78 protein-coding genes, 1 tRNA gene and 1 pseudogene (1 of these 80 running past the window's edge) are annotated in these 86,235 nt (G+C 67.8%); 41 read left to right on the top strand and 39 right to left on the bottom strand.

The window, feature by feature from the left end; all coding sequences use genetic code 11:
- Positions 1-1,335, bottom strand: a pseudogene (locus tag ASF06_RS12020) (hypothetical protein); the annotation flags it as partial.
- Positions 1,336-1,488: 153 nt separating this feature from the next.
- Between ASF06_RS12020 and ASF06_RS12015 the strand changes: the two are divergent.
- Positions 1,489-3,147: a cell wall-binding repeat-containing protein gene (locus tag ASF06_RS12015; protein WP_082500895.1), complete on the top strand. Its 1,659-nt coding sequence runs from the start codon at positions 1,489-1,491 to the stop codon at positions 3,145-3,147.
- Between the two features lie 7 nt (positions 3,148-3,154).
- On the opposite strand, the gene ASF06_RS12010 is transcribed toward ASF06_RS12015, so the two are convergent.
- The 3 genes from ASF06_RS12010 to ASF06_RS12000 all read right to left on the bottom strand — a co-directional run bounded on the left by ASF06_RS12010 (position 3,155) and on the right by ASF06_RS12000 (position 7,135).
- Positions 3,155-4,465, bottom strand: coding sequence for an O-antigen ligase family protein (locus tag ASF06_RS12010; RefSeq protein WP_235500989.1), 1,311 nt, complete (start codon positions 4,463-4,465; stop codon positions 3,155-3,157).
- Entirely contained in the window at positions 4,462-5,838 is a 1,377-nt protein-coding gene (locus ASF06_RS12005; RefSeq protein WP_082500894.1) for an O-antigen ligase family protein, read from the bottom strand. The genes ASF06_RS12010 and ASF06_RS12005 overlap by 4 nt, the downstream gene beginning before the upstream one ends.
- 118 nt (positions 5,839-5,956) lie before the next feature.
- Complete coding sequence (locus ASF06_RS12000) at positions 5,957-7,135, bottom strand: acyl-CoA dehydrogenase family protein (protein ID WP_055947188.1); 1,179 nt, start codon at positions 7,133-7,135, stop codon at positions 5,957-5,959.
- A 177-nt stretch (positions 7,136-7,312) separates the two neighbouring features.
- Here ASF06_RS12000 and manA point away from each other — a divergent pair, with 177 nt between their 5' ends.
- Positions 7,313-8,545: a mannose-6-phosphate isomerase, class I gene (gene manA / locus ASF06_RS11995; RefSeq protein WP_055947186.1), complete on the top strand. Its 1,233-nt coding sequence runs from the start codon at positions 7,313-7,315 to the stop codon at positions 8,543-8,545.
- Positions 8,546-8,658: 113 nt separating this feature from the next.
- Here manA and ASF06_RS19545 read toward each other — a convergent pair whose 3' ends face one another.
- The gene (locus ASF06_RS19545) at positions 8,659-9,471 is read right to left on the bottom strand and encodes a hypothetical protein (RefSeq protein WP_157439186.1); all 813 of its coding nucleotides are present in this window, start codon (positions 9,469-9,471) and stop codon (positions 8,659-8,661) included.
- A 187-nt stretch (positions 9,472-9,658) separates the two neighbouring features.
- Complete coding sequence (locus tag ASF06_RS11985) at positions 9,659-10,618, bottom strand: GlxA family transcriptional regulator (protein ID WP_055947181.1); 960 nt, start codon at positions 10,616-10,618, stop codon at positions 9,659-9,661.
- A 210-nt stretch (positions 10,619-10,828) separates the two neighbouring features.
- Between ASF06_RS11985 and galE the strand changes: the two genes are divergently transcribed.
- The 4 genes from galE (at position 10,829) to ASF06_RS11965 (ending at position 17,477) form a co-directional block, all read left to right on the top strand.
- A complete protein-coding gene (gene galE / locus ASF06_RS11980) occupies positions 10,829-11,788 on the top strand; it encodes a UDP-glucose 4-epimerase GalE (protein ID WP_055947179.1) in 960 nt (319 codons plus the stop codon).
- A 170-nt stretch (positions 11,789-11,958) separates the two neighbouring features.
- Complete coding sequence (locus ASF06_RS11975) at positions 11,959-12,279, top strand: WhiB family transcriptional regulator (protein ID WP_055930939.1); 321 nt, start codon at positions 11,959-11,961, stop codon at positions 12,277-12,279.
- Between the two features lie 82 nt (positions 12,280-12,361).
- On the top strand, positions 12,362-16,054 hold the full coding sequence (locus ASF06_RS11970; protein WP_055947177.1) for a glycosyltransferase: 3,693 nt from the start codon (positions 12,362-12,364) through the stop codon (positions 16,052-16,054).
- The gene (locus tag ASF06_RS11965) at positions 16,044-17,477 is read left to right on the top strand and encodes a DUF5719 family protein (RefSeq protein WP_157439185.1); all 1,434 of its coding nucleotides are present in this window, start codon (positions 16,044-16,046) and stop codon (positions 17,475-17,477) included. Before ASF06_RS11970 ends, ASF06_RS11965 begins: the two co-directional genes overlap by 11 nt.
- 8 nt (positions 17,478-17,485) lie before the next feature.
- On the opposite strand, the gene ASF06_RS11960 is transcribed toward ASF06_RS11965, so the two are convergent.
- Positions 17,486-17,935: a metallopeptidase family protein gene (locus ASF06_RS11960; RefSeq protein WP_055947172.1), complete on the bottom strand. Its 450-nt coding sequence runs from the start codon at positions 17,933-17,935 to the stop codon at positions 17,486-17,488.
- Positions 17,936-18,033: 98 nt separating this feature from the next.
- Between ASF06_RS11960 and ASF06_RS11955 the strand changes: the two genes are divergently transcribed.
- Positions 18,034-18,240 (top strand): DUF3499 family protein, encoded by a 207-nt coding sequence (locus ASF06_RS11955; protein WP_055947171.1) that lies wholly within the window; start codon positions 18,034-18,036, stop codon positions 18,238-18,240.
- A gap of 35 nt (positions 18,241-18,275) precedes the next feature.
- On the top strand, positions 18,276-19,760 hold the full coding sequence (gene ahcY, locus ASF06_RS11950) for an adenosylhomocysteinase (protein ID WP_055947170.1): 1,485 nt from the start codon (positions 18,276-18,278) through the stop codon (positions 19,758-19,760).
- A gap of 23 nt (positions 19,761-19,783) precedes the next feature.
- Here the strand turns inward: ahcY and ASF06_RS11945 are convergent, their stop codons facing one another.
- Positions 19,784-20,659: an RDD family protein gene (locus ASF06_RS11945; protein ID WP_082500893.1), complete on the bottom strand. Its 876-nt coding sequence runs from the start codon at positions 20,657-20,659 to the stop codon at positions 19,784-19,786.
- Between the two features lie 17 nt (positions 20,660-20,676).
- Between ASF06_RS11945 and ASF06_RS11940 the strand changes: the two genes are divergently transcribed.
- A complete protein-coding gene (locus ASF06_RS11940) occupies positions 20,677-21,672 on the top strand; it encodes a stage II sporulation protein M (protein ID WP_055930955.1) in 996 nt (331 codons plus the stop codon).
- Positions 21,673-21,792: 120 nt separating this feature from the next.
- Here ASF06_RS11940 and ASF06_RS11935 read toward each other — a convergent pair whose 3' ends face one another.
- The 6 genes from ASF06_RS11935 to ASF06_RS11910 all read right to left on the bottom strand — a co-directional run bounded on the left by ASF06_RS11935 (position 21,793) and on the right by ASF06_RS11910 (position 28,425).
- On the bottom strand, positions 21,793-22,407 hold the full coding sequence (locus tag ASF06_RS11935; protein ID WP_157439184.1) for a hypothetical protein: 615 nt from the start codon (positions 22,405-22,407) through the stop codon (positions 21,793-21,795).
- 475 nt (positions 22,408-22,882) lie between these two features.
- Positions 22,883-24,214, bottom strand: coding sequence for a DUF58 domain-containing protein (locus tag ASF06_RS11930; RefSeq protein WP_055947165.1), 1,332 nt, complete (start codon positions 24,212-24,214; stop codon positions 22,883-22,885).
- 25 nt (positions 24,215-24,239) lie between these two features.
- Positions 24,240-25,214, bottom strand: a complete 975-nt coding sequence (locus tag ASF06_RS11925; protein WP_055947163.1) for an AAA family ATPase — start codon at positions 25,212-25,214, stop codon at positions 24,240-24,242.
- An 88-nt stretch (positions 25,215-25,302) separates the two neighbouring features.
- A complete protein-coding gene (locus tag ASF06_RS11920; RefSeq protein WP_082500892.1) occupies positions 25,303-26,514 on the bottom strand; it encodes a DUF4350 domain-containing protein in 1,212 nt (403 codons plus the stop codon).
- A complete protein-coding gene (locus ASF06_RS11915; protein ID WP_055947161.1) occupies positions 26,511-27,194 on the bottom strand; it encodes a DUF4129 domain-containing protein in 684 nt (227 codons plus the stop codon). The genes ASF06_RS11920 and ASF06_RS11915 overlap by 4 nt, the downstream gene beginning before the upstream one ends.
- A 13-nt stretch (positions 27,195-27,207) precedes the next feature.
- Complete coding sequence (locus ASF06_RS11910; protein WP_055947158.1) at positions 27,208-28,425, bottom strand: hypothetical protein; 1,218 nt, start codon at positions 28,423-28,425, stop codon at positions 27,208-27,210.
- A 125-nt stretch (positions 28,426-28,550) separates the two neighbouring features.
- Here ASF06_RS11910 and mtrA point away from each other — a divergent pair, with 125 nt between their 5' ends.
- The 6 genes from mtrA (at position 28,551) to secA (ending at position 37,284) form a co-directional block, all read left to right on the top strand.
- Positions 28,551-29,231 carry an MtrAB system response regulator MtrA gene (mtrA, locus tag ASF06_RS11905; protein WP_055930972.1) on the top strand — a complete coding sequence of 227 codons (681 nt, stop codon included), beginning with the start codon at positions 28,551-28,553 and terminating at the stop codon, positions 29,229-29,231.
- A 6-nt stretch (positions 29,232-29,237) separates the two neighbouring features.
- Complete coding sequence (mtrB, locus tag ASF06_RS11900; protein WP_326941729.1) at positions 29,238-30,929, top strand: MtrAB system histidine kinase MtrB; 1,692 nt, start codon at positions 29,238-29,240, stop codon at positions 30,927-30,929.
- On the top strand, positions 30,926-32,614 hold the full coding sequence (locus tag ASF06_RS11895) for a GerMN domain-containing protein (protein WP_082500891.1): 1,689 nt from the start codon (positions 30,926-30,928) through the stop codon (positions 32,612-32,614). Before mtrB ends, ASF06_RS11895 begins: the two co-directional genes overlap by 4 nt.
- 92 nt (positions 32,615-32,706) lie before the next feature.
- Positions 32,707-33,522 (top strand): ComF family protein, encoded by an 816-nt coding sequence (locus ASF06_RS11890; RefSeq protein WP_157439183.1) that lies wholly within the window; start codon positions 32,707-32,709, stop codon positions 33,520-33,522.
- An 11-nt stretch (positions 33,523-33,533) separates the two neighbouring features.
- Complete coding sequence (gene hpf / locus ASF06_RS11885; RefSeq protein ID WP_055947151.1) at positions 33,534-34,259, top strand: ribosome hibernation-promoting factor, HPF/YfiA family; 726 nt, start codon at positions 33,534-33,536, stop codon at positions 34,257-34,259.
- A 169-nt stretch (positions 34,260-34,428) separates the two neighbouring features.
- Positions 34,429-37,284 carry a preprotein translocase subunit SecA gene (secA, locus tag ASF06_RS11880; RefSeq protein WP_055947149.1) on the top strand — a complete coding sequence of 952 codons (2,856 nt, stop codon included), beginning with the start codon at positions 34,429-34,431 and terminating at the stop codon, positions 37,282-37,284.
- A gap of 120 nt (positions 37,285-37,404) precedes the next feature.
- On the opposite strand, the gene ASF06_RS11875 is transcribed toward secA, so the two are convergent.
- Positions 37,405-37,908, bottom strand: coding sequence for an Rv3235 family protein (locus ASF06_RS11875; RefSeq protein ID WP_235500988.1), 504 nt, complete (start codon positions 37,906-37,908; stop codon positions 37,405-37,407).
- Positions 37,909-38,189: 281 nt separating this feature from the next.
- On the opposite strand from ASF06_RS11875, the gene ASF06_RS11870 reads away from it, so the two are divergent.
- Positions 38,190-38,804, top strand: coding sequence for a hypothetical protein (locus ASF06_RS11870; RefSeq protein WP_055947146.1), 615 nt, complete (start codon positions 38,190-38,192; stop codon positions 38,802-38,804).
- Positions 38,805-38,807: 3 nt separating this feature from the next.
- On the opposite strand, the gene ASF06_RS11865 is transcribed toward ASF06_RS11870, so the two are convergent.
- On the bottom strand, positions 38,808-39,089 hold the full coding sequence (locus ASF06_RS11865) for a helix-turn-helix domain-containing protein (protein WP_055930989.1): 282 nt from the start codon (positions 39,087-39,089) through the stop codon (positions 38,808-38,810).
- A gap of 86 nt (positions 39,090-39,175) precedes the next feature.
- Here ASF06_RS11865 and ASF06_RS11860 point away from each other — a divergent pair, with 86 nt between their 5' ends.
- Genes ASF06_RS11860 through ASF06_RS11850 form a run of 3 tightly spaced genes read left to right on the top strand, consistent with a single transcriptional unit; the run spans position 39,176 to position 42,595 of the window.
- Complete coding sequence (locus ASF06_RS11860; protein ID WP_055947144.1) at positions 39,176-39,820, top strand: SAF domain-containing protein; 645 nt, start codon at positions 39,176-39,178, stop codon at positions 39,818-39,820.
- A gap of 5 nt (positions 39,821-39,825) precedes the next feature.
- On the top strand, positions 39,826-41,097 hold the full coding sequence (locus tag ASF06_RS11855) for an AAA family ATPase (protein WP_235500987.1): 1,272 nt from the start codon (positions 39,826-39,828) through the stop codon (positions 41,095-41,097).
- Between the two features lie 4 nt (positions 41,098-41,101).
- Entirely contained in the window at positions 41,102-42,595 is a 1,494-nt protein-coding gene (locus tag ASF06_RS11850; protein ID WP_055930996.1) for a sensor histidine kinase, read from the top strand.
- Positions 42,596-42,752: 157 nt separating this feature from the next.
- Here the strand turns inward: ASF06_RS11850 and ASF06_RS11845 are convergent, their stop codons facing one another.
- On the bottom strand, positions 42,753-43,001 hold the full coding sequence (locus ASF06_RS11845) for a WhiB family transcriptional regulator (protein ID WP_044442296.1): 249 nt from the start codon (positions 42,999-43,001) through the stop codon (positions 42,753-42,755).
- Between the two features lie 280 nt (positions 43,002-43,281).
- On the opposite strand from ASF06_RS11845, the gene ASF06_RS11840 reads away from it, so the two are divergent.
- Positions 43,282-43,647, top strand: coding sequence for a hypothetical protein (locus tag ASF06_RS11840; RefSeq protein WP_235500986.1), 366 nt, complete (start codon positions 43,282-43,284; stop codon positions 43,645-43,647).
- 22 nt (positions 43,648-43,669) lie between these two features.
- Here the strand turns inward: ASF06_RS11840 and ASF06_RS11835 are convergent, their stop codons facing one another.
- Together ASF06_RS11835 and bcp are read right to left on the bottom strand one after the other, a co-directional pair.
- On the bottom strand, positions 43,670-44,017 hold the full coding sequence (locus ASF06_RS11835; protein ID WP_055947139.1) for a DUF2200 domain-containing protein: 348 nt from the start codon (positions 44,015-44,017) through the stop codon (positions 43,670-43,672).
- 18 nt (positions 44,018-44,035) lie between these two features.
- Positions 44,036-44,518: a thioredoxin-dependent thiol peroxidase gene (gene bcp / locus ASF06_RS11830; protein ID WP_055947286.1), complete on the bottom strand. Its 483-nt coding sequence runs from the start codon at positions 44,516-44,518 to the stop codon at positions 44,036-44,038.
- A gap of 84 nt (positions 44,519-44,602) precedes the next feature.
- On the opposite strand from bcp, the gene ASF06_RS11825 reads away from it, so the two are divergent.
- A tRNA-Lys gene (locus ASF06_RS11825) sits at positions 44,603-44,675 on the top strand.
- A 120-nt stretch (positions 44,676-44,795) separates the two neighbouring features.
- On the opposite strand, the gene ASF06_RS11820 is transcribed toward ASF06_RS11825, so the two are convergent.
- The 3 genes from ASF06_RS11820 to ASF06_RS11810 form a co-directional block, all read right to left on the bottom strand.
- Positions 44,796-46,301 (bottom strand): hypothetical protein, encoded by a 1,506-nt coding sequence (locus ASF06_RS11820; protein ID WP_055947137.1) that lies wholly within the window; start codon positions 46,299-46,301, stop codon positions 44,796-44,798.
- 89 nt (positions 46,302-46,390) lie between these two features.
- Positions 46,391-47,404: an alpha/beta hydrolase gene (locus ASF06_RS11815; protein WP_055947135.1), complete on the bottom strand. Its 1,014-nt coding sequence runs from the start codon at positions 47,402-47,404 to the stop codon at positions 46,391-46,393.
- Positions 47,401-48,135, bottom strand: coding sequence for an alpha/beta hydrolase (locus ASF06_RS11810; protein WP_055947134.1), 735 nt, complete (start codon positions 48,133-48,135; stop codon positions 47,401-47,403). The genes ASF06_RS11815 and ASF06_RS11810 overlap by 4 nt, the downstream gene beginning before the upstream one ends.
- Positions 48,136-48,171: 36 nt before the next feature.
- On the opposite strand from ASF06_RS11810, the gene arfB reads away from it, so the two are divergent.
- Positions 48,172-48,594, top strand: a complete 423-nt coding sequence (arfB, locus tag ASF06_RS11805) for an alternative ribosome rescue aminoacyl-tRNA hydrolase ArfB (protein WP_055931015.1) — start codon at positions 48,172-48,174, stop codon at positions 48,592-48,594.
- Between the two features lie 31 nt (positions 48,595-48,625).
- Here arfB and ASF06_RS11800 read toward each other — a convergent pair whose 3' ends face one another.
- The gene (locus tag ASF06_RS11800; RefSeq protein ID WP_055947132.1) at positions 48,626-50,419 is read right to left on the bottom strand and encodes a glycoside hydrolase family 15 protein; all 1,794 of its coding nucleotides are present in this window, start codon (positions 50,417-50,419) and stop codon (positions 48,626-48,628) included.
- A 56-nt stretch (positions 50,420-50,475) separates the two neighbouring features.
- On the opposite strand from ASF06_RS11800, the gene ASF06_RS11795 reads away from it, so the two are divergent.
- Positions 50,476-51,852, top strand: coding sequence for a glucose-6-phosphate dehydrogenase (locus tag ASF06_RS11795; RefSeq protein WP_055947129.1), 1,377 nt, complete (start codon positions 50,476-50,478; stop codon positions 51,850-51,852).
- 86 nt (positions 51,853-51,938) lie between these two features.
- On the opposite strand, the gene ASF06_RS11790 is transcribed toward ASF06_RS11795, so the two are convergent.
- The 7 genes from ASF06_RS11790 to ASF06_RS11760 form a co-directional block, all read right to left on the bottom strand.
- A complete protein-coding gene (locus ASF06_RS11790) occupies positions 51,939-53,291 on the bottom strand; it encodes an AMP-binding protein (RefSeq protein ID WP_055947127.1) in 1,353 nt (450 codons plus the stop codon).
- A gap of 11 nt (positions 53,292-53,302) precedes the next feature.
- Positions 53,303-53,986, bottom strand: coding sequence for a phosphohydrolase (locus ASF06_RS11785; protein WP_235500985.1), 684 nt, complete (start codon positions 53,984-53,986; stop codon positions 53,303-53,305).
- On the bottom strand, positions 53,979-55,949 hold the full coding sequence (locus tag ASF06_RS11780; protein WP_055947125.1) for a hypothetical protein: 1,971 nt from the start codon (positions 55,947-55,949) through the stop codon (positions 53,979-53,981). Before ASF06_RS11780 ends, ASF06_RS11785 begins: the two co-directional genes overlap by 8 nt.
- Positions 55,946-56,665 (bottom strand): hypothetical protein, encoded by a 720-nt coding sequence (locus ASF06_RS11775; protein ID WP_055947124.1) that lies wholly within the window; start codon positions 56,663-56,665, stop codon positions 55,946-55,948. The genes ASF06_RS11780 and ASF06_RS11775 overlap by 4 nt, the downstream gene beginning before the upstream one ends.
- Complete coding sequence (locus ASF06_RS11770; RefSeq protein ID WP_055947122.1) at positions 56,662-58,236, bottom strand: AAA family ATPase; 1,575 nt, start codon at positions 58,234-58,236, stop codon at positions 56,662-56,664. The genes ASF06_RS11775 and ASF06_RS11770 overlap by 4 nt, the downstream gene beginning before the upstream one ends.
- A 41-nt stretch (positions 58,237-58,277) precedes the next feature.
- The gene (locus ASF06_RS11765) at positions 58,278-58,640 is read right to left on the bottom strand and encodes a hypothetical protein (protein WP_055947119.1); all 363 of its coding nucleotides are present in this window, start codon (positions 58,638-58,640) and stop codon (positions 58,278-58,280) included.
- A 132-nt stretch (positions 58,641-58,772) separates the two neighbouring features.
- Positions 58,773-60,344: an amino acid permease gene (locus ASF06_RS11760; protein WP_055947117.1), complete on the bottom strand. Its 1,572-nt coding sequence runs from the start codon at positions 60,342-60,344 to the stop codon at positions 58,773-58,775.
- 231 nt (positions 60,345-60,575) lie between these two features.
- On the opposite strand from ASF06_RS11760, the gene ASF06_RS11755 reads away from it, so the two are divergent.
- The 5 genes from ASF06_RS11755 to ASF06_RS11735 are packed head-to-tail and all read left to right on the top strand — an operon-like array spanning position 60,576 to position 65,635.
- Positions 60,576-61,958, top strand: coding sequence for a glutamine synthetase family protein (locus tag ASF06_RS11755; RefSeq protein WP_055947114.1), 1,383 nt, complete (start codon positions 60,576-60,578; stop codon positions 61,956-61,958).
- Positions 61,945-62,700: a gamma-glutamyl-gamma-aminobutyrate hydrolase family protein gene (locus tag ASF06_RS11750; protein ID WP_055947113.1), complete on the top strand. Its 756-nt coding sequence runs from the start codon at positions 61,945-61,947 to the stop codon at positions 62,698-62,700. The genes ASF06_RS11755 and ASF06_RS11750 overlap by 14 nt, the downstream gene beginning before the upstream one ends.
- Complete coding sequence (locus tag ASF06_RS11745; RefSeq protein WP_055947111.1) at positions 62,697-64,064, top strand: aldehyde dehydrogenase family protein; 1,368 nt, start codon at positions 62,697-62,699, stop codon at positions 64,062-64,064. The genes ASF06_RS11750 and ASF06_RS11745 overlap by 4 nt, the downstream gene beginning before the upstream one ends.
- A complete protein-coding gene (locus tag ASF06_RS11740; protein ID WP_044442276.1) occupies positions 64,061-64,852 on the top strand; it encodes a 3-oxoacyl-ACP reductase in 792 nt (263 codons plus the stop codon). Before ASF06_RS11745 ends, ASF06_RS11740 begins: the two co-directional genes overlap by 4 nt.
- Before the next feature lie 15 nt (positions 64,853-64,867).
- Positions 64,868-65,635, top strand: a complete 768-nt coding sequence (locus ASF06_RS11735) for a FadR/GntR family transcriptional regulator (protein WP_055947108.1) — start codon at positions 64,868-64,870, stop codon at positions 65,633-65,635.
- Between the two features lie 86 nt (positions 65,636-65,721).
- Here the strand turns inward: ASF06_RS11735 and ASF06_RS11730 are convergent, their stop codons facing one another.
- Complete coding sequence (locus ASF06_RS11730; RefSeq protein ID WP_055947106.1) at positions 65,722-66,495, bottom strand: phosphotransferase; 774 nt, start codon at positions 66,493-66,495, stop codon at positions 65,722-65,724.
- 57 nt (positions 66,496-66,552) lie between these two features.
- Positions 66,553-66,747 (bottom strand): hypothetical protein, encoded by a 195-nt coding sequence (locus tag ASF06_RS11725; protein WP_055931049.1) that lies wholly within the window; start codon positions 66,745-66,747, stop codon positions 66,553-66,555.
- A gap of 250 nt (positions 66,748-66,997) precedes the next feature.
- On the opposite strand from ASF06_RS11725, the gene otsA reads away from it, so the two are divergent.
- The 10 genes from otsA (at position 66,998) to ASF06_RS11675 (ending at position 77,139) form a co-directional block, all read left to right on the top strand.
- The gene (gene otsA / locus ASF06_RS11720; RefSeq protein ID WP_055947105.1) at positions 66,998-68,479 is read left to right on the top strand and encodes an alpha,alpha-trehalose-phosphate synthase (UDP-forming); all 1,482 of its coding nucleotides are present in this window, start codon (positions 66,998-67,000) and stop codon (positions 68,477-68,479) included.
- Complete coding sequence (gene otsB / locus ASF06_RS11715) at positions 68,476-69,312, top strand: trehalose-phosphatase (RefSeq protein WP_082500889.1); 837 nt, start codon at positions 68,476-68,478, stop codon at positions 69,310-69,312. Before otsA ends, otsB begins: the two co-directional genes overlap by 4 nt.
- Positions 69,313-69,331: 19 nt before the next feature.
- Positions 69,332-71,026: a dihydroxy-acid dehydratase gene (gene ilvD / locus ASF06_RS11710; protein WP_055931055.1), complete on the top strand. Its 1,695-nt coding sequence runs from the start codon at positions 69,332-69,334 to the stop codon at positions 71,024-71,026.
- Between the two features lie 80 nt (positions 71,027-71,106).
- A complete protein-coding gene (locus tag ASF06_RS11705) occupies positions 71,107-72,936 on the top strand; it encodes an acetolactate synthase large subunit (RefSeq protein WP_055947103.1) in 1,830 nt (609 codons plus the stop codon).
- A gap of 3 nt (positions 72,937-72,939) precedes the next feature.
- Positions 72,940-73,449, top strand: a complete 510-nt coding sequence (gene ilvN / locus ASF06_RS11700; RefSeq protein ID WP_044442265.1) for an acetolactate synthase small subunit — start codon at positions 72,940-72,942, stop codon at positions 73,447-73,449.
- Between the two features lie 104 nt (positions 73,450-73,553).
- The gene (gene ilvC, locus ASF06_RS11695; RefSeq protein ID WP_055931061.1) at positions 73,554-74,579 is read left to right on the top strand and encodes a ketol-acid reductoisomerase; all 1,026 of its coding nucleotides are present in this window, start codon (positions 73,554-73,556) and stop codon (positions 74,577-74,579) included.
- 19 nt (positions 74,580-74,598) lie between these two features.
- A complete protein-coding gene (locus tag ASF06_RS11690) occupies positions 74,599-75,258 on the top strand; it encodes a DUF998 domain-containing protein (RefSeq protein WP_055947101.1) in 660 nt (219 codons plus the stop codon).
- 145 nt (positions 75,259-75,403) lie between these two features.
- Positions 75,404-76,207 carry a DUF1684 domain-containing protein gene (locus ASF06_RS11685; protein ID WP_235500984.1) on the top strand — a complete coding sequence of 268 codons (804 nt, stop codon included), beginning with the start codon at positions 75,404-75,406 and terminating at the stop codon, positions 76,205-76,207.
- 29 nt (positions 76,208-76,236) lie between these two features.
- Complete coding sequence (locus tag ASF06_RS11680) at positions 76,237-76,758, top strand: hypothetical protein (protein WP_055947097.1); 522 nt, start codon at positions 76,237-76,239, stop codon at positions 76,756-76,758.
- Between the two features lie 9 nt (positions 76,759-76,767).
- On the top strand, positions 76,768-77,139 hold the full coding sequence (locus ASF06_RS11675; RefSeq protein WP_055947095.1) for a hypothetical protein: 372 nt from the start codon (positions 76,768-76,770) through the stop codon (positions 77,137-77,139).
- Here ASF06_RS11675 and ASF06_RS11670 read toward each other — a convergent pair.
- On the bottom strand, positions 77,136-77,537 hold the full coding sequence (locus ASF06_RS11670) for a DoxX family protein (protein ID WP_055947092.1): 402 nt from the start codon (positions 77,535-77,537) through the stop codon (positions 77,136-77,138). The genes ASF06_RS11675 and ASF06_RS11670 overlap by 4 nt on opposite strands.
- Positions 77,538-77,625: 88 nt before the next feature.
- Between ASF06_RS11670 and serA the strand changes: the two genes are divergently transcribed.
- Positions 77,626-79,215 (top strand): phosphoglycerate dehydrogenase, encoded by a 1,590-nt coding sequence (gene serA, locus ASF06_RS11665; RefSeq protein WP_055947089.1) that lies wholly within the window; start codon positions 77,626-77,628, stop codon positions 79,213-79,215.
- A 123-nt stretch (positions 79,216-79,338) separates the two neighbouring features.
- Here serA and ASF06_RS11660 read toward each other — a convergent pair whose 3' ends face one another.
- The gene (locus tag ASF06_RS11660) at positions 79,339-79,941 is read right to left on the bottom strand and encodes a TetR/AcrR family transcriptional regulator (RefSeq protein WP_082480052.1); all 603 of its coding nucleotides are present in this window, start codon (positions 79,939-79,941) and stop codon (positions 79,339-79,341) included.
- A 168-nt stretch (positions 79,942-80,109) separates the two neighbouring features.
- Here ASF06_RS11660 and ASF06_RS11655 point away from each other — a divergent pair, with 168 nt between their 5' ends.
- Positions 80,110-81,660, top strand: coding sequence for an MFS transporter (locus ASF06_RS11655; protein ID WP_157439181.1), 1,551 nt, complete (start codon positions 80,110-80,112; stop codon positions 81,658-81,660).
- On the opposite strand, the gene add is transcribed toward ASF06_RS11655, so the two are convergent.
- On the bottom strand, positions 81,631-82,683 hold the full coding sequence (add, locus tag ASF06_RS11650) for an adenosine deaminase (protein WP_055947088.1): 1,053 nt from the start codon (positions 82,681-82,683) through the stop codon (positions 81,631-81,633). The genes ASF06_RS11655 and add overlap by 30 nt on opposite strands.
- A 4-nt stretch (positions 82,684-82,687) precedes the next feature.
- Positions 82,688-84,076 carry an NtaA/DmoA family FMN-dependent monooxygenase gene (locus ASF06_RS11645; RefSeq protein WP_055947086.1) on the bottom strand — a complete coding sequence of 463 codons (1,389 nt, stop codon included), beginning with the start codon at positions 84,074-84,076 and terminating at the stop codon, positions 82,688-82,690.
- A gap of 230 nt (positions 84,077-84,306) precedes the next feature.
- On the opposite strand from ASF06_RS11645, the gene ASF06_RS11640 reads away from it, so the two are divergent.
- The gene (locus ASF06_RS11640; RefSeq protein WP_055947083.1) at positions 84,307-84,864 is read left to right on the top strand and encodes a flavin reductase family protein; all 558 of its coding nucleotides are present in this window, start codon (positions 84,307-84,309) and stop codon (positions 84,862-84,864) included.
- A 27-nt stretch (positions 84,865-84,891) separates the two neighbouring features.
- On the opposite strand, the gene ASF06_RS11635 is transcribed toward ASF06_RS11640, so the two are convergent.
- The 3 genes in view from ASF06_RS11635 to ASF06_RS11625 are tightly spaced (at most 28 nt apart) and all read right to left on the bottom strand, a layout consistent with a single transcriptional unit that may run on beyond the window.
- Complete coding sequence (locus ASF06_RS11635; RefSeq protein ID WP_055947081.1) at positions 84,892-85,440, bottom strand: helix-turn-helix domain-containing protein; 549 nt, start codon at positions 85,438-85,440, stop codon at positions 84,892-84,894.
- Positions 85,437-86,045, bottom strand: coding sequence for a helix-turn-helix domain-containing protein (locus ASF06_RS11630; RefSeq protein ID WP_055947079.1), 609 nt, complete (start codon positions 86,043-86,045; stop codon positions 85,437-85,439). The genes ASF06_RS11635 and ASF06_RS11630 overlap by 4 nt, the downstream gene beginning before the upstream one ends.
- Before the next feature lie 28 nt (positions 86,046-86,073).
- Positions 86,074-86,235: the 3' end of a nucleoside deaminase gene (locus ASF06_RS11625; protein ID WP_055947077.1), read on the bottom strand. 291 nt of this gene lie beyond the right edge of the window; the window shows 162 of its 453 coding nt (coding positions 292-453); its start codon lies off the right edge, out of view; it ends in the stop codon at positions 86,074-86,076.

Genomic DNA, 86,235 nt, shown 5'->3' with positions numbered 1-86,235 from the left:
GGGGTTACCCGGCAGGGGCATGGAGGTGACGCAGGTGACGTACTTGCCCTTCTGCGTGATCGGCATGGACCAGCTGTAGCCGTGGTTCACTCCGAGACCGGGCACGGCGACGTTCAGCTCCGGGCGCGGCACCGAAGCGGTCGAGTAGGCGACGGTGTTCGAGCCATTCGGCAGATAGACGTCGATCTTGACCTGGTTGGAGGTCGAGAGAGAAGAGGCGTCGGCGGCCCAGCCGGTGAGGGCGAGGGTGCCGCCCGTTGCCGTGGCCTTCTCGTACGCTCCGACCGGAGCGACCGGAGGCCCCATGGGCACCGGGCCGAACCAGTTCTTGTACAGCGTGTAGAAGTTCAGGTTTCCGAACGCCGAACACGTGTCCGGGTTGCCGTTGATGGCCGCCTGGTTGGGCTGGTAGGGCGTGTAGTAGTAGAGAGCGGCGGTCGCCTTGTTGCGCACGACCACGTTCGACGAACCGCAGGCGGCGTTGGGGGAGAAGCGAATGGAGCTGTTGCCTCCCACGGGGTACCACGTAAAGAAGTTGCTCGTACCCGGCGGGTTGCCGTAACGCTTGAACTGGTACGCCGCCCAGTAGACCTGGTTGTAGAAGCCGGCGTAGTTCGCGTCGCAGTCAGCGGTGTCGGGGCACGCGTAACCGGTGGCGGCCGCGTATTGACGGGCGCTGGGCCAGCTGTCCGTGATGAGCGACTGCTCCTTCTGGAGCAGCACGAGCATCGCCTTCTGGCTGATACCGCAAGCGACGCCGACCTTGTAGATAATCGTTGCCGCCGACTCCACGCCCCCGCCGTTGTAGGCGTTGCACATCGCGCTCGCCGGGCGGGACGTGGTCATCGTGGAGTAGTCCTTGAGACAGACGTAGCCGGCCCTGCACGAAGAGAGCATGGCGTTGAGAAAGTTCTGCACGGAATCCGCGTTCGCGGCGTTGCCGTCGTAGAAGAGCTCGTCGCTGATGATGAATCCCGGATCGAAGCCGGAGGCAGCCAGCGGCGATACGAACGGCGAGAGGGAGTTGTGCTCAGGAACCTGCGACTGCAGCTTCTCCTGCGCATCCGCCTGTGCGGTGAGCTCTTCCGTGCTGGAATCGGGCGTGACGAAAGGGTCGGCAGCCTGGAAGCCGCCGGGGTCCACTGGATCGACGGGATCGGAGGAACCGTCGGTCACGGGGGCGTCTGCAGGAGGAGCAGGCGTGTCTTGGGGAGCAACCGGCGCCGTCGTCGACGTGCTGGTCGGTTCGGGGGTCGGCGTCACTGTCGACGCGGCTGCTGCCTCGGCCTGCACCAATCCTGTTGCGATCAGCGCGATGCTGACGATCGCTGACACCAATGTCCTACGAATATTCCCCATGCGTGTGATGTTACAGTCACACGGCCTGCAACCGAAAGGATGCGTTAATAATCCTCGATTGCGCGGAGTCGGTCTGGCGCATCCCGCACCGGTGTCGGTATCGTCACCCAAGAGGGGGTGTCTGAGGTCATGGGCAGAATTCGATTGGGGCGAGCGGCCGCCGTGCTTGTCGTCGGCCTGTTGGCAGCGGTCGGGTTGAGCGCCGTCCCGCCCTCGACTCCTCCGGCCTGGGCAGCCACGCAGGAAGACGAGGTCTTCGCGCGTGTGAATTCGGAGCGCTCGGCGAACGGGCTCCAGCCGCTCTCCCGCGACTCGACCATCGAGGCCGCCGCAGAGCAATGGGCGCAACACCTCAGCGACTCCGGAACGTTCGAGCACAGTTCGAATGACTGGCGGAGTGCCCGGATCCCGGCCGGCTGGAACTCGCAAGGCGAGAACATCGCCAGGGGATATACGAGCTCGGATGCCGTGATGACCGGCTGGATGAACTCCGACGGGCATCGCCGCAACATCCTCAGCAGCAGTTACACGCGGATCGGGATCGGCTACGTGGCGGCCGGCAACTACTGGGTACAGATCTTCGCGGGTTACTCCGCCGACACTCGACCGCCGCTGTCCGCGGGTATGCCGACCCTCACCGGAACGCCCGCCGTCGGGCAGACCCTGACGGCACAGACCGGCACCTGGGGTCCCAGCCCCGTCTCGCTGTCCCTGCAGTGGTTCAGGGGCGGCACCGCGATCGCCGGAGCGAACGGAACCACGTATACGACGACCTTCCTCGATGCGGGCGCGAGGCTGAGCGTCTCGGTCACCGGCACCAAGTCCGGCTACAGAACCACCACAGTGTCGAGCGCGTCGACGGCCGAGGTGGCGACAGACAAAGTCGTCGAACGCATCGACGGGTCCGACCGCTACGCGGTGTCCGTGGCCATCGCAACGAAGGCCTACCCCGGCACCGCCCCCGTCGTCTTCGTCGCGTCGGGCGAGAACTATCCCGACGCGCTTGCGGCGGGTCCCGCCGCGGCAAAAGAGGGAGGGCCGCTTCTGCTGACGCCGGGTTCCTCATTGCCGCCGTCGGTCGAAGAGGCGATACGGCGCCTGGCACCAGACCGGATCGTCGTCGTGGGCGGAGTCAAATCGGTATCAGAGGCCGTGGTGACCAGACTCAAGACGATCCAGAGCGAGGTCGACAGAGTCGCCGGCGCGGACCGGTTCGAAGTGTCTCGCAACCTGGCCGTCCGGTCGTTCAGCGATACTCCTCCGTCGCGGGTCTATGTCGTGACGGGCAACACCTTTGCCGATGCACTGAGTGCGGGGGCGGCCGCGGCGGCGCAGCAGGTTCCGGTCATTCTGGTCAACGGGGTTCAATCCTCGGCTGATGCGTCGACCCTCGACACGATCTCAGAACTGGGGGTGACGAAGGTCACCATCGGCGGAGGCCCCAACTCCGTATCGCCGGGCATCGAGGCCTCACTCGCCCGGTTGTTGCCCGACACCACGCGGCTCGCAGGGGCCGACCGCTATGTCGCTTCCCAGGCGATCTCCCGGGATGCCTACCCCGGGACGGCCTCGCAGGTGCTGTTGTCGACAGGGCTGAATTTTCCGGACGCGCTGGCCGGCGCCGCCTGGGCGGGAGTCATCTCGGCACCTCTTTACGTCGTGCCGGGAAACTGTGTGCCCCGAGGTGTTGTCGAGGAGATCTACCGGGTGAACGCCTCGACCGTGTCGTTGCTGGGAGGGCAGGCCTCGCTCACGCCAGAGGTGAAGAAGCTGGCCGTCTGCGGGTGACCTGCGCCTAAGACCCCGCTCGGGGCAACTCGGTCGTCGGCGGCTTCAGCGCGAGCCCTTGGCGCCAGCTGAGCGAGTGCGCGGCCTTCACCATGCACATCACGAAGAACATCCACCCGTACTCCACGAGAATGACGCTCTCCGCCGCGCTCGTCACGAGCAGCACGATGAGGATGAGGGCCGGCCACATGTAGATGACGCTCTTCTTCGACGTCGCCAGGATCCAGGAGCGCACGAGCGCGAGTCCCACCATGCCCACGAAGATCGCGAGGCCGATCAGCCCGACCTGGAAATAGACATCGATGAACGCGTTCAGGCCCGACGTGTGCTGCCGGTTGCCCACGAAGTCGAGGGCGAAGAACGGCGACACGTTGGGCCGCCACAGGCCCACCCAGCCCCAGCCCTCGAGCTGGTTGTAGTCGATCAGGTTCGAGAGCTGGTTCCAGATCTCGAGCCTGTAGGTGAATTCCGCCCGGGCGCCGACGATCGCGAGGATGCGTGTGCGCACGAAGTAGGCGCTGATCGTTCCGATCACCAGAATGACCAGCATTCCGATCTGCAGGCTGCGGCGCAGCTCGGGCCTTGCCCGGCGCAGCGCGAGAACGGCCAGGGCGGCCACGAGCACGATCACGGCGACGCCCAGCGAGATGGGGGAGCGGGAGCCGATGAGGAGCACCCCGGCCAGAACGATCGAGTACAGGCTCAGGCCGCGTTGCACAGACCGCGTGTTGCGCTCGACCAGGAAGGTGACGAGAGCGATCAGGGCGACGAAGCCCAGCATGTTGCGCGATCCGAAGATGCCCTGCAGCGGTCCGCCGTCGTCGAGGTTGCCCTGGATGCGCAGGAACGCGATCGGCAGGTCGAGCAGCAGGCCCGACAGGATCTCGAGCGCCAGTGAGGCCGTGAGCAGCACGCGCATGACGTCGCCGACCGCGCGCACGATCTGGATGAGGTCGCGCACGAGTGCTACGTACAGCGCCAGGAACGAGAACGTCAGCTGGTAGACGACGCCCGTGATGCTCGAAGACTGGTACCTGCTCCACACGATCGTGATGGCGCACCAGCCCAGAAACACGAGGAGCGACAGGGGCAGAACGCCGTGCCAGTCGAGGTCCTTGCGGCGGGCCACCAGAGACACGGTCGCGAACACCACGAGGGTGCTCAGGATGCCGACCAGCCCGGCCCAGCCCATCGTCGCCTTGATGACGTGCACGGAGAGCGCCGAGCCGATGGCCGCCACCGACAGCGCGGCCGAGAACCGCGGCGAGCCGAAGATCGCGGCGACCACCGCCCATCCGGGGTGCTCGGAGATTCTCACCGCGCGAGGCCGACCCGTCGCGGCAGCACCGGCGCATCCGATTCGACGGGGCCGCCGTCGGGCACGGTCAGGTCGATTCCGGTGGCGCCCACGTCGAGTCGGGTCTTCAACGCCATCAGCGCAAGGAGGGCGAACCCGCCTTCGACGAGCATGCGCGATTCGACGAACGACTGGGCGACAAGAAGCGTGAGGATGAGGGCCGGGAGCAGCGTGACCGGAACGAACGGAACGGCCGTACCCCGGGCATCCAATTGCTCATCGATCGCGAACCACCATGACCGCCAGCACGCGCCGACGACCGCGCCGATGAAGAGCACGAGCCCCACGATGCCGAGCTGCAGCCAGACGTCGAGCCACGCGTTGTGGGCCTGCAGGTAGGTCACGCCCTTGCGCTCGGCGAGGTGGGTGAACGGCTCGACCCACGGCACCCAGTAGCTGACCCAGCCCCAGCCGAACGCGGGACGTTGCTGGGCGAGCCCGGTCACGGCGTTCCAGATGTCGAGGCGACCCGTGAGGTCGGAGCTCTTGCCGAAGAGCCGGAGGATCTGCGACGAGAATGCTCCCACCAGAACGGCGATCGCGGCGATGCCGGCGGCGCTCGAGACGAGGACCACCCGGCGCTGCTGCTGGTTCGACCGGCGCATCAGAATCAGGATGCCTGCGGCGGCGGCCACGATGACGAGCACGGCGATGGCCGTGGTCGAGCGGGTGAGCGCCAGCGTGGCCACCGCCACGGCGATCCACGAGTACGAGCGTGCGCGGCCCAGCGACCTCGACGTGAACTCGAGCGCGAGGCAGACGAGCGCGATCACGGCGATGAACGCCAGCAGGTTGCGGTTGCCGACGATGCCCTGGATGGGGTCACCCGTGAAGAGGTCGGCCTGGCTCCAGAAGAAGGCGTCGGGGAGTTTTCCGTTGCCGTAGTCGACCCAGAACGGGATGATCGGGTGGCGCACGAACACGGCCACGATGAACTCGAAGAGCAGTGACAGGCCGAGGATCCAGCGGGTGGCGCGGCCGAGGGCGGTGAGGATGCGCGGCCATGACATCGAGGTGGCGAAGAAGATCGCCGCGATCACAGGGCCCGCCTGGGCGACCAGGCCGAGGAGCGTTGCCCCGGGGTAGAACGACCACGCGATAGACACGACCGCGAGAGCCAGGAAGGCGGTGAGCCCGAGCGGGACCCGACGTGGGGTCAGCTGGCGCCAGCCCTTGTCACGGGTGATCAGCACCACCAGGGTGATCACGATCGCGAGGCAGAGGGCGGCGAAGCCGTACCAGCCGATGAGGTTGCGCCAGAAGTCGCCGGCGAGAAGCGTGAAGAACGTGAGCACGGCCAGCGTCGAGCGGCCTGTGCTGGTCACGGAGTTCATAGAGGCAAGACTACCGATGCTCGTTCCCTGAGCCTGTCGAGGGGGTCGGACGTGCGCTGCCCCGTTCCCTGAGCCTGTCGAAGGGATCAGCCCTTCGACAAGCTCAGGGAACGAATCACTACACGAACGCGGCGAAGCCCGTGAGCGCGCGGCCCACGATGAGCGTGTTCATCTCGCGCGTTCCCTCGTAGGAGTACAGCGCCTCGGCATCGGCGAAGTGCCGGGCCACGTCGTAGTCGAGCACGATGCCGTTGCCGCCGAGAGCCTCGCGGCACCACGCGACCGTCTCGCGCATCCGGGCCGTCGCATATGCCTTGGCGAGCGCCGAGTGCTCGTCGCGCTGGATGCCCTGATCGAGCATCTGCGACACGCGAACGACCATGCCGAGGCTGGCCGTGATGTTGCCGATCGACTTCACGAGCAGGTCCTGGATCAGCTGGTGCGACGCGATCGGCTTTCCGAACTGCACGCGCTCCTTCGTGTAGCGCAGGGCCGCTTCGTACGCGCCGATCGAATTGCCGACCGCGGCCCAGGCCACCTCGGCGCGGGTGAGGCGCAGCACCTTGGCGGTGTCGCGGAACGAGTTCGCGTTCTGCAGACGCAGCGACTCGGGGACGCGCACGTCGGTGAGCGTGATGTCGGCGTTCTGCACGATGCGCAGGCTCTGCTTGTTCTCGATCTTCGTGGCCCGGTAGCCGGCCGTGTCGGTGGGAACGATGAAGCCCTTCACCTGGTTGTCGGACGTGTCCTTCGCCCAGATCACGGTGATGTCGCTGAAGGTCGCGTGCCCGATCCAGCGCTTCTCGCCGTTCAGCACCCACTCGTCGCCATCGCGCGTCGCCGTGGTCTTGAGGCCCTGGGCGGAGTCCGAGCCCGACGTGGGCTCGGTGAGACCGAACGCGCCGACGACCTCTCCCGCCGCCATCCGGGGCAGCCACTCGGCGCGCTGCTCGTCGGAACCCGTGACGCTGATCGCGCCCATCGCGAGTCCGTTCTGCACGCCCACGTGGGTGGCGACGGATGCGTCGATGCGGCCGAGTTCGAGGGCGACGAAGCCGCGGAACACGGCGGAGTTCTCGAACGGCTTCGTCTCGTCCCAGCCGAAGCGGTAGACGTCGAGGTCGGCGAGGCCCTTCACGATCTCGTGCGGGAACGTCGCCTTCTCCCAGTGCGCATTCACGACCGGCTTGACCTCGTTCTCGAGGTAGCGGCGGATGCCGGCGAGGGCGTCCTTCTCCTGGTCGGTCAGCATCGACTCGTAGCCGTAGAAGTCGCTCGCGAGAGGTTCCAATGACATGTGTGCTCCATTGCTCAAGGGTGTTCGGGTGCAACTCAATCAGCGAGGCCGCCGCCGCTCCAACTGATTGGTAGTTTGGGCTAAGACTCGGCAGGCCGCACCGGGCGACGTTGTAGGTCGCTCATAATGCTGCCCCCGGGCTGTGCTCCTCCCCGGCTTTTCAGAAAGGCGCCCGACGTGTTCGTTGGCATCACCAATACTCCCCGCGACTACTCGTGGGGGTCCACGACGGCGATCGCCGAACTGCTCGGAATCCCGTCGACCGGAGGGCCGCAGGCCGAGCTCTGGCTGGGGGCGCACCCCGGATCTCCTGCGCGCATCGTCGACGGATCGATGCGGCACGGCGTCGACGACCTCGCCGAGTGGATCGCCGATGACAGGGAGACGGCCCTCGGGGCGCACGCGCAGCTGCCGTTCCTGCTGAAGATCCTCGCCGCCGACGGGCCGCTGTCGCTGCAGGCGCATCCCACGCTCGAACGGGCCCGGCAGGGATTCGACGCCGAGAACGCCGCCGGCATCCCGCTCGACGCGCCCAACCGCAACTACAAGGACCCGCTGCACAAGCCCGAGGTCATCGTCGCCCTGAGCGAGACCTTCGACGCCCTGTGCGGATTCCGCCCGGTCGCCGAGATCCGCGACATCGTCGCGCTGCTCGAGACGTGGGACACAGAATCGGATGCCCCGGCGCCGGCCGTTCTCGCCCCTCTCGCCTCGCGGGCGCTCGCCGACGGCGACGAGGGAAGCGTCCTCCGCTCGCTGGTGGAGTGGCTGCTGGGCGGTTCGGAGGATGTCGCGACTCTCGTGAGCCGTGTCTCGGCGCTCGCGGAGGAGAACGAGCCCTCCGCAGCGGGGGAGTATGCGGCGTCGCTCCAGACCGTGCGCGACCTGGCGGTCGAGTACCCGGGCGATCCGGGAATCGTCACCTCCCTGCTGCTCAACCGGGTGACCCTCTCGGCCGGCGAGGCGCTGTATCTGCCGGCCGGCAACATCCATGCGTATCTGAAGGGGCTCGGCGTCGAGCTGATGGCGGCCTCCGACAATGTGCTGCGGGGTGGACTCACGCCGAAGTACATAGACGTACCCGAGTTGCTGTCGGTGCTCGACTTCGAGTCGCTGCCCGTTCCGTACCTTCGCCCCACGTTCCCCTCGGAGGGGGTGGAGGAGTTCCGACCCGGCGTTCCCGACTTCGTGCTGGTGCGCATCCAGACCCGGCTCAACGAGCGCGCGGCGTATCGGCCCGACGGTGCGGCGATCGCGATCTGCACGTCGGGGTCGTTCGAGATCCACGGGGAGCGCAGTGACACCACCCTCGAGCGTGGCCAGTCGGTGTTCATCACGCCCGAGGAGGGTGCGATCACGTTCACGGGAGTGGGCACGATCTTCTTGGCGGCTCCGGGCGCTCCCGCCTGACCGCCACCTCCGCCTTTGGCTATCTGACTGGTTCAACTGAGGACATGTTGCGCAGGGCTGGGGTGTGGGTGCTATTTCATAGGGTGCCTTCGCGGACGGAGAGAGGTTTGTCCTCAGTTGGTGCCACGTCGAAAGTCCCTGAGCTCTTTCGCCTCTGAAACAGTGCGACGGATGACCGCGAGCGTCTCCGGCCACAACTGATAGATGTGTCGCGGCAGGATACGGAGACTCGGCAAGCCTGCTCCGAACGAGGCGAGGACCTTGTCGAAGTCCCACGAGATCTGCGCGTCGTCGCTATGCCATTGTCGGCTGTCGACATCGAGTGGGAGGACACCGTCGATCAGGAGGTCGAACGGGCTCGTGCCAGGAAGTGGGAACTGAGTCTCGACGACGAAACCGGCGCGACGAAGACGCACTCGGACGATCGTTTCATTGCCCGAGTCTGCGGTGGGATCGATCTCTGCCCGAAGGTGCTGCAGGCGGTTGGGAAGATGGCTGAAGAGGAGGGCGACCTGCTCAGCCGTCACGAACCCTGTCCGAAGTGCGGAATCGATGCTCGCTATCGCGTGCTCTTCGCTCTGACACAGCACGGCTTGGCGTAGCGATGCGACAGGCGGCGTGAGCCAATCCCGATGATTCGACGGCCCGGTCGATAGATCCTGTAGTGCCGACCGCTGCCAGTGAACGCGAGGAGCCCCCGGGTCTGCAATGAAGTTCGTGTCGGATCGCGGTGGTGTGGCAGGCCGACCGACGCGCGAGGCTTCAGCCGTGTGCAGGTCGTACGCACCGCGATGAACGCAGACGTGAAGGCGCGTGTCGAGACCCGCCCATACCCGGTTCCTGCGCAAGGCCGAGAGGCAGGCGACCTTGCCGCCGAGACGGACAGCGCGTCTTTGGTCGAGATCGGCCTCTGCTATCGCGTACAAGTTCTGTGAGTCTCTTTGTGAGCTCACATCCATGTGAGGGAGGAGTTGATGGCTGATACTCCCGAGCGGCCAGGCCAATTGAGGACACTCCTCGGTGGGCGCCTGAACGAGTACCGCGCTGACGGGGCAGTGCGCCGCGCGCGAGCAATGTTGTCCTCAGTTAGAGATAGGCGGCCCCCGCGGCGCGTCAGCTCACGAGTTCTCGCACGCAGAAGGTGCGCCGGTAGTTGGCCGGCGTGGTCTGCAGGGTCTTCACGAAGTGATGCCGCATCACCGCAGCCGACCCGAAGCCCGTCTCGGCGGCGACGGCCTCGAGCCCCAGGGTGGTCTCCTCGAGGAGCTGCTGCGCCCGCATGAGCCGCTGCTTGTTCAGCCAGGCCGCCGGCGTCGTCCCCAGATCCGCGCGGAATCGGCGTGCGAAGGTGCGCGACGACATCAGGGCCTTGCGGGCCAGCTCGTCGACGCTGAGGTCGCGATCGAGGTTCTCGAGCATCCAGTCGGTGACGCCCGCGAACGAGTCGCTGGGCTCTGCGGGAAGCGGGGTGGCGATGTACTGGGCCTGGCCGCCGGCGCGCTGCGGGGGCACGACCATGCGGCGGGCGATAACGTTCGCGGCGGCGGCGCCCAGCTCGGTGCGCACGAGGTGCAGCGCCGCGTCGATGCCGGCTGCCGTGCCGGCACCGGTGATGATGTTGCCGTCCTGCACGAAGAGAACGTCGGCGTCGACCTCGATCTGGGGGAACTCGCGTGCCAGCCTGTCGGCGTGCATCCAGTGGGTGGTGGCGCGCTTGCCGTCGAGCAGCCCGGACTTCGCGAGCGTGAACGCCCCGCTGCACACCGTCAGGATCCAGGCGCCCCGGTCGTTCGCCTCATGCAGCACCCGCAGCACCTCGGGGTGCACCGCGCCCTCGATGATGTGAGCCGGAATCGCGATGAGGTCGGCGTCGGCCGCTGCGGAGAGGTCGTTCAGGATCATCATGTCGTAGCCGAGGCTGGTCGGAATGGGCCCGGGTTCTGCGGCTGCGATCGTGAAGTCGAAGACGGGCCCGCCCATGTCGGAGCGATCGATGCCGAAGATCTCGCAGATCACTCCGAACTCGAATGGTGCGACGTGGGGGAGGGCGATCAGTACGACCTTCTTGAGCATGGCTGTTCCTTCGCGGGAGGTGTGGCAGTAAAGCGTGGAGTGTTGACATTCTTCCATCTGGTGGCGGATATTCGCAATTCGTAGCGTTACTGCCATGATGATCTTTCTCGTTGTGATGACTGTTCTGTCGGCCGCGGCGATCGCGTGGACGATGCGAGACTGGGGGCGCGATGGGTACCGTCGCATTCCCACGGGTAGAGGAGACGACGAATGGCGTGGTTGGTAACAGGAGGCGCGGGCTACATCGGCTCGCACGTGGTGCGGGCGTTCCTCGAGCAGGGCATCGATGTCGTGGTCGTCGACGATCTCTCCAGCGGTCACCGCGCGTTCGTCGATGACGGTGTGCCGTTCATCGACGGCAGCATTCTCGATGCCGACCTTCTGCGCCAGACATTCGAAGACCACGCGATCTCGGGTGTCGTTCATGTCGCCGGCTACAAGTACGCCGGCGTCTCCGTCACCCGGCCGCTCCACACCTATGAGCAGAATGTCACGGGAACCCAGGTTCTGCTCGGTGCGATGAGCGATGCCGGGGTCGACCGCATCGTCTTCTCGTCGAGCGCGGCCGTCTATGGAACGCCGGACACGGATCTCGTGACCGAGTCCACCGCCAAGAATCCCGAGTCGCCCTACGGCGAGTCGAAGCTGATCGGCGAGTGGCTGCTGCGAGACCAGGGCGTGGCGGCCGGACTGGCCCACACGTCGCTGCGCTACTTCAACGTGGTCGGTTCGGGATATCCGGACCTGTTCGACACCAGCCCGCACAACCTCTTCCCCCTCGTGTTCGAGGCGCTCCTCGACGGCCGCGTTCCCCGCATCAACGGCGACGACTACGACACCCCCGACGGAACGTGCGTGCGCGACTACATCCACGTGTCCGACCTGGCACTGTCGCATGTCGCGGCCGCGCGGCGACTGGATGCCGGTGAGCCGGTCGAGCCGGCCTACAACCTCGGGAGCGGGGCCGGTGTGTCGGTCGGCGAGATCATGACGGCGATGGCCGAGGGCACGGGGATTCCCTTCACTCCCGAGATCGCGCCGCGCCGACCGGGCGACCCCGCCCGCATCGTCGCATCCGGCGAATCGGCCGCGCGAGACCTCGACTGGCGGATGCGCCACACGCTCGACGAGATGGTTCGCAGTGCGTGGGCGGCGCGCCAGGGCGAGTAGTCGATTTGGCGTGTTGCGCCGTTGTCGATTACCGCGACACGGCGGTTCCCCAAACCCTCCAGAAGCACTTGAGGGTTTACGATCTGCGACTTGACTCCAACGAACTACACGGGTGTAATTAGCGGGAGGGGTTCGGCAGGTCGAATGCAGATCAGAAGGTAGAGCGTGGTATGGCTATGGAATACCGCTCAGGCGTCCCAGAGGACTGGTTCGTCGATCCCGTCAATCTCGGTGTTCCGGGCGTTCGTCAACAGGCGCCGGTAGAAGACGAGAACCCGCTGGCGTGGCAGACCGACTCTCTCTGCGCTCAGACCGACCCCGAGGCCTTCTTTCCTGAGAAGGGCGGCTCGACCCGCGATGCCAAGCGCATCTGCACGTCGTGCGAGGTGAAGGCCCAGTGCCTCGAGTACGCGTTGAAGAACGACGAGCGCTTCGGCATCTGGGGCGGCCTGTCCGAGCGTGAACGGCGCAAGCTGCGCAAGCAGGCCTAGGGTCATAGTTTTCTCATAGGTATCCCGGCACGCCGGGGCCTGACCCGTCGCGGGCGCATGCCGCCCTTAGGGTCTAAGGGATATGCGCGCCCGAGTTACAGCAGTTCTAGTCGCCTCCAACGGAGCGGACTACCTTCCGCGCACCCTCGACGCGCTGAAGGCGCAGACGAGGCAGCCCGACAGCCTCATCGTGGTCGACGTGGGGTCGTCGGATGAGACGCCCGCCCTGTTGTCGGCGGCGCTTCCCACTCACTTCATCTCGGCCTCCGGAAGGCTGAGCTTCGGTACGGCCGTCGCGCACGCCCTCGGTGTCGTTCCTCCTCCCGCCGACGAGAACGAGTGGCTCTGGCTGCTCGCGCACGACACGGCGCCGGAGCCCGACGCCCTCGCCGCCCTGCTCGCGGCGGTGGAGGTCAATCCCTCGGTGGCTGCCGCGGGCCCCAAGCAGATGGACTGGGAGCACCCCGACTACATCAGCGAGTTCGGTGAGACGCTGACGCGCTTCGGTGCTACGTATTCCATGGCGGAGACCGAACTCGACCAGGCCCAGCACGATCGCATGAGCGATGTTCTCGGAGTCGGCGCGGCCGGCATGCTCGTTCGCCACACCGTCTGGAACGACCTGGCCGGGTTCGACGACGCCCTGCCGACCGCCGACAACGGCCTCGACTTCAGCGTGCGGGTGCGCCTCGCCGGCCACCGTGTGATGGGCGTGCCCGCAGCGCGGATCGCGTCGGCGGGCGTCGGTCTCGCCGGCCCCGGCCGCAGCGAGAAGGGCCGCGCGCGGAGAAAACGACAGGCGGATCGAAGGGCCGCGCAGCTTCACCGCAGGCTGGTCTACGCGCCCGCGTTCGCCGTGGTCTTCCACTGGCTCTCCCTCGTTCCCCTGGCTGTGGCCCGCAGCCTCGGCCAGCTGGTGCGCAAGCAGCCCGGCGCCATCGGCGGTGAGATGTCGGCCGCGTTCCGCACGGCATTCGGATCGCGCATCGCCGAGGCCCGCAAGAACCTGCACGCCGCCAAGAGGGTCGGCTGGAGCACGATCGCTCCGCTGCGCATTCCGGGAGACGAGGTGCGCCGCCGCCGCTCTCTGCAGCGCGAGATCGCCCTCACGCACCTGCGCGGCGAGAAGGACCGCATCCAGTTCATCGCGACGGGCGGCGTGACCACCGTTCTGATCTTCGCCGTGCTCGGGCTCATCATGTTCGTTCCCCTGATCGGTGCCATCGCTCTCACGGGCGGTTCCCTCCTGCCGGTGAGCGCGACCCTCGGCGAGCTGTGGAGCCACGTCGGCTACGGCTGGCGCGACATCGGGCTCGGGTTCGTCGGCGCCGCGGACCCCTTCACCACCGTGCTGGCCGTGCTGGGGTCGATCACGTTCTGGTCGCCGTCGCTCTCGATCGTCGGTATCTATCTCGCCGCGCTGCCGCTCGCTGCGCTGGCAGCCTGGTTCCTCGCCGCGCGGCTCACGGACAAGCCTTGGCTGCGTGCGGTCGCCGCCGTGCTCTGGACTCTCGCCCCCACGTTCCTTGCCTCACTCGACAACGGCGCCATCGGCGCAGTTCTGGCCCACCTGCTGCTGCCGTGGCTCGTGCTCGCCGGCCTTGCCGCACGCAAGTCGTGGTCGGCATCGGCGATGGCAGCCATCCTGTTCGCCGTCACCTTGGCTGCAGCGCCGTCCTTGTGGCCCGCGCTGCTGGTCATCTGGGTGGTCTCCGTGGCCACGGCGGGCCGCAACGTCGCTCGCTACATCGGCATCCCGATTCCCGCGGTCGCCCTCTTCCTCCCTCTGGCTTGGGATCAATTCCGCGCCGGAAACCCGATCGGCATCCTCGCTGACCCCGGTGTTCCCGTGGTGCGCGAGCCGGGGTCGATCCTGGCGCTGCTGAGCGGCATCCCCGACTCCGCACAGAGCGGATGGACCGGGCTCGCGTCGATGGTCGGCATCGATTCGTCGGTGCTGCAGATCGTGCTGGCGGTCGCGGTCGTTCCCCTCGGCCTCCTCGCCGTGCTCGCCCTCGTCAATCCCGGTCCGAGCGTCACACGGGCCATCGTCGCCGTCGTCGGCGCGCTGCTCGGCCTGGCGACCGCGATCGCATCGACCCGTATCTCGCTGGACGCCATCGGTGCCGATCCCGTCGTGCTGTGGGCGGGCCCCGGTCTCAGCCTCTACTGGCTCGGGCTCATCTGCGCGGCCGTCATCGGCCTGCACTTCCTCAAGAGGTTCTCCCTCGCCCCCGGATTCGTCGCGGCCACCACCGTGGTCGTGGTCGCGGTACCCCTCGTCGCGTCGACCCTGCTCGGGTCCTCGGCCATCCAGATCACCGATGGCCGCCTGCTTCCCGCGTTCGTCACGGCCGAGGCGGCATCCACACCCCGCGTCGGCACCCTCGTGCTCACCCCGCAGCCCGACGGCGGCCTCGCGTCGACGATCGTGAACGGAACGGGCGTGATGCTCGACGACCAGTCCACCCTCGCCTCCACCAACCGCGACCCGGCACGCGATGCCGAACTCGCGGAGCTCATCGGCAACCTGGCCTCGCTGAGCGGAGAGGACAGCACCCCGCGCCTCGCAGACCTCGGTGTGGAGTTCGTGCTGCTCGCCAACCCCGCGCCGGGCGACAACGAAGCGGCACTGGTCACCACGACGACCCGATCGACCGCCGCGTTCGATGCGAACGCATCGCTCACGACGGTGGGCAAGACCTTCGCGGGAACGCTGTGGCAGATCACGGGAACCGAGAGCATGTCGAGCCTCCCTGCGCCCGTTCCCACCAACCTCGGATCGGCCACCGGCGTGCTCGTGCTCGTCGGGCAGGGCATCGTGTTCCTTCTGATGCTGCTCCTCGCACTGCCTGCCGGGCGACTGCAGCCGCACGGTGCCCGCGCCGTGAGCGCGCTGGAGCCCGCAGGCCCGGTGATACCAGATGAGCCCGATGACGAGGGTTCCGACGACGACCAGAACGGCGATGAGAACGGCGACGACGGGGCCGCGGCTCCGGATGGGCAGGCCGCCGAGACGGCGGGCGCCCCGGAGCCCGGTTCGACAGGCACCGGTTCGACCGCGCGCCGCCGTCGCCGGCTGTTCGCACGCAAGGAGCGTCCCGACGCCGCTGCAGAGGCGGCCGCCGCTGCCGCCGCGGCGAGTGCGGCCGCGATCGCCTCGGCTCCGAACTCGACGGCTGATGAGTCGACGCCTGATGAGTTTGCTCCCGACGAGTCTGCTGCTCGCGAGTCGGCTACGGAAGCGGTCGAAGCGCCCGAGTCGTCGGTCGCCGAGTCGCCCGAGCCTGACCGTACCCCGGAACCGGAGACGGTATCAGGGGCCCAGGCCGAGTCGAACGCTCAGGTTGTGGCCGCCCCGCAGCCGGTTGTCATCCACCCCGGCGAGGACTTCGATCTGCTCGAGCCGGCCGAGGTCGTGACTGCCTCGGAACGTACTGCGGAGCCAGCGACGCCGTCGCTCGACGAACTCGTCGAAGAGCCCGCCTCGACGGAGCTGCCGCCCATCGAGGCGGAGCCGACGACGGAGTTCGTCGCATCGCCCGAGGCTGAGCCTGAAGCAGAGCCCGAGCCCGAGCCGACGCAGACCCCCGTGGCGGAAGAGGCCCCAGAGCCGCCCCGCTCGGAACCCGAGGCCGACCCTGAACCGGCGTTCTCGCATCCGCGTGCCCTGCCCGACGACATCGACGACGACTACGACCCCGACGCGGAGACCGTGATGCGCGTGAAACCGATCGACCTGAGCAACGAGGAGGATGAGCACGATGGCCGCTAGACGCACAGTCATCGCCACCAGCGCACGCGCGCTGGGGGCAGCACTGACCCTCGGAGCGGGCGTCGCGCTCGTGGCCGGAGCGGTGCTCATCCCGCTGCCGCAGCATTCCGTCGCGGTGACGGCCGTAGAGGTCGCCCCGACGCCGCTGCCCCAGTCGCTCGTGTGCCCCGGATCGCTCCTGCAGCTCTCGAACGGTGCGGGAGCCGACGCGACCTCCTCCTCCGGAATCGGCTCGCCGAAGCGCAACAGCGGGGCCTCCGAGGCCGACGTCGACATCGACCAGACCCCGATTGCGGCTCCCGACAACTCGACCGTCACCGATGAGACCGCGCCCACCGTGGTGACGGCGCCGAATGCCGATCCCGGCGTTCTCGTGGCTGCCGCCCAGTCCGTCGCCGTCTCGCAGGAGGACGTGGCCGGCCTCGCCTCCACGAACTGCGCCGAGGCGAAGGCCGATTCCTGGCTGGTGGGAGGCGCGACGACCGTGGGTCGCACCAGCTTCGTGCTGCTGAGCAACCCGTCCGAGGTCACGGCCGACGTCGACCTCACCTTCTTCGATGAGAACGGTCGGCTCGAGGCTCCCGGATCGACGGGAATCACCGTCGATGCCCAGTCGCAGCGGGTCTTCTCGCTCGCCGGGTTCGCCCCGAACGCCAAGTACCCCGTCGTGCATGTTGTCAGCACCGGCGGCTACGTCGCCGCGAGTCTGCAGCAGACCGTAATCCGCGGCCTCGAGCCCGGCGGCATCGAGCTATCCGGCACGACGACTGCGCCCTCCACCGAGATGGTCTTCCCCGGCGTCAAGATCGCCGGAACGTCCGCCATCGCCCAGCGCCTTTCCGCCGACGGCTATGCCGATCTGCAGGCGGCACTGCGGGTCTATGTGCCGGGCAGCTCGGATGCCACCATCACGGTGTCGGTCGCAAGTGAGAGCTCCGGATCAGCCGACGGCTCCTACAGCCTCAGCGCCCCGGCAGGCGTCGTCAGCGAGCTCCCGCTCAAGGATCTTCCCGACGGCACCTACTCCGTGACCCTCGATTCTACGGAGCCGATCGTCGCCTCCGCGCGCACGTCCGTCCTGTCCTCCGGTGCCATCGACTTCGCCTGGAACCAGGCGGCGGAGCCGCTCGATGACGATGTTCTCGTGCCGATCGCGCCCGGCCCGTCCCCGCGCATCCATCTGGCGAATTCTGGCGACGACGAGGCGACCGTGACGTTGCGCACGGCCTCGGGCAACGAGGTCAAGATCGTGGTGCCCGCGGGCGGCACAAAAGGCCTCGAGGCCCAGCCCAACACGGTCTACACGGCGACGATGACCGAGCCGGTGAGCATCAGCGTCAACTACAGCAGCGACGGGCAGCTCTCCGCTTACACGGTCGCGGCACCGAGCGAGCTCGCAGCCCCCATCGTCATCTATCCGTAGGCAGCGGCTCAGAAGTGCCGGAAGCCCTCGGGCGCGAGATCCCACGGATCCTTGCCGAGGTACTCGGCGACGGCGCGGAAAACGCAACTCTCGACGAGCATGCGACGGTGGGCCTCGTCGTTGCGGTGCAGATGGGCGAGGCGCTCGATGGGCACGCGGTAGAGGATGATGCGGTCGCCCAGAACACGCCAGCGCTCCACGCCTGAATCCGCAGTGCCCGGCTTTCCATTAAGGCCATAGGGCAGCGCACCGATCTCGAAGACGGCGTCGGCCAGTTCGTTCGGCCAGATGCTGCGCAGGTACTCGGCCGTGGATGCGACGGTCGTGTCGAAGAAATCGATGCGGGTGTTCATCATGGGCAGATGAGGGCCGGTCACCGCCGAGCGGAGCCCTCTGCCGTGGCGGTTGCGGCCGGTTCCCCGAGACGAGGCCGGTGCGATGCGACGTGAGCGAGCCATGGCGAGAGTCTATTCTCTGCGCTCGCGCGCGGCAGTACCCGCGACACACGATCGAGCCTGACTGCCAGGTCGCCGCCGCGGGCGTACCGTGGAGCGTGATGACGAATAGACCGTGTTCCCGTGTGGCGTGCCCCGACGAGGCCATCGCCACTCTCACGTACGTCTACGCCGATTCCCTCGCCGTGCTCGGCCCTTTGAGCCTCAGTCACGAGCCGCACAGCTACGACCTGTGCGCCCGCCACTCCGAGCGGCTGAAGGCGCCGCAGGGCTGGCAGGTCATGCGTCACGTGCAGTTCACCCAGTAGGCGTTCGTGCAGCGTCACCTCTTTACAATGGAGGCATGACTTCTGCTGCCGCACCGGTGACCACTCTTCCCTTCAAGGTCGCCGACCTCACGCTCGCCGAGGCCGGTCGCCACCAGATCCGCCTCGCCGAGAACGAGATGCCGGGGCTCATGTCGCTTCGGGCCGAGTTCGCCGACTCCCAGCCACTGGCCGGAGCGCGCATCATGGGATCGCTTCACATGACCGTGCAGACGGCCGTGCTCATCGAGACGCTCACCGCGCTGGGTGCTCGCGTTCGCTGGGTCAGCTGCAACATCTTCTCCACACAAGACGAGGCCGCGGCCGCGATCGTCGTCGGTGCCACGGGTACACCTGACGCCCCCGCCGGGGTTCCGGTCTTCGCCTGGAAGGGCGAGACGCTCGAGGAGTACTGGTGGTGCACCGAGCAGGCGTTCGACTGGTCGGCAGAGGCCGAGGCCGACGGTGCCGACTACACCGGTCCGAACATGATCCTCGACGACGGCGGAGACGCCACGATGCTGGTGCACAAGGGTCGTCAGTTCGAACTCGACGGCGCCGTTCCCGCGAGCGACCCGTCAGACAGCGAGGAGTACGGCGTCGTACTCGACCTGCTGCGTCGCTCGCTGGCCTCGTCGACCGATCGCTGGACGCGCATCGCCGCCGACATCCAGGGTGTGTCCGAAGAGACCACCACCGGCGTGCACCGCCTCTACGAGCTGATGTCGGCCGGCGAGCTGCTCTTCCCCGCCATCAACGTCAACGACTCGGTCACGAAGAGCAAGTTCGACAACAAGTACGGCATCCGCCACTCGCTCCCGGATGGCCTGAACCGCGCGACAGACGTTCTCATCGGCGGCAAGGTCGTGTTCGTGGTCGGCTACGGCGACGTGGGCAAGGGCGCCGCGGAGGCTCTTCGCGGACAGGGTGCCCGGGTCATCGTGAGCGAGGTCGACCCGATCTGCGCGCTGCAGGCCGCGATGGACGGCTACCAGGTCGCCAGGCTCGAGAGCGTGATCGGCGACGTCGACATCATCGTCACGGGCACCGGAAACGAGAACGTGGTCACGGTCGACCACATCCTCGGTCTCAAGCATCTGGCCATCATCGCCAACGTCGGCCACTTCGACAACGAGATCGACATGGCCGGGCTCGAGAAGCTCGAGGGCGCTGTCAAGGTCGAGATCAAGCCGCAGGTGCACGAGTGGCGCCTGCCCACCGGTCGCAGCGTGCTCGTGCTCTCCGAGGGGCGACTCATGAACCTGGGCAACGCCACCGGCCACCCCAGTTTCGTCATGAGCAACTCGTTCACCAACCAGGTGCTCGCCCAGATCGAGCTCTACGCCTTCGGTGAGCGGTACCCGATCGGCGTCTACGTGCTGCCGAAGCACCTCGACGAGAAGGTGGCGAGGCTCCACCTCGATGCGCTGGGCGTCGAACTCACCGAACTCACTCCCCGCCAGGCGGCCTACATCGGCGTGCCCGTCGAGGGACCGTACAAGGTCGACCACTACCGGTACTGAGCTCGCGCCGGGCGCCGGGGACGTCAGCGCCGGGGGAAGGCGTGCGGGAGGCTCTGCAGGATCGGGTCGAGACGGTTCAGAGCAGCCTTCTGCAGGGAGACAGCGGCGTACTCGCGATCGCGGCGTACGGCCGCGACCCCTGACAGGAACAGTGCGGGATGCACCTGCGGAATGGGTGACACGAACGGCGTGACCTCGGCCGCCAGGTCTACAGCGAGTCGTTCCCGCGTGGCCGGGGCCATCTGCGGCGCCTGCACAAGGAACTGCGAGACTCGATGTCCGAGGCGGTCGGGCAGGCGGGCGACGTCGACGACCTCGGCCCACGCCTGGAGCATCACCGGAACCCCTCGCGCATGACTGACCGGAACCGGCACGCGCTCGTGCTGACTGTACGTGCCTGCGAGAAGGTCGCCGAGACGCTTCGATCTGCCGTTGAGCAGCGCCGTCACGATCGCGATCGAGCCCAGGGTCATGTAGATCTCGAGGACGCCGACCAGCCCGCGGATCACGGAATGCCTGATGGAGATGGCTCCTCCGTCGTCGCGCACGATGCGTGCGCCGACGGCGAGCTTGCCCACCGACCTGCCCTTCAGCACCACTTCGAGGGTGGTGGGCACGACGACGAAGCACAGCACCAGTGCCGAGACGCTGAACGTCGCGGTGAGGGCTTCGTCGATGAGGGCGTTCTCCGCGAGAGCGCCGATACCGAGCAGGAGCACGATGAGGATGGCCACCGAGATGACGACGTCGATGGCAGCGCCGCCGGCGCGCAGAATGAAGCCGGCGGGGCGCACGTCGATAGCCACGGCTTCGCCGATCAGAAGCTCGTCGTCGGCGTAGGCGTCGGCGAGCGGGTCGGCGAACGCCGGAGCGGGTGAGGCGACACGGGCGTCGGTCATGAATACAATTCAAGCAGATGGATCTCGATGCCTACACAGCAGCCCACCGCGACGAGTGGGCCCGTCTCGATGCCCTGGGCAGACGAGGGCAGTTCTCGGGCGCCGAGGCCGACGAGCTGATCGAGCGCTATCAGGCCGGCGCATCCGATCTGTCGGCGATCAAGACCACGGCCGGATCGACGGCCCAGGGCGCACAGCTCTCCCTGTTCCTCTCGCGGGCCCGCCTGCGTTTCACCGGGGCCGGCCCCAATATCCTTCGGCAGATTCCCGCTTTCTTCGTCCTCCAGCTGCCGGCGGCCCTCTACCGCATCCGTTGGCTCACGCTCGTGCTCGCCGTCGTCACGGTCGGCGTGGCCGCCCTGTACGCCCTGTGGGTGTCGAACGATCCCCAGGTGCTGGCAAACCTCGGTTCCGATGCTCAGCTGAAGAAGCTCGCCGAGCAGGACTTCGTCGACTACTACTCCGAGAATCCCGCCGCATCGTTCACCGGCCAGGTCTGGACGAACAACGCCTGGCTTGCTGCGCAGTGCATCGCGTTCGGCATCACGGGCTTCTATGTGCCCGTGCTCATCATGTCGAACGCTCAGAACCTCGGACTCAGCGCCGCCGTGCTGTTCCACTACGGAGAGGGCGACACGTTCTTCCTCTACATCATGCCGCACGGCCTCCTCGAGCTCACGGCCATCTTCGTCGCCGGAGCCGCGGGCCTGCGCATCTTCTGGGCGTGGGTCGCTCCCGGCGCCCGCACCAGGGCACAGGCGCTGGCCGAAGACGGCCGGGCACTCTTCACGGTGGCCCTCGGCCTCGTGATCGTGCTCTTCATCTCGGGGATCATCGAGGGCTTCGTCACACCGCAGCCCTGGCCGTGGGCAGTGAAGATCGGCATCGGCGCCCTCGCCCTGGCAGCATTCCTCGCCTATATGCTCATCGTCGGACGAGCCGCCGTTCGAGCCGGCCAGACGGGTGACCTCGACGAGTTCGAGGCGGGTGCGAAGCAACTCGTCGCGGGCTGACGCTTCTGCTCGGTCGCCCGACGCTTCTGCTCGCCCGACCCGACGCATCCATCCGTCACTCGATGCGCGAAAGGCCGCGGATGAGGACATCGTGTGACGGATGGACGCGCGCGACTGAAGTCAGGGGTGCCATCCGCGAGAGCGAAGGGCGCGCTCGACCCGTGCGATCGCGCTCTTTCCTGCGGCGGACATCGCCCCCTTTCTGATGCGCACCACACTCCAACCGGCTTGGACCGCGTCTTCGATCTTGATCTCATCGCGGTCGTACTGCCGATCATCGAGCCGGTGCTGCTCGCCGTCGTACTCGACGATCACCATCCATCTCCTGTGCACCTGGTCGAAGCGCCCGATCCACCGGCCCTCGCTGTCATAGACGTCGACGTTGAGGTCTGGCTCGGGAAGCCCGGCCCGCTGGAGGAGAAGGCGAAGCAGCGTCGTCTCCCGTCTCGACTCGGCGCCGTCTCGTACATCGACCAGTGCCTTGCGTGCGGCCCGCGCGCCCGGCCCGTGATAGGTGTCGACGCGATGGCGCAACTGCTCGACGGTGACGTAGGGGCGGCGATCTCCGGCGCGCTGCCTCGCTGGCGTCAGCACGAGGTGGTCGGCTGCGGCGACGAGGTCATCGTGTGACAGCAATGCCGCCAGGTGGCACCACGTCGTGGCCGCATCGGTGACCGGCACCCCGAAGCGCATGACCGCTGTGGCGCACGGATCGCTCAACTCGTGTCCGGTCACGCCGTGTCCCCGAGGCCGGGTATTCGGCGCTCTGACCGACACGTGAACGCCCTCACGTCTGGTGAAGACCGTCGGAAGAGGCATGCCCCAGACTCGCGCCGCTGTCAGGTGCGAGAACACCTGCCCCGGGCGATACCGCGCCATGTAGGCGGACCGCGCGAGCTGCTCGGTGTACTCCATGCCAGCGGGAACTCGCACCCCTCGGTGCGCAGAGCTCAGATCGCGTGCCCGTAGCCGCCCCCGCCTCACTCCCGCGGCGTCCGATTCGTGCACACCGAAGGCCCGGCCCGCAAGATGCGCGGGCAGAGGCTCGGGACATTTCACCCCCACATGGTGCCCGACCTCTGACAGCCCTCGTCGAAACCATCCACAGGCGCCTTGGTCGACGCATCCATCCGTCACTCGATGCACTTTCAACCGCAGATGACGACATCTATCGACGGATGGATGCCTGCGCCCCGCGCGCGGCGCTCGGTCAGAGCTTTCCGGCGGCCTTGAGGGCGAGGTAGCGGTCTGCGAGCATCGGGGGCAGCGCGGCGGGGGAGCCCGTGACCACGTCGCCGCCCAGTCGTCGGATGGCCGTGGTCACCCGTTCCATGTCGAGCAGCGAGCGTTCGGCCGATGCGGCGCGGTAGGTCTCGTCGCGGTCGCCGCGCTGCGACACGGCCCGGAGCACCTCGGGATCGGACACGGCGGCCACGACGACGGTGTGGCGCTGAGTCAGCTGGGGCAGCACGCTCAGCAGCCCGCTGGAGGACGCCGGGGTGTCGATCGTGGTGAGGAGCACGACGAGAGCGCGCTGATTCGTCACCGCGCGAACCTGCCCCGCCACCGAAGACCAGTCGGTCTCGAGCAGCTCGGGGTCGACCGTGGCCATCGTGTCGACCATGCGGTTCAGCAGCTCGCCTCCGGTCGCGCCGGTCACACGACCCCGGATGCGGCGGTCCCACGCGATCAGGTCGACACGGTCGCCGGCCCGCGTCGCGAGGGCGGCCAGCAGCAGCGAGGCCTCGATCGACGTGTCGATTCGGGGCTCGTCGTCGATGCGGGCGGCCTGCGTTCGTCCGGTGTCGATCACGATCACGATTCGTCGGTCGCGCTCGGGTCTCCACGTGCGAACCATGAGTTTCTGCTCGTGCCCGGCCCGGGCATCCCCTTGCCGCGCCGTGGCGCGCCAGTCGATCGAACGCACGTCGTCGCCGCGCACGTATTCGCGCAGGCTGTCGAACTCGGTTCCCTGGCCTCTGATCTGCACGCTCGTCGCGCCGTCGAGCTCGCGCAGACGGGCCAGGCGCGACGGCAGGTGCTTGCGCGAGGTGAAGGGAGGAAGCACGCGCACGCGCCCCGGGCTCGACAGCGTGGCCTGCCTGGCCCAGAGCCCCAGCGGCCCGAAGCTTCTCACCGTGAGGCCGGCCGTTCTGCGGTCTCCGCGTCGGAACGGGGTGAGGGCGGTGCGCAGCATCCGGCGCTCCGACGGGGGAACGACGAGGGACTGACGGGTGACGGCGGCACCTGCCGAGGGCTGCCAGGCGTCGCGAACGAGAGCCCGCAGTGTTCTGCCGTTCTCGTTCGTGAGATAGACCTCGCTCGCGACCGTCTCTCCGAGACGAACCCTGTGCGGCAGCACCCGCTCGACGACCAGTCGACGCGGTGACGCGGCCAGGATCAGGTCGACGACACCGACCGCAATGGTCAGCAGCAGCCACAGCACGAGTGTGATCTCGGCCTGGCGGTAGGCCTCGCCCAGGATGACGACGGGAACGACGCCGAGGGCGACGAGCAGCACGTAGCGTCCGGTTACAGCCATCAGAGGGTCAGCTCTCGAAGCGACATCAGATGGGAACCTGCACCTGGCTGAGGATCGAACGGAGGATCGAGTCGACGGAGACGCCCTCGAGCTCGGCTTCGGGCCGGAGCTGGATGCGGTGGCGGAGCACGGGCAGCACCATCGCCTGCACGTGGTCGGGAGTGATCGCGGGGGATCCGTTGAGCCAGGCCCATGCCTTGGCCGATGCGACGAGGGCCGTGGCGCCACGCGGGCTCACGCCGAGTTTGACCGAGGGGCTCTGTCTGGTGGCCCTGGCCAGGTCGACGATGTAAGCGAGCACGTCGGGGCTGGCGCCGACCGCGGCTGCGGATGCCTGGGCCTGGCGCAACTCGGATGCTCCGAGCACGGCCGAGAGACCGGCACCGGCAAGGTCGCGCGGGTTGAAGCCGGCCGCGTGCCGCTGCAGCACGGCGATCTCGGTGTCGCGCGGAGGAAGGTCGAGTACGAGCTTGAGCATGAACCGGTCGAGTTGGGCTTCGGGAAGCGTGTAGGTTCCCTCGTACTCGATCGGGTTCATGGTCGCCGCCACCATGAAGGGGTCGGGGAGCGGGCGGCTGAGACCGTCGACGCTCACCTGCCGCTCCTCCATCGCCTCGAGCAGGGCCGACTGCGTCTTGGGGGGAGTGCGGTTGATCTCGTCGGCGAGCAGGATGTTTGTGAACACGGGCCCCTCGCGGAACTCGAAGTCGCCCGACTTGGCGTCGTAGACGAGAGAGCCCGTCACGTCGCCGGGCATCAGGTCGGGGGTGAACTGCACGCGGGTCGTGTCGAGTGAGAGCGCGTGGCTCAGCGAGCGCACCAGCAGGGTCTTTGCGACGCCGGGCACGCCTTCGAGCAGCACGTGACCCTTCGCGAGCAACGCCACGATGAGCCCGGTCACCGCACCATCCTGGCCGACGACGGCCTTGCCGACCTCTGCGCGCACTCGGCCGAGGGCCTCGCGGAGCTGATCGGGGGTCTGTTCTGGCTGGTCTGTCATGGTCGGCCTTTCGGTGGGGACACGGGCAGGTGGGGTGGCTTGGCGGGTGCGGCGGGGTCGGATGCGGTGGCTGGGCCGGTCTCGGTCGTCACGGCCGCACCGCGCTCGTCACGGCGTTCTCGAGAAGAAGGAGTCGGTCGGAGAGAGCGATCAGATCGCCCTCGCCCGACGGCATCGCATCGACCAGAACGGCCCGGATGTCGCCGAGCGACCAGCCGGGCAGCACGGCGGCCGCCGATGAGGCGACCTCCTCTACCGAGGCATTGCGGGGGAGTCCGAGCACGGACGACAGGCGCGAGATGGTTCCGATGCGCAGCGAGTCGAGTGCGTGGGTGTGGGCGCCGGCCTTGGCGTAGAGCCGTGCGCGGCCCTCCATGGTCTCGCGCGAACGCACGGTGACCGGGAGATTCTCGACCACGAGCGCACCGAGCCTGCGCCCTCGCCAGATTGCGGCGGCGAGGAAGGTGAAGACGGCGAGCAGAAGCACGGGAGTCACCCAGTCGGGAGTGAGCGACGCGACGTCGGCCGGCCCGTCGGCCACGACGTCGTCTGCCGTGGGAACGTACCAGACGAGCGTGTCGTCTTCGCCCAGGAGGCCCAGTGCGAGCGCCGCGTTTCCTGCTCCGGTGATGCCCTCGTTGCTCAGCACGTCGGCCGCGCCGAGAACGGTGACCGTGCCGCTCGGGGTCTCGGTGCTCACCACGTAGTAGGCGTCGTCCGAGCTGCGGAAACAGAGCTGGGCGTCACCGTCGGCGGCCGCGCGGTAGGACTGTCCACCACCGATGATGGTGCCCGCACGTTCGGCGGCCGGCAGGGAGCATCCGGCGTCGACGCCGTCGATGTCGCGGGGTGCGCCGGCCGCGGCGACTCCGGGCGCGAAGGCGCGCAGTTCATTGAACCCCGGCAGGAAGAGCACGACCCGGTCGGCGAGCTCCGCGGCGTCGGCCAGCTGGTCGTCGGTCAGATAGCCGCCGGGGTCGGCGAAGGCGAGGGTCGCGCCGGGTGCCGCATCCACTGCTGCGCGCGCCTGCGGGAGCGTGTCTGCCTGCACGACGTCGACACCCTGTTGCCGCAAGACCTCGGCCACCGCCTTGCTGCCGTCGGGCGCGGCATTCGTGATCGAATACGGCGACCTGCTGCCGGTTCCGGTTCCGGATGCGACGGTGACGAAGAGCAGGCCGATCACGGCGACCGCGGCGAGAATGAGCCAGAACCGCCAGCGTCGCGCCGTGGCGCGGAGCGTGGGCGTCGTCGCCTCGGCCCGGGAGGGCGACTCCTGCACGGTCGCGGGCGCGCTCACAGTGCGGCTCCCGAGTCGGCGACGCGCTCGAGTCGAGCCGGCCGCGCAGCGAGCAGGTCTCGATCGAGTGCCGAGATCTCGTCGAACTCCTCGCGGCTGCCCGGCCGGTCAAGGTAGCGCACGCCGTCGAAAGAGCGGGCTCCCCGCACCAGACGGTCGCCGTGCTCGGGGAAGGTGCGACCGGCTCGGGCGGCGAACTCCTGCGCCGTGGTGCCGGGAGTGACCGACACGACGGTGCGCTCGGCGAGCTGGCGGGCGACGGCGCGGAACATCTCTTCGATCGCCACGACGAAGTCGCCGGCGGCGGCGGCTCGGTGGGCCGACGCACGCAGTTCTGCCGAGGTGCGCGTGTCGTCGTCGTCGGAGAACAGAGCGCCGGCGACGGCGCTCCTGCGCTGCAGGCGGGGGCGGCCGAAGACGAAGAAGGCCGCCACGATGAGACCGACCACGAGCACGGTCACGACCAGCGGGAAGATGTCTGGCACTGAGCCGTTGCCCGAGCCCTGGAAGGACCCGAGCCAGTCCTGGATGGCCTGGGCGATGCGGTCGATCAGGGTCGGCCTGGCCGCCGCGTACTCAGGCTTGCCGAGCTCGTCGAGCAGCAGCTTTCGCGCGTCAGGCGCGTCGGGATCGACGGGAACGTCGAGAAGAACCGTGGACAGAGCGGAGAACGGGCGCATAGGAGAGGAGAGGTCAGCCGTTTCTCTGGGAGGAGACGAGGTAGGGATCGACGACATCGTGGGCGCCGCCGGCCTGCCGGGCCTCGACATAGCGCATGAGGTCGAGATCGAGACCCTCGCGGCGCATCCGGAGGTCGATGTAGACGACCGCGACGGCCGACGACTGCACGACGGCCGCGATGGATCCCAGGATGAGGCTGACGATGAGCGCGAGTCCATAGGTCACTGCCACCACGGCGATGTAGGAACCGGAGTCTTCGGAGCTGCCGGTGGGGAACAGGAAGCTCGCGACGAGTCCGCCGATGAACGACACGGGAGTGGTGATGATCTGCGTCGCCGCGTAGAGAATGACGCCGATGAGGGCGAGCACGCCGAAGGTCTTCCAGAACGAGTGGGTGGTGAGCCCCCAGGAACGCCTGACCGACGAGATCACGCCTCGATGCTCGAGCACGATGATCGACGGCACCAGGGCCGTCTTCGTGCCCAGCCAGACTCCGGCGGCGGCGAGCACGAGCGTGCCCAGAACACCGAAGAGCACGGCGAAGCCGATCGCCGCCCCTCCGATCATGCCGATGAGCACCGCGATGCCGATGACCCCGGCGACGGCCACGACGATCAGGCCGAGGAGGATCGCGAACCAGGCGATCAGGGGCCAGAGTCGTCGACCCGCGGCTTTCCAGAGCGCGCCCATGCGGTTCTTCTCGCCCAGGGTGCCGCGGGCGACCTCGACGACGAGCACGCCCTGCAGGAGAGCGGAGCCGAGGATCGACAGCGCCAGAGGCACGAGGCTGGCGAGGATCACCGTGGCCCAGGCGCCGGCCGTGACGGCATCGCGGTCTTCGGGGAGGGCGCTGTCGATGCGACCGAAGGCGAGGACGCCGACGCCGCCGATGACGAAGACCGCGACGAGAGAGGTGACGAGTTGAACGATCAGGGCGCTGCCGAAGGTGGCGCCGGGGTTGCGCCGCAGAACCTGGAACGGGGTACCGAGGAGCGTTCCGAACCCCAACGGGCGGAGGGGGAGCAGGCCGGGACGAGGCGGTGGCGACCAGGCGCCGGGTGCGGGCGGCGGGACGTTCGGGTAGCCCGTGGGCGGGGCGCCGTACGCAGCCTGCGGCACACCGCCATATGGAGCTTGCGGCACACCGCCGTACGGAGCCTGCGGCACACTGCCGTACGACGGCGGAAGGGTGGGGGGCGCCTCAGGCCCGCCGTTCTGGCTGTCGTTCACCGGTGTTCCTTCATGTCGTATCGGTGTCCCCCCGGCATCTCACGTGCTCCCATGCTTCCACACACGCCGCCCCGCCCGCAGGATGCTGTGAATCAATGACGGGCGGCTCGACTAATCTGTAGCGCATGGATGCTCGCATACTGGTCGTCGACGATGACACCGCCCTGGCAGAGATGATCGGCATCGTTCTGCGCGCCGAAGGATTCGAGCCGGTGTTCTGTGCCGACGGCGCGGAGGCGCTCGGCATCTTCCGCGAGTCGAAGCCCGACCTCGTTCTGCTCGACCTGATGCTCCCCGGTCTCGACGGCATCGAGGTCTGCAGGCTCATCCGCGCGGAGTCCGGGACGCCGGTGATCATGCTCACGGCGAAGGCCGACACCACGGACGTGGTGAAGGGGCTCGAGGCGGGGGCAGACGACTACGTCGTCAAGCCGTTCAATCCCAAAGAACTCGTGGCACGCATCCGCACCCGCCTGCGGCCCAGTGCCGCCGGCTCGCCGGAGCTTCTTCAGGTCGGCGACCTCGAGCTCGATGTCGCCGGGCACGAGGTGCGCCGGGGCGACGCGCGCATCGGACTCACCCCTCTCGAATTCGATCTCCTCCACGCCCTGGCCGCCAAGCCGCAGCAGGTCTTCACCCGCGAGATGCTGCTCGAACAGGTCTGGGGCTACCACTACAAGGCCGACACCCGACTGGTGAACGTGCACGTGCAGCGCCTGCGCGCCAAGGTCGAGGAAGATCCCGACAACCCGCGCATCGTCATGACCGTTCGTGGCGTGGGCTACCGGGCGGGTCAGGTCACGTAGCGAGACGTGTCGACAGACAGCATCGCCACCGTCGAAGGGCGCCGCACGAGCCGCATAGGCCCGACGATCGTGCGGGAGTGGCGCACCTGGCCCATGCAGATCGCGCGCGGCTGGCGGCGATCGCTGCAGTTCCGCACCATCGTGATCACGGTGGCGCTCTCGGCCGTGGCCCTGTCGGCCACGGGTGCGTTCGTGTCGACGAGCATCAGCAACGACCTCTTCAACTCGCGGCTCGACCAGGTGCTCATCGAATCGAAGCGCGCTGCGACGGCGGCGCAGAAGATCTTCGACTCGTCCGACGTGACCGGGCAGGCAGCCAGCCTGTCGCTGCAGAACTCGGTGAAGAACGCCATCACCGCATCGACGTCGTCGAGGCTGGTGGCGCTGTACGTCACGCCGGGAAAGGAGTCCGATCCGAACACCGCGATCTCCTTCACTGCGCTCAAGCTGGTCGACGTGATCACGCCGGAACTGCGCTCCCAGGTGTCCTCCGGCAGCGACGACCAGTCTCAGTACTGGCAGTCGGTCTCCCTCGGTGACGGGCAGAGCTCGTCGGTACCCGGAATCGTCGTGGGCACGCCTCTCTCGGTTCCGGGATCGGGCGAGTTCGAGCTGTATCTCGGCTACGACCTCGCCGAGGCCGATCGCACACTCGTGTTCGTCCAGCAGATCCTCCTCATCGCGGCCCTCGCCCTGAGCCTCCTGATCGGCGTGATCGCCTGGGTCGTCGTGCGACTCGTCGTCGAGCCGATCCGGGTGGCCGCCGAGACGAGTGAGAAGCTCGCCGCGGGCGAGCTCGAGGTGCGCATCCCCGAGAAGGGCGACGATGTGATCACGACGCTGGCGAGATCCTTCAACGGCATGGCCGACAGCATCCAGTCGCAGATCACCCAGCTGGCCGATCTCTCGAGGGTGCAGCAGCGATTCGTGTCGGATGTCTCCCACGAGCTGCGCACGCCCCTCACGACGATCAGATTGGCCGGCGACGTGCTGTTCGATCAACGCGACTCCTTTCCGCCCGCGACGTCGCGCACGGCCGAGCTGCTGCACACGCAGACGGAGCGCTTCGAGCTGCTGCTCGGCGACCTGCTCGAGATCAGCCGGTTCGACGCGGGCTCCGCCGAACTCGAGACCGAGCCGGCCAGTCTCGTGCATCTCGTGGAGGGCTCCATAGACGAGATGAGCCAACTGGCGCAGCAGGCGGGGAGCGAGCTGCGGCTCGTCGCGCTGGGCGGGTACTTCGAGGCCGACATCGACGCGCGACGCATCCGGCGCATCGTGCGCAACCTCCTGGGCAATGCGATCGAGCACGGCGAGGGGCGCCCCATCATCGTGTCGATCGACAGCACGGCCACGGCCGTCGCGCTCGCGGTTCGCGATTACGGAATCGGCATGACCCCCGAGTCGGCCGCCCGGGTCTTCGACAGGTTCTGGCGAGCCGACCCGTCGCGCAAACGCACCATCGGCGGCACAGGGCTCGGCCTCGCGATCTCCCTTGAAGACGCAGCGCTGCACGGGGGAGAGCTCGAGCTGTGGAGCGAGCCAGGGGCCGGGACGTGTTTCCGGCTGACCCTGCCGCGCATCAAGGGCAGGCCGATCGGCGTCTCGCCGCTGCCGCTGCCGCCACTCGATGCCGACGGCGAGGCGCAGACGCACAACGCGTTCGACGAGCAGGCCTTCAACGGAGACAAGTCATGATGCGTTCACGCTCCCGAGCCCTGATCGCCGCGATGGCGTCGCTGACCGTGCTGCTCCTCGCCGGATGCGTGGGCATCCCCAGTTCCGGTCCGGTGGAGAAGGGCGACGCGCTCTCGACCACCGACGAGATCGACATCATCTTCCAGCCTTCGGGCCCTGGCGTCGACGAGAGCCAGGAGGACATCCTCAATGGATTCATCCGCGCCGCGCTGAACCCCCTGAACAACTTCGCGGTCGCGAGGTCGTTCCTCAGCAAGAGCTTCTCCGACGACTGGAAGCCCGACGCCGGAGTCACGATCGACCAGAGCGGCCGCAGCACGCAGGCGGTGTCGGAGACCTCGATCGACCTGAAGGTCAGCCCTATCGCCACCGTCGACGCCGACGGCGAGTACAGCACCGTGCCCGCCGCGGCCCCGGTCACCCGCAGCTACACCTTCGTGCAGGAGGACGGCCAGTGGCGCATCAACACGGCGCCCGACGGCATCGTTATGCTCGCCAACGAATTCGCCGAGGTCTACAACTCGTATCCCCTCTATTTCTTCGACCCGAGCTACCAGCGTCTGGTGCCCGACGTGCGCTGGTTCCCGCGCGTCGCATCCAATACCGGAACGCGCATCGCGCGCGCTCTGATCAACGGCCCCTCCGCCTGGCTCGGCGGCGCCGTGGTCACCGCATTCCCCGAGGGAACGGGAGTGACGAGCGTTCCCGTCGACGCCGGACTCGCATCCGTCGACCTGTCAGGGCCCGTCCTCGACTCGAGCGAGGCGACGCTCGAGCGAATGCAGGTTCAGCTCCGAGCGAGTCTGCTCACCCTGAGCGGCGTGTCGACCGTGCGCCTGACCGTCGATTCCACCGAGGTTCCTCTGGCCACCTCGGGCGACGCCGCGCCCGTCACGAGTCCTCGCGTCGACAGTCGGGCGCTCGTGCTGCGCTCGGGGCAGTTCGGCTTCTTCACCGGCAGTTCGCTCACGCCGATCGAGGGCATCAGCGACGACGTGGCGTCACTCCCGGCCACGTCGATCGCGTTCTCCGACTCGGTCCCCGGCCTGCAGCTCGCCGCGGTGGGAACGGCCGCCGGTGTGTACGCGGCAGCCCCCTCGTCGACGCCCGGTCTCGTCGACGACCGCCCCGGCCTCATCGAGCCGAGCCTCGACCCAGAGGGGTTCGTGTGGACGGTTCCGCGAGGGTCGCCGCTCGATGTCCGGGTCGCCGCGGGCGGACGAACGCCGTCGAGCTTCACCGCCACGTGGGACGGCGCGAGCGAGATCGTGTCGCTCGACGTCTCGCGCGACGGCGCCCGGGTGCTCGCATTCCTCACGATGGATGGCGAGCCCCGCCTCGTGGTCGCGTCGGTCATCCGCGACAAAGACGGCACGCCCACGGGGCTCGGCGAGCCCGTCGACCTGGCCGAAGGGCCAGGCACGGCGGTGGATGCGACGTGGGTCGACTCCCTGTCGGTCGCGTCGGCGACGCTCACCGCCTCGGGCGACAACGCGATCGTGCAGCAGCAGATCGGCGGCACGACGACGCAGCTGGCCGACGCGTCGGATGTGGTGTCGCTCGTCGGCTCGAACGACGTCGTCGGGTTGCGCGTGCTCGCCTCCGACGGCACGATCCTGCAGCAGAGCGCCAACACGTGGCAGGTGCGCGCCGCCGATGTGGCGCTGCTCGCAACGCAGTACTGAGACCACTCCGCACAGGCGCCCAGGCGTGCCGTTCTTTCCTCAGATACCACGGGACCGGGCTCGCTGAGCCGGGTGCTCGCCAGGCTATCTTCATGGATGCCCGTGGCCCGATCTCGACGGCGCTCCTCGACGGTCTTGCCGTGCTTCTGCCCGTGGAGTGCGCCGGGTGCGGCGCGCCCGACAGAGGGGTATGCGATGCCTGTCGGGCTGCGCTCCAGCTGCCCGAGCGGGCCGGTCGACACCTGATGACCCCGCCCGCCGCCGGAGGGGCGGCAGACGGGCGCGGTCTTCCCCTGTGGTTCGCGGTCGACTATGCCGGTGCGCCCAGGGCGGCGCTGCACGCGCTCAAAGAGAGCGGGCGCGTCGATGCCGCGAAGCCGCTCGGGCGACTCCTCGGGGTCGCCGTGACGCAGGCGGTCGCCGCCCTCGAACCCGGCCTGCCGCCGGGTGCCGTGCTCGAGACGCTCGTCGTCCCGTCGTCGCGCGGCGCCTTCCGACTGCGCGGGTACAACCCCGTCGAGTCGCTCCTTCGATGGGCGGGGCCCCAGCCTCGCCGGGCCACCGGGCTCCGCTACGTGCGCGCTCCCCGTGACCAGGCATCCCTCGGCGCCGAGGAGCGGTGGGCCAACCTGCAGGGCTCGGTCGAGGCGGTTCGGCAGAGGCTCTCGGGCCGTCATGTGCTGCTCGTCGACGACGTGGTGACGACAGGCGCGACCCTGCTCGAATGCCGTCGTGCAGCCGAGGCCGGGGGCGCCATCGTGTGGGGTTCGGCAGCTCTCGCCCATACAGCAAAAGTCAAGAGAACAAACAGTGAATTACACGGTGACTTAGTCAGCCGGCAGGTCTACGGTGGGGGAAAAGGCGCGGAATCCAATCGCCCTCGACTCGGGCGCCGCGTCTTGGACTAGGAGAGATCGCCTTGGAAATCAACATCACCGGACGAAACCTAGGAATCACCGATCGGTTTCGGGATTACGCGACAGAGAAGGCCGAGAAGGTCGAGCACCTCGCCGACAAGGCCCTCGCACTCGAGGTCAAACTCTGCCGCCACAACTCGGCTACGGCGTCGCCGGGCGACGACCGGGTCGAACTCACGCTGATCGGTCCTGGCCCCATCGTGCGGGCGGAGAGCGCGGCGAGCGACAAGTACGCGGCGTTCGATCTCGCCCTCGCGAAACTCATGGAGCGCGTACGCCGCGCCAAAGACCGAAAGAAGGTGCATCGGGGCAAGCATCGCCCGGTCTCCTTGCGCGAGGCATCCACGGGCGGCTTCTCGGTCATCGACATCACACCGGCCGATGTCGAGGTCCTCAACAGCGTCGACAGCACCGGAGCCGTCAAGCCGCGGGCCGAAGAGCCCGACCAGCCGAGCTACTCCGAAGACGACGACTACACCGAGTACACGCCCGTCGTCATTCGAGAGAAGGTGTTCCCCGCCGCGCCGATGACGGTCGACGACGCGCTCTACTACATGGAGCTCGTGGGCCACGACTTCTACCTCTTCATCGATGCCGACAGCCTGCGCCCCAGCGTGGTCTACCGTCGCAAGGGCTGGGAGTACGGCGTGATCGGGCTCGACGACCAGGCGACGGATGCCGACGGCGCTGTCGCCGCGGCCGCTGCGGCCGGAGCGTCGTCGCGATAGACGCGCGAACGAAGCCTGCGTGACGAAGGCCCGGCCCTGCACAGGGTCGGGCCTTCGTGGTGTTCGGCCGGGATTCAGGCGCAGTTCCGGTGACGCACAGGCAAGGCAGGCTAGAATTGCTGGGATTGTCGGCCAAATGCGCCGCGATATCAGCAGTAGGAGACTCTCTGTGGCTTCAGTTCTTGAAAAGGTTCTCCGTGTCGGTGAAGGCCGTATTCTTCGCAGACTCGAGAGCTACGCGAAGGCGATCAACGCCCTCGAAGACGGGTTCAAAGACCTCACTGACGAGGAATTGAAAGAAGAGACGCCTGCCCTGCGCAAGCGCTACGAAGACGGCGAAAGCCTCGACCACCTGCTGCCCGAGGCCTTCGCGGCCGTTCGAGAGGCTGCCCGCCGCACGCTCGGCCTGCGCCACTTCGACGTTCAGCTCATGGGTGGTGCGGCGCTGCACCTCGGCAACATCGCCGAGATGAAGACCGGTGAGGGCAAGACCCTCGTCGCCACGCTTCCGGCCTATCTCAACGCGCTCACCAGCAAGGGTGTGCACGTCGTCACGGTCAACGACTACCTCGCGAGCTACCAGTCAGAGCTGATGGGCCGCGTTTTCCGCGCCCTCGGCATGACCACGGGCGTCATCCTGTCTGGCCAGACGCCGGCCGAGCGCCGCGTTCAGTACGAGGCCGACATCACTTACGGCACGAACAATGAGTTCGGCTTCGACTACCTGCGCGACAACATGGCGTGGCAGGCCAGTGACATGGTGCAGCGCGGCCACAACTTCGCCGTGGTCGACGAGGTCGACTCGATCCTCATCGACGAGGCGCGCACCCCGCTCATCATCTCCGGTCCCGCCTCCGGCGAGGCCAACCGCTGGTTCACCGAGTTCGCCGGCATCTCGACCCGGCTCGTCATCGACGAAGACTATGAGGTCGACGAGAAGAAGCGCACCGTCGGAATCCTCGAGCCCGGCATCGAGAAGGTCGAAGACTACCTCGGCATCGACAACCTCTACGAGTCGGCGAACACACCGCTCATCTCGTTCCTGAACAACGCCATCAAGGCGCGCGCGCTCTTCAAGAAAGACAAGGACTACGTCGTGCTCAACGGCGAGGTGCTGATCGTCGACGAGCACACCGGCCGCATCCTCGCCGGCCGCCGCTACAACGAGGGCATCCACCAGGCGATCGAGGCGAAAGAGGGCGTCGCCGTCAAGGCCGAGAACCAGACGCTCGCCACGGTCACCCTGCAGAACTACTTCCGTCTCTACGACAAGCTGTCGGGCATGACGGGTACCGCCGAGACCGAGGCGGCCGAGTTCATGTCGACCTACAAGCTCGGTGTGGTCGCCATTCCCACGAACCGCAAGATGCAGCGCATCGACCAGTCCGACCTCGTCTACAAGAACGAGCAGGCCAAGTTCGACCAGGTCGTCGAAGATATCGCCCTGCGCCATGAGAAGGGCCAGCCCGTTCTCGTGGGAACCACGAGCGTCGAGAAGAGCGAATACCTCTCTCGTCTGCTCGCCAAGAAGGGCATCCGGCACGAGGTGCTGAACGCCAAGAACCACGCTCGCGAGGCCGCGATCGTCGCTCAGGCGGGTCGTCTCGGCTCCGTCACCGTCGCCACCAACATGGCCGGTCGTGGAACAGACGTGATGCTCGGCGGAAACGCCGAGTTCCTCGCCGTCGCCGAGATGAACTCGCGCGGTCTCAGCCCCATCGACACCCCCGACGAGTACGAGGCCGAGTGGGATGCGGTGTTCGCGAAGGTCAAGTCCGACGTTCAAGAAGAGGCCGACAAGGTCGTCGAAGCCGGCGGCCTCTATGTTCTCGGAACCGAGCGGCACGAGTCGCGCCGCATCGACAATCAGCTGCGCGGTCGCTCCGGCCGACAGGGAGACCCGGGCGAGAGCCGCTTCTACCTGTCGCTCACCGACGACCTGATGCGCCTGTTCAACGCGGGTGCGGCTGAGAGTCTTATGGGCCGCAGCAACGTTCCCGACGACCTCGCGATCGAGTCCAAGGTCGTCTCCCGCGCCATCCGCAGCGCCCAGTCGCAGGTCGAGGGCCGCAACGCCGAGATCCGCAAGAACGTTCTGAAGTACGACGACGTTCTGAACCGCCAGCGTGAGGCCATCTACTCCGACCGCCGCCACATCCTCGAGGGCGAAGACCTTCAGGAGCGTGCGCAGAAGTTCCTGGTCGACGTCGTCGACGACGTCATCGATACCCACGCCGGTTCCGGCACGGGCGACGACTGGGACTTCGATGCCCTGTGGACCGAGCTCAAGACGCTGTACCCCGTGTCGATCACCATCGACGAGGTCGTCTCCGAGGCCGGCGGCAGCAAGGGTCGCATCGACCGCGCCTTCGTGCGTCGAGAGATCCTCTCGGACGCGCAGCTGGCCTACAAGAACCGTGAGGAGACCCTCGGAGAGACCGCCATGCGCGAGCTCGAGCGCCGTGTCGTGCTCTCGGTCATCGACCGCCGCTGGCGCGACCACCTCTATGAGATGGACTACCTGAAAGACGGCATCGGCCTGCGCGCCATGGCGCAGCGCGACCCGCTGGTCGAGTACCAGCGCGAGGGCTTCGCTCTGTTCCAGTCGATGATGGGCCAGATCCGCGAGGAGACCGTGGGCTTCCTCTTCAACCTCGACGTGCAGGTCAACACTCCTGCCGGCGAGGTCGACGCTCCTGTCGTTCAGGCCAAGGGCCTCGAAGACTCGACGGCGACCGAGAAGCTCAGCTACTCGGCTCCGAGCGACTCGGGTGGAGTCGAGGTGCGCAACCAGAAGGGCCAGATCGAGCAGGCCGCCACGGCTCGCGCGAAGAAGGCCGAAGAGGAGTCCGCTCCCGTCTCGTCCGCGTTCTCCCGTGGAGCCTCGGCTCCGGCGGCCGCCCCGGCGGCATCCGGTCAGCAGGGCGCGAAGCGGCCTGCCGCGGGCCCGCAGGCCAAGCGCCCCGCCAACGCCCCGGCTGCCAACAACCGCGCCGACCGCCGCAAGCAGGGCAAGAAGAAGTAGCCGCCGCCGTTCCCTGAGCTTGTCTCCGTTCCCTGAGCTTGTCTCAGGGCGCCCGTTCCCTGAGCTTGTCGAAGGGCACCGCTCCGACTGGCCCCTTCGACAGGCTCAGGGAACGACGCGTCAGAGCACGTTGATCGCGCTCGCGCGCCAGCGCTTGTCGAGCCCTTCGAGACGGATGGCGACAGCCCGGGTGCGCGCTTTGCCGTGCACGATCACGACCCCCTCGACCACGCCGTCTGCCGGCTCGCACGTGATCGTGTTGCCGATGCGGAACGATGGCCGGCCGACGGGGGTGCCCCGAGCTTGTCTCGCTCGGGTAGCCAGGACCACGCGTTTCAGCAGGTGGCGATAGACGTCGTCGGCGACCCAGCGTGAGAGCTGGTCGAGGTCGCGTGCGCCGGCCAGCACCTCGAGCACGCAGCGGGCGAGATTCTCCATGAGCGGCACCGGGTTCGGCAGTGACGAGGTCGAGGTGGGCTGCGCGTCGAAGTACTCGGGATGCTGGCGCTCCGGCGGCTCGGATGTCGGTGAGTCAGGAGCGAGGGGAGGAACGGCGCGCAGGGATACTGCGTGCTGCGGGTCGACAAGAGGGGTCGTCGACTGTGCGGTGCGGGGACTCTGCATGGTGTCTTCTCTGGCGAAACGGACGAATGAGACGTCGAAAGCTGCGTGAGCAGGGCGCTGAGGCGTGCGTGAGCGCACCCCAGTGACATCGGTGCGCCGAGCGCCTGTTCTTGTCCCCATCCAGGCGAGCGATGCACTGTCAGTGGCTGGCAGTGATGCATGTCCCCCGCATGGGGGATCTTTGGATACTCAACCAGTTTTAGAGTCACGGTGTCTATAAGCCTTTCTGCCCTGTGGACAGATTTCACCCGGGTGCGCGATCACCCGTTACCGTTCCTGCTATGCGATGGGACAACCTGTTCTCCGATCTCGAGAGCCAGCTCGAGTACGGTCTTCACGCCGAGGAGAACGATCTTCACGACGAAGAGGAGCGGCTGCGGCTCGGCCGGCTCACGCTGAGAGACCGCCTGCTCCAGTTGGCGAGTGTTTCGGAGCGAGGGGCGAACTACTCGATCTCGTTCGTTCTGTTGGGCGGCGGCACCCTGTCGGCGATCGTGAAGACGATCGGAAAAGACTGGTTCGCGGCCGACCTCGACCCGAGGGCGTCGGGCGGCACGCGACGGCAGCAGCAGTGCATCGTGCCTCTCACCGCAGTGCAGGGGCTGTCGCTCACGAAGCGGCAGATACGCCACTCGCTCGAGCCCCGACCATCGCACGAGGGCGCCGGTGCGATCACCGACAGGCTCGGGCTCGCTTTTCTTCTCAGAGACCTCTGCCGCAGGCGCACCGCAGTCGAGGTGGTGCTGGCCGCCGAGTCAGTGTTCGGCACCATCGACCGGGTCGGTCGCGATCATTTCGACATCGCCGTTCACGACGCCACATCGTCGCGTCGCGACGTCGAGGTCGTGGGCTATCGCCTCATCGCGTTCGACTGTGTCGCGCTCTTCAGGGTGTGATTCTCAGCGCCTGATGATTCGGCCGTCGGACAGCTCGGGCAGCGGTGCCACGTCGGACTGCTGCCACAGACTGAGGCGGCGGCTCTCCTCGTACATCGCGTCGATGTAGGACTCGAGAACGAGTCGCTCGATGCGCCAATGCCCGGCGGCGCCGACCTTGATGGCCGGAAGCTCGCCCGAACGAACCAGGGCGTAGACCTGCCTCGCCGAGACGTTCAGCACCTCTGCCGTGTCGGCAAGGGTGAGGAAGCGACCGAGGCGATCGGGCGAAGCAGGATCGTTCATTCCTCAATTATGAAACCGGCGCCATGCATCCTGCAGGCCTGTGGATAACTTTCCCACGGCGCCGCGAACCTTGGCACCATGTGCGTATGGACCGCCCCGCTGAACGCCTGCGAACGCATCGAAGGTTCTTCGTCGACCCTCGGTTTCTCATCGGAATCACGCTCGTCGTCGTCGCTGCGGTCGGCGTCACCTGGCTCGTCGCCACCGTCGACGAGACGACCGACGTCTATGTCGCGTCGTCCACGATCAATACGGGTGAACGACTCACCGTCGACGACCTGGCTGTCGCCCATGTGAGGCTCGGGTCGGCGGCCGATCGCTATCTCAGGCCCGACGACATTCCGGCGGAGGGAGCCGTCGTCGTGCGAGCCATCGGCCGGGGCGAACTGGTGCCGAGCGCGTCGGTGGGCGCCGCTCGGTCTGTCGACGAGGCGCAGGTGGTCGTCACGGTGTCCGGTCCGGTTCCGTCGATCGTCGATACATCCTCCCGGGTCACCCTCTGGGCCTCGGCCGCCTCCGACTCCGGTTCGGTGTTCGAGGCTCCCGTGGTCCTCGTCGCCCGGGCCGAGGTCGTCTCGGTCGTCGAATCGGCCGGGCTCGTCGCATCCGGCACCGACGTGCAGGTCGAATTGCGTGTTCCGCGGGAGTCCGTCGCGTCTGTTCTCGAGGCCATGGCCAACGGCGCCGCCCTGGCAATCGTGCCCGACGACGAGCCGCTCGTCGCGAAATGAGCCCGGTGCTGACACTTCTGACCTGCCTCGACGACACGGCGGGCGACCGGCTGATCCAGCAGATCTCCTTCGCAGGACACGACATCGTCGCGCGGCTCGACACCGCGCACGATCTGGTGTCCGCCATCCGGGGTCGCACCGCCGACGGCATCGTCGTGTCCGCCACGCGGCGCCACTTGACGCTCGACGTGCTCGCAGAGGCCGACGATGCAGGCATCCGCATGGTTGCGGTCGCGGCCGACGACGCCGAGAGGCGCTATGCGCTGTCGCTCGGGCTCTTCGAGGTGGTCGATGCGGGCGCATCGTGGAACGACATCGAGGCACTGTTGCGCGGGGGAGTCGCCGTGCCTCGCGGCCCGTCGCCAGACGGGGAGGCTGGCACAGTGATCGCCGTGTGGGGCCCTGCGGGCGCCCCAGGCCGCACGACCGTGGCCATCCAGCTCGCCGCCGAGCTCGCGTTCAGGGGCAGAACCGTGGCTCTGGTCGACGCGGATACCTACGGCGGAGCGATCGCCCCGAGCCTGGGCATGCTCGATGAGTCCCCGTCGTTCGCGGCCGCCTGTCGATTGGCCTCGAGAGACAGCCTCACCCTGGCCGAATTGGAGCGCATCGCGTCGCGCTACACCTCGCCGCGGTCGGCGTTCTGGATCCTCAGCGGAATCGGGCGCGCCTCGCGGTGGCCCGAACTCGGCGCCGATCGTGTGACGACGGTGCTGAGCACGTGCCGCCAGTGGGTCGACTACGTGGTCGTCGACACGGGGTTCAATCTCGAGACAGACGAGGAGATCTCGAGCGATATGTTCGCCCCCAGACGCAACGCCGCGACGCTCGCTGCGCTACGTCAGGCCGACAGGGTGGTGGCCGTCGGCTCAGCAGATCCGATCGGACTATCGCGGTTTCTGCGTGCTCACGTCGATCTGCTCGAGCAGGTCGAGACGGCCGAGGTCTCGGTGGTGATCAATCGTCTGCGCGCGAGCTCGGTCGGCAGCAATGCGCAGCATCAGGTGCAGCAGACTCTGGGCCGCTTCGGCGGGCTCGACGACGCCGTGTTCCTGCCGCTCGACACGGCGGGTGTCGATGCGGCCGTGTTGGCCGGAAAGACCGTGCTCGACGCTGCCCCTCGTTCACCCGTTCGTACTGCGATCGCGCAGCTGGTCGATCGCAGTATTGTCGCGCCGTCGCCGCAGGGCACATCGAGACGAGAGGCGAGGCAGGCGGCGCGGCAGGAGCAGAGGGGTGGGCCGCTGCAGATGCTTCGCGCGCGTCGCCTAGGCTAGGCAGGTGTCGACGCTCAGTGATCTCGTACTTGCCCAAGGCCGTTCCTCCGAGGCCGATGTCGAGTGGCTGCACCTGCTGGTGAGCGACTGGCAGCTGCTCGCCGACCTCGCGTTCGCCGACATCGTGCTCTGGGTTCCCACGGCCGACGACTCGTTCCTGGCCGTTGCGCACGCCCGGCCGTCGAGCTCGGCCACGCTGTTCTACCGCGACTTCGTGGGCCAGAAGATCAAGCCCGAGTGGAACACCCAGGTCACCGAAGCGTTCCGCAACTCGGTCATCGTCGACACGGCCGCGCCCGACTGGTACGAGGAGACGCCCACGCGGGTACGCGCCGTTCCCGTGCTGCGCCGACTCGCGCCGAACGATCGCCAGACCACCGACCACCCGATCGCGGTGATCACCCGCCACACGAACCTCAGCGAGACGCGCACCCCCAGCCGTCAGGAGCTCACGTTCAACGAGTGCGCCAACGACCTGTTCGCCATGATCGGCACCGGCGATTTCCCCGACCTGGGTGCGCCGACCGGACCTCGACGAGGCGCCCCCCGCGCATCCGACGGCCTGATCAGGCTCGATGCCGACGGCATCGTCACCTTCGCCAGCCCCAACGGCCTGTCCGCGTTCAACCGCATGGGCTTCCCTGAAGAACTCGAGGGCCAGTCGCTGGCCGAGGTCACGACCGCCCTCCTCGGCGGGCGGCTCGAGGTCGACGAGTCACTGCCGCTCGTCGTCACCGGCCGCGCCCCGTGGCGCACCGACATCGAGGCGAAGGGTGTCACCGTGTCGCTGCGCGCGATTCCGCTGCGCCTGCAGGGCACGCGCTTCGGTGCCATCGTTCTCTGCCGCGATGTGACCGAGCTCAGGCACACAGAGCGCGAGCTCATTACAAAAGACGCGACGATCCGCGAGATCCACCACCGGGTCAAGAACAACCTGCAGACCGTCGCGTCGTTGCTGCGCATCCAGGCGCGGCGCACGCACTCCGAAGACGCCAAAGACGCGCTCACGCAGGCCATGCGTCGCGTCGCCGCGATCGCCGTCGTGCACGACACCCTCTCGGAGGGGCTCAACCAGCGCGTCGACTTCGACGAGGTCTTCGACCGCGTGCTGCTGCTCGTGGCAGAGGTCGCCTCGGCCCACAACACCACGGTGCACCCGAAGTCGAGCGGAAGCTTCGGCATCCTGCCGAGCGAGTACGCCACACCCCTCGCCCTCGCCCTCACCGAACTCGTGACGAACGCGGTGGAGCACGGGCTGGCGGGTCAGGAGGGCCAGGTCGAGATCGTCGCCACTCGCTCGGAGGAGAACCTGACCGTCGAGGTGCGCGACAACGGCACCGGACTGCCCGAGGGCAAGGTGGGCTCAGGCCTGGGAACCCAGATCGTGCGCACCCTGATTCAGGGAGAGCTCGGCGGAACGATCGACTGGCACACCATGGTGGGGTCGGGAACGGTCGTGACGATCGAGATCCCGTTCCGCTGGCTCACGAAGCCCTAGCGCGGTTCCGGCGCATCCGGTCGCCCGCGCGCACCACGTCGCCCGAGTCACAAAGTCGCCCGCGCAAACAAACGAACCGCGGATTCTCTGTGCTGGTCGCGGGTAAGTACGACTCGCACGAGAATCCGCGGCTCGCGGATGTGGTGCTGTTTAGCGTCTAGGAGGCGCGGCGCGCGCGTGCGGCGCGACGCTTGAGGGCGCGGCGCTCGTCTTCGCTGAGGCCACCCCACACGCCCGAGTCCTGACCGGTCTCGAGGGCGTACTGCAGGCAGATCTCGGTGACCGTGCATCGTGCACAGACGGTCTTGGCCTTGTCGATCTGGTCGACGGCCGGGCCGGTGTTGCCTACGGGGAAGAACAGCTCGGGGTCTGCGGTGAGGCAGGCTGCTTTGTCGCGCCAATCCATGGGGGTGCTCCTTATAGTGCGGAAGCTTCGGCTGCCCTACGAGTGTAGAAAGAGGGCTCGGCCTAAGATTCGGGTGAGGGTCAATGGCACAGGGACTGCTGCAGAAAGAAATCTGCATGCGCCCACGTCACTGTGAGCAACATTGACCTCAAATATGGTCGCATACTGGTAATTGCAAATCAAGACTTTTCTAGGGGTAACGGCTGTGAGTGAACCGCTGAATTCGAAGCCAAATTCGGGTGAACAGGCACCGGATCCGTCGTCGCGACGACCGATTCTGTTGGTCGCGCTCTCAGTAGTGCTCGCCGCCGAGGCACTCCTCGCGACCGGCGTGACCGTGTGGCTCGTCGTCGAACTGCTGACGGCAACGCCCGATTCCTTCGCCTCGGCTGTCGTCATTCTGCTCCTCGCGGCCGGTCTCGCATGCGCACTGTGGGCGATGGTCGTCGGACTGCTCCGTCGGCAGACCTGGGTGCGCGGCGCGGCGCTGACGTGGCAGCTTCTGCAGATCGCCGTGGCGATCGGATGCTTCCAGGGCGTTTTCGCCGTGCCGTCGCTCGGGTGGGCGCTCCTGATCCCGGCCGCCATCGCCATCCTGCTGCTGATGAGCCCGCCCGTCGTCGCGGCCACTCGCCGCGTCTCCTAGGCGCCCCGCCTCGACGGGCCGATCAGGTTCGCAGGATCGAGGACATCTTCTTTCCCCGGCCGACCTCGTCGACCAGCTTGTCCATGTAGCGGATCTTCTGCATCAACGGATCGTCGATCTCTTCGACCCGGATGCCGCAGATCACGCCCGTGATGAGCGACGCGTTCGGGTTCAGGGCCGGCGCATCGTCGAAGAACTGCTCGAATGTGACCTCATCGGAGATGGCCTTCTCGAGCTGCTCCTGGCTGTAGCCCGTGAGCCAGCGGATGACCAGGTCGACGTTGGACCTCTGCTGGCCTTTGCGCTCGGCCTTCGCCACATAGTGCGGGTAGACGCTCGCAAAGCTCGTTGTGAAGATGCGGTGTTGCACGGGGCGGCCCCTTTCGGTTCAGCTGTCGATGCCGAGCTTCTTGCGCAGCGAGGCCACGTGGCCGGTGGCCTTGACGTTGTAGAGGGCGAGGGTGATGACGCCGTTCTCGTCGAGCACGAAGGTCGACCGGATGACTCCCGTGACCGTCTTGCCGTACAGCGACTTCTCGCCCCACGTGCCGTATGCCTCGTGCACGGCCTTGTCGGGGTCGGAGAGGAGCGGGAACGTGAGGTTCTGGTGCTCCTTGAAGGCGGCGAGTTTCGCGGGCTTGTCGCGCGATACACCGAGCACCTGGTAGCCGGCGGCTTCGAGTGAGTTGAGGTTGTCGCGGAAGTCGCACGCCTGGGTGGTGCAGCCGGGGGTGTCGGCCTCGGGGTAGAAGTAGACGATCGTCTTCTGCCCACGGAAGTCGCTGAGCGACACCTCCACGCCGTCCTGGTCGAGGAGGGTGAACTCCGGTGCGGGTGTTCCCGCGGACAGTCGCGAAACGGTGTCGGTCATGGTTCTCCTCTGGTCGAACGAGCGTCGCACGACGCTCTCATCTCATGGTAGTGTTTTCCCTCGGCGCCGCAGTTTCGCGCCAAGGCACCTCTAGCTCAATTGGCAGAGCAACTGACTCTTAATCAGTGGGTTCCGGGTTCAAGTCCCGGGGGGTGCACCGCAAGCCCGGAGTTCTCACGAACTCCGGGCTTTTTTCGATTCTGGCGAACGTGGCACGCGAAGAAGCCCGGGGTCACAGGACCCCGGGCTTCTCTCGTGCTTGGCTACTGACTCAGCGTCAGTCCCAGTTCACCACCGGGTTGTCGGACGCCATGTCGACCGAGGGGGTTCCGAGGGCCGGGGCGAAGTAGATCGAGCAGCGCCCGGTCGCTCCGTCCTTCGTGCAGTCGGCCTCGACCGACGGCGAGCCGATGTACTCGCCCTCCACCAGCGTGGGGTTGTCGTAGCTCGGGGTCGCCTCGAGGGAGTCGAGCGTCGCGTTCGAGTCGGCGCTCAGGCTGCGCGTGATGGTGCCGTCGGCGAGCTGCGTGCCGTCGCTGATGGTGGCGGGCAGATCGATTCCGCAGCCGGCGGCCAGCGTGGTCGACGCGATACAGGCGTCGACCGCTGCCCTCACGAGACCGCGGAACTGCTGCAGGGCCTCTTCGGTCAGCGCGGGCTTGATCTGCGACGTGTCGGCCGATTCATACGGCTCGGTGATCGTCACCGTGGTGGGGCCGGAGAGCGTGAAGTTCTTCAGCGAGGTGGCCAGCTCGTACGTGCCGGGGAACACCTCCACCGATTCCGCGTCGACCTCTACACCGTTGATCGTGAGTCCGAGGCCGTCGAAGGGCTCGGTGTAGATCGAGCCAGTGCCTCCGCTGATCTCCCACTTTCCGTCGTCGTCGTAGTCAGACGTGCTGAAGGTCGTCGTGATGGGCTCGCCGTTCAGCAGGTACGTCGCCGTGACATCGGCCGAACCGCTCTCGCCCTTGGTCTCGGGAACGTCGATCTCCGTGATCGGGGCCAGCTCGGCCGACGCGGCGAGGGCCTCGTCGGTGAGCAGCGTCGAATCGTTCGGAGGCGAGCTGAGGTAGCCGAGCGCTGTCTTGGCATCGCCGTCGGCGATGGCCGTGAGGTAGTCGGTCACGGCGTCTGAAGGCGACGACGCCTGTGCCTTGGGCTCTTCGCCACCCCCGCCACCTCCGCCGCCGGCCATTCCGCCGATGCGCGAGATGCCGAACACGACGCCGACCACCAGAAGCACGACCACGAGAATCGCCCCGCCGATGATGCCGATCAGGGCGCCCGTGCCGAGCTTGCGCTTGGGTCCCTTCGGCGCCGCGTAGCCTGCGGTGGGCTGAGCGCCGTACTGCGGTGCTCCATACTGCGGCGCACCGTTCTGGGGCGCGCCGTTTTGCGGAGCGCCGTTCTGAGGTGCTCCGTTCTGCGGTGCTCCATACTGGGGCGCGCCGGGGGCCTGGGGCGGCGCCGAGGGCGGCACGTACTGCCCGCCCGCGTGCGGCTGCTGCGGTGCCTGAGGCGCGGAGGGAGCCTGCGGAGGCGCGGCGGGAGCCTGCGGGGGCGTGGACGGTGCCTGCGGGGGCGCGGCGGGAGCCTGCGGAGGTGTAACCGGCGCGGACGGCGCCTGCGGCACATCCGGCGCCTTCGGTGTCTCGGGGGCGGGCGGCACCTGCTGCGCGTCGGGCGCGTCAGGCGCCTCCGGCTGCGCCGGAGCACCGGGGAATGCGGGGAGCGGGGGAGTGCCCTGCTTGTCTTCGGCCCTGTCGTCGTTGTCGCTCATGGGTTCCTTCGTCGTTACGGAATGGGCTGTGCGTTCGGGCACACGGGCGAGCGCCGCGACATCGATCGTTCGATTTCGCGACAAGCTCGTCACCCCCCAGTCTGGTGCCAGACGAAGTCGATTGCAGCCCTCAACGCGGCGAGCCCCTCTGGACGGTCGAGATCGAACTGGTATTCGTGCGGTAGCGGGGGAGTGAGATCGGCGGGACAGAATAGCCGCGTCACGTCGACGCCCAGCGACTCCAAGCGGTCGGCGAACGGCTTAGCCTGGCCGTCTGTCAGGGGGTCGCCGTTGCCTCCGCTGATGAATGTCGGAGGAAACGCCGCGGTCGCCCGGTGCATCATCGACATCTGCCCGAGCAACGGCGACGTGGCGAAGCGGCGGCCGCCCACGTAGGCGTGCAGGGCGGTTCGGTTGCCCCATCCGACGATGCCCGTCGCAGTCAGCAGGCCCTCCAGGTGGTAGATGCCGCAGTGCAGGATCACGCCGCGCAGCTGGTGTGCCGCAAGACCGGGCCGGATGCCGAGCTCGGCCGCGTAGGCCGGGTCGGTGATGGCGGTGGCCAGCTGGCTCGAGAGCTGGGCGCCCGCCGAGTCGCCGGCGAGAACGATGCGGTCGGGGTCGATGTGCAGCTCGTCGGCGTGTGCGACGAGATAGGCGTGGGCGTCGTTGAGCTGGTGCACTGCGGTGGGATAGCGGCTCGCCGGACCTCGGGAGTAGTCGAGACTCACCACCGTGAAGCCGGCCGCGGCGAGCAGCTCGAAGTAGGGCGCCGCGTTCGCGCGCCCGCCCGAGATCCACGCGCCGCCGTGCGTCCAGACCACGGTCGGCAGTCCGCCCGACGCGCCCGACGGGTGGTAGACATCCAGAAGCGCGTGCTGGTCGTGCGGCCGATACCGGATGCCGATGGCGCGGTCGACCCCGCCCGGTGCGTGGGCCTGCAGGGCCTTCAAGACGCGCGCCCCGTCTTTCTCGAAGACATATCGCACGAACAGCGCCGACGGCCACGGGCTCAGTTTCCACGCGGAGATCGCGGCGGCAGCGACGGCGCCGATGACGACCGCCGTCGTTCCGACGCGGGCGCGTGTGCGTCGATGGGTCATTGCAGGGCTCCCGTGATCGTGTCGGTGATGATGTCGCGCATGTCGGAGTCGTCGATCGAGGAGTCGCCGTCGCCCGCCTGCAGCCCGTAGTCGCCGAAGGCCGCGTGGTTGGCTCCCTCTATCTCGACGAAGGTCGTGTCTGCGGGCAGTGCCTTCGCGTTGGCGTCGATCTTGGCGGGCGTGCTGAGCCCGTCGGCGCTCCCCGACAGCGAGACGACGGTCAGCTCGGAGTCGGAGAGGTCGTTGGCGCAGTACGAACCGAAGAGAACGAGCCCCTTCACATCAGGCGAGTCGGCGTACATGCACGCCTTCACCCCGCCCAGGGAGTGCCCGCCCACGAACCAGTCGGAGACGTCGGGCGCGAGCGAGGTGAAGGCCGAGAGCGGCCGCGTCTCGAACAGCCCGAAATTGAGGAACGGGCGCACGATCACGACCGTGTATCCGGCATCGACGAGGCCCGACAGTTTGTAGGCGTAGGCGACGGGCTCGATCTTGGCGCCCGCGATGAAGACGAGGCCCTCGCCGTTCGCGTCGGAGGTGGGAGCCATGACGACCGAGTCTCGCGAGTAATCGAGGGAGATCGCCGGGTCGTCGGCCACCTCGGCGAGAGGCTCGCGCTCGGCGGCCGATGTCACGTTGGCGTAGACGAGAAAACCGCTCGCGCCCACGACGATCGCAGCGACGAGAACGGCGGCGGTGGCGCGCAGCGCGCCGCGACGGCGAGAAGTCATGGGGCCAATTCTCCCTGATCGTGCAACGCTGGGTATATGGATCTCGAGGTGGTGGATGGGCTCACCATCCCGGCGGCGGAGCTCGACTGGCGATTCTCGCGCTCGTCGGGCCCGGGTGGCCAGCACGTCAACACGTCGGACAGCAGGGTGCAGCTGTCGTGGAGCATCGCCGACTCGGCCGTGCTCAGCGAGTCGCAGCGCGAGCAGCTGCTGAGCAGACTGGGTCGACGCCTCACGGCTGGTCGCATCACCGTCACGGTCTCCGCCCAGCGCTCACAGCTGCGCAATCGCGAGACCGCCCTCGAGCATCTCGGCGAGCTCGTGCGCGACGCGCTGGCGCCTCCCGCGCCGCTCCGGCGGGCGACGAGGCCGACCAGAGGCTCGGCGAGGCGGCACCTCGCCGGCAAGAAACGCCGGTCGGAGACCAAGCAGCAGCGTCAACGGCCGTCGGCCGAATAGGCGAGCGGCGGGTCGACAGAGCCCTGCGCGCTCAGTTCTCTTCCGTCGTCGGCGGCGAGTGGCGGGCGATGGCGTCGGCCGCGCGCACCAGCGCGAGGTGCGACAGAGCCTGGGGCGTGTTGCCCATCTGGCGTCCCGCGGCCGGGTCGTACTCCTCCGAGAGCAGACCCACGTCGTTGGTGAACGAGACCAGCCTGTCCATGAGCGTGACCGCGTCGGCGAGCCGCCCCGAGCAGGCCCACTGCTCCGCAAGCCAGAACGAGCACGCGAGAAACGGATGCTCGCCGGCCGGCAACCCGTCGACGTCGCTCTCGGTGCGATACCGCATCACGAGCCCGTCGTTCAGGAGGTCGCTCTCGATGGCCTTCACCGTGCCGAGCATGCGCGCATCCGTCGGTGAGCAGAAGCCGGTCTGCGGAAGCAGGAGCAGCGAAGCGTCGACCTCCGTGCTGCCGTAGTACTGGGTGTAGGTGCCGCGTTCGGCGTCCCAGCCGTTCTGCTCGATCTCGGCGCGCACCTCGTCGCGCAGCTTCTCCCAGCGCTCCGCCGGCCCGTCGAGCCCGAACTCGCGCACGCCCCGCACGGCCCTGTCGAGGGCGACCCAGATCATGACGCGCGAGTGCGTGAAGTGCTGCAGCGCGCCGCGGATCTCCCAGATGCCGTTGTCGGGCCTTGTCCAGTTCTCTTCGACGAAACTCATCAGGGCCCTCTGCAGCGGCCAGCTGAACTCCGTCTCCTCGGCGCCGGCGAGCCGCGCCTCGTGCAGGGCCATCATGACCTCGCCGATCACGTCGGCCTGATACTGCAGCGCGGCTCCGTTGCCGATGCGCACGGGCGAGGCGCCCTGGTAACCGGGCAGGCTCGTGATCTCGCGCTCGGGCAGCTCGCGTTCGCCCGCCAGGCCGTACATGATCTGGATGTCTGCGGGATCGCCCGCGATGGCGCGCAACAGCCAGGCGCGCCAGTTCACGGCCTCCTCGTCGAAGCCGTGCGAGAGCAGGACCTGCAGCGTCAGCGACGCGTCGCGCAGCCACACGTAGCGGTAGTCCCAGTTGCGAACCCCGCCCTGAGACTCGGGGAGCGACGTCGTGGCCGCCGCCACGATGCCGCCCGTGTCCTCATGGCTGAGCGCGCGCAGCACGAGAAGAGACCGGATGACCTCCGGCCCGTACGGCCCGTCGTGGGTGAGCGACTTCGACCACTCCGCCCACCACGACTTCGTGGCGACGAGGCGTTCATCGAAGTCGAGCCGCTGCGGGGGCTCCCTGTGCGACGGGAACCAGGTGAGCGAGATGTCCACGTGGCTGCCCTCGCGCACCGCGAACACCCCGCGGTGCCGGGTGTCGACGGCCGTGAGCCGCGGACCGCGCCGCACCAGCGCATCCGGCCCCGCGATGGCCACGAGCATCGGATGGCCGTTCTCGTGAGACTGGCGCACCCAGGGAACGGCCGTCGCGTACCCGAAGCGGATCACCAGCTCCTCGACCATCTCGACGTGACCCGAGACGCCGCGCACCCGTCGCAGAACGTCCGCCCGTCGGTCGCCGTGCGGCATGAGGTCGGTGACCTCGACCACGCCCGTCGGGGTGGTCCAGGTGGTGACAAGCACGAAGGTGCTGCCGTCGTAGACGCGGGTGCAGGTGGCGTCGGGCGACGACGGGGCCAGGAGCCAGCGGCCGTGCTCCTCGGTGCCGAGGAGTGCGCCGAACGTCGACGGCGAGTCGTAGCGAGGGAGACAGAGCCAGTCGATGCTGCCATCCCGCCCCACGAGGGCCGCCGTGTGGCAGTCGCTGATCAGGGCGTAATCCTCGATGGCCAGGCTCATTACCCCATCTTCACACCTACAGGTCGCGGTCGGCGCCCGGCACTACCCTGACTACCATGTCGAAGAAATTGTCATCGCTGATCATTCTCGGAGCCTCGGGCGACCTCACCTCGCGCCTGCTCCTTCCCGGCCTCGGCCAGCTGCTCGGCGAGCAAAGCGAGCGCCACCTGCAGCTGATCGGCGCGGGCAGTGCCGACTGGAGCGACGACGACTTCAGAAAGGTCGTCGACACCGCCTTCGACACGGTGCACTGCACCGGGCCGTCGGGCGATCACACGCGAACCACCGCCACCTATGTGAAGGCCGACGTCACCGATCCGGCCGTGCTGCAGAAGCTCATCGACTCGTGCGATGCCGCCCCCGCGATCTACTTCGCCCTGCCTCCCGCCGTGGCCGTGGCCGCCTGCGCCGCCCTCGAACAGGTCACCCGACCGGCCGGGCTCACGCTCGCCCTCGAGAAGCCGTTCGGCACCGACGTGGCGAGCGCGGAGGCCCTGAACGCGCAGCTGGCCAAGCTGGTTCCCGAGAACCAGATCCACCGCGTCGACCACTTCCTCGGCCGCTCCACCGTCTTCAACCTGCTCGGCCTGCGCTTCGCGAACCGCATCTTCGAGCCCGTCTGGAACGCCGAACACATCGAGAAGGTCGACATCGTCTACGACGAGCAGCTCGGGCTCGAGGGCAGGGCTGGCTACTACGACACCGCGGGCGCCCTCATCGACATGATCCAGAGCCACCTGCTGCAGGTCATGGCGGTGGTGGCGATGGAGCCGCCGTCGACACTCGGCGCCGACGACCTGCGCGACGCGAAGGAGATCGTGCTGCGCGCCACGAGCCTGAAAGACGGCGATCCCGCAGCCTCGAGCCGGCGCGCCCGCTACACCGCTGGCGACGTCGACGGCCGTGAGATGCCCGCCTACTCCAAGGAGCCCGGCGTCGTCGCCTCGCGCAAGACCGAGACGCTCGCCGAGGTCACCGTGCAGATCGACACGTGGCGCTGGGCGGGCGTGCCGTTCACCCTCCGCAGCGGCAAGGCGCTCTCCGAACGTCGTCGCGAGATCGCGATCACGTTCAAAAAGGCGAACAGGGTGCCCACGGGGCTCACGGGAACCGAGCATCCGAACGTTCTGCGCATCTACCTCGCCCCCGACAAGATGTCGTTCGAGCTCAACGTGAACGGTCCGGGCGACCCCTACGAGCTCGAGAAGACACAGCTCGACGCCCTCTTCGGCGACGGCCAGCTGCTGGCCTACCGAGAGGTGCTCGCGGGCATTCTCGACGGAGACCCCTCGCTGTCGGTGCGGGGCGACTCAGCTGTGGAGGGCTGGCGCATCGTGGCCCCGGTGCTCGACGCGTGGCGGGCCGACGAGGTGCCACTCGACGCGTACAAGGCCGGCTCCGACGGCCCGTCGAAATGGGCCCGCATCGGCTGACCCCGGATGGGCCCCGCGCTGGATGGATGCGCAGCCCTTCGACAGGCTCAGGGAACGGACCTGGGGGATCGAGACCACTCCTGCTGTCAGGCGCGCGAGACGTAGCGCCGGGGTTTGCCCTCGCCGAGGTCGGAGAGAGAACCCCGCCGCTGCACCTCGACCGTGCGTCCCAGCAGCGCTTCGAGGGCGGCGGTGACTCGCGCCGAGTCGCCCCGCACGATGGTCGCCTCGACCCGGCCCGTCGCATCCTGCACCACCGACCAGCCGTGCGCGCCCGCCGCCTGCAGGTGCTGGGTCAGGTCGACGCACGGCACGCGGCTGCCATCGGAGGCGAGAAAGGTCGTCGCCTCGCGGCCCTCGAGGTCGGCGATCGCGAGCCGACCGTCGACGTCGATCAGGCGCCCGAAGTCGCCCGTGCGGTAGCGCACGAGCGGCAGCAGCGGGTTCTCGCCCGCGGTCACCACGATCTCTCCGTTCGCGCCAGCCTGGGCCGGCCGGCCCAGCTCGTCGACGACCTCGACGTGAATGCGCCGGTCGAGCACCACGAACGGGCCGTCGTCGGCTCGGGATGCGATGGGCCGGGTCTCGTGAAGTCCGTAGATGTCGATCACGGGGCAGCCATAGGCGCGCTCGAGGTCGTGGCGCAGCGCGCGCGACAGGGCCATCGCGCCGGAGAAGATCACGAGCGGGCGGAGCTCAGCGACGAGTTCGGGCTCGAGCAGCTCGGCGAGGCTCGTGGGGCTGCCGCTGAATGCCTGCGGGTTCTGGGCGACGAGGAAACGCGTGCGTGTGTTGGGGCTGCGCCAGCCGCGCTCGTCGAGGTTGAGACGCGCCATCGTGGCCTGGTCGAAGGAGCTGATCACCGAGGCGTAGGTGAACGCCTGCCGCTGCTTCACGACGTGGGCGAGCGCGAGGCGGCTGTGATCCGGCGCCCATTCGACGCGCTGCTCCGCCGCGAGCGAGACCATGAGGTGGAAGGTGCGTGCCGTGTCCTCGATGTCGTCGGGAATCAGCAGCGCCCGGCCCGTGCTGCCCGAGCTCGAGCCGTGTAAGGCCCGTGAAAGATCGGCGTCGAGGGGAACGAACGCCGATACGTCGTCGACGAGGTCGTCACGGGTGATCAGCGGGAAGTCCTGCAGCGAGCGGAGGTCGGCTGCACGTCTTCTGTAGGCGGGAAGGCGTCGCGCCGTCTCAAGGTGCTCGTCGATCCAGTCGGTCGTCGGCAGCGGCTGGCGAACGCGCCGCACGGCCTCGGACGAGAGTCGATCGCCTGCTGCGTGAACCCAGGCCGGGGCATCCGCATGCGATCGCAGCGTCTCGAGCCGACGCGCGCCCTCGGCGCTGAGCGTCGGCCAGCGCTCGGCATCGACGAGGGCCGTCTGGCCGCCGGGGGTGTACTCGGCTATGGCCAGGGGATCGTCGGGGTCGGGCTCTTTCATGCCGTTGACGCTCATTCGTGGGTGTACCGGGCTGCCGCCTCGCGTGCCCGGGCGTCATTCAGCGCGCGGGTCACCTCGAGCCGATGAGCGTGCTCCGCCGCGGCGGCCGCCAGTGCTCCGTTGCGCTGCAGCGAGTCGCGCATGTCGAGCACCGATCGAGCCGTCTCGCGATCCTCGCCGGCGGGCAGCGCACCCGACCAGAGCAGGAACGTTCGGGCGGCCTCGTCTCGGCGCTCGGCGTCGCTGATCCACTCGGAGGGATCGACCACTGCGGCCAGGCGCAGCGCGAGAGCCGCGAGGGTGCGCGACGCATGGGCGGTCTCGAGCCGGGGAGTGAATGCGCCGAGCAGGTCTTCGCTCGCCCAGAGCCACAGGGCGATGGCCGCGCCCCGCCGAGCGGCCGACGACCTCGTCTGGGCAACGTCGGTGAGCAGCTGCACGATCTCGGTCGATGCGGGCGTGCGGCCCCTGTCGGCGCCGAGAACGTCGCCGGCGAGGCCCAGCAGGGAGACCCGGTCGTCGAGGAAGCTCTTCGGGATGCTCGACAGGCGACTGCCCACCACGTCGACCGACGGCCCGGGCACAGCCTGCTGCCAGGCGGCGTCGACGTCGTCGTCGCGGTCGAGCCAGCGCTGCAGCAGCTGCTCTGCCGAGTCGAAGACCGGCTCCATGGCCGGTTCCGTGCGATCAGCCACGTCGACCTCCAGCTTGGGTTCGAGGGCCCGGCGGCTCGGCGAGTCTCCGGGCCAGGCGCGCGCAGACGAGGGGCGCATCCGTCATCCGGTCGATGTACTCGACGTCGTAGCCCGCCTCGGTGGCCGGCTTCGTGAGGCGACGACCGGCATCCTGAACGACGAGCGTGGCGGTGTCGATCACGCGGCGCACCGTGCGCGCCACCTCGGCATACTGGGGCTGACCCGCACCGAACATCGACTGCAGGCCGTCGTCGGAGAGCACGACCACGTGCCGCCGGGTGATGGATGCGCCCGCCCCGCGCGAGCGTCGTGCGTCGGCGTAGCGGGCCGCGTAGAGGTCGAGCGGGAACGTCGTTCCGTGCCCGAAGTAGAAGGTGAGGTCTCGCATCAACTCGGCCCTGTCTCGGGTGAACCGCGCGCCGCCCGCGACCTCGCCGGCCGCCGAGAACGACGTCACGCGCGCCTGCCCGCCCCCGCGGAGGGCGCTCAGGATCAGGATGGTGCCGGCCAGCACGCCCGGGGATTCGCGTCGAGGCGCGGTCATCGAGCCGGAGGAGTCGATGTAGATGTCGAGCTGCACGCTCTCGCGGGCGTCGGGAGGAGCATCCGGCAGCACGTCGCGGAGCCTCGTCGTGACGCCGGGAACGACGGTCGTGCTGTGCGACAGAGACGCCGGCCAGTCGATCGACGAGATGTCGTCGTCGATGTTCCACTGCTCGAGGGCACCCGGGATGGTCTCAGCGAGCGAGCGGGGCCGGACCGAGGGCTGGGTGAGGGGCCGCACGTATCGGCGGGCAGCAGTGAGGTACCAGGCCGCCACGACGTCGTCGGCGCTCGCCGCAGAATAGAGAGCGAGTGTGTCGGCCAGCCCGTAGCCCTGGCCGAGCCCATCGACGCCCGCGGCTCCGGTCGAGCCGTCGTCGGCCTCCATGCCGGTGCCCGAGGCTCGCTCGGCCTGTCGCGCCTTCTCGACGGCCGGATGCTCCGGTACCTCGCGCAAACGCGGGTCGCCGAGCACCCGCTCGAGTTCGGCCGCCGTCGGAGCCGTCTCGTCGGCCTGCCCCGCGCATCCGCCCGCCGCCTGCGCGCCGGCCGATGTCGACCGCCGATGGGGCTGCTTGTCGGCGATCAGGTAGGGGGCCATGATCATGCCGAAGCGCAGGGCACCGCTCACCGGGTCGTCTGCGAAGGTGCGCACGGTCTCGGCGAGGAGGGTGGCGTCGAGGGGCGGATTCGTGAGCACGAGCTCTGCCCAGACGGCCTCGGCGGCGATGCGGGCGTCGGCGGCTGCCGCTGCCTCGACGGCCTTCAGCCGCTGCTCCTCGGTCTTCGTCGCGGCCGGCACGGTCGGGGGCGGAGGCTCGCGGTGCACGACGGGCCGCGGTGGTGGTTCGGCCGGGCACAGGAACCCGGCAGGCCTGCTCCAGAGCGTCTCGTAGGCGCGCAGCACCACCCACCAGAGCTGATCGCTCGGCGGCTCGGCAGACAGCACGCGCCACATCCGCACCATCTCGGGCTCGGGGGATGCGCCGCCGTCGCGCTGCCTCTGCATCGTCGCGACCCGGGTGTTGATCAGCATGTCCGACCACAGATTCGACATGCGGCGGGCCTTGCCGTCGGGATCGGGGATGCGGGCCCGGCCCGTGGCGGCGATGGCCCGGGCGATCTGCTGGGTGATCGTGAACGAGTCGATGCGCGTGCTCGGAGACAGTACGTGATGGCCGATCTCGTGCGCGAAGATCGATTCGTAGAAGCCGTCCACCCCATGACGGCGCGCCTCGACGGGATCGACCGAGACCTGCGGCGGAAACGAGAACCAGGCGAACGACGGCATCGTGGATCCGGGCTCGAGAAGGGGATCGTGCAGTCGCACGCCCCACAGCGCCTGCGCCGACTGCCAGGCCGCGCGCTGCTGCTCGTCGAGCGCGTGCTCGCGTGTGCGAGTGCCGAGGGGCGGCGTCATCGCGCCTTCTCCAGCACGAGCCAGGCGAGGTACGAGGTGTCGAAGACGGCGAGTCGAGTCGGCCAGGCACCGGATGCCTCGGGGCGGTCGGCAGGGCCGGTTGCGGTCGCGGGTGCCTCATCGGGCGGCAGCCGGGAGAGGGTCGTGCCGAAGATGTCGGCGTCGAGCTGCCACCGCTCGCCGTCGGTGAGGGTGATGACGAATCGGCCCTCTCGATCGCCGTGCTCGCCGGTCATGGGCGGTGCCGTCCACGCGCCACCCAGCCCACGGAATCCGCCGACGCGGGCGATCACCACGTCGCCGTCGCCCCGGGCCGGCCAGCCGAACGGGCTCTCGGCCTGGGCGCTCGCGAAGTTGTCGAGTTCGGAGGGCTGCAGGCCCACGGCGCTCGCCAGCGCCTGTCGCGGCACCGAGCCGGAGCCGAGCGCCTCGTCGAGGCGGGTGAGAGCATCCTGCCTCAGATCGAGCGTGCCCGAGCGCCACGCCGCGAGGGCCGCGAGAGTGAGAACGGTGTGCGGGAGCGGTCCGTCGGTGCCGCCCGCGTCGTCGTCGGCTGCGAGGGCCTGTGAGAGGAAGTGCCGGTAGAGGGCCGAGTCTCCGCCCCAGGACTCCACGTTGCGGACCGACTGGTCGACATCGAAGCCGGGAACGACGGGCGCGACCGTCGTCTGCGGCGGGAGGCCCTCGTCGACGGCCTGGCCGGGCCGCCTGATCATCGGGGGCGGCCCTCGAGCCACTGCAGGTAGTTGGTGTAGCGCTGGTGCAGGTACTTCAGGGCCACGAGGTCGTCGAAATGCCGCCCATAGAGCTTCTTCTGCTTCGAGATCGTCTGGATCTGCGACTCGATGGCCGTGAGTCGGCGCGATGACTCGACCTGGCTGACGCCGTCGAGGCCCGCCGCGAACTCCGCGAGCAGATCGCCGACGGGATCGCTCTTCGCGAGTCCGAGTGACAGGAACTGGCGGCGCGACTGCTCGAACAGATCGCCGAGCCAGCTGATCGAGTCGGTTGCGAGCTCCCTGTCGGCCCCGGTCTCGAACCGGGGGTGCAGCTCGTTCGGAAGGAGTTTGCCCCGCAGTGAGAACGGCAGCACGGCGGCGACGTCGTCGAGCCCGACCACGTCGACGCCTCTGAAGTAGGCCATGGCCTTCGCGTAGGTGATGAGCGACTGCAGCGCCCGCGCCGAGATGCTGTTCACGGTCTGCGCACCGAGGTCGACCTGCAGGTCGGCGCCCGTGTTGCTGTCGATGACCTCTCCGACCTGGCCTCCCGAAGTCATGACCGTGTCCTTCGTGCGGTATTCGAAGCGACGTCCGCCGTGCTGCACGAACTCGAACTGGCTCGCGAAGAACTCGAGCTGCCGACGCACGTCGCGGGGAACAGGCACTGCCCGGATGGCCGCCGCCAGCGCGGCCTGCTCGGCGGGGGTGAACACCAGCTCGGCGGGAACGTGGTCTTCGGGCTTCTCTCCTGCCTCGACCCGGGTGATCAGCTCGTCGAAGAACCTGCTGTTGAATCCCTGCGCGGCGACCGTCACGTCGACCCTGTCTTTGAGCGCCTGGATGACCGGGAACGTTCCGCCGCCCGAATCGTCGTTGGCGGTGAAGAACCAGCTCTCGACCCCTGACTCGGGAGCCGTGCGAAGCATCTGGTCGTAGCTCTCGACGTAGCCCTCGGCCACCATCGTGAGCAGGGCCGACTGGGTCTTCGTGGGAATGCGGTTGTACTCGTCGATGATCTTGACGGGTTTCGTGAGCCAGCCACGCCAGGCGATGGTGATCTCGGGAAGGCTGGCGGCGTTCACGAGGTCGCGAGGCAGGGGCATGCCGACGAGGTCTCCCACGGTGAGCTGCGGCTGACCCTGCTGCACGCTTCGACGCACCTCGGCGGGTCCGGTGCCGGCGATCACGCCCATCAGCACGGCGAGGGTGGTCTTGCCGCGACCCGGTCCACCGACGAGCAGGCACTTTCCGCCGACCGCCGTGGTGAGCAGGGGCAGCAGCACGTTCGACGAATAGGACTGGTCGGTGGGCAGGTGCAGCTCTGCGCCGGCATCGCCGAGGGGAAAACTCACCGGGGCGTCGAGGGAGAATTCGATGTCGTAGAAGGGCGAGATGACGGCGCGGTTGACGAGCCAGAAGTAGATCCGGCGCAGCTTCTCGTCGAGGGCGACCTGGTCGACGCGGTCAGGTTGGCGAAACAGGTCTTCGGCCGTCAGGCCGGGGTGGGATGCTCCGGTGCCGGTTCGCGTGGGGGATTCCGAGATCTTGTTCCAGCGATTGGGCATGGCACCAGTCTAGGAAACGGGGAGCCGCGCGGGGAGAGCTGTTACGCGGCGCGGACGGGACCGACGAGGGTCGTGGTGCGAGGAGCCGCGTCGGTGACGGCCTTGGCCAGCTCTGCGGGCACATCGACGGTGTTGATCGGGGCGAGCGGCGTGCGCGAGACCGGGGCCTCAGCGGCGCGGAAGACGCCGTGGCTCGTGAGCGTCGACACGATGTCGCGGGCCACCGAGGCGGCGAGAACGGTGTGGAAGATGTCGTCGGTGTCGACCTCGGTACGCCGGGTGATCGCGAACGATCCGTAGGGGCCGAAGTTCTCCATGAGGGTCTGGTTCACCAGCTCGGAAAGACGCTGCTGGTTGGCCTCGTCTTGTTGTTCTGCCTTCGCGCGTCGTCGCCATCCGAGCATCTGTCACACCTTCCCACCACGGTCGTAAGAGCAGTCTGCGGTGTGGGTTCCGAATAGGGCCGCAGACACGCCGCGATCCCGCCTGATAGACGGGATCGCGACCTGTTCGGGACAGATTTCGGAAGGGGTTCGTTAACCCTTCGGGCGACCGGACGGGTCGAGGTCCTCCGACCGGATCTCCTCGGCCACGGCACCCCCGTAGCCGTCGGTCTCGGGGTCGCCGTGCAGGCCGCCCGAGAGCGCGTACTCCTCCTCGGGAGAGAGGACGAGCTGCTTGCGCCCCCAGACGGCGAATCCGAGGAGGATCAGCGCGTAGACGATCACGATCGCGATGATGGCCGGCTGGAAGGTGACGTTGAGCAGGAAGCCCAGGAAGATGAGCGCCGAGATGACCCCGGCGATCACAGCGCCGGGGATGCCCCACGGGCTCACGTAGGGCCGCTTGGCGTTCGGGAACTTCTTGCGCAGGATCACGAAGGAGATCATCTGCAGCAGATACGCGACGACAGCACCCCAGACGGCGATGTTCAGGATGATCGCTCCCGCGACCGCTCCCGCTCCCTCTTCGTCGACCTTCGACAGGATGTCGAGAACGATGAGGGCGATGAAGCCGATGACCGCGCCCACGGTGAGGGCGACCCAGGGCGTCTGGCGCTTGCCGGTGAGCGAGAAGAACTTCGGGTAGTACCCGGCGCGGGAGAGCGAGTACATGTTGCGTCCGTAGGCGAACATGATGCCCTGAAGCGAGGCGAGCAGGCCGATCAGCGCGAAGAGCGCGAGCGCCGCGGCTGCCTGGTCGCCCACGATCGCTCGGAATCCGTCGAGGAGGGGCTCGGCAGAGACGCCCATGTCCTCGGCGCCGATCACGCCGGTGTTGAGGAACAGGATGAGCAGTCCGGTCACGATCAGCGTTCCGCGGGCCCAGAAGCCGGCCTTGGGAATGTCGCGAACCGGGTTGTGGGCCTCTTCGGCTGCGAGCGGCAGCTCTTCGATACCGAGGAAGAACCACATGGCGAAGGGGAGGGCGAAGAGGATCGGGACGACGCCGTGGGGGAGGAACGCCGACTGGCCCGGGTCGGGCTCGATGTTGAAGAGGCTGTCCCAGCTGAACAGCCCGGAGAACGCGGCCATGGCCGAGAACACGAGCAGGATCGCGATGGAGATGATCGACACGACGATCGCGAACTTGAAGGAGATCGCCGCCCCGGCGGCGTTGAGCGCGATGAACGCGACGTAGAGCACCAGCCACCAGATCCACATGGCGCCGGACAGGTCGAAGCCGAGGAGTTCGGTCGTGATGCTGTTCGCGTACTGCGCCGAGAAGAAGACGATCACGCCGGTCGTGGCCACGTATTCGATGGTCTCGGCGAGGCCCGTCACGAGTCCACCCCACGGTCCCATGGCCGAGCGGGCGAACGAGTACGCGCCTCCCGTGTGCGGCATGGCAGCAGCCATCTCGCCGATCGAGAAGATCATTCCGTAGTACATGACGATGAGCAGGGCGAAGGCGATGAGCATGCCCCCGAAGCCGGCGAAGTCGATTCCGAAGTTCCACCCCGAGAAGTCTCCGGAGATGACGGCCGCCACGGCGAGGCCCCAGAGCCCCCAGATGCCCGCCGATCTCTTGAGGGTGCGTTTCTCGAAGTAGCCGTCTGCAGCCTTGCTGTAGGTGACGCCGGAACGGCGGGTCTTGCTGTCAGTCACGTGGATCCTCCGGTAGCTCGTTGTCTCGGCAGTGCACAGCGGAACGCCATCGGCTCCCTCGCACGAATTGTCCACACACTAGCGTTCTATTGGTTGGTTGGCACCACCTTTGTGTGTAAATTGCGTGTTACGAACACTGCGGACAACTCCCCGTAAGCCGACGACCTCGTGTGGTGTAATGGTCGGGTCGACGGGGTTCTGCAGCGCGGGAATCGCCCGTGGCGACCATCGATGAAGGAGCACACCGTGGCATCCACCGCAGGAAATCTCACGCTCGACGCACTCGCGGCCCAGGTCTCGGCCGGCGAGGTCGACACCGTGATCGTGGCCTTCACCGACATGCAGGGCAGGCTCGTGGGCAAGCGGCTCTCGGCCCGCCTCTTCGTCGAGGATGCGGCGTCGCACGGAGCCGAGTGCTGCAACTACCTGCTCGCGGTCGATGTCGAGATGAACACCGTCGACGGCTACGACATGTCGAGCTGGGAGCACGGCTACGGCGACATGGCGATGATGCCCGACATGTCGACCCTGCGAACGATTCCCTGGCTGCCCGGCACCGCGATGGTCACCGCCGACCTGCAGTGGCTCGACGGCGAGCCGGTCGAGCCGTCGCCGCGGCAGATCCTGGCCGCACAAATGAAGCGACTGAAAGATCGCGGCCTCGAGGCCTTCGTCGCCACCGAGCTCGAGTTCATCGTCTTCGACGACAGCTACCGCTCCGCCTGGTCGAAGGGGTACCGCGACCTCACCCCCGCGAGCGACTACAACATCGACTACGCCCTGCTCGCCTCCACGCGCATGGAGCCGCTGCTGCGCGACATCCGGGTGTCGATGGATGGCGCGGGCATGTACTGCGAGGGCGTCAAGGGCGAGTGCAACTTCGGCCAGCAGGAGATCGGCTTCCGCTACGACGACGCCATGGTGACCTGCGACAACCACTCGATCTACAAGAACGGCGCCAAGGAGATCGCTGATCGCCACGGCAAGTCGCTCACGTTCATGGCCAAGTTCAACGAGCGCGAGGGCAACTCGTGCCACGTGCACATCAGTCTGCGCAGCACCGAGGGCGAGGCCGTCTTCGCCGACAAGGATGCCGAGAACGGCATGTCCGACATGTTCCGGCACTTCATGGCAGGGCAGCTCAAGACGCTGCGCGAGCTGACGCTGTTCTTCGCGCCCAACATCAACTCGTACAAGCGCTACGTCGACGGCTCGTTCGCCCCGACGGCGGTGGCCTGGGGGCTCGACAACCGCACCTGCGCCCTGCGCGTGGTGGGCAAGGGCCTCGGAATGCGCGTCGAGAACCGCGTTCCCGGGGGCGACGTGAACCAGTACCTCGCGACCGCCGCCCTCATTGCCGGCGGACTCTACGGAATCGAGAACGAGCTCGAGCTCGAAGATGCGACCGTGGGCAACGCCTACACGTCCGGCGCACCGCGCGTGCCTACGAACCTGCGCGATGCCGCTGAGCTCTTCGCCTCGAGCGAGATCGCCCGGGCCGCGTTCGGTGACGAGGTCGTCGACCACTACGTGAACAACGCGCGCATCGAGCTGAAGGCCTTCGACAGCGCCGTTACCGACTGGGAGAGGATCCGCGGCTTTGAGCGCCTCTGACCGTCTGCCCGTCATCGGCCTCACGACCTACCTCGAACGCGCGAAGACCGGAGTCTGGGACGTTCCCGCCTCGTTCCTCCCGAAGGTCTACTTCGATGCCGTGGAGAAGGCCGGCGGCATCGCCGTGCTGCTGCCGCCCCAGGCTGTCAGCGAGCCGATCGCCGACCGCCTGCTCGACTCGCTCGACGGGCTGATCCTCACCGGCGGCAAAGACATCGATCCGTCGCGCTACGGCCAGGAGGCCCACGCCGAGACCGACGAGCCCCGCCGCGACCGCGACGCGTGGGAGGACACCCTGCTGCGCCGTGCGATCGATCGAGAGATTCCGTTCCTCGGCATCTGCCGGGGAGCGCAGATGCTGAACGTCGCGCGCGGCGGAACCCTGCACCAGCACCTCCCCGATGTCGTCGGGGATCGTCGCTACCAGGCGGGCGAGGGCATCTTCAACCACGTCGAGGTCGGCGTCGAACAGGGCTCGCGCCTTGCGACACTGCTTGCGAGCGACGAAATCGACGTTCCCGTCTACCACCACCAGGCCATCGACGCGCTCGGCGACGGGCTCGTCGTCACCGCCCGAACTCCCGACGGAACGATCGAGGCCGTCGAGCTCGAGTCCGTACCGTTCGGCGTCGCCGTGCAGTGGCATCCCGAGGAGTCGCCCGACGACATCCGGCTGTTCGCCGGTCTCGTCGAGGCGGCCCGTCAGTACCGAGAACAGAGACGGGAACACCCGACCACATGAGCAGCTACACCGTGATCAACCCGGCGACCGAAGAGATCGTCACCGACGTCGAGCTCTTCGACGTCGAGCGCACCGACGACGCCATCGCGCGGGCGGCGGATGCGCAGAAGGCGTGGGCACGCCGGGCCCCCGCAGAGCGGGCCCAGGCCCTGCGCGACTTCGCCGCGGCCGTCGACGCGAACGTCGAGGCCCTCGCCCGGCTGGAGACTCTGAACTCCGGCCATCCGATCGGCCAGGCCCGCTGGGAGGCGGGCCATGTGCGCGATGTGCTCACGTACTACTCGGCCGCGCCCGAGCGGCTCTTCGGCAGGCAGATCCCGGTCGCTGGCGGCCTCGACGTCACCTTCCACGAGCCTCTCGGCGTGGTGGGAGTCATCACCCCGTGGAACTTTCCCATGACGATCGCCGCGTGGGGATTCGCCCCGGCGCTCGCGGCGGGCAACGCGGTCGTGCTGAAGCCGGCCGAGTGGACGCCGCTGACCTCCGTGCGGCTCGCCGAGATCGGCCGGGAGTCGGGACTGCCCGATGGCCTGTTCCAGGTGCTGCCCGGGCACGGACAGGTGGTCGGCGAGCGCTTCGTGACCAACCAGACCGTGCGCAAGGTCGTGTTCACCGGATCGACCGCGGTGGGCAAGAAGATCATGGCGGGCAGTGCCGAGCAGGTGAAGAGGGTGACCCTCGAGCTCGGCGGCAAGAGCGCGAACATCGTTTTCGCCGACTCCGATCTCGAGAAGGCCGCAGCCTCGGCGCCGTCGGGGGTCTTCGACAACGCGGGGCAGGACTGCTGCGCGCGCAGTCGCATCCTCGTCGAGCGCAGCGTCTACGACCGCTTCATGGAGCTGCTCGAGCCCGCGGTGAACAAGGTCGTGGTCGGCGACCCGAACGACGAGGCGACGGAGATGGGTCCGCTCGTCTCGGCGAAGCACCACGCGTCGGTGAGCTCGTATGTTCCCGACGACAGCCAGGTCGCCTTCCGGGGATCAGCGCCGCAGGGGCCGGGCTACTGGTTCCCGCCGACCGTGCTCACCCCGGGGCGTGACGACCGTACGGCCACCGAGGAGATCTTCGGCCCGGTCGTCACGGTGCTCCCCTTCGACGGCGAGGCCGACGCGGTGTCGCTGGCGAACGCCACCGAGTACGGCCTCTCGGGGTCGATCTGGACTCGCGACGTCGGTCGGGCGCTGCGCGTCTCCCGCGGCGTCGAGGCGGGCAACCTGTCGGTCAACTCGCACTCCTCCGTGCGCTACAGCACGCCGTTCGGCGGCTTCAAGCAGTCAGGTCTCGGCCGCGAGCTCGGCCCCGACGCACCCCTCAGTTTCACCGACACCAAGAACGTCTTCATCGCCGTAGAGGAGCTCTCATGACCGACCTGCCCACCATCGACCTCACGAAGCGCCTCGCCGGAAAGGTGGCGGTGATCACGGGCGGCGCCAGCGGCATCGGCTTCGCCACCGCCCGTCGCTTCGCCGCCGAGGGCGCCACGGTCGTGATCGGCGACATGGATGCCGCATCGGGCGAGCGCGCGGCCGCTGCCGTCGGCGGCCTCTTCGTGCAGGTCAACGTGACCGACGAGGCCCAGGTCGACAACCTGTTCAAGGTGGCCTTCGACACCTACGGCTCGGTCGACGTCGCCTTCAACAACGCGGGAATCTCTCCGCCCGACGACGACTCCATCGAGACCACCGAGCTTCCCGCATGGGAGAAGGTGCAAGACGTGAACCTCAAGTCGGTGTACCTGTGCTCGCGGGCCGCGCTGCGCTACATGGTTCCCCAGAAGCGCGGATCGATCATCAACACCGCGTCGTTCGTCGCCGTGATGGGCTCGGCGACCTCGCAGATCTCGTACACAGCATCGAAGGGCGGCGTGCTCGCCATGTCACGCGAGCTGGGCGTGCAGTTCGCCCGCCAGGGCATCCGGGTCAACGCCCTCTGCCCGGGCCCGGTGAACACGCCGCTGCTGCAGGAGCTCTTCGCCAAGGATCCGGCCCGCGCCCAGCGTCGCCTCGTGCACATTCCCCTCGGACGATTCGCGGAGCCCGAGGAACTGGCCGCCTCGGTCGCGTTCCTCGCCAGCGACGACTCCTCGTTCATCACGGGCTCGACCTTCCTCGTCGACGGGGGAATCAGCTCGGCCTACGTGACGCCCGAGTAGAGGGTCGAGAGCGCGATGACCGATATCGCAGACGGCTCGCAACCGGATGCCGCGGGCCTGGCCGGCGACGCCCTGTTGCGACGGGTGCGCACCGGCAACGCGTTCGAGGACACCGTCTCGAGACTGCTGCAGACGATCCGCCTTGGCGTGGTCTCGCCGGGGGAGGCCCTGCCCAGCGAACGCGACCTCGCGCTGCGCTTCGGAGTGAGCCGCGACACGGTGCGCGACGCCATCAAGGCGCTCGCGGATGCCGGTTTTCTGGTCTCACGGCGCGGGCGCTACGGAGGCACGTTCGTCAGCGATCGAGTTCCGCTCGTCGGCCTCAGCGGGGTGCTCGACGACACGACGCAGCAGCCCGACACGGTGACGCCCGAGGACCTCGACGACGTGCTCGGCCTGCGCGACGTCCTCGAGGTCGGAGCTGCCAGGGCCGCGGCGGATCGCGCATTGACGAAGGCGCAGCGTGAACTGCTCTGGAGCAGCCTGCGCGAGACCGCCGAGGCATCCGCCGACGACTATCGACGGCTCGACTCCCGACTGCACCTCGCCATCGGAGAGCTCGTGGGCGTGCCGTCGCTGATGCCGCTGCTGGCCGACAATCGCATGCGCGTCAACGAGTTCCTCGACCACATCCCCCTGCTCGAGCGCAACATCGCGCATTCGAACGAGCAGCACGAGCAGATCGTTCTCGCGATCCTCACGGGAGACGCCGACAGGGCGGCGGTCACGATGCGTGAACACCTCGAGGGCTCCGAGGCGCTGCTCCGAGGCTTCCTGGCCTGACTCGCCGTTCCCTGAGCCTGTCGAAGGGAGAGGCCCGTTCCCTGAGCCCGTCGAAGGGAAATTCTCTATCGGCCCCTTCGACAAGCTCAGGGAGCGGAGGGAGCGGAGGGGCCGGACAGCGCGTCGGCCCAGGCCTCGCGGTGCCGTGCAACGTACGCAGCCGTGTCGCGCCAGAAGGCCCCGTGGCCCTCGGCGAACATCGTGGCCCAGGGCTCTCGGCCCGTGTCGACCGAGCTCCGCAGCAGCTCATGCATCGCAGCAGTGCGCCGGGCCATCGCCGTGGGCAGCTGCGCGCGCAGGGTCGCATCGGCTCCGTACCCGTCGACGAAGTGACGTAGCCGCGCTGCGGCGTCAGCCACGGGTTCGCCATGGACGAGCGAGCTGAACGATTGGGCCGAGTAGGCCAGATCCCAGAGGCGTGTGCTGGGCCCGGCGCCGTCCCAGTCGATGAAGACCCAGCGGTCGCCGATCACCAGATTCCAGGGCGCGAGGTCGTTGTGGCAGACGAGATCGGGAGCCTCCGGGGCGGGGAGCAGTGTGTCCCAGCTTTCGGCGGTCGGCAGCGGAATCGTCTCGCTCGCATCGTGAATGGCGCGGACCATGCGACCCACGCGACGCAGCGCGCCCTGATCCAGTGGCAACTCGTCGATGGCGAGTCGGCCGGGCACGTACTCGACCATCTGACGACCCTCGTCGTCTCTGCCCAACGGCCGGGGAGCATCCACACCCGCCGATCTGAGCGCGGCGAGGTAGCCGTGCACCGCAGGGGTGTTCTCCGTGCAGGCCTTTCGAACGGTGTCGCCAATGCGCACGACACGGCCCGACGCGTTGCCGCCGTCGAGTTCTTGTTCGTCAGGCATGCGAGGGATCCCTTCGACAAGCTCAGGGAACGGGCGTCAGGCTCAGGGAACGAACTGCTACTTCGCGTCGAGCTCGCGGGCGTCGTCGTCTGCCTGCAGAACGCTGCCGATGGCGAGGGCGACCGTGATGCCCCAGCTGAGCCACATGAGCAGCAGTCGCCAGTCGCGCGGACCCTGCCGCGTGGTCTGCAGCACCGACCAGGCGCCGACGACAGCACCGATCACACTCGAGTTGAAGATGAATTTGCGCATGCGTTCCTCCGTGGTCGTGCATTCAGGTTAGTCGTTCGTGCCACCCGGCCGCCTGGGCTTTCGGATGCTCGGGGTCGTCTTGTATAGCGCGCACCGCGCACCGCGCACCCCGTGGATGCGGGGGATCGACTGGTAGCCTGATCACTGGTCTACACGGTCGGCGCCTTGGCCGACCGCAATCGAGGAGTTCCCCATTTCCACGGACGAGGCCGCATCGCGGTCCACTACCCCTGCCGACACCTACGACCTCGTGGTCGTCTCGAACAGGCTCCCTGTCGACAAGGTGACCCACGCCGACGGCAGCGTCGAGTGGCGCACATCGCCCGGCGGACTCGTGACCGCCCTCGAGCCCGTTATGCAACGGGCCGACGGAGCATGGGTGGGTTGGGCCGGCGTGGCCGACGACGAGTCCGATCCCTTCGAGCACGACGACATTTCCATCGTTCCCGTCACGCTCAGCGCAGACGACGTCGAGAACTACTACGAGGGGTTCTCGAACGACACCCTCTGGCCGCTGTATCACGACGTGATCGCACCGCCCACCTACCACCGCGAGTGGTGGGAGTCCTACGTGCGCGTCAATCAGCGCTTCGCGGAGCGCGCCGCCTCGGTGGCTGCGGCCGACGGCACGGTCTGGGTGCAGGACTACCAGCTGCAGCTCGTGCCCAAAATGCTGCGCGAACTCCGTCCCGACCTCACGATCGGCTTCTTCAACCACATTCCGTTCCCGGCATACGGCATCTTCTCGCAGTTGCCGTGGCGTGCCCAGATCATCGAGGGCCTCCTCGGTGCCGACCTCATCGGATTCCAGCGCGCGGCAGACGCGGGCAACTTCACCCGTGCAGTGCGTCGGCTGCTCAGCTACACGACGAAGGGCACCGCCATCGACGTGCCGATCGACGAAGGCGTGTCCGAAGCGCTCGAGCCAGCCCGCGTGTCGACGTCGCGCACGGGCAGCCTCGTACGAACCGTGCACGCACGCCATTTCCCGATCTCGATCGACACGCAGAGCTTCGAGGACCTCGCACGGCGCCCCGACATCCAGGCCCGGGCGAAAGAGATCCGTGCCGGTCTTGGCAACCCGAAGGTCGTTATGCTCGGCGTCGACAGGCTCGACTACACGAAAGGCATCGGCCATCGGCTCAAGGCCTTCGGCGAGCTGCTCGCCGACGGCACGGTCACCGTCGAAGACGTGACCCTCGTGCAGGTCGCCAGCCCCAGCCGCGAACGCGTCGCCGCCTACCAGCAGCTGCGCGACGAGGTCGAGCTCACGGTCGGGCGCATCAATGGCGACTACTCGACCATCAGCCACACGGCCATCAGCTACCTGCACCAGGGGTACCCCCGCGAGGAGATGGTGGCGCTCTACCTGGCCAGCGACGTGATGCTGGTCACCGCGCTCCGCGACGGAATGAACCTCGTCGCCAAGGAGTATGTGGCGAGCCGCTTCGACAACGACGGCGTCCTCGTGCTGAGCGAGTTCGCCGGCGCGGCAGACGAACTGAAGAGCGCGCTGCTCGTGAACCCCCACGACATCGACGGGCTGAAGGAGTCGATCATGGAGGCGATCGAGATGAAGAAGGGCGAAAGGTCGAGACGGATGCGCACATTGCGCAAACGGGTGCTCGACTACGACGTCTCGCGCTGGTCGACGGCGTTCCTGTCGTCGTTGACCGACCCGAACGGCACGCCCTCGTACGTCGCGACCAAGTGGGGAGCATCCGACCGATGAGCAGCCCGTCGAACGGCACGAGCCGAGCCGTCGCATCCGGCACCCAGATCGACGAGACCGACGACCTGATCGAGCGCCTGCGCGAGCTCGCGCGAACGGAGCGCCTGCTCGTCGCACTCGACTTCGACGGAACCCTCGCGCCCGAGGTCGACGTGCCGAGCCATGCCCGCGCGCTCCCCGAGGCCCGCCGGGCTCTCTTCGACCTGCTGAAGCTCGACTCCACACGCGTTGCGCTCATCTCGGGCCGTGCGATGGAGAGCCTGGAACAGGTGAGCGACCTGCCCGACGACGTGCTGCTCGTGGGCTCGCACGGTGTCGAGATCCGCCTCGACAGCCCCACCCGTCTCACCCTCGACACTCAGGAGTTGGCTCAGGTCGACGTGCTCAGCGGCGTTCTCGAAGACGTCGCCGACAAGGTCGACGACGTCTGGATCGAGACCAAGCCGGCCGGTTTTGCCTTGCACACCCGCCTCGCATCGGAGGAGGGCAGTCGTCAGGCACACCTGATGGCGCTCGCAGAGACGCGGTCCGAGATCGAGGGACTCACTGTGCGCGAGGGAAAGAACGTGCTCGAGTTCTCGATCCGATCGACCACCAAGGGCGAGGCGCTGCTGCACCTGAAGGAGTACACGAAGGCGACCGCCGTGCTCTACGCCGGCGACGACGTCACTGATGAAGACGCGTTCGCGGTGCTGCGCAGCGGAGACTTCGGGCTCAAGAGCGGGGCGGGCAAGACCATCGCCGAGTTCCGTGTGAGCGACGAAGCCGAGGTCGCACAGGTGCTCGCGCTGCTCGCCCAGTTCCGCGCGGAGGCGTGCACTTCCGCACCTTGAGTGGTTCTAAACTCGTAACATGCCCGAAATAGACATGAAGCCGCGCAGTCGCGTCGTCACCGATGGAATCGAAGCAACCACCTCGCGCGGAATGCTTCGGGCCGTCGGCATGGGAGACGCCGACTGGGAGAAGCCGCAGATCGGCATCGCCAGCTCGTGGAACGAGATCACGCCGTGCAACCTGTCGCTCGACCGCCTCGCGCAGGGTGCCAAAGAGGGCGTTCACTCGGGCGGCGGCTACCCCCTTCAGTTTGGCACCATCTCCGTCTCCGACGGCATCTCGATGGGCCACGAGGGCATGCACTTCTCACTCGTGTCGCGAGAGGTCATCGCCGACAGCGTCGAAGTCGTTATGCAGGCCGAGCGCCTCGACGGCTCCGTGCTGCTCGCCGGATGCGACAAGTCGCTGCCCGGCATGCTCATGGCTGCCGCGCGGCTCGACCTCGCCAGCGTCTTCCTCTACGCCGGATCGATCGCGCCCGGGTGGGTCAAGCTGTCCGACGGCACCGAGAAAGACATCACGATCATCGACTCGTTCGAGGCCGTCGGCGGCGTGAAGGCCGGCACCATGAGCGAGGCCGACGCCAAGCGCATCGAGTGCGCCTTCGCTCCAGGCGAGGGCGCCTGCGGCGGCATGTACACGGCCAACACCATGGCGAGCGTCGCCGAGGCCCTCGGCATGAGCCTGCCCGGCTCCGCTTCGCCCGCGTCGGCAGACCGCCGCCGCGACTACTTCGCGCACCGCAGCGGCGAGGCCGTCGTCAACATGCTGCGCCTCGGCATCACGACCCGCGACATCCTGACCAAGCCGGCGTTCGAGAACGCCATCGCGGTGGCGATGGCCCTCGGAGGCTCGACCAACGTCATCCTGCACCTTCTCGCCATCGCCTACGAGGCCGAGGTCGACCTGACGATCGACGACTTCAACCGCATCGGCGACACCATCCCTCACCTCGCCGACATGAAGCCCTTCGGCAAGTATGTGATGAACGACATGGACCGCCACGGCGGACTGCCCGTTCTGATGAAGGCGCTGCTCGACGCCGGACTGCTGCACGGCGACGTGCTCACGGTCACGGGCAAGACGCTCGCCGAGAACCTGGCCGAGCTCGACATCCCCGAGCTCGACGGCAAGGTGCTGCGCACGCTCGACAACCCCATCCACCCCACGGGCGGCCTCACGGTTCTCAAGGGCTCGCTCGCACCCGAGGGCGCCGTCGTGAAGACGGCCGGATTCGACGCGGCCGTCTTCGAAGGACCGGCCAAGGTGTTCGAGCGCGAGCGCGCCGCGATGGATGCCCTCACGGAGGGTCTGATCAACCACGGAGACGTCGTGGTGATCCGCTACGAAGGCCCCAAGGGCGGCCCCGGAATGCGCGAGATGCTCGCCATCACGGCCGCGATCAAGGGCGCTGGCCTCGGCAAAGATGTACTACTATTGACCGACGGCAGGTTCTCAGGCGGCACAACCGGACTGTGTATCGGCCATATAGCACCCGAAGCGGTGGACGCAGGTCCTATCGCATTCGTGCGCGATGGTGATCTAATACGGGTCGATATCGCCGCTCGCTCCCTCGAGTTACTCGTCGAGGCCGATGAGCTTGCAGCCCGCCGAGACGGCTGGGCCCCTCTTCCCCCGCGCTATACCCGTGGCGTTCTGGCAAAGTACTCGAAGCTCGTGAAGTCGGCCGCGACCGGCGCCATCACGGGGTAGTACCGCGCTCCACCCTCATCACCGCCGTCTGCCGCAGCGCACGACGACACGCTGTGCAGGCAACAAGCTAGGAAAACAACATGCCCGTGGATCCATCTCCCGTGCCAAGCTCTCCGGCGATCCCCAAACCGGCCTCCGCGTCCGCCCCGGCGAACGCTCCTGAGGTCCTCACGGGGTCCGGAGCCATCCTCCGCTCGCTCGAGTACCTCGGTGTGAAAGACGTCTTCGGCCTGCCCGGCGGCGCGATCATCCCGTTCTACGACGAGCTCATGGCATCGACCGCAATCCGTCACATTCTCGTGCGCCACGAGCAGGGCGCCGGTCACGCGGCCGAGGGCTACGCGTCGTCGACAAACAAGGTCGGCGTCGCCATCGCGACCTCGGGCCCCGGAGCGACCAATCTGGTCACGGCCATCGCCGACGCCTACATGGACTCGGTGCCTGTTCTCATCATCACGGGCCAGGTCTTCTCGACGCTCATGGGAACCGACGCGTTCCAGGAGGTCGACATCGTGGGAATCACGATGCCGATCACCAAGCACTCCTTCCTGGTCACCAAGCCGGAGGACGTGCCCGCTACCCTCGCTGCCGCGTACCACATCGCATCCACCGGCCGCCCGGGCCCCGTGCTCGTCGACATCACCAAGGACGCGCAGCAGAAGTCGGCGCCGTTCGTGTGGAATCCGAAGGTCGACCTGGCGGGCTACCGTCCGGTCACGAAGGCGCACGGCAAGCAGATCCAGGCGGCGGCGCAGCTGCTGCTCGAGGCGAAGAAGCCCGTCTTTTACGTCGGCGGCGGAGTCATCCGGGCCCAGGCCTCGCCCGAACTCGCCGTGCTGGCGGAGGCCACCGGCGCTCCCGTCGTCACGACTCTGATGGCGCGCGGTGCGTTCCCCGACTCGCATGAGCAGAACCTCGGCATGCCCGGTATGCACGGAACCGTCCCCGCCGTGCTCGCGCTGCAGGAGAGCGACCTGATCGTCGCGCTCGGCGCGCGATTCGACGACCGCGTCACCGGCAAGGTGAGCGAGTTCGCTCCGAACGCCAAGATCGTGCACGTCGACGTCGACCCGGCCGAGATCGGCAAGATCCGCGCCGCCGATGTCCCCATCGTGGGCGACGCGAAAGATGTGATCGCCGACCTCACGAAGGCGTTCGTCGCCACCGCCGCGGCAACCGAGACGCGACCCGACATCGACGAGTGGTGGGAGTACCTGCGCGGACTGCAGACCGAGTTCCCGCTCGGCTACGCCGAACCGACCGACGGCCTGCTGTCGCCGCAATACGTGATCAAGCGCATCGGCGAACTGTCCGGCCCCGAGGCGATCTACGCATCCGGCGTCGGCCAGCACCAGATGTGGGCGGCGCAGTTCATCAAGTACGAGCGGCCCAACGCCTGGCTGAACTCCGGCGGCGCCGGAACCATGGGCTACGGCGTTCCCGCCGCCATGGGTGCCAAGGTCGCCGAGCCCGAGCGCACGGTGTGGGCGATCGACGGTGACGGATGCTTCCAGATGACCAATCAGGAACTCGCCACCTGCACGATCAACAACATCCCGATCAAGGTCGCGATCATCAACAACTCGTCACTCGGCATGGTGCGGCAGTGGCAGAGCCTGTTCTACGACGGACGCCACTCGTTCACCGACCTGAACACGGGCCACGGCACGCAGATGGTTCCCGACTTCGTGAAGCTGGCCGACGCCTACGGTGCGCTGGGCATCCGCGTCACCAAGGCCGACGAGATCGACGCGGCGATCAAGCTCGCGATCGAGACGAACGACCGACCGGTCGTGATCGACTTCATCGTGAGCCGCGACGCCATGGTCTGGCCGATGGTTCCCCAGGGGGTCAGCAACTCGCTGATCGAACACGCACAGCAGATCGCCCCAGAGTGGGATGAGGAGTAGACCATGAGCCACCACGTTCTCTCCCTGCTCGTCGAAGACAAACCCGGTCTGCTCACGCGTGTCGCCGGCCTCTTCGCCCGCCGCGGATTCAACATCGAGAGCCTCGCCGTGGGCGCATCCGAGATCGAGGGTCTCTCGCGCATCACGGTCGCCGTCGACGTCGAGGAGCTTCCTCTCGAGCAGGTCACCAAGCAGCTGAACAAGCTCGTCAACGTGATCAAGATCGTCGAGCTCGATCCCGACCAGTCGGTGCAGCGCGAGCACCTGCTGGTCAAGGTGCGCGTCGACAACTCCACCCGCTCGCACGTGCTCGAGGCAGTCAACCTGTTCCGCGCCCGCGTCGTCGACGTCTCGACCGACGCGCTCGTGATCGAGGTCACCGGCGACTCGGGCAAGACCAACGCATTCCTGCGTGTCGTCGAGCCCTACGGAATCAAGGAGCTGGCCCAGTCGGGCCTCCTCGCCATCGGACGCGGCTCGAAGAGCATCACCGAACGCGTCTTCAAGAACTAAAGGTCCGTTCCCTGAGCCTGTCGAAGGGAACCCGTCGAGGACAGCCCTTCGACGAGCTCAGGGAACGGCCACCGAACACCCACACAACAAGGAGCAGTAATAAAGTGACCGAAATCTTCTACGACAAAGACGCAGACCTCTCGCTCATCCAGGGCAAGAAGGTGGCCGTCGTCGGCTACGGCTCGCAGGGCCACGCCCACGCGCTCAACCTGCGCGACTCCGGCGTCGACGTCGTCATCGGCCTCAAGGAAGGATCGAAGTCGATCCCCAAGGCGCAGGAGGCCGGCTTCACGGTTCTCAGCGTCGCTGAGGCGACCGCGCAGTCCGACGTCATCGTGCTGCTCGCTCCCGACCAGTTCCAGCGCCACATCTACCGCGACGACATCGCCCCCAGCCTGAAGCAGGGCGCGACCCTCGTCTTCGGTCACGGCTTCAACATCCGTTACGACTACATCCAGGCACCGGATGGCGTCGATGTCATCCTCGTCGCACCCAAGGGCCCGGGCCACACCGTGCGCCGCGAGTACGAGGCCGGCCGTGGCGTTCCCGTCATCGTCGCTGTCGAGAAAGACGCGTCGGGCTCCGCCTGGGACCTCGCCTGGTCGTACTCGCGTGCGATCGGCGGACTGCGCGCCGGCGGCATCAAGACCACGTTCACCGAAGAGACCGAGACCGACCTGTTCGGTGAGCAGGCCGTTCTTTGCGGTGGCGTCTCGCAGCTCGTGCAGTACGGCTTCGAGACCCTGACCGAGGCCGGCTACCAGCCGCAGATCGCCTACTTCGAGGTGCTGCACGAGCTCAAGCTCATCGTCGACCTCATGTGGGAGGGCGGCATCGCCAAGCAGCGCTGGAGCGTCTCCGACACGGCCGAGTACGGAGACTACGTCTCGGGCCCCCGCGTCATCACGCCCGACGTCAAGGAGAACATGCAGGCCGTTCTCGCCGACATCCAGAACGGCGCGTTCGCCAAGCGCTTCATCGACGACCAGGACGCGGGAGCCCCCGAGTTCCTCGCGCTGCGCGAGAAGGGTGCCCAGCACCCCATCGAGGCCACGGGCAAGGAGCTCCGCGCCCTCTTCGCGTGGAAGCAGCAGGACGCCGACTACACCGACGGCTCCGCCGCACGCTAGTCTCCTGACTCTCGAATCGATGGCCGCCCCGACTGTGTCGGGGCGGCCATCGCCGTTCACACGGGACGTCGCCGTTCTCGGCATGGCCCTCGTCGTGCTGTACATCGCCGTCGACGTCGTGCTGCAGTCGCTTCCGCCGCACTACAGCGTGATCTCGGATGCCGAGAGCAATCTGGCGGTGGGCGAGTTCGGCTGGGTCATGAACCTCAACTTCGTGAGCCGGGCGGTCATGACGTTCTGCGTGCTGGTCGTCGTGAGTCGCTCGGGTGCAGCGTCGGCGCTGCGCGTCGTCGGGTGCGTTCTCCTGGGCATTGCTGGCGCGTGCTCTGCGGCGCTCGTGTTCTTCCCGACCGACGTGAACGGCCCGGGGGAGTTCGGCATCGTGCCCACCACCACGACGGGCGCGGTGCACGTCGCATTCGCAACGACCGGCTTCCTGTGCGCCCTGGCGGGCATGCTGCTGCTGGCGATCTGGATGCGCGACGCTGGGCGATTGGCCCGGGTGAGGCGCGCGGCCACCGGCTTCCTCGCGCTCGCCTCCGTCGGGCTCGTACTACTGGCCGCGTCGATCGCCTGGGCTCCGTCTGTCCTCGGTCTCACCGAGCGCGTGTGTCTGGCGGGCATCCTCGGATGGGCATTCGTCGTGTGCTGGGGCGCGCGCCGCGCCTCGGACCGCTGATGCGGCTTCGCGCGCGCTGAGGTGCGCAGTATGGCCGCCTCGCGGGGGCCGGAAGCGGCCATACTCCGCACCTCGACGCGTGCGGCTTCGTCGCGCGGGCGGGAATCTGTGCGGCGGTTCGCCTGTTGGGAGGATCATGGACTCCGTGACCACACCCTCCACCTCTGCCGCCGAAGCCGATTTCCTCCGATTCCGACAGGCGCGCCACCGCTACGTGACCTCGCCGCAAGGGCCGCTCGCCCTGGTGAGCACGACCGAGATCGACTCCGAGCGGGAGATCGACGGGGTTCCCGGCGTCTGGGCGCCTCGCCCCGGCGGTGGCGGCGTGAGGGTGACCGCGGTCGCGGCCGACGGCATCCGGGTCGACGGTGATCTCGTCGACGGCACGGTCGACATCGCCGGATCGGACACCGTCGTTCCCTCCACGCTGACGTTCGGCCAGGGAGTGACGGGAACCGTGTACCCGGGCCTCGAGGGCCACTACATCGTGCGCGTGTGGGATCCGGCGAACCGCAAGGCCGAGAGCTTCGACCGTATCTCCGCCTACGATTTCACCCCCGAGTGGGTACTCGAGGGAACGTTCACCCCCACCGAGAAGCGCGCGATCGGCATCGAGCACATCAAAGACGACGGACGGCTGCGCGACGAGGTTCTTCCGGGCGACATCGATGTGGTCATCGGAGGGCAGTCCCGCACGCTTGTCGCTTTCGAAGACGAGGGAAAGCTGCTGCTGGTCTTCCAAGACCTCACGACCGGCGATGAGACCTACGACGTCGGCCGGTTTCTCGCCGTGCGCCCGCGCCGCGACGGCACGGTCGAGCTGGACTTCAACCGTGCCTACATTCCGCCGTGCGGATTCTCGGACTGGTTCAACTGCCCCATGCCTCCGCAGCAGAACCGCTTCGTGTTTCCCGTCGATGCGGGGGAGAAGCGCGTCCTGTCGGTCTAGCCACTGGGTGGGCGGCTAATCTTGCGTACATGACGACGAGCCGCGATGACGATGCCCTGCACTGGGCCGGCGACGACGACCCCACGCTGACGCCGCCCATTCAGGCCGGCACCGCCCCCGCCGCGGCACCTGCGATGCCCGCGCACACAGCTGCACCCACGGCACCGGCTGAAGCTCACACGGTTCTGGAGCAGGCCGAGCTGGCCGAAGACGCCGAGGTCGAGGCCGAGCTCGCCGCGGCCGAGAAGGCATCTGCGCAGCTCAGCTCTGCAGCCCTCATCACCCTCGGAATCCTCGGCGGCGTCTATCTGCTCTACACGATCGGGTGGGCCATCGTCGTCGCCCGCACGACGGTCACCTTCTTTCCTCTCGACAGTCTCTTCCTCGAGGTCTGCTTCAGAATCGGCCAGTTCCTCTCGATCGCGGCCGCACCGCTGTGGTTCGTGTCGGCTCTGCTGCTGACGCAGAAGAGAACTTGGCGATCCCGCCTCGGCTGGCTACTGCTCGGAGTCTTCGTGCTCGTGCCCTGGCCCTTCATCCAGGGAGCGTAGGACGTCACCATGACCGACAACACCACCACACCGCGCAACTCTGCCGGCACCGCCGCCAAGCCGGGCTTCCGCGAGCTCAGCTTCTCGAAGAAGGCCGGATGGGGCGTCGCACTGCTCTTCGCGCTCATCTCGGCCATCTGGGTCTGGGTCGGCGTGGCCAATCTGTTCGAGGCCATCGCCACCTTCGGGTTCGCGCTCTCCGGCGTCTCGTGGCTCGTCTTCATCGGATCGATCGCCGCGCCCATCGTCACCTACGGCCTGGGATTCCTCGTCGGGTGGAGGCTGCCGGCCTGGGCGAAGGCCGTCGTCTTCCTCGTCTCGCTCGCCGTCGCCATGGTGATCAAGGCCGACCTCGAGTCACTCCTGCTCGGCGGGCTCTAGGCGGCGACAGCCACCCAGATGATGAGCGCGGCCAGCACGAGCTGGCCCGCGAGCCTGGGCCAGAACGGGATGGCGAGGGCTCCGAAGCGCTCCCGATTCGCGGCCGCATACGCGTTGGCCGGGAAGACGGCTGCCAGGAACACCACCAGCGCGATACCCGCTGCGAGCCTCGTCTGCGGCACGAGCAGGCCGATGCCCCCCGCGATCTCGCAGGCGCCCGTGAGGTAGACCAGGTTCAGCGGACTGAAGAGGCCCTCGCGGCGAAGTGCCGGCGGAATCATCTTGGCCATCACCCGCGCGGACTTCGGCACGAAGTGATTGATGCCCATGCCGATGAAGACCACGGCGATGAGGATGCGAACGATCGTCACTATTACGGTCAGAGTCGCATCGGTCATCACCCCATTGTGCCTGCCTCTAATATGGTTTCTGGCCGCGCAGTCCCGCGGAAATCCTCTTTACAGAGCCAAACCGAAGGATCGCTCCGTGTCGAAACCGGTTGTCTTGATCGCCGAAGAACTGTCGCCCGCCACCGTCGATGCCCTCGGCCCCGACTTCGATGTGGTGAACGTCGACGGCACAGACAGGCCCGCACTGCTGAGTGCGCTGGCCACCGCCGACGCCATCCTCGTGCGCAGCGCAACCAAGGTCGACGCCGAGGCGATCGCCGCCGCTCCCAGGCTCAAGGTCGTGGCCCGCGCGGGTGTCGGCCTCGACAACGTCGACATCAAGGCGGCTACCACGGCCGGCGTCATGGTGGTCAACGCGCCCACCTCCAACATCATCTCGGCCGCCGAGCTCACCGTCGGTCACATCCTGAGCCTCGCCCGTCACATCCCAGCCGCGCATTCGGCCCTGGCCGACGGCAAGTGGAAGCGCAGCGCCTACACGGGCGTCGAGCTCTACGAGAAGACGATCGGCATCATCGGCCTCGGCCGCATCGGCGCGTTGATCACCGCTCGCATGCAGGCGTTCGGCACCAACGTCGTGGCCTACGACCCCTACGTCACCTCGGCCCGCGCCCAGCAGCTGGGCGTCACGCTGCTCAGCCTCGACGAGCTGCTCGCGCAGAGCGACTTCATCACCATCCACATGCCGAAGACTCCCGAGACCACCGGCATGATCAGCGACGAGCAGCTGGCGCTGATGAAGCCCACCTCGTTCATCGTCAACGTCGCACGCGGCGGCCTCATCGACGAAGCCGCCCTCCACCGCGCGCTCACCGCGGGAACCATCGCGGGCGCCGGACTCGACGTCTTCGTCAGCGAGCCGCCCACCGACTCGCCGTTGCTCGCCCTGCCCAACGTCGTGGTCACGCCCCACCTGGGCGCATCCACCGATGAGGCGCAGGAGAAGGCCGGTGTCTCGGTCGCCAAGTCGGTTCGCCTCGCGTTGTCGGGCGAGCTGGTTCCGGATGCCGTCAACGTCGCCGGCGGAGTGATCGACCCGACGGTCCGACCCGGCATCCCCCTGGTCGAGAAGCTCGGCCAGGTGTTCTCCGGTCTTGCGCACAGCCCGCTCACGAGCGTCGACGTGATCGTGCGCGGCGAGATCGTCGACTTCGACGTGAGCGTCCTCAAGCTGGCCGCGCTCAAGGGCATCTTCACGAACGTCGTCAGCGAGACGGTATCGTACGTCAACGCTCCCTTGCTCGCCGAGCAGCGCGGCGTGACTGCTCGCCTGATCACCGAGTCGGTGTCGGAGGAGTACCGCAACCTCATCACGCTCGAGGGCGCGCTGAGCGACGGATCGCAGATCTCGGTGTCGGGAACTCTCACCGGCACGAAGCAGATCGAGAAGATCGTCGAGATCAACGGCTACGACGTCGAGGTTCCTTTCGCGGAGCACCTCATCGTGATGACCTACGACGACCGCCCCGGCATCGTCGCGATCTACGGCAAGGAATTCGGCGACGCGCAGATCAACATCGCCGGAATGCAGATCGCTCGCCACGTGGCCGGCGGCAAGGCGCTCAGCGTGCTGACCGTCGACTCGCCCGCCCCCGAAGAGCTGCTCGAGAAGCTGCGCACGGCCATCGACGCCGACTCGCTGCAGGAGATCGACCTCACGGAGTAATCGTTCGCTGAGCTTGTCGAAGCGGAGCCCGTTCGCTGAGCTCGTCGAAGCGCGCCCGCCGGCCCTTCGACAGGCTCAGGGAACGACAGGCTCAGTGAACGACGGGCTCAGGCAACGACAGGCTCAGTGCCCCGCGCGCTGGGCCGTGACCTCGGTGATCAGGTCGACGAGGTCGTCGATGTCCGATGCCGAGAGCTCGGCCGTCTCCGGAGTCGACGACCCCGGCAGGAAAGCCGAGCCGTAGGCGAGCCCGTCGCTGATGAGCATGATCGCGCGCGAGAGCACCGGGTCGCCCGTGCTCTCGAGCACGATGCCGTACCAGGCGTCGTTCGCGGCCCGCAGGGCGTCGCGTGCCGTCGAGTTCGACGCCTGAGCCAGGCGCGACGTGGCGACGAGCGCTTTGTCGAGCGCGCTGCCCGTGGCCATGGATGTGCGGATCAGGTGAGCCACCGGCCCTGACGGCGACGACCGGATGGCCGCGACGTCGCGCTCCACGAGCGTGGCCAGGCGCTCCAGTACGCCCTCGACCAAGGCCTCTTTCGAGCCGAAGTGGTAGAGCAGGCCGCCCTTGGACACTCCTGCGGCAGCGGCGACGGCATCGAGGGTCGCGGCGCGTTCGCCGTTCGCGCCCAGCAGTTCGGCGAAGGCATCGATGATTCGGTCGCGCGTGGATGCCGAGGCGGGCGCGGCGGCGTCGATCGGCGGGTTCTCTGGGGTGTCGGGCATCGCTTCGATGGTAGCCGCCCCGGCAGCCCGGGGTATCACCCCGCACGATTTCCTTACGCTTTCGGGAATGACGGTAGGGGTCCATCCGTTGAGGAGATAGCTACTGTACCGACTGGACGGTATAGTGAACGTGCACCACTTCTCGACTCGAAACGAAGAACTCAGATCATGGCTCTCCTCACCACACCCACAGCCGCCCTGCGCACCGACGACGGGCGGCCGCCCCGCGCATCCGTTCGCAACTGGTTCGCGCTGGCCGTTCTTATGCTGCCCGTGCTCATCTCGAGCGTCGACAACACCGTGCTGAGCTTCGCCCTGCCCGTCATCTCCGAGTCGCTCCGCCCGTCTGCCGCGGCCCAGCTCTGGATCATCGACGCCTACCCGCTTGTGCTCGCCGGCCTCCTCGTCGCGATGGGCAACCTCGGCGACCGCTGGGGTCGCCGTCGGCTGCTGCTGATCGGCGCCACAGGCTTCGCTCTCGTGTCGATCGTGGCCGCCTTCGCGCCCACGGCCGAACTGCTGATCCTCGCGCGGGTCGGCCTGGGCTTCTTCGGCGCCATGCTCATGCCGTCGACGCTCTCCCTGCTGCGCAGCATCTTCCTCGATCGCGAGCAGCGTCGGCTGGCCATCGCCATCTGGGCCGCCGGATTCGCGGCAGGATCGGCCCTGGGCCCGATCGTGGGTGGAATCCTGCTCGAGCACTTCTGGTGGGGCTCCGTCTTCCTCATCGCCGTGCCCGTGCTCATTCCTCTTCTCGTGTTCGCGCCGCTGCTGGTTCCGGAGTCGCGCGATCCGAACCCGGGCCGCATCGACCTCGTCAGCATCGGCCTCACGATGGTCACGCTCGTGCCGATCGTCTTCGCGATCAAGGAGTTCGCGACGCACGGCTTCGAGTGGTCGCAGATGCTGCTCGTGCTCGTCGGCGTGACGGCGGGAATCCTGTTCGTGCGGCGGCAGCTGAATCGGGAGAATCCGATGCTCGACATGAGACTGTTCCGTCGTGGGGCCTTCACCGGCGCCGTGCTGATCAACCTCGTGAGCGTCTTCTCGCTGGTGGGTTTCCTCTACTTCGTCTCGCAGCACCTGCAGCTCGTTCTGCGACTGAGCCCGCTCGACGCCGCCTTCGCCCTGGTGCCCGGACTCATCGTCATGATCGTCGCCGGCCTCGTGGTCGTGCCGATCGTGCGCCTGGTCAGGCCGAGCTTCGTGGTCGCCACGGGGCTCGCGCTGGCCGGTGCGGCATACGCGATCATCATGGTCACAGGCCAAGAGGCGACCGAGACCACGCTGGCGATCGCCTTCGCGGTGCTCGGCCTCGGAATCGGCGCGGCAGAGACGATCTCGAACGACCTCATCATCTCGTCGGTGCCCGCCGATAAGGCCGGCGCGGCATCCGGAGTGTCCGAGACGTCGTACGAGCTGGGAGCCGTTCTCGGCACGGCGGTGCTGGGCAGCATCCTGACGGCCGCCTACCGGGCCGGGGTCACCCTGCCCGCCGGACTGGCCGACGAGAACGCCGCGACCGCGCGCGAGACGCTCGGCGGCGCCGTCTCGGTGGCGGAGTCGATCGGCGGGCCCGCGGGCTACCGGCTGCTCGAGTCGGCCCGTGAGTCGTTCGACAGCGGCGTGGTGCTGACCTCGGGGATCGGGGTCGGGCTCATGGCGCTGGCCATCGTGCTGGCGCTTGTGTCACTGCGCCGGGTGCGCTCCGAGGGCTGACAGCCGCGACTCGACGGCTTGATTCAGGGTCGCTCGATCGCTGTCATCCAGCCAGGCCGCCTTCACCGCATTCCGGGTGAAGCCGGCGAACTCGGGCAGGCCGTAGCCGAGGGCGCGGGCCAGCGCCCGGAAGTCGTTGACGGCGTCCGTGCCGAACATCGGCGGATCGTCGGAGTCGATGGTGATACGCAGGCCCGCGTCGACCATCTGCGCGATCCGTCGGTGTGAGCCGTCGCCGCTTCCGGAATACCGGCCGATGTCCGAGCTCACGGGAGTGCAGGTGAAGGTGATTCCCTCGTCGACGCATCGCGCCGTGATCCGGTCGTCGTCGACGACGTGGTAGCCGTGGTCGATCCGCTCTCCGCCGAGCTCGTCGAGGATGACCTCGATGTTCGCGGGCGGGCCGCTCTCGGAGTGGGCGGTGCGGTGGAGCCCCGAGCGGCCGGCGAGTCGGAATGCTTCGACGAACCGCGCCGGAGGTCCGATCAACTCGGAATAGTCGAGCCCGATGCCCACGACCTCGTCGATGCGGTACTCGATCACCTGTTCGACCAGCTCGACGGCCGCCGACGCGGAGTCGTTGCGGTTGAGGCCGATCACCATTCGGCTGGTGATGCCCGTCTCCGCCTCGGCTTCGCGCATGCCCGCCAGCACTCCGTCGATGATCGTGCGATACGGCACGCCCGGATGCCCCGGTGGACTGAGGAAGATCTCTCGGTGCACAACGCCGAGCGCCGCCCCTCCGTCGGTCAGGGTCTCGAAGGCGACTCTGCGGAAGTCGTCGGCGTCGCGCATGACCGAACCGGCCACATCGAGGACGCGCAGGAACTCGTCGAGGTCCTCGTAGGAGTCGTGGTCGTACAGTGACTCCGCGTCGCGGCCGCCGTCGAGGACGACGTCGTGCTTGCGGGCGAGATCGAGCACGGTCCGGGCCGACACGGCGCCGATCAGGTGGTTGTGCAGAGAGACCTTGGGCAGCGCGAGGAGGAGCGCCTCTGTGGCGCCGTCGAGGGGCTCGTCCATCGCGTCAGGCGCCGCTCTGTGCGCTGCTCTGGGCGCCGCGGACGGCGCGGGCAGGGTGCCACTCCGGCACGTCGGGCTCTCCGGTCAGCATGCTGCGGAGGGTGCCAGATCGGGCGACGTCGGGCAGAAGACCTCGCTCTTGCAGAACAGGCATCAGCTGTTCGACGAAGTCGCGGTAGCCCTCGTAGCCGCCGTACCAGTTCTCGACGAGGAACCCGTCGATGTCGGTCTCCTCCACGAGAGCCGCGATTTCGGTCGCGATCGATTCGGCAGTTCCGGTGAAGCGCATCCCGCCGAAAGTCGAGGCGAGCGAGTCGAGGATCTCGCCGACGGTCGGGCTCGTGCCGTTAGGATTCCGCCACATCTCGATCATCGTGTGGCCCACCTCGGTCGAGACGGAGTCGAGTGTGGCGTCGGGGTCGAGGGCGCCGAGGTCGACTCCGGACCAGCCGAGGAACAGGGCCGCGGTCGCCTCTCTCGTGGGGGTGGCGTTGAGTTCCGCCCGCAGGCGCTGCGCCTCTTCCACCGTGTCGGCGATGACGAAGCTCGCCCCGTTGATGATCTTGACGGAGTCGGCCGGTCGGCCTGCCGCGACGGCCTGGGCTCGCAGGCGGGCGACGGTCGCTTTCAGTCGCGCGGTTTCCCTGTCCTGAGTGAACACGCATTCGGCATAGCGGGCGGCGAAGGCGGTGCCGGCCGCTGAGGTGCCGGCCTGGAAGAGGGTGGGGGTGCGCTGCGGCGACGGAGTGGCGGGGAAGTAGCCGTCGAACCGGAAGTATTTGCCCTGGTGCTCGATGCGGTGCACCTTCGCGGGATCGGAGAATGTGCGGGTCGCCTTGTCTGCGAGGACCGCCCCGTCGTCCCAGGCCTCCTCCCAGAGCCTCAGCGAGAGGTCGACGAATTCGGTCGCGCGAGCGTAGCGCTCGTCGTGCGGCGTCACATCCGTCTGGCCCAGCAGGCGCACGAGCGCCTGCTGATTGTCACTCGTGACGATGTTCCAGCCCATGCGTCCGCCGGTGAGGTGGTCGAGGGTGGTGAAGGTGCGGGCGTTGAGCAGCGGGTGCTGGGCCGTCGTCGATGCCGTTGCGACGAAGCCGATGCGCGGGGCAGCGGTCGCGAGTCCGGAGATCAGCGCGAGCGGATCGTGCACGGGGAACTGAACGGCGTCGCGGATGACGGCCTCGGGCACCTGCCCCGCGTCGTTCATCGGATAGCCGATGGCCTCTGCCAGAAAAAAGAAGTCGAATCCGGCGGTGTCCAAGCGGGCCGCCAAATCCTGCCAGAACTCCAGCGTCGCGAACGCACTGGTGTCTCCTCGCTCGTGGTGCCACGCGTTGGCGATGAAGTTCGGGGTGAACTCCTCGAACGCCCCGAGGACGAGTTGCTTGACCATGCGATCTCCCTGCTGACTATGCCGTCACCCGATCCGGGTGATATCTCAGACCGATCATTGCACGCCACACGAATGACCGACAAGCGACGGAAAGACGCTGTCAGAGCAGACTGGCGGCAGGCTGCGATAACTGTTACACATCGTTCTCAGCCCCGTAACGCACGCGAAATGTAGCGGCGGGAGGCTCGGGACCAGACGTGAGTTCTCAAGGCTCTCGGGAATGGAGAGCCATGGAGTGGACGCAGCCGTGGGCCGAGTTCGAATCGCCCGACGATGACTCCGATCGGGTGACCATGCCATCCGTTCCGTCCGACCCTGCGGCCGTGCGGCAGATGTTCGCCGAATATCCGGCCGGCGTCGCGGCGATCTGCGCCGACGTCGATGGGCGCGCGGTGGGCATGATCGTGACCTCGCTGACCGTCGGAGCATCGTTCGACCCTCCGTGCGCACTCGTCTCGATACAGCGTGAATCGCAGACGTGGGCGTCGCTGAAGAACGCCGCACGGATCGGCGTCTCGGTGCTGTCGGAGAACAATACCGAGGCGGTCCGCCGGCTCGCGTCACGCAGCGGAGACCGGTTCGACGGATCCGTGCTCGGCCGCACGGCGGACGGGGCGGTCTTCATCTCCGGCGCGCGCCTCTGGCTCGAGTGCCGGATCCTGAGTGCCATTCCGACCGGCGACCATGTCGTCGTCGTGCTGGAGGTCGTCGGAGCGAGCGCGCATCGAAGCGCCCGACCGCTCGTCTATCACACGGGTTCGACCGTGGCCCTGCCGTCGTCCGCCTGAACGACGTCTCTGCGAAGCGCCGGCCGTTCAGCGTGCGGTGATCACGATGATGCGCACGCCGCTGCGCCCCAGGGGCTGGATGGAGTGCGGAGCCGAGGAATCGAGCCACGCGGCATCGCCCGCCCGCAGTTCCTGGTCGCGCTCGCCGACGGTGAGCGTCATGCGCCCCTCGAGCACCATGATGATGTCCTCGCCAGAGTGCTGGAAGGGTTCCGGGTCCGTCTGCCCCGGCGGATAACTGGACATGTACGCCTCGATGCGGCGACCCGGTGCTCCGTAGAGCATCCGTGTCGACACGGCCTCGCCCGGCCCCGCGGAGGGCAGGGGCACCCCGTGCTCGGTGAGCCGGGCGCTGTCGTCGTCTTGGGGGAGCAGCTCGGCGGGTCCCGTTCCGAGTGCCTCCGCGATCGCGTAGAGCGAGGCGACGCTGGGCAGGGTGCGGCCATTCTCGACATCTGACAACAGCGACTGCGACAGCCCCGCGAGGCTGGCGAGCGCCCGGGTGGTCAGCCCTCGTTCCTCGCGGGCGGTGCGCACGCGGGCTCCGACCCCGAGCTCCCACTCCTCGGCGATCACGAGTGCGCGTCCAGTGCGTCGCGCCCGACGAGGGCGATGAAGGCGGAGCCCGGCACGGCCGACTCGTCGGGGCAGGCGAAGCGATGCGGCACGGTGCCATCCAGCCAGAGGGTGTCGCCGCCCTCCATTCGCAACGGGGGGAGTCCCTCCCGCAGCAAGACGAGCACGCCCTGGAGCAGGACGAGGAACTCTTCGCCCTCGTGCACCACGGGTCGTCGCTCGACCTCTCCGGGAGCGAGCTCGATCCGCACTCCTCGAAGGTCGCCCGTGGTCAGCAGGGGTCGCACAGGGCCCTCGCTGCGCGAGCGTGCCCGCCCGATCTTCGAGGCGGCGACGCGCTCGACCCGGTCGCTGCTGGGCAGCAGGCGTGCGACGGGCACCTCGAGGGCTGCAGCGAGCCGGCCGAGGGTGCGCAGGCTCGGGAAGATGCGACCGTTCTCGATGTTCGAGACGAAGGGCTGCGAGGTGCCGATTCGAGCCGCGAGCTCGCGCATGCTGATTCCGAGCTGGACTCGGGCCGCGCGCACTTCGGAGCCGATACCCTCGGCGGCCGACGGCCGGGCATCCGCCGCCGACGCACGGTCTACCGGAAGGCGTTCGCTCACCGTTGCGATCCTACCGAACGGGGTGAGGCTACTCCTCGCCGATGTCCTCGTTCCACAGTGCCGGATTCGTCTCGATGAATTCGGCCATCATGGCGATGAGCTCGGGGTCGTTGACCACGGTGACGTCGCAGCCGTGCTCCGCGATCCAGTCCTGCCCGCCCAAGAAGTTCTGGTCGTCGCCGACCACGAC

The sequence above is a fragment of the Agreia sp. Leaf244 genome, assembly GCF_001422695.1.
In the GTDB taxonomy this organism is placed as follows: domain Bacteria; phylum Actinomycetota; class Actinomycetes; order Actinomycetales; family Microbacteriaceae; genus Agreia.
The sequence above is the reverse complement of the archived record's forward strand: the minus strand, read 5'-3'. Positions and strand labels throughout refer to the sequence as shown.

What these genes read in the sequence shown, in the direction of transcription:
- ASF06_RS11740 (WP_044442276.1), top strand. Translation starts at nt 64,061, where the DNA reads ATGACCGACCTGCCCACCATCGACCTCACGAAGCGCCTCGCCGGAAAG.
- mtrA (WP_055930972.1), top strand. Translation starts at nt 28,551, where the DNA reads ATGGATGCTCGCATACTGGTCGTCGACGATGACACCGCCCTGGCAGAG.
- ASF06_RS11645 (WP_055947086.1), bottom strand. Translation starts at nt 84,076, where the DNA reads ATGGTCAAGCAACTCGTCCTCGGGGCGTTCGAGGAGTTCACCCCGAAC.
- ASF06_RS11890 (WP_157439183.1), top strand. Translation starts at nt 32,707, where the DNA reads ATGGATGCCCGTGGCCCGATCTCGACGGCGCTCCTCGACGGTCTTGCC.
- ASF06_RS11815 (WP_055947135.1), bottom strand. Translation starts at nt 47,404, where the DNA reads ATGACCCATCGACGCACACGCGCCCGCGTCGGAACGACGGCGGTCGTC.
- ASF06_RS11705 (WP_055947103.1), top strand. Translation starts at nt 71,107, where the DNA reads ATGCCCGTGGATCCATCTCCCGTGCCAAGCTCTCCGGCGATCCCCAAA.
- ASF06_RS12005 (WP_082500894.1), bottom strand. Translation starts at nt 5,838, where the DNA reads ATGAACTCCGTGACCAGCACAGGCCGCTCGACGCTGGCCGTGCTCACG.
- ASF06_RS11775 (WP_055947124.1), bottom strand. Translation starts at nt 56,665, where the DNA reads ATGATCAGGCGGCCCGGCCAGGCCGTCGACGAGGGCCTCCCGCCGCAG.
- ASF06_RS11795 (WP_055947129.1), top strand. Translation starts at nt 50,476, where the DNA reads ATGTCGAAGAAATTGTCATCGCTGATCATTCTCGGAGCCTCGGGCGAC.
- arfB (WP_055931015.1), top strand. Translation starts at nt 48,172, where the DNA reads ATGGATCTCGAGGTGGTGGATGGGCTCACCATCCCGGCGGCGGAGCTC.
- ASF06_RS11735 (WP_055947108.1), top strand. Translation starts at nt 64,868, where the DNA reads ATGACCGATATCGCAGACGGCTCGCAACCGGATGCCGCGGGCCTGGCC.
- ASF06_RS11895 (WP_082500891.1), top strand. Translation starts at nt 30,926, where the DNA reads ATGATGCGTTCACGCTCCCGAGCCCTGATCGCCGCGATGGCGTCGCTG.
- ASF06_RS11845 (WP_044442296.1), bottom strand. Translation starts at nt 43,001, where the DNA reads ATGGATTGGCGCGACAAAGCAGCCTGCCTCACCGCAGACCCCGAGCTG.
- ASF06_RS11745 (WP_055947111.1), top strand. Translation starts at nt 62,697, where the DNA reads ATGAGCAGCTACACCGTGATCAACCCGGCGACCGAAGAGATCGTCACC.
- ASF06_RS12015 (WP_082500895.1), top strand. Translation starts at nt 1,489, where the DNA reads ATGGGCAGAATTCGATTGGGGCGAGCGGCCGCCGTGCTTGTCGTCGGC.
- ASF06_RS11820 (WP_055947137.1), bottom strand. Translation starts at nt 46,301, where the DNA reads ATGAGCGACAACGACGACAGGGCCGAAGACAAGCAGGGCACTCCCCCG.
- ilvD (WP_055931055.1), top strand. Translation starts at nt 69,332, where the DNA reads ATGCCCGAAATAGACATGAAGCCGCGCAGTCGCGTCGTCACCGATGGA.
- ASF06_RS11915 (WP_055947161.1), bottom strand. Translation starts at nt 27,194, where the DNA reads ATGCGCCCGTTCTCCGCTCTGTCCACGGTTCTTCTCGACGTTCCCGTC.
- ASF06_RS11730 (WP_055947106.1), bottom strand. Translation starts at nt 66,495, where the DNA reads ATGCCTGACGAACAAGAACTCGACGGCGGCAACGCGTCGGGCCGTGTC.
- ASF06_RS12000 (WP_055947188.1), bottom strand. Translation starts at nt 7,135, where the DNA reads ATGTCATTGGAACCTCTCGCGAGCGACTTCTACGGCTACGAGTCGATG.
- ASF06_RS11860 (WP_055947144.1), top strand. Translation starts at nt 39,176, where the DNA reads ATGGACCGCCCCGCTGAACGCCTGCGAACGCATCGAAGGTTCTTCGTC.
- ASF06_RS11680 (WP_055947097.1), top strand. Translation starts at nt 76,237, where the DNA reads ATGACGACGAGCCGCGATGACGATGCCCTGCACTGGGCCGGCGACGAC.
- ASF06_RS11780 (WP_055947125.1), bottom strand. Translation starts at nt 55,949, where the DNA reads ATGACGCCGCCCCTCGGCACTCGCACACGCGAGCACGCGCTCGACGAG.
- ASF06_RS11770 (WP_055947122.1), bottom strand. Translation starts at nt 58,236, where the DNA reads ATGCCCAATCGCTGGAACAAGATCTCGGAATCCCCCACGCGAACCGGC.
- ASF06_RS11670 (WP_055947092.1), bottom strand. Translation starts at nt 77,537, where the DNA reads ATGACCGATGCGACTCTGACCGTAATAGTGACGATCGTTCGCATCCTC.
- ASF06_RS11865 (WP_055930989.1), bottom strand. Translation starts at nt 39,089, where the DNA reads ATGAACGATCCTGCTTCGCCCGATCGCCTCGGTCGCTTCCTCACCCTT.
- ASF06_RS11790 (WP_055947127.1), bottom strand. Translation starts at nt 53,291, where the DNA reads ATGAAAGAGCCCGACCCCGACGATCCCCTGGCCATAGCCGAGTACACC.
- ASF06_RS11930 (WP_055947165.1), bottom strand. Translation starts at nt 24,214, where the DNA reads ATGGCTGTAACCGGACGCTACGTGCTGCTCGTCGCCCTCGGCGTCGTT.
- ASF06_RS11875 (WP_235500988.1), bottom strand. Translation starts at nt 37,908, where the DNA reads ATGCAGAGTCCCCGCACCGCACAGTCGACGACCCCTCTTGTCGACCCG.
- ASF06_RS11965 (WP_157439185.1), top strand. Translation starts at nt 16,044, where the DNA reads ATGGCCGCTAGACGCACAGTCATCGCCACCAGCGCACGCGCGCTGGGG.
- galE (WP_055947179.1), top strand. Translation starts at nt 10,829, where the DNA reads ATGGCGTGGTTGGTAACAGGAGGCGCGGGCTACATCGGCTCGCACGTG.
- ASF06_RS11975 (WP_055930939.1), top strand. Translation starts at nt 11,959, where the DNA reads ATGGCTATGGAATACCGCTCAGGCGTCCCAGAGGACTGGTTCGTCGAT.
- bcp (WP_055947286.1), bottom strand. Translation starts at nt 44,518, where the DNA reads ATGACCGACACCGTTTCGCGACTGTCCGCGGGAACACCCGCACCGGAG.
- ASF06_RS11690 (WP_055947101.1), top strand. Translation starts at nt 74,599, where the DNA reads ATGGCCGCCCCGACTGTGTCGGGGCGGCCATCGCCGTTCACACGGGAC.
- ilvN (WP_044442265.1), top strand. Translation starts at nt 72,940, where the DNA reads ATGAGCCACCACGTTCTCTCCCTGCTCGTCGAAGACAAACCCGGTCTG.
- ASF06_RS11640 (WP_055947083.1), top strand. Translation starts at nt 84,307, where the DNA reads ATGGAGTGGACGCAGCCGTGGGCCGAGTTCGAATCGCCCGACGATGAC.
- add (WP_055947088.1), bottom strand. Translation starts at nt 82,683, where the DNA reads ATGGACGAGCCCCTCGACGGCGCCACAGAGGCGCTCCTCCTCGCGCTG.
- ASF06_RS11960 (WP_055947172.1), bottom strand. Translation starts at nt 17,935, where the DNA reads ATGGCTCGCTCACGTCGCATCGCACCGGCCTCGTCTCGGGGAACCGGC.
- ASF06_RS11970 (WP_055947177.1), top strand. Translation starts at nt 12,362, where the DNA reads ATGCGCGCCCGAGTTACAGCAGTTCTAGTCGCCTCCAACGGAGCGGAC.
- ASF06_RS11655 (WP_157439181.1), top strand. Translation starts at nt 80,110, where the DNA reads ATGGCTCTCCTCACCACACCCACAGCCGCCCTGCGCACCGACGACGGG.
- otsB (WP_082500889.1), top strand. Translation starts at nt 68,476, where the DNA reads ATGAGCAGCCCGTCGAACGGCACGAGCCGAGCCGTCGCATCCGGCACC.
- ASF06_RS11955 (WP_055947171.1), top strand. Translation starts at nt 18,034, where the DNA reads ATGACGAATAGACCGTGTTCCCGTGTGGCGTGCCCCGACGAGGCCATC.
- ASF06_RS11940 (WP_055930955.1), top strand. Translation starts at nt 20,677, where the DNA reads ATGGATCTCGATGCCTACACAGCAGCCCACCGCGACGAGTGGGCCCGT.
- ASF06_RS11675 (WP_055947095.1), top strand. Translation starts at nt 76,768, where the DNA reads ATGACCGACAACACCACCACACCGCGCAACTCTGCCGGCACCGCCGCC.
- ASF06_RS11925 (WP_055947163.1), bottom strand. Translation starts at nt 25,214, where the DNA reads ATGACAGACCAGCCAGAACAGACCCCCGATCAGCTCCGCGAGGCCCTC.
- ASF06_RS11800 (WP_055947132.1), bottom strand. Translation starts at nt 50,419, where the DNA reads ATGAGCCTGGCCATCGAGGATTACGCCCTGATCAGCGACTGCCACACG.
- ASF06_RS11765 (WP_055947119.1), bottom strand. Translation starts at nt 58,640, where the DNA reads ATGCTCGGATGGCGACGACGCGCGAAGGCAGAACAACAAGACGAGGCC.
- ASF06_RS11810 (WP_055947134.1), bottom strand. Translation starts at nt 48,135, where the DNA reads ATGACTTCTCGCCGTCGCGGCGCGCTGCGCGCCACCGCCGCCGTTCTC.
- ASF06_RS11945 (WP_082500893.1), bottom strand. Translation starts at nt 20,659, where the DNA reads ATGACCGACGCCCGTGTCGCCTCACCCGCTCCGGCGTTCGCCGACCCG.
- ASF06_RS11985 (WP_055947181.1), bottom strand. Translation starts at nt 10,618, where the DNA reads ATGCTCAAGAAGGTCGTACTGATCGCCCTCCCCCACGTCGCACCATTC.
- ASF06_RS11870 (WP_055947146.1), top strand. Translation starts at nt 38,190, where the DNA reads ATGCGATGGGACAACCTGTTCTCCGATCTCGAGAGCCAGCTCGAGTAC.
- ASF06_RS11660 (WP_082480052.1), bottom strand. Translation starts at nt 79,941, where the DNA reads ATGCCCGACACCCCAGAGAACCCGCCGATCGACGCCGCCGCGCCCGCC.
- ASF06_RS11755 (WP_055947114.1), top strand. Translation starts at nt 60,576, where the DNA reads ATGAAGGAGCACACCGTGGCATCCACCGCAGGAAATCTCACGCTCGAC.
- ahcY (WP_055947170.1), top strand. Translation starts at nt 18,276, where the DNA reads ATGACTTCTGCTGCCGCACCGGTGACCACTCTTCCCTTCAAGGTCGCC.
- ASF06_RS11725 (WP_055931049.1), bottom strand. Translation starts at nt 66,747, where the DNA reads ATGCGCAAATTCATCTTCAACTCGAGTGTGATCGGTGCTGTCGTCGGC.